Source organism: Rhodococcus sp. JCM 9793 (assembly GCF_055380405.1).
In genome coordinates this window covers 3,152,167-3,267,509 of record NZ_AP043721.1, presented here as the reverse complement: position 1 = coordinate 3,267,509, position 115,343 = coordinate 3,152,167, and the positions used below count along the sequence as shown (strand labels likewise).

102 protein-coding genes and 1 riboswitch (2 of these 103 only partly in view) are annotated in these 115,343 nt (G+C 66.3%); of the genes, 33 read left to right on the top strand and 69 right to left on the bottom strand.

The window, feature by feature from the left end:
• On the top strand, window positions 1-864 hold the 3' portion of the coding sequence (locus tag ACZ46K_RS17160; protein WP_464743790.1) for an iron-siderophore ABC transporter substrate-binding protein. Its footprint begins 120 nt before the window's first position; only the last 864 of its 984 coding nucleotides appear in the window; its start codon lies beyond the left edge, outside the window; the stop codon is at window positions 862-864.
• Between the two features lie 12 nt (window positions 865-876).
• Here the strand turns inward: ACZ46K_RS17160 and ACZ46K_RS17155 are convergent, their stop codons facing one another.
• From ACZ46K_RS17155 to ACZ46K_RS17135, 5 genes are read right to left on the bottom strand one after another with little or no spacing between them, the layout of a single operon-like run.
• Window positions 877-1,515 carry an MSMEG_1061 family FMN-dependent PPOX-type flavoprotein gene (locus ACZ46K_RS17155; protein WP_054807328.1) on the bottom strand — a complete coding sequence of 213 codons (639 nt, stop codon included), beginning with the start codon at window positions 1,513-1,515 and terminating at the stop codon, window positions 877-879.
• 60 nt (window positions 1,516-1,575) lie between these two features.
• Window positions 1,576-2,322: a succinate dehydrogenase/fumarate reductase iron-sulfur subunit gene (locus ACZ46K_RS17150; RefSeq protein ID WP_464743787.1), complete on the bottom strand. Its 747-nt coding sequence runs from the start codon at window positions 2,320-2,322 to the stop codon at window positions 1,576-1,578.
• A 1-nt stretch (window position 2,323) separates the two neighbouring features.
• On the bottom strand, window positions 2,324-4,255 hold the full coding sequence (locus ACZ46K_RS17145) for a fumarate reductase/succinate dehydrogenase flavoprotein subunit (RefSeq protein WP_054807327.1): 1,932 nt from the start codon (window positions 4,253-4,255) through the stop codon (window positions 2,324-2,326).
• 54 nt (window positions 4,256-4,309) lie between these two features.
• Window positions 4,310-5,119, bottom strand: coding sequence for a hypothetical protein (locus ACZ46K_RS17140; RefSeq protein WP_464743785.1), 810 nt, complete (start codon window positions 5,117-5,119; stop codon window positions 4,310-4,312).
• The gene (locus ACZ46K_RS17135; protein WP_054807331.1) at window positions 5,116-5,403 is read right to left on the bottom strand and encodes a hypothetical protein; all 288 of its coding nucleotides are present in this window, start codon (window positions 5,401-5,403) and stop codon (window positions 5,116-5,118) included. The genes ACZ46K_RS17140 and ACZ46K_RS17135 overlap by 4 nt, the downstream gene beginning before the upstream one ends.
• 118 nt (window positions 5,404-5,521) lie before the next feature.
• Here ACZ46K_RS17135 and ACZ46K_RS17130 point away from each other — a divergent pair, with 118 nt between their 5' ends.
• Both ACZ46K_RS17130 and ACZ46K_RS17125 read left to right on the top strand, forming a co-directional pair.
• Window positions 5,522-6,097 (top strand): class I SAM-dependent methyltransferase, encoded by a 576-nt coding sequence (locus ACZ46K_RS17130; RefSeq protein WP_464743783.1) that lies wholly within the window; start codon window positions 5,522-5,524, stop codon window positions 6,095-6,097.
• A 296-nt stretch (window positions 6,098-6,393) separates the two neighbouring features.
• Window positions 6,394-7,602 carry an IS30 family transposase gene (locus tag ACZ46K_RS17125; protein ID WP_464749314.1) on the top strand — a complete coding sequence of 403 codons (1,209 nt, stop codon included), beginning with the start codon at window positions 6,394-6,396 and terminating at the stop codon, window positions 7,600-7,602.
• Between the two features lie 122 nt (window positions 7,603-7,724).
• On the opposite strand, the gene bioD is transcribed toward ACZ46K_RS17125, so the two are convergent.
• The 3 genes from bioD to ACZ46K_RS17110 all read right to left on the bottom strand — a co-directional run bounded on the left by bioD (window position 7,725) and on the right by ACZ46K_RS17110 (window position 10,999).
• Complete coding sequence (bioD, locus tag ACZ46K_RS17120; protein ID WP_464743781.1) at window positions 7,725-8,510, bottom strand: dethiobiotin synthase; 786 nt, start codon at window positions 8,508-8,510, stop codon at window positions 7,725-7,727.
• Window positions 8,507-9,646, bottom strand: coding sequence for an 8-amino-7-oxononanoate synthase (locus ACZ46K_RS17115; RefSeq protein ID WP_464743779.1), 1,140 nt, complete (start codon window positions 9,644-9,646; stop codon window positions 8,507-8,509). The genes bioD and ACZ46K_RS17115 overlap by 4 nt, the downstream gene beginning before the upstream one ends.
• A 66-nt stretch (window positions 9,647-9,712) precedes the next feature.
• Window positions 9,713-10,999 (bottom strand): adenosylmethionine--8-amino-7-oxononanoate transaminase, encoded by a 1,287-nt coding sequence (locus ACZ46K_RS17110; protein ID WP_464743777.1) that lies wholly within the window; start codon window positions 10,997-10,999, stop codon window positions 9,713-9,715.
• Window positions 11,000-11,136: 137 nt separating this feature from the next.
• On the opposite strand from ACZ46K_RS17110, the gene ACZ46K_RS17105 reads away from it, so the two are divergent.
• From ACZ46K_RS17105 to treY, 3 genes are read left to right on the top strand one after another with little or no spacing between them, the layout of a single operon-like run.
• Window positions 11,137-13,212, top strand: coding sequence for an acyltransferase family protein (locus ACZ46K_RS17105; protein WP_464743775.1), 2,076 nt, complete (start codon window positions 11,137-11,139; stop codon window positions 13,210-13,212).
• A gap of 53 nt (window positions 13,213-13,265) precedes the next feature.
• Window positions 13,266-15,554: a glycogen debranching protein GlgX gene (gene glgX, locus ACZ46K_RS17100; RefSeq protein ID WP_464743773.1), complete on the top strand. Its 2,289-nt coding sequence runs from the start codon at window positions 13,266-13,268 to the stop codon at window positions 15,552-15,554.
• A complete protein-coding gene (gene treY, locus ACZ46K_RS17095; protein ID WP_464743771.1) occupies window positions 15,551-17,929 on the top strand; it encodes a malto-oligosyltrehalose synthase in 2,379 nt (792 codons plus the stop codon). The genes glgX and treY overlap by 4 nt, the downstream gene beginning before the upstream one ends.
• Here the strand turns inward: treY and ACZ46K_RS17090 are convergent.
• The 4 genes from ACZ46K_RS17090 to ACZ46K_RS17075 form a co-directional block, all read right to left on the bottom strand.
• Window positions 17,926-18,429 (bottom strand): DUF2029 domain-containing protein, encoded by a 504-nt coding sequence (locus ACZ46K_RS17090; RefSeq protein WP_464749367.1) that lies wholly within the window; start codon window positions 18,427-18,429, stop codon window positions 17,926-17,928. The two genes, treY and ACZ46K_RS17090, sit on opposite strands and share 4 nt — an antisense overlap.
• Window positions 18,429-18,647, bottom strand: a complete 219-nt coding sequence (locus tag ACZ46K_RS17085) for a helix-turn-helix domain-containing protein (RefSeq protein ID WP_054806635.1) — start codon at window positions 18,645-18,647, stop codon at window positions 18,429-18,431. The genes ACZ46K_RS17090 and ACZ46K_RS17085 overlap by 1 nt, the downstream gene beginning before the upstream one ends.
• Before the next feature lie 66 nt (window positions 18,648-18,713).
• On the bottom strand, window positions 18,714-19,502 hold the full coding sequence (locus ACZ46K_RS17080; protein ID WP_054810246.1) for an SDR family oxidoreductase: 789 nt from the start codon (window positions 19,500-19,502) through the stop codon (window positions 18,714-18,716).
• Between the two features lie 2 nt (window positions 19,503-19,504).
• Window positions 19,505-20,953: an ABC transporter substrate-binding protein gene (locus ACZ46K_RS17075; RefSeq protein WP_464743769.1), complete on the bottom strand. Its 1,449-nt coding sequence runs from the start codon at window positions 20,951-20,953 to the stop codon at window positions 19,505-19,507.
• A gap of 548 nt (window positions 20,954-21,501) precedes the next feature.
• On the opposite strand from ACZ46K_RS17075, the gene ACZ46K_RS17070 reads away from it, so the two are divergent.
• Complete coding sequence (locus tag ACZ46K_RS17070; protein WP_464743767.1) at window positions 21,502-22,773, top strand: amidohydrolase family protein; 1,272 nt, start codon at window positions 21,502-21,504, stop codon at window positions 22,771-22,773.
• Window positions 22,774-22,879: 106 nt separating this feature from the next.
• Here ACZ46K_RS17070 and ACZ46K_RS17065 read toward each other — a convergent pair whose 3' ends face one another.
• Complete coding sequence (locus ACZ46K_RS17065; protein ID WP_464743765.1) at window positions 22,880-23,485, bottom strand: TIGR00725 family protein; 606 nt, start codon at window positions 23,483-23,485, stop codon at window positions 22,880-22,882.
• On the opposite strand from ACZ46K_RS17065, the gene ACZ46K_RS17060 reads away from it, so the two are divergent.
• Window positions 23,461-24,387, top strand: coding sequence for an alpha/beta fold hydrolase (locus tag ACZ46K_RS17060; RefSeq protein ID WP_054807738.1), 927 nt, complete (start codon window positions 23,461-23,463; stop codon window positions 24,385-24,387). The two genes, ACZ46K_RS17065 and ACZ46K_RS17060, sit on opposite strands and share 25 nt — an antisense overlap.
• 34 nt (window positions 24,388-24,421) lie before the next feature.
• On the opposite strand, the gene ACZ46K_RS17055 is transcribed toward ACZ46K_RS17060, so the two are convergent.
• A complete protein-coding gene (locus ACZ46K_RS17055) occupies window positions 24,422-25,042 on the bottom strand; it encodes an FHA domain-containing protein (RefSeq protein WP_054807740.1) in 621 nt (206 codons plus the stop codon).
• 96 nt (window positions 25,043-25,138) lie between these two features.
• On the opposite strand from ACZ46K_RS17055, the gene ACZ46K_RS17050 reads away from it, so the two are divergent.
• Window positions 25,139-25,552 carry a YchJ family protein gene (locus tag ACZ46K_RS17050; protein ID WP_054810834.1) on the top strand — a complete coding sequence of 138 codons (414 nt, stop codon included), beginning with the start codon at window positions 25,139-25,141 and terminating at the stop codon, window positions 25,550-25,552.
• A 27-nt stretch (window positions 25,553-25,579) separates the two neighbouring features.
• Here the strand turns inward: ACZ46K_RS17050 and ACZ46K_RS17045 are convergent, their stop codons facing one another.
• Window positions 25,580-26,233, bottom strand: a complete 654-nt coding sequence (locus ACZ46K_RS17045) for a TetR/AcrR family transcriptional regulator (RefSeq protein WP_464743763.1) — start codon at window positions 26,231-26,233, stop codon at window positions 25,580-25,582.
• An 86-nt stretch (window positions 26,234-26,319) separates the two neighbouring features.
• Here ACZ46K_RS17045 and treZ point away from each other — a divergent pair, with 86 nt between their 5' ends.
• Both treZ and ACZ46K_RS17035 read left to right on the top strand, forming a co-directional pair.
• The gene (gene treZ, locus ACZ46K_RS17040) at window positions 26,320-28,047 is read left to right on the top strand and encodes a malto-oligosyltrehalose trehalohydrolase (protein WP_464749366.1); all 1,728 of its coding nucleotides are present in this window, start codon (window positions 26,320-26,322) and stop codon (window positions 28,045-28,047) included.
• A gap of 121 nt (window positions 28,048-28,168) precedes the next feature.
• A complete protein-coding gene (locus ACZ46K_RS17035) occupies window positions 28,169-28,462 on the top strand; it encodes a hypothetical protein (RefSeq protein ID WP_054806730.1) in 294 nt (97 codons plus the stop codon).
• 261 nt (window positions 28,463-28,723) lie between these two features.
• Here the strand turns inward: ACZ46K_RS17035 and ilvA are convergent, their stop codons facing one another.
• From ilvA to ACZ46K_RS17020, 3 genes are all read right to left on the bottom strand, one after another.
• On the bottom strand, window positions 28,724-30,043 hold the full coding sequence (ilvA, locus tag ACZ46K_RS17030) for a threonine ammonia-lyase IlvA (RefSeq protein ID WP_464749365.1): 1,320 nt from the start codon (window positions 30,041-30,043) through the stop codon (window positions 28,724-28,726).
• 93 nt (window positions 30,044-30,136) lie between these two features.
• Window positions 30,137-31,903, bottom strand: a complete 1,767-nt coding sequence (locus tag ACZ46K_RS17025) for a pyruvate dehydrogenase (protein WP_054806732.1) — start codon at window positions 31,901-31,903, stop codon at window positions 30,137-30,139.
• Window positions 31,904-31,909: 6 nt separating this feature from the next.
• Window positions 31,910-32,344, bottom strand: coding sequence for a nitroreductase/quinone reductase family protein (locus ACZ46K_RS17020; protein ID WP_054806733.1), 435 nt, complete (start codon window positions 32,342-32,344; stop codon window positions 31,910-31,912).
• 116 nt (window positions 32,345-32,460) lie between these two features.
• Here ACZ46K_RS17020 and ACZ46K_RS17015 point away from each other — a divergent pair, with 116 nt between their 5' ends.
• On the top strand, window positions 32,461-32,691 hold the full coding sequence (locus tag ACZ46K_RS17015; RefSeq protein WP_054810678.1) for a hypothetical protein: 231 nt from the start codon (window positions 32,461-32,463) through the stop codon (window positions 32,689-32,691).
• Window positions 32,692-32,713: 22 nt separating this feature from the next.
• Here the strand turns inward: ACZ46K_RS17015 and dnaE are convergent, their stop codons facing one another.
• The 4 genes from dnaE to lspA all read right to left on the bottom strand — a co-directional run bounded on the left by dnaE (window position 32,714) and on the right by lspA (window position 38,647).
• Window positions 32,714-36,250: a DNA polymerase III subunit alpha gene (gene dnaE, locus ACZ46K_RS17010; RefSeq protein ID WP_464743759.1), complete on the bottom strand. Its 3,537-nt coding sequence runs from the start codon at window positions 36,248-36,250 to the stop codon at window positions 32,714-32,716.
• 175 nt (window positions 36,251-36,425) lie between these two features.
• Window positions 36,426-37,064: a hypothetical protein gene (locus tag ACZ46K_RS17005; protein ID WP_464743757.1), complete on the bottom strand. Its 639-nt coding sequence runs from the start codon at window positions 37,062-37,064 to the stop codon at window positions 36,426-36,428.
• A gap of 3 nt (window positions 37,065-37,067) precedes the next feature.
• Window positions 37,068-37,976, bottom strand: coding sequence for an RluA family pseudouridine synthase (locus ACZ46K_RS17000; RefSeq protein ID WP_464749364.1), 909 nt, complete (start codon window positions 37,974-37,976; stop codon window positions 37,068-37,070).
• Between the two features lie 14 nt (window positions 37,977-37,990).
• Window positions 37,991-38,647, bottom strand: coding sequence for a signal peptidase II (gene lspA / locus ACZ46K_RS16995; protein ID WP_054806342.1), 657 nt, complete (start codon window positions 38,645-38,647; stop codon window positions 37,991-37,993).
• A gap of 65 nt (window positions 38,648-38,712) precedes the next feature.
• On the opposite strand from lspA, the gene ACZ46K_RS16990 reads away from it, so the two are divergent.
• Window positions 38,713-39,672: a hypothetical protein gene (locus tag ACZ46K_RS16990; protein WP_464743755.1), complete on the top strand. Its 960-nt coding sequence runs from the start codon at window positions 38,713-38,715 to the stop codon at window positions 39,670-39,672.
• Between the two features lie 116 nt (window positions 39,673-39,788).
• Here the strand turns inward: ACZ46K_RS16990 and ACZ46K_RS16985 are convergent, their stop codons facing one another.
• Window positions 39,789-40,286, bottom strand: coding sequence for a WKL family lipoprotein (locus ACZ46K_RS16985; RefSeq protein WP_464743753.1), 498 nt, complete (start codon window positions 40,284-40,286; stop codon window positions 39,789-39,791).
• 141 nt (window positions 40,287-40,427) lie between these two features.
• A complete protein-coding gene (locus ACZ46K_RS16980; protein ID WP_464743751.1) occupies window positions 40,428-41,765 on the bottom strand; it encodes a DNA polymerase IV in 1,338 nt (445 codons plus the stop codon).
• Window positions 41,766-41,906: 141 nt separating this feature from the next.
• Here ACZ46K_RS16980 and ACZ46K_RS16975 point away from each other — a divergent pair, with 141 nt between their 5' ends.
• Together ACZ46K_RS16975 and ACZ46K_RS16970 are read left to right on the top strand one after the other, a co-directional pair.
• Entirely contained in the window at window positions 41,907-42,893 is a 987-nt protein-coding gene (locus ACZ46K_RS16975) for an ATP-binding cassette domain-containing protein (protein WP_464743749.1), read from the top strand.
• Window positions 42,890-43,720, top strand: coding sequence for an ABC transporter permease (locus tag ACZ46K_RS16970; protein ID WP_054806341.1), 831 nt, complete (start codon window positions 42,890-42,892; stop codon window positions 43,718-43,720). Before ACZ46K_RS16975 ends, ACZ46K_RS16970 begins: the two co-directional genes overlap by 4 nt.
• Before the next feature lie 47 nt (window positions 43,721-43,767).
• Here ACZ46K_RS16970 and ACZ46K_RS16965 read toward each other — a convergent pair whose 3' ends face one another.
• The 23 genes from ACZ46K_RS16965 to ACZ46K_RS16855 form a co-directional block, all read right to left on the bottom strand.
• Complete coding sequence (locus ACZ46K_RS16965; protein ID WP_464743746.1) at window positions 43,768-47,079, bottom strand: AfsR/SARP family transcriptional regulator; 3,312 nt, start codon at window positions 47,077-47,079, stop codon at window positions 43,768-43,770.
• Between the two features lie 377 nt (window positions 47,080-47,456).
• Entirely contained in the window at window positions 47,457-50,603 is a 3,147-nt protein-coding gene (gene ileS / locus ACZ46K_RS16960; RefSeq protein WP_464743744.1) for an isoleucine--tRNA ligase, read from the bottom strand.
• A gap of 314 nt (window positions 50,604-50,917) precedes the next feature.
• Window positions 50,918-51,160, bottom strand: coding sequence for a hypothetical protein (locus tag ACZ46K_RS16955; protein ID WP_054806340.1), 243 nt, complete (start codon window positions 51,158-51,160; stop codon window positions 50,918-50,920).
• A gap of 43 nt (window positions 51,161-51,203) precedes the next feature.
• Complete coding sequence (wag31, locus tag ACZ46K_RS16950; protein WP_464743742.1) at window positions 51,204-52,058, bottom strand: DivIVA-like cell division protein Wag31; 855 nt, start codon at window positions 52,056-52,058, stop codon at window positions 51,204-51,206.
• Window positions 52,059-52,211: 153 nt separating this feature from the next.
• Window positions 52,212-52,502, bottom strand: a complete 291-nt coding sequence (locus ACZ46K_RS16945) for a YggT family protein (protein ID WP_132472883.1) — start codon at window positions 52,500-52,502, stop codon at window positions 52,212-52,214.
• A 135-nt stretch (window positions 52,503-52,637) separates the two neighbouring features.
• Complete coding sequence (locus ACZ46K_RS16940) at window positions 52,638-53,294, bottom strand: cell division protein SepF (protein WP_464743740.1); 657 nt, start codon at window positions 53,292-53,294, stop codon at window positions 52,638-52,640.
• A gap of 31 nt (window positions 53,295-53,325) precedes the next feature.
• Window positions 53,326-54,063, bottom strand: coding sequence for a YggS family pyridoxal phosphate-dependent enzyme (locus tag ACZ46K_RS16935; RefSeq protein WP_464743738.1), 738 nt, complete (start codon window positions 54,061-54,063; stop codon window positions 53,326-53,328).
• On the bottom strand, window positions 54,060-54,794 hold the full coding sequence (gene pgeF / locus ACZ46K_RS16930) for a peptidoglycan editing factor PgeF (protein ID WP_054811003.1): 735 nt from the start codon (window positions 54,792-54,794) through the stop codon (window positions 54,060-54,062). The genes ACZ46K_RS16935 and pgeF overlap by 4 nt, the downstream gene beginning before the upstream one ends.
• Window positions 54,791-56,029 carry a cell division protein FtsZ gene (ftsZ, locus tag ACZ46K_RS16925; RefSeq protein WP_464743736.1) on the bottom strand — a complete coding sequence of 413 codons (1,239 nt, stop codon included), beginning with the start codon at window positions 56,027-56,029 and terminating at the stop codon, window positions 54,791-54,793. Before ftsZ ends, pgeF begins: the two co-directional genes overlap by 4 nt.
• Window positions 56,030-56,215: 186 nt before the next feature.
• A complete protein-coding gene (locus ACZ46K_RS16920; RefSeq protein WP_464749362.1) occupies window positions 56,216-56,878 on the bottom strand; it encodes a cell division protein FtsQ/DivIB in 663 nt (220 codons plus the stop codon).
• A gap of 152 nt (window positions 56,879-57,030) precedes the next feature.
• The gene (gene murC, locus ACZ46K_RS16915) at window positions 57,031-58,560 is read right to left on the bottom strand and encodes a UDP-N-acetylmuramate--L-alanine ligase (protein WP_054807805.1); all 1,530 of its coding nucleotides are present in this window, start codon (window positions 58,558-58,560) and stop codon (window positions 57,031-57,033) included.
• Entirely contained in the window at window positions 58,557-59,711 is a 1,155-nt protein-coding gene (gene murG, locus ACZ46K_RS16910) for an undecaprenyldiphospho-muramoylpentapeptide beta-N-acetylglucosaminyltransferase (RefSeq protein ID WP_464743734.1), read from the bottom strand. The genes murC and murG overlap by 4 nt, the downstream gene beginning before the upstream one ends.
• Window positions 59,708-61,168 carry a putative lipid II flippase FtsW gene (ftsW, locus tag ACZ46K_RS16905; protein WP_464749360.1) on the bottom strand — a complete coding sequence of 487 codons (1,461 nt, stop codon included), beginning with the start codon at window positions 61,166-61,168 and terminating at the stop codon, window positions 59,708-59,710. The genes murG and ftsW overlap by 4 nt, the downstream gene beginning before the upstream one ends.
• 56 nt (window positions 61,169-61,224) lie before the next feature.
• Complete coding sequence (gene murD, locus ACZ46K_RS16900; RefSeq protein WP_464743732.1) at window positions 61,225-62,727, bottom strand: UDP-N-acetylmuramoyl-L-alanine--D-glutamate ligase; 1,503 nt, start codon at window positions 62,725-62,727, stop codon at window positions 61,225-61,227.
• A 4-nt stretch (window positions 62,728-62,731) separates the two neighbouring features.
• Entirely contained in the window at window positions 62,732-63,811 is a 1,080-nt protein-coding gene (gene mraY / locus ACZ46K_RS16895; RefSeq protein WP_054807745.1) for a phospho-N-acetylmuramoyl-pentapeptide-transferase, read from the bottom strand.
• Entirely contained in the window at window positions 63,808-65,334 is a 1,527-nt protein-coding gene (locus ACZ46K_RS16890; protein ID WP_464743730.1) for a UDP-N-acetylmuramoyl-tripeptide--D-alanyl-D-alanine ligase, read from the bottom strand. Before ACZ46K_RS16890 ends, mraY begins: the two co-directional genes overlap by 4 nt.
• Complete coding sequence (locus ACZ46K_RS16885; protein ID WP_464743728.1) at window positions 65,331-66,905, bottom strand: UDP-N-acetylmuramoyl-L-alanyl-D-glutamate--2,6-diaminopimelate ligase; 1,575 nt, start codon at window positions 66,903-66,905, stop codon at window positions 65,331-65,333. The genes ACZ46K_RS16890 and ACZ46K_RS16885 overlap by 4 nt, the downstream gene beginning before the upstream one ends.
• A gap of 221 nt (window positions 66,906-67,126) precedes the next feature.
• The gene (locus ACZ46K_RS16880) at window positions 67,127-69,037 is read right to left on the bottom strand and encodes a peptidoglycan D,D-transpeptidase FtsI family protein (RefSeq protein ID WP_464743726.1); all 1,911 of its coding nucleotides are present in this window, start codon (window positions 69,035-69,037) and stop codon (window positions 67,127-67,129) included.
• Complete coding sequence (ftsL, locus tag ACZ46K_RS16875; RefSeq protein ID WP_464743724.1) at window positions 69,034-69,909, bottom strand: cell division protein FtsL; 876 nt, start codon at window positions 69,907-69,909, stop codon at window positions 69,034-69,036. The genes ACZ46K_RS16880 and ftsL overlap by 4 nt, the downstream gene beginning before the upstream one ends.
• 3 nt (window positions 69,910-69,912) lie before the next feature.
• On the bottom strand, window positions 69,913-70,923 hold the full coding sequence (gene rsmH / locus ACZ46K_RS16870; protein WP_054807748.1) for a 16S rRNA (cytosine(1402)-N(4))-methyltransferase RsmH: 1,011 nt from the start codon (window positions 70,921-70,923) through the stop codon (window positions 69,913-69,915).
• Window positions 70,924-71,163: 240 nt separating this feature from the next.
• Window positions 71,164-71,595: a division/cell wall cluster transcriptional repressor MraZ gene (mraZ, locus tag ACZ46K_RS16865; protein WP_054807747.1), complete on the bottom strand. Its 432-nt coding sequence runs from the start codon at window positions 71,593-71,595 to the stop codon at window positions 71,164-71,166.
• Between the two features lie 416 nt (window positions 71,596-72,011).
• Window positions 72,012-72,431, bottom strand: coding sequence for a DUF3040 domain-containing protein (locus ACZ46K_RS16860; RefSeq protein ID WP_054807746.1), 420 nt, complete (start codon window positions 72,429-72,431; stop codon window positions 72,012-72,014).
• 176 nt (window positions 72,432-72,607) lie between these two features.
• Window positions 72,608-73,009: an SAV_6107 family HEPN domain-containing protein gene (locus tag ACZ46K_RS16855; RefSeq protein ID WP_464743722.1), complete on the bottom strand. Its 402-nt coding sequence runs from the start codon at window positions 73,007-73,009 to the stop codon at window positions 72,608-72,610.
• A 252-nt stretch (window positions 73,010-73,261) separates the two neighbouring features.
• Here ACZ46K_RS16855 and ACZ46K_RS16850 point away from each other — a divergent pair, with 252 nt between their 5' ends.
• The 3 genes from ACZ46K_RS16850 (at window position 73,262) to ACZ46K_RS16840 (ending at window position 76,283) form a co-directional block, all read left to right on the top strand.
• Complete coding sequence (locus ACZ46K_RS16850) at window positions 73,262-73,879, top strand: GNAT family N-acetyltransferase (protein WP_464743720.1); 618 nt, start codon at window positions 73,262-73,264, stop codon at window positions 73,877-73,879.
• Complete coding sequence (locus tag ACZ46K_RS16845) at window positions 73,876-75,483, top strand: phytoene desaturase family protein (RefSeq protein WP_464743718.1); 1,608 nt, start codon at window positions 73,876-73,878, stop codon at window positions 75,481-75,483. Before ACZ46K_RS16850 ends, ACZ46K_RS16845 begins: the two co-directional genes overlap by 4 nt.
• A gap of 86 nt (window positions 75,484-75,569) precedes the next feature.
• A complete protein-coding gene (locus tag ACZ46K_RS16840; protein ID WP_464743716.1) occupies window positions 75,570-76,283 on the top strand; it encodes an LppM family (lipo)protein in 714 nt (237 codons plus the stop codon).
• 27 nt (window positions 76,284-76,310) lie between these two features.
• Here the strand turns inward: ACZ46K_RS16840 and ACZ46K_RS16835 are convergent, their stop codons facing one another.
• Entirely contained in the window at window positions 76,311-77,231 is a 921-nt protein-coding gene (locus ACZ46K_RS16835) for a methylenetetrahydrofolate reductase (RefSeq protein WP_054810793.1), read from the bottom strand.
• A gap of 242 nt (window positions 77,232-77,473) precedes the next feature.
• Between ACZ46K_RS16835 and ACZ46K_RS16830 the strand changes: the two genes are divergently transcribed.
• The 4 genes from ACZ46K_RS16830 to ACZ46K_RS16815 all read left to right on the top strand — a co-directional run bounded on the left by ACZ46K_RS16830 (window position 77,474) and on the right by ACZ46K_RS16815 (window position 82,779).
• Entirely contained in the window at window positions 77,474-78,547 is a 1,074-nt protein-coding gene (locus ACZ46K_RS16830) for a polyprenyl synthetase family protein (protein WP_464743714.1), read from the top strand.
• Complete coding sequence (crtI, locus tag ACZ46K_RS16825; RefSeq protein ID WP_464743712.1) at window positions 78,547-80,088, top strand: phytoene desaturase family protein; 1,542 nt, start codon at window positions 78,547-78,549, stop codon at window positions 80,086-80,088. The genes ACZ46K_RS16830 and crtI overlap by 1 nt, the downstream gene beginning before the upstream one ends.
• A 145-nt stretch (window positions 80,089-80,233) precedes the next feature.
• Window positions 80,234-81,799, top strand: a complete 1,566-nt coding sequence (locus tag ACZ46K_RS16820) for an alpha-(1->6)-mannopyranosyltransferase A (protein WP_464743710.1) — start codon at window positions 80,234-80,236, stop codon at window positions 81,797-81,799.
• An 8-nt stretch (window positions 81,800-81,807) separates the two neighbouring features.
• On the top strand, window positions 81,808-82,779 hold the full coding sequence (locus ACZ46K_RS16815) for a phytoene/squalene synthase family protein (protein WP_464743708.1): 972 nt from the start codon (window positions 81,808-81,810) through the stop codon (window positions 82,777-82,779).
• Here ACZ46K_RS16815 and ACZ46K_RS16810 read toward each other — a convergent pair.
• On the bottom strand, window positions 82,751-83,122 hold the full coding sequence (locus ACZ46K_RS16810) for an Rv2175c family DNA-binding protein (RefSeq protein ID WP_054807260.1): 372 nt from the start codon (window positions 83,120-83,122) through the stop codon (window positions 82,751-82,753). The two genes, ACZ46K_RS16815 and ACZ46K_RS16810, sit on opposite strands and share 29 nt — an antisense overlap.
• A gap of 111 nt (window positions 83,123-83,233) precedes the next feature.
• On the opposite strand from ACZ46K_RS16810, the gene pknB reads away from it, so the two are divergent.
• Window positions 83,234-85,279: a Stk1 family PASTA domain-containing Ser/Thr kinase gene (gene pknB, locus ACZ46K_RS16805; protein WP_464743706.1), complete on the top strand. Its 2,046-nt coding sequence runs from the start codon at window positions 83,234-83,236 to the stop codon at window positions 85,277-85,279.
• Between the two features lie 63 nt (window positions 85,280-85,342).
• Here the strand turns inward: pknB and ACZ46K_RS16800 are convergent, their stop codons facing one another.
• The 12 genes from ACZ46K_RS16800 to ACZ46K_RS16745 form a co-directional block, all read right to left on the bottom strand.
• Window positions 85,343-86,728 (bottom strand): class II 3-deoxy-7-phosphoheptulonate synthase, encoded by a 1,386-nt coding sequence (locus ACZ46K_RS16800; protein WP_464743704.1) that lies wholly within the window; start codon window positions 86,726-86,728, stop codon window positions 85,343-85,345.
• A gap of 45 nt (window positions 86,729-86,773) precedes the next feature.
• Window positions 86,774-87,265, bottom strand: coding sequence for a polyadenylate-specific 3'-exoribonuclease AS (locus tag ACZ46K_RS16795; RefSeq protein WP_054810679.1), 492 nt, complete (start codon window positions 87,263-87,265; stop codon window positions 86,774-86,776).
• Between the two features lie 30 nt (window positions 87,266-87,295).
• Window positions 87,296-88,045 carry a lysophospholipid acyltransferase family protein gene (locus ACZ46K_RS16790; protein WP_464743702.1) on the bottom strand — a complete coding sequence of 250 codons (750 nt, stop codon included), beginning with the start codon at window positions 88,043-88,045 and terminating at the stop codon, window positions 87,296-87,298.
• 130 nt (window positions 88,046-88,175) lie between these two features.
• On the bottom strand, window positions 88,176-89,156 hold the full coding sequence (locus ACZ46K_RS16785; protein WP_464743700.1) for an ROK family protein: 981 nt from the start codon (window positions 89,154-89,156) through the stop codon (window positions 88,176-88,178).
• A gap of 17 nt (window positions 89,157-89,173) precedes the next feature.
• The gene (locus ACZ46K_RS16780; RefSeq protein WP_464743698.1) at window positions 89,174-89,587 is read right to left on the bottom strand and encodes a hypothetical protein; all 414 of its coding nucleotides are present in this window, start codon (window positions 89,585-89,587) and stop codon (window positions 89,174-89,176) included.
• A complete protein-coding gene (locus tag ACZ46K_RS16775) occupies window positions 89,584-90,786 on the bottom strand; it encodes an ArsA family ATPase (protein ID WP_464749359.1) in 1,203 nt (400 codons plus the stop codon). The genes ACZ46K_RS16780 and ACZ46K_RS16775 overlap by 4 nt, the downstream gene beginning before the upstream one ends.
• A gap of 35 nt (window positions 90,787-90,821) precedes the next feature.
• Complete coding sequence (locus ACZ46K_RS16770; protein ID WP_464743697.1) at window positions 90,822-91,259, bottom strand: SRPBCC family protein; 438 nt, start codon at window positions 91,257-91,259, stop codon at window positions 90,822-90,824.
• Between the two features lie 122 nt (window positions 91,260-91,381).
• Complete coding sequence (locus ACZ46K_RS16765; protein ID WP_054807603.1) at window positions 91,382-91,777, bottom strand: hypothetical protein; 396 nt, start codon at window positions 91,775-91,777, stop codon at window positions 91,382-91,384.
• A 38-nt stretch (window positions 91,778-91,815) separates the two neighbouring features.
• Window positions 91,816-92,985, bottom strand: a complete 1,170-nt coding sequence (locus ACZ46K_RS16760; protein WP_464743695.1) for a glycosyltransferase family 4 protein — start codon at window positions 92,983-92,985, stop codon at window positions 91,816-91,818.
• A 63-nt stretch (window positions 92,986-93,048) separates the two neighbouring features.
• Window positions 93,049-94,380 carry a hypothetical protein gene (locus ACZ46K_RS16755; RefSeq protein ID WP_054807717.1) on the bottom strand — a complete coding sequence of 444 codons (1,332 nt, stop codon included), beginning with the start codon at window positions 94,378-94,380 and terminating at the stop codon, window positions 93,049-93,051.
• A 66-nt stretch (window positions 94,381-94,446) separates the two neighbouring features.
• Window positions 94,447-95,493: a C40 family peptidase gene (locus ACZ46K_RS16750; protein ID WP_054807718.1), complete on the bottom strand. Its 1,047-nt coding sequence runs from the start codon at window positions 95,491-95,493 to the stop codon at window positions 94,447-94,449.
• Between the two features lie 184 nt (window positions 95,494-95,677).
• The gene (locus ACZ46K_RS16745; protein ID WP_464749358.1) at window positions 95,678-96,250 is read right to left on the bottom strand and encodes a C40 family peptidase; all 573 of its coding nucleotides are present in this window, start codon (window positions 96,248-96,250) and stop codon (window positions 95,678-95,680) included.
• A 15-nt stretch (window positions 96,251-96,265) separates the two neighbouring features.
• Window positions 96,266-96,429: riboswitch (cyclic di-AMP (ydaO/yuaA leader) on the bottom strand.
• Window positions 96,430-96,875: 446 nt separating this feature from the next.
• Here ACZ46K_RS16745 and ACZ46K_RS16740 point away from each other — a divergent pair.
• Window positions 96,876-98,633 carry a DEDD exonuclease domain-containing protein gene (locus ACZ46K_RS16740; RefSeq protein ID WP_464743694.1) on the top strand — a complete coding sequence of 586 codons (1,758 nt, stop codon included), beginning with the start codon at window positions 96,876-96,878 and terminating at the stop codon, window positions 98,631-98,633.
• A 50-nt stretch (window positions 98,634-98,683) separates the two neighbouring features.
• Complete coding sequence (locus tag ACZ46K_RS16735; protein ID WP_054806289.1) at window positions 98,684-98,959, top strand: Lrp/AsnC family transcriptional regulator; 276 nt, start codon at window positions 98,684-98,686, stop codon at window positions 98,957-98,959.
• Between the two features lie 76 nt (window positions 98,960-99,035).
• On the opposite strand, the gene trpD is transcribed toward ACZ46K_RS16735, so the two are convergent.
• Together trpD and ACZ46K_RS16725 are read right to left on the bottom strand one after the other, a co-directional pair.
• Complete coding sequence (gene trpD, locus ACZ46K_RS16730) at window positions 99,036-100,112, bottom strand: anthranilate phosphoribosyltransferase (RefSeq protein WP_464743693.1); 1,077 nt, start codon at window positions 100,110-100,112, stop codon at window positions 99,036-99,038.
• 99 nt (window positions 100,113-100,211) lie between these two features.
• Window positions 100,212-100,670, bottom strand: coding sequence for a hypothetical protein (locus tag ACZ46K_RS16725; protein ID WP_464743691.1), 459 nt, complete (start codon window positions 100,668-100,670; stop codon window positions 100,212-100,214).
• Window positions 100,671-100,808: 138 nt separating this feature from the next.
• On the opposite strand from ACZ46K_RS16725, the gene ctaE reads away from it, so the two are divergent.
• The 4 genes from ctaE (at window position 100,809) to qcrB (ending at window position 105,164) form a co-directional block, all read left to right on the top strand.
• Entirely contained in the window at window positions 100,809-101,423 is a 615-nt protein-coding gene (gene ctaE, locus ACZ46K_RS16720) for an aa3-type cytochrome oxidase subunit III (RefSeq protein ID WP_054806290.1), read from the top strand.
• A 104-nt stretch (window positions 101,424-101,527) separates the two neighbouring features.
• Window positions 101,528-102,364, top strand: coding sequence for a cytochrome bc1 complex diheme cytochrome c subunit (gene qcrC, locus ACZ46K_RS16715; RefSeq protein WP_464749356.1), 837 nt, complete (start codon window positions 101,528-101,530; stop codon window positions 102,362-102,364).
• Window positions 102,361-103,488 carry a cytochrome bc1 complex Rieske iron-sulfur subunit gene (gene qcrA, locus ACZ46K_RS16710; RefSeq protein WP_464743689.1) on the top strand — a complete coding sequence of 376 codons (1,128 nt, stop codon included), beginning with the start codon at window positions 102,361-102,363 and terminating at the stop codon, window positions 103,486-103,488. The genes qcrC and qcrA overlap by 4 nt, the downstream gene beginning before the upstream one ends.
• Window positions 103,485-105,164, top strand: coding sequence for a cytochrome bc1 complex cytochrome b subunit (gene qcrB, locus ACZ46K_RS16705; protein ID WP_464743687.1), 1,680 nt, complete (start codon window positions 103,485-103,487; stop codon window positions 105,162-105,164). Before qcrA ends, qcrB begins: the two co-directional genes overlap by 4 nt.
• Before the next feature lie 595 nt (window positions 105,165-105,759).
• On the opposite strand, the gene ACZ46K_RS16700 is transcribed toward qcrB, so the two are convergent.
• Window positions 105,760-106,176, bottom strand: coding sequence for a cytochrome c oxidase subunit 4 (locus ACZ46K_RS16700; RefSeq protein WP_464743685.1), 417 nt, complete (start codon window positions 106,174-106,176; stop codon window positions 105,760-105,762).
• 30 nt (window positions 106,177-106,206) lie between these two features.
• The gene (ctaC, locus tag ACZ46K_RS16695; protein ID WP_464743684.1) at window positions 106,207-107,262 is read right to left on the bottom strand and encodes an aa3-type cytochrome oxidase subunit II; all 1,056 of its coding nucleotides are present in this window, start codon (window positions 107,260-107,262) and stop codon (window positions 106,207-106,209) included.
• A 311-nt stretch (window positions 107,263-107,573) separates the two neighbouring features.
• Between ctaC and asnB the strand changes: the two genes are divergently transcribed.
• On the top strand, window positions 107,574-109,499 hold the full coding sequence (gene asnB, locus ACZ46K_RS16690; protein WP_464749355.1) for an asparagine synthase (glutamine-hydrolyzing): 1,926 nt from the start codon (window positions 107,574-107,576) through the stop codon (window positions 109,497-109,499).
• A 70-nt stretch (window positions 109,500-109,569) separates the two neighbouring features.
• On the opposite strand, the gene ACZ46K_RS16685 is transcribed toward asnB, so the two are convergent.
• Entirely contained in the window at window positions 109,570-110,538 is a 969-nt protein-coding gene (locus ACZ46K_RS16685; protein ID WP_054806292.1) for a carbohydrate kinase family protein, read from the bottom strand.
• 160 nt (window positions 110,539-110,698) lie between these two features.
• Window positions 110,699-111,049: a HesB/IscA family protein gene (locus ACZ46K_RS16680; RefSeq protein WP_054806293.1), complete on the bottom strand. Its 351-nt coding sequence runs from the start codon at window positions 111,047-111,049 to the stop codon at window positions 110,699-110,701.
• A gap of 155 nt (window positions 111,050-111,204) precedes the next feature.
• On the opposite strand from ACZ46K_RS16680, the gene ACZ46K_RS16675 reads away from it, so the two are divergent.
• The 3 genes from ACZ46K_RS16675 (at window position 111,205) to ACZ46K_RS16665 (ending at window position 114,129) form a co-directional block, all read left to right on the top strand.
• Window positions 111,205-111,870 carry a DUF3043 domain-containing protein gene (locus tag ACZ46K_RS16675; protein WP_054810591.1) on the top strand — a complete coding sequence of 222 codons (666 nt, stop codon included), beginning with the start codon at window positions 111,205-111,207 and terminating at the stop codon, window positions 111,868-111,870.
• Window positions 111,871-112,297: 427 nt separating this feature from the next.
• Complete coding sequence (cobT, locus tag ACZ46K_RS16670) at window positions 112,298-113,368, top strand: nicotinate-nucleotide--dimethylbenzimidazole phosphoribosyltransferase (protein ID WP_054806296.1); 1,071 nt, start codon at window positions 112,298-112,300, stop codon at window positions 113,366-113,368.
• Complete coding sequence (locus tag ACZ46K_RS16665; protein ID WP_464743681.1) at window positions 113,368-114,129, top strand: adenosylcobinamide-GDP ribazoletransferase; 762 nt, start codon at window positions 113,368-113,370, stop codon at window positions 114,127-114,129. Before cobT ends, ACZ46K_RS16665 begins: the two co-directional genes overlap by 1 nt.
• 61 nt (window positions 114,130-114,190) lie before the next feature.
• Here the strand turns inward: ACZ46K_RS16665 and ACZ46K_RS16660 are convergent, their stop codons facing one another.
• Together ACZ46K_RS16660 and gcvT are read right to left on the bottom strand one after the other, a co-directional pair.
• Window positions 114,191-115,297 (bottom strand): branched-chain amino acid aminotransferase, encoded by a 1,107-nt coding sequence (locus ACZ46K_RS16660; RefSeq protein WP_464743679.1) that lies wholly within the window; start codon window positions 115,295-115,297, stop codon window positions 114,191-114,193.
• A 32-nt stretch (window positions 115,298-115,329) separates the two neighbouring features.
• A protein-coding gene (gcvT, locus tag ACZ46K_RS16655) for a glycine cleavage system aminomethyltransferase GcvT (protein ID WP_464743677.1) crosses the window boundary here: on the bottom strand, window positions 115,330-115,343 show its 3' portion. 1,087 nt of this gene lie beyond the right edge of the window; only the last 14 of its 1,101 coding nucleotides appear in the window; its start codon lies off the right edge, out of view — the gene reads right to left on this strand; it ends in the stop codon at window positions 115,330-115,332.

The following is a 115,343-nucleotide window of genomic DNA, read 5'->3' as shown; positions in this document are numbered from 1 at the left end:
ACCGTCGACACCATGTTCGGTGAGGTCACAGTCGGGTCCGCACCCGAGCGGGTAGCTGCGCTCGGGTGGGGCGACGCGGAGACCGCGCTCGCGCTCGGCGTGCAACCGGTGGCTGCGAGCGACTGGCTCGCATTCGGCGGCGACGGCGTCGGTCCCTGGGCCGACGGGCTGTACACCGAATCACCGGAGATCATCGGCACCATGGAGCCGTCGTTCGAGCAGATCGCGGCGCTCGCGCCGGATCTGATTCTCGACACAGCCAGCTCCGGCGACCAGCAGCGTTACGACACGCTCTCCCAGATCGCCCCGACGGTCGGTCCTCCGGAGGGCGCGATGGCGTACCTGACACCGCGCGACGACCAGATCACGATGGTCGCGACCGCACTCGGTGTTCCCGACAAGGGCGACGAGTTGGTGAGCGACATCGACGCGCAGTTCGCGCAGGCCGAAGCCGCTCACCCGGAGTTCGCGGGTAAGACCGTCACGGTCGCGGCGTACACCGCCGACGGCTGGGGCGCCTACGTCTCCCGCGACGCCCGCGTGCAGTTCATGCAGGATCTCGGGTTCGTGAACAATCCGGAGGTCGAGGCCACCACAACCGAGGACTTCTTCATTCCGATCTCGGATGAGAACCTGGGCATGCTCGACGCCGATCTGCTCATCGTGATGCCGATCTACGTCGATTCCGCCGAGGTGACCGACAATCCGCTGTTTCAGCAGATTCCCGCGGTGAGCGACGGGCGAGCACTCGTGCTCGACAGCGGCTCCGACGTCGCCAATGCCATATCGCTGAACTCGGCGCTGTCGATCCCGTTCGCCCTCGAAGAACTCCTGCCGCAGATATCGGAGCGCGTCCCCGCCTGACGCGGGCAGGCGTCAGTACAAGAACTCGCGGTACGACTCCTGGCGGGCCGGTTCGAGTTGGGAGACGTCGAGGTGGTGCTGCTGCGCGACCATGTCCCGGATCGCTGGGACGGAGTCCTGATCAGGCCACGTCGACGGCTCCCACACCTGTGCGCGGAGCAACGCCCGCGCACAGTGGAGGTAGGCCTCGTCGACACGCACGATCACCGCGAGCTGTGCCGGTTTGCCGGACATCGCCAGTTCGGCGAGGAGTTCCGGATCAGTGGACAGCGTCGCCGTACCGTTGACGCGCACGACCTCTTCGTTGCCCGGCACGATGAACAGAATTCCTACGTGGGGATTCTCGAGGATGTTTCTGTACGAGTCTGCGCGACGGTTCCCTGGACGATCCGGCAGGATCAGAGTCTTCTCGTCAGGGAAGAGCACCGTGCTGACCAGATCGCCGCGTGGTGAACTGTCGCAGTTGCCGGCCGCATCGGATGTTGCGAGAACGAAGAACCGCGCCTGCGCAATGAATTCGCGCATCAACGGCGTCGTGAAGGGCGTCGTCTTCTCTTTCATCGCCGGGAACGGTTCGCCGACCGCTGCCTCGAGTTGTTCGATCGTGTCGATCCTCTCGCGGACGAGATCATCGATCCTGCTTGCCTCCACGGGCGCCACCTCCGCCCCGGACGATACCCAACGGGCCGGAGGGCCGAGCGCCCAGCACCGTCAGCGGCGGAAGAGCTTGTTTCCCAACCACACGATCGGATCGTAGCGGCGACCCGCAACGCGTTCCTTCATCGGGATGATCGCGTTGTCGGTGATGTGGATGTTCTCCGGACACACCTCGGTGCAGCACTTCGTGATATTGCACAGCCCGAGTCCGTCCTCGTCCTGTGCGGCATCCCGGCGGTCGGCGACATCGAGCGGATGCATCTCGAGTTCAGCGAGTCGGATGAAGAAGCGCGGGCCCGCGAATGCTTCCTTGTTCTCTTCGTGGTCACGCACGACATGGCACACGTTCTGGCACAGGAAACACTCGATGCATTTGCGGAACTCCTGGGACCGCTGCACATCGATCTGCTGCATTCGATAGTCCCCCGGTGCCAGATCCGCCGGCGGGGTGAACGAGGGGATCTGCCTGGCTTTCGCGTAGTTGAACGACACGTCGGTCACGAGGTCACGGATGATCGGGAAGGTCCGCATCGGGGTCACGGTCACCGTCTCGTCCGGATCGAACACCGACATACGGGTCATGCAGGTGAGCCGAGGGCGCCCGTTGACCTCGGCCGAACACGATCCGCACTTACCGGCCTTGCAGTTCCACCGCACCGCGAGGTCCGGGGTCTGTGTGGCTTGGAGTCGGTGCAGGATGTCGAGCACGACCTCGCCCTCGTTCACCTCGACGGTGTAGTCCTGCAGGTCTCCGCCGTCGACATCGCCGCGCCATATCCGGAACGCCGCTTCATAACCCATGTCAGCCCTTCCGTCCCGGATGATCCGCGAGTTCCTCGTCGGTGTAGTACTTGCCGAGTTCGTCGATGTCGAACAGTGCGAGCAGGTCCGGGCGCATCGGCTCCTGCCGCTGCGCGGTCACCGACACGTCGGGAATCACGGGGTCGCCGCCATTCGTGCGGCACACCAGGAGAGTGCGACGCCACTGCGGGTCCATCGACGGATGGTCGTCGCGGGTGTGGCCGCCGCGACTTTCGGTGCGCTGCAAGGCTGATTCGGCCACACATTCGCACACCAGCAGCATGTTGCGCAGGTCGACCGCGAGGTGCCAGCCGGGATTGAACTGCCGGTGTCCCTCCACCGCGACCTGGCGAATCCGAGCGCGCAGCCTCTGCAGTTCGTCCAGCGCGCGCTCGATCTCGTCGGCGCGGCGGATGATCCCCACGAGGTCGTGCATCGACTGCTGCAGTTCGGTGTGCAAGGTGTACGGGTTCTCCACCGGGCCGGATCCCTCGCCGCCGGCAGCAGCCGCGTCGAACGGGGACAACGCGACTCGCGCGGCAACCTCGACATCGGCATCGGTGACGACCGGACGCGCATTCAGCCCCAGTACGTAGTCGGCGGCACCGAGACCCGCCCGCCGACCGAACACCAGCAGATCCGACAGCGAGTTCCCGCCGAGCCGGTTCGACCCGTGCATCCCGCCGGAGCATTCTCCGGCGGCGAACAGACCCGGCACCGATGCGGCACCGGTGTCGGGGTCGACCTCGATCCCACCCATGACGTAGTGGCAGGTGGGTCCGACCTCCATGGCCTCGGCGGTGATGTCGACGTCGGCGAGTTCTTTGAACTGGTGGTGCATGGACGGCAGTCGCCGCATGATCTCGGCCGCGGGCATCCGGGATGCGATATCGAGGAAGACACCCCCGTGGGGGGTGCCGCGTCCCTCTTTGACCTCGGAGTTGATGGCGCGGGCCACCTCGTCACGCGGCAGCAGGTCGGGGGTGCGGCGATTGTTCTCCTGGTCGTCGTACCAGCGGTCGGCTTCCTCTGCCGTTTCGGCGTATTGGCCTTTGAACACCGGTGGGATGTACGAGAACATGAACCGGTCACCGTCGGTGTTCTTCAGGACCCCGCCGTCGCCTCGCACACCTTCGGTGACGAGGATGCCTTTCACGCTGGGTGGCCAGATCATTCCGGTGGGGTGGAACTGGACGAACTCCATGTTGATCAGTGCCGCGCCCGCCCGAAGCGCGAGGGCGTGCCCGTCACCGGTGTACTCCCACGAGTTCGACGTCACTTTCCAGGATTTGCCGATACCGCCGGTTGCCACGACGACGGCGGGGGTCTCGAAGAGCACGAACCGCCCGGTCTCGCGCCAATATCCGAACGCCCCCGCGATCCGGCCCTCGGAGTCCTTCAGCAGTTCGGTGATCGTGCACTCGGCGTAGACCTTCACCCGCGCCTCGTAATCGCCGTGCTCGGCGTGGTCCTCCTGCTGCAGCGACACGATCTTCTGCTGCATCGTGCGGATCAGTTCCAGACCTGTTCGGTCACCGACATGCGCGAGGCGCGGGTAGGTGTGGCCGCCGAAGTTGCGTTGGCTGATGCGCCCGTCGGGCGTGCGGTCGAACAACGCGCCGTAGGTTTCGAGTTCCCACACCCGGTCGGGAGCTTCTCGCGCGTGCACTTCCGCCATTCGCCAGTTGTTGAGGAACTTGCCGCCGCGCATGGTGTCCTGGAAATGCACCTGCCACGAATCGTGGGGGTTGGCGTTGCCCATCGCGGCGGCGCACCCGCCCTCTGCCATGACGGTGTGGGCCTTGCCGAACAGCGACTTGCACACCACGGCGACCGAGAGCCCCCGTTGGCGGGCCTCGATGACCGCGCGCAGGCCCGCCCCACCGGCCCCGATCACCACCACGTCGACCCTGTGCCGCTCGACTTCCACCATCCGTGCCCTCCCCTGTGTCGTTGCGCATGTCTGTCGTGCGTGCCCGAGGATTCGTCAGCCGACGAACCGCAGATCCGAGATGGTGCCACTCGCCACGAGCATGATGTAGAAGTCGGTGATCATCAGGGTGCCCAACGTGATCCACGCGAACTGCATGTGCCGGGTATTGAGTTTCGAAACGAATGTCCAGATACGGTATCGCACAGGATGTTTCGAGAAATGCTTGAGACGTCCTCCGGTGACGTGCCGACATGAGTGGCACGACACGGTGTACCCCCAGAGGAGGATCACATTGATCAGCAGGATCACATTGCCGAGGCCGAACCCGAATCCGCTCGGGCTCCGGAACGCGACGACCATGTCGTACGTGTTGATCAGCGAGACGACGACGCCCGCGTAGAAGAAGTAGCGATGCGCATTCTGCAGGATCAACGGCAGTCGGGCCTCCCCCGTATAACGGGCGTGCGGTTCGGCCACTGCGCACGCGGCGGGTGCCAGCCAGAACGAGCGATAGTAGGCCTTGCGGTAGTAGTAACAGGTCAACCGGAAGCCGAGCAGGAACGGCAGAGACAGGAACGCGAGAGGCATCCACATCGGGAGCTCGCCGACCCAGGTACCGAAATGCCGGGCACCTTCGACGCACGAGTCACTCACGCACGGCGAGTAGAACGGCGTGAGGTAGTGGTAGTCCTCGACGTAATAGGCAGACCGGACGAACGAGCGGATCGTGGCGTAGACGACGAAGACGAGAAGCCCGAGGGCAGTCAGCAGCGGGGATTGCCACCAGCGGTCGGTGCGCAGCGTCCGGGCCGCGATCCGCGCGCGAGTCGCGGACCGCACACCGGTCGCCGCAGGGGCGCTCACCGATCTCCGTGGAGACCGCCGAGGCCCTCGTCGTCCACATCCACGCCGCGGAACAACGAGTCGTCGTACGGCTCGTTGGGGACTGGGATGCGCTCACCCGAATACACGTGAGCCTCGGCCGGAGGGCGTTCGGCGAGGTCGTGCGCGTCGATATCGAGGCGTTCGAGATCGTTCGCCAGCCGTTGCACGGCGGCAGCGTCGCCGTAGCGCGAACGCAACGATCCGACGCAGTGACGCAGATGACCGATGGTCCGTTGCAGTTCTTGCATTTCGGTGGACATCAGTACCTCCGAACCCAGCGGTCGGCACGTCGACGCCGGCCGACACGATGTGACACCATTCACAGTACGATAGATCCGCTGTCACCGAGCGTGGTTTCGCGCCACCGAATGGAGGACATCCGTGGCTCGACCCGACAACGCCCGCATCGCCGAGGTCTTCGATGCGACAGCACCGCAATACGACAGGCAGATCGGATTCTCGGAGCGACGTCTACTCGGAAATCCACGCCGGTGGGCCATCGGGCACGCGTCGGGTCGCGTCCTCGAGATCGCAGTCGGTACCGGGCTGAATCTTCCGCTGTACGGACCCGACGTGACCGAGGTGACCGGGATCGACCTGTCCGCGGGCATGCTCGCGCACGCACAGCAGCGCATCGCCGATCACCGGCTCACGCGCTGCGAGGTACGACGCGGGGACGTCCAGGCGTTGGATCTCGCAGACGAATCCGTCGACACCGTCGTCTCGACCCTGTCCTATTGCACGATCCCCGATCCCGCAGCGGCCAGCGCCGAGGCCATGCGGGTACTCGTACCCGGAGGGCGGTTCGTGCTCGTCGAGCACGGCCCCTCCACGGCGGGTTCACATGATCGTCGCAACACTCTCGATGAGAGGTTGCGACGATCATGTCGTTTCAGGAGGACTGCCTTCGGTTCGGTGACGAGCTGGCCCGGCTCACCGATGCCGGTATGCCAGTGAAAGAGGCGGCAGTCGTGATGGGGCTGCCTCGCGGTCGCTGCTATGCCATCCTGCAGGCGATCGGCCTGCCCGCCGGCCAGCCACGCGGTCCAGGCAAGAGCGGTGATCAACGTGGGGTCCCCGATCGAATGGTGATCGTGGCCGTGTTCGACAAGACCGGTTCGATCAACCAGGCCGCGAAAGCGTGCGGGGTCTCGCCTTCGGTCGCACGCAGAATCCTGGTCTCGGAGGGTCTGGTGACCAGCGAAAAGATCCCACCTCGAGGCAAGAGCGAGGCCAAACACCGCTTCGGGGAACTGGTCGCACAAGGCTGGTCGATAACGCGAGCTGCCCACGAAGTGGGCGTCCACACGCGCACTGCCCGTGACTGGCGCAAAGGCATCCGGAAGGTCGGCAACACGCGAGTCCATCCTGATGGCAGGGTCGTGGACTACAGGCGCGGAACCGTCTACGAACAGACGGTGACCAGTGCGATCTGTGATGATGCCGTAAAGCCTGCGGTCAGTGATCGCTCGGTCAGTGATCGCTACCTGTCGATCGAGGACCGGGTTGCGATCGCCGACGGCCTGGTGGTCAAGGACTCGCTGCGCACAATCGCTGCACGGATCGGCAAGAACGTCTCCACGGTCTCGCGGGAGGTACGCGGGCACAGCATCGAAGGCCGGTATCTGCCGTATCAGGCCGATCGGGTTGCTGCCGCGGCCCGGGCGCGGCCCAAGCAGTCCAAACTGGTTCAGAACGCGGTCCTGCGGGCAGCGGTCGAGGAAGGCTTGTCCCGGAAGTTGTCACCGGAACAGATCTCGCATCGCCTGCGCCGGGATCACCCTGACGACGAAAGCATGCGGGTGAGCCACGAGACGATCTACCAGGCATTGTATTTTCAGGCCCGCGGAGGACTGAAACGCGAAGTACAGCAGGCACTTCGAACCGGTCGAACGAGGCGTGCACCGCAGCACAAAGAGGGTGAACGGTATCAGCGGTTCACCGATCCGATGATCATGATCAGTGATCGGCCCGCCGAGGTCGCCGACCGCGCCGTACCCGGGCACTGGGAAGGCGATCTGATCACCGGTGAACAGAACAAGACCGCGATCGGCACCCTGGTCGAACGTTCCACCCGCTACACGATGCTGCTGTATCTACCCGACGGGCATGACGCCGAACAGGTCCGCGATGCGCTGATCGTGGCCATGCGTGAGTTGCCTGCGCATCTACGTGGGTCGCTGACGTGGGATCAAGGAGCCGAGATGGCCAGACACAAGCAGATCAGCGTCGCTACCGAGATGGCCGTCTACTTCTGCGACCCGGCCAGCCCCTGGCAACGCGGTAGCAACGAGAACACCAATGGACTGCTCCGGCAGTACTTCCCCAAAGGCACCGACCTCAGTGTCTACGGACCGGAAGACCTCGAGCATGTTGCCCAGGAACTCAACGGCCGTCCACGCAAGACGCTCGGCTGGGATACTCCAGCCGAGCGTCTGCGTGATCTAATCACCACCAACTAACAGCGGTGTTGCGTCGACCCCTTGAAACCGCCCACCAATCGGGTCCTGACCTCGTTCATGCGCGCGATCGAGCCCCTGACCCTGAAGTTCATGGCCGATCATCTGGTGCGAGACCCCGTTCCCTATCTCGAGGACACGGGCTTCGTGATCGACAGCGTCGATCGAACCGGACTGGGCGGCAATTGCTTCCGGGTTCTCGCGCACAAACCGGAATGAACCCGGCCGGGAGTCCGAGGTTCGAGATCCGGCAACCATGTCACAGCGCCGGCGAGGAACTCGTCCGGTGCGAGTGCACCACTGCCTTCCGGGATGCGGCCGAGCACCGGGACACCCGCAACATCGGGGAGGTCGTCGAGGTTGCAGCGTTCGGCGAGATCCGGTTCGTCCGGCCACGATCCGACGATCACACCGGCGCAGTCCACCCCTGCCGCACGCAATGCGGCAGCGGTGAGCGCGGTGTGATTGAGGGTGCCGAGTCCGGACACGGCCACGATCACGGCCGGTGCGTTCAGTGCCGCTGCAACGTCCGCGAGAGTGAATCCGTCCGCGCCGAGTCGTACGAGCACTCCCCCTGCGCCTTCGACGAGGGTGAGGTCGTGGGTCGCGTCGAGATCCCTGATCGCACGGACGACCTCGGCGAGTTCGAGGAACGGGCGACCGCTTCGGCGCGCGGCGGTGTCGGGTGCGAGCGGTTCCGGGTAACGGGCGAGTTCGAGAACATCGACGCGCGATCCGGTGAGCCGTTCGATCTCGTGCAGATCTCCGGGTTCTCCGTCTGCCACGCCGGTCTGCGCGGGTTTACACACCGCCACCGTCTTTCCCGACGACAACGCGAGCGTCGCCAGCGCGGCGGTCGCCACGGTCTTCCCTACATCGGTCGAGGTACCCGTGACGCACAACATGCTCACGAACGCACTCCTGCCAGGACGTCGGTGAGGACACGGTCGATCAACTCGAGGTCGGCGGCGGTGAGATCGGCACGTGCGGTCAATCGCAGCCGCGACGTTCCGGCAGGCACCGACGGCGGGCGGAAGCAGCCGACGTGCAGACCGCGCTCGCGGCACTCACGGGCCGCTCCGACCGCAACGTGAGGGTCACCGAGGATCACCGACACGACGGCCGATTCGGGGGTCGTCGCGGCCGTCGTGGCGGCGAGGTGGCGTGCCCGGTCGAGAACCGCACCCGCACGTCCGGGCTCGGCGCGCAGGACTTTCAACGCACCCCGCGCCGCGCCGACGGCGGCGGGCGCGAGACCGGTATCGAAGATGAAGGTGCGTGCGGTGTCGATGAGATGTTCCCGCACGCGGGCATCGGCGAGCACGATGCCGCCCTGTGATGCGAGGGACTTCGACAGTGTGGCGGTGACGATCACATCCGGCTCGCCGGCGAGGCCCACTTCGTGGACGAGTCCGCGGCCCCCTGCTCCGCGAACTCCGACACCGTGGGCCTCGTCGACGAGCAGCATCGCGCCCTGCTCGCGGCACACCCTGTGCAATGCGAGCAGCGGTGCGAGATCTCCCTCTGCGCTGAACACAGAGTCGGTGAGGACGAGGGCGCGGGATTCGGTGCGCGCGGCGAGGGCGGCGGCCACCGCGTCGACGTCGTTGTGCGGAGCCACGTGGATGCGCGAACGCGACAGCCGGCACGCATCGACGAGCGAGGCGTGGCAACCGGCGTCGGAGACGACGAGAGCGTCGCGCCCCGCGAGCGCCGTGACCGCACCGAGGTTGGCGGCGTAGCCGCTGGAGAACACCAACCCTGTCTCGGCGCCGACGAACTCGGCGAATTCACGTTCGAGCAGTTCGTGTTCGGCGGTAGTCCCGGTGACCAGTCTGGATCCGGTCGCGCCGCCACCCCAGCGGTGCAGCGCCGCCGCGGCGCCGGCGACCACCTCGGGGTGACGGACCAGCCCGAGATAGTCGTTGGATGCGAGGTCGACGATCGGCGCCGACGGCGTGCGCGGAACCAGGTCGCGGTGCAGGCCCGCGCGGCGCCGAGTGTCGGCGGCGATGTCGAGCCATGCGAGCGCAGCGGATGCAGTCATGGTCGGCACCATACTTGAACACCGTTCAAGTAGTCGAGTGGGTGCCGTTCGGCGCCCGGCGCGGGCTCAGTGCCCGCTGCGGGCCGCTGCGAGCATGCCCTCGCAGATCCGGGCCACGTCGTCGGCGGTGCACACATACGGCGGCATCGTGTAGATGAGGTTACGGAACGGCCGCAGCCACACCCCGGCACCGACCGCCGCATCGGTCGCAGCACGCATGTCGACGGGCTGGGCGAGCTCCAGGACGCCGATCCCCCCGAGGACCCGGACGTCTACGACCCCGGAGATGTCCCGAGCCGGTGCGAGCCCGGCTTCGAGGCCGGAGGTGAGTGCGGCGACCTCGGCGCGCCAGTCACGTGAGAGCAACAGTTCGGTGGATGCGACCGCCACGGCGCACGCGAGTGGATTACCCATGAAGGTCGGGCCGTGCATTACTCCGCCGCCTTCGCCCGCACTGATCGCCTCGGCAATGTCCGACGTGCACAGGACCGCGGCGAGGGTCAGATACCCACCGGTGAGCGCCTTACCGACGCACAGGACGTCCGGTGACACACCCGCGTGGTCCGCGGCGAACAGCTCACCGGTGCGACCGAACCCGGTGGCGATCTCGTCGAAGATGAGCAGCAGTCCGTGTTCGTCGCACATGCGGCGCAATTCGCGCAGGTAGGCGGGATCATGGAAGCGCATGCCGCCGGCACCCTGCACGACCGGTTCGACGATCACTGCGGCGAGTTCGTCGGTGTGCTCGTTCAGTATCGATTCGAAGGTCTCGACGTAGTCCGCGTCGAATTCGGCCGGTGGCGCGGGGGCGAACACCTGCTGCGCGAGCACGTCCGTCCACATCGAATGCATCCCGCCTTCGGGGTCGCACACGCTCATCGGCGCGAACGTGTCGCCGTGGTAGCCGCCGCGCCACGTGAGCAGGCGGTGCCGCTCCGGTTTCCCGACCGCCCGCTGATACTGCAACGCGATCTTGATTGCGACCTCGACCGACACAGAGCCGGAGTCGGCGAGGAACACCTTGTCGAGCCCGTCCGGCGTGATCTCCACCAGCAGTTCGGCCAGACGCGCCGCGGGCGCGTGCGTCAGCCCACCGAACATGACGTGGCTCATCTTGGACAACTGCTCGGTGACGGCGCGGTCGAGCACCGGGTGCCGGTAGCCGTGCACCGTCGCCCACCAGGAGCTCATGCCGTCGACCAGCTCACGCCCGTCGGCCAGCACGAGCCGCGTACCATGAGCACGGTCGACCACGAGCGGTTCGGTCGACGGAGGGAACGCACCGTACGGATGCCACAGGTGCGCTGCGTCGAGAGACGAGATACGTGCAGCAGAAGAGGTGGTGGATGACACGCACCCGACTGTAAGCGGTTGGTGATCACAGAGTGCCACCCCGTAGTCTGCCTAGGTTCATGTGAAGCTTCCTCACACGAACAGCTCGACGGATGTCGGCCGCCGAGCCCGCACGCACCAGGGGTACTGCCAGCTTCATGTCCGTCCATACGTCGCATTCAGCCGTGAACACCACGGCGGCCCCAGCCTCTGCTCGCCCTGGCTATCGGGCCGATCTCGACGGAGTCCGCGGACTCGCCATCGCCTTGGTGGTGGTCTTCCATGTCTGGTTCGGACGCGTGTCCGGCGGCGTCGACGTGTTTCTCGCGCTGTCCGGCTTCTTCTTCGTCGGCTCCTTGCTCCGGGTCGCGGAATCAGGTGCGCCCCTCGACCCGTGGCCGGTGCTGAAGCGGGTCGGGCGCCGGCTACTCGCGCCACTGGTTCTCGTCCTCGCGGGCACGACGATCGCCGCACTCGTCCTGCTCCCGTTCCCTCAGTGGGACCGGGTCGCGGAGCAGACACGCGCATCGCTGCTGTTCGTGCAGAACTGGGAGCTCGCGCGCACCGCGAGCGACTACCTCGCCGCCGATCCCATGGTCAGCCCCCTGCAACACCTGTGGTCGATCGCGGTGCAGGGGCAGTTCTATCTCGCGGCCCTGATCGTGGTGTTCGCCTCGGCGTGGTTGCTGCGTCGGGCACAGATCCCGGTCCGCGTGCCACTGACCGTACTTCTCTCGTTGATCACCGTCGCGTCGCTGGCGTATGCAGCGTTCTCCACGACACCGCAGTCGTGGCTGTACTACGACAGTGCGGCGCGAGTGTGGGAACTGACGCTCGGCGCGGTCCTGGTGTGCATCTCGCCGTGGCTGCGGGCACCGAGACTCGTTCGGTCCGGGTTGGGTATCGCGAGCCTGGCGATTCTCTTCGCGTGCGGGTTCGCTCTCAACGGCAATGCCCTGTTTCCGGGGCCATGGGCATTGGTCCCGGTGGGGGCGGCGATGGCGTTGGTCGTTGCAGGCGCCACCCCCGGCGTCACAGGACCCGACACCCCCTCGGCGAAATTCCTGTCGTCGGCGCCGCTGATCCGGCTCGGAAGCATCGCGTATGCGCTGTACCTGTGGCACTGGCCCGTGCTCATCGGTTACCTGCTGGTGCGAGATCGCCCCTCGGTCGGACTCGTCGGTGGGCTCGTCGTGATCGGTATCTCCCTGGTCCTCGCCGAAGCCACCACCCGGTTCATCGAGACCCCGATTCGGCGGTCGATCCCGGGACGATGGCGCACCACTCTCGTCGCAGGTCTCGCGCTGACTGCGGTGGCGCTGACCGCAGGGTCGACCGGGTGGATCGCCCACGTCGATCGCACGGTGAGTCGCTTCTCCCATTCGGCCCAACCGGACCCCGATCTCTACCCTGGCGCTGCGGCGATCGGACTGCCCGAGGTCGAGCACCAGCCCGTGTACCCGCCACTGATCGTGGCCGCCGACGACCTTCCGCCCGCGACCATCGACGGCTGCATCGCGCAGCACACCAATCACGAAGCCTTGACCTGTGTCTACGGCGACGCGATGTCGACGCGCCGCATGGTTCTCGCCGGCGGTTCGCACTCCGAACACTGGCTCGCGGCGCTCGACGCGTTGGGTCGGGAACACGGCTTCCGCATCGACACCTACCTCAAGGTCGGGTGCCCGTTGTCCGATCCCGCTGCCGACCTGACCGAGGACTCGGAGACCTTGGAGTGCGACTCCTGGTCGGTGAAGGTCCTGGCCGAACTCGCGGCGTATCCGCCCGACGTGCTGTTCACCACCTCCACCAGGACCAAGGACGAGGGTGAGGGGCCGGGCGACTTCACGCCGTTCTGGTACGTCGATCTGTGGCAGACGCTCACCGATTACGGCATCCCGGTGGTCGCGATCCGCGACAATCCGTGGCTCATCGACAACGAGGTCCAGTACACCGCCTCCGATTGTCTGGCTTCGGGCGGCACCGCGGAGTCGTGCGGCGTCGATCGCGCGGCCGCACTCGATCCGGTCGACCCGGCCCTGGCTGCCTCCGCGCACCTTCCGTCGGTGACGCTGCTGGACCTGACCGATTCGTTGTGCCGACAGGACGTGTGCCGCGTCATCGAGGGCAATGTGCTCGTCTACCGCGACGACGACCACCTCACCACGACATATGTACGGACGCTGACGCCCGAACTGGGCCGCCAACTCGGTCCCGCGACCGGGTGGTGGTGACGGCCGCCTCTCCGACGAGAGGGACGCATCCGCGGCGGTTACGCTGAGCACCCATGGAGCCCAGCGACTCACGCACAGCCCCGGATGCGACCGGCCCCATTCCGGTGTGGCCCGGCCATCCCTATCCGCTGGGAGCCACCTACGACGGTGCCGGGACGAACTTCTCACTGTTCTCGGAGATCGCCGAGAAGGTCGAACTGTGCCTCATCGACCGGGACGGCCACGAAACACGGATCGAGCTCGACGAGGTCGACGGATACGTCTGGCACGCGTATCTTCCGACGATCTCACCCGGCCAGCGCTATGGATACCGCGTGTCGGGCCCGTTCGATCCGGCCGAAGGGCATCGGTGCGACCCGAGCAAGCTACTTCTCGACCCTTACGGCAAGGCATTCGACGGCGGTTTCGACGGCCACCCGTCGCTGTACTCGTACGCGCTGCCCGATCCGGACACCGACAGCCGCGATCCCGCTCCCGACTCCGAACCGGCACCCGAGTCCGCCGGATCCGACGATGCTGCACCGACGGACGAGCCCGAGGACCGGGGGAACGAGGGCAACGGGAACGAACAGGAATCGGCCGACGAACTTCCCCATCTCGATTCGCTCGGGCACACGATGACCACCGTCGTGATCAATCCGTTCTTCGACTGGGCATCCGACCGTCACCCGCGGCGCCCCTACCATCAGACGGTCATCTACGAAGCCCACGTCAAAGGCATGACCGCCACCCACCCCGATGTGCCCGACTACCTCCGCGGCACCTACGCCGGCCTCGCGCATCCGGCAGTCATCGAGCACCTGCTCCTGCTCGGCGTCACCGCCATCGAACTGATGCCGGTGCACCAGTTCATGAACGACCAGACGCTGCAAGATCGCGGGCTCAGCAATTATTGGGGGTACAACACCTTCGGGTTCTTTGCTCCGCACACCGCGTACTCCTCGGCGTCGAAACCGAGCGGGGTGGTCGCCGAGTTCAAGGCGATGGTGCGCACGTTCCACGAAGCAGGGATCGAGGTCATCCTCGACGTCGTCTACAACCACACCGCCGAGGGCAATCATCTCGGCCCGACCATCTCGTTCCGCGGCATCGACAATGCCGCCTACTACCGGCTCGTCGAAGACGACAAGGTCCACTACATGGATTACACCGGCACCGGCAACAGTCTCAACGCTCGGAATCCGCACACTCTCCAGCTGATCATGGACTCCCTTCGGTACTGGGTCACCGAAATGCATGTAGACGGGTTCCGGTTCGATCTCGCATCGACTCTCGCCCGCGAGCTGCACGACGTCGATCGGCTGTCCGCATTCTTCGACCTGGTCCAACAGGATCCTGTGGTGTCGCAGGTCAAGCTCATCGCCGAACCGTGGGACGTGGGCGAAGGTGGCTATCAGGTCGGCAACTTCCCCGGGTTGTGGACCGAGTGGAACGGCAAGTATCGCGACACGGTCCGCGACTACTGGCGCGGTGAGCCGGCCACACTCGGCGAATTCGCGTCCCGTCTCACGGGTTCCTCCGATCTCTACGAGGACACCGGGCGACGACCGAGTGCGTCGATCAATTTCGTCACCGCGCACGACGGATTCACACTCGCGGATCTCGTGTCCTACAACGAGAAACACAACGAAGCGAACGGTGAGGACAACCGCGACGGTGAGTCGCACAATCGCTCGTGGAACTGTGGCGTGGAAGGCCGGACGGACGACCCCGACGTCCTCGCACTCCGGGCACGCCAGCAGCGCAACATCCTCGCGACCTTGCTGCTGTCGCAGGGAACCCCGATGATCGCGCACGGCGACGAGATCGGCCGCACCCAGAACGGCAACAACAACGTGTATTGCCAGGACAACGAATTGTCCTGGATGGACTGGTCACTCGCCGAGACGAATGCGGATCTGCTGGAGTTCACCCGCACCGTCATCGCGCTGCGCACCGAGCATCCGGTCTTCCGTCGGCGCAGGTTCTTCGAAGGTCGCCCGATCCGCAGCGGAGAGCAATCCCGCGATATCGCGTGGCTCACCCCGGGTGGCGACGAGATGACACCCGAGGATTGGGACAGCGGATTCGGTAGATCGTTGTCGGTGCTCCTCAACGGCGAGGGCATCCCGGAACCGGATCAGCGGGGTCAGCGGGTGGTCGACGACTCGTTCTTCCTGTGCTTCAACGCCCATGACGAACCGATCGACTTCGCCACCCCCGACGGTCCGCACGCGCAGGAATGGACGCTGACCCTCGACACCGATATCGCGGACGGCCGGCGCACCCCGACGACGGTAGCGGCGGGGGAATCGGTCACCGTCCAGGCCCGTTCGGTACTCGTCCTGAGGAAGACCGAATGAACGCCGTCCCAGTGCATTCTCGTGCGCTTCACCCGGTTCCTGTGACAGCAACCTATCGGCTGCAGATGCGCCCCGACGCGTTCACCTTCGCCGACGCGGTGGCTCTGATCGACTACTTCGACGACCTCGGCGTCTCACATCTGTACCTGTCACCGGTGCTCACCGCGGTGGACGGATCCACTCACGGATACGACGTGGCGGACCCGAGCACGGTGTCGGAGGGGCTCGGCGGTCGTCCCGGACTCGAAGCGCTGGCCGACGCCGCACGCGAACGCGGTATGGGGTTGGTCATCGACATCGTCCCCAACCATGTCGGGGTCGCCGACCCACGTCAGAACGCATGGTGGTGGGACGCTCTCCGCCACGGCGACAAATCCGAATACGCAGACTATTTCGACTTCGATACCAGCGCCGACAACGGCGCAGGAGGGAAATGCGCGCTGCCCGTGCTGGCCTCGGGTGCCGACGGGCACGATCTCACGGTCGACCGATCCGGTGCAGAGCCGATGATCGCCTATTACGACAAGCGGTTTCCCATCGCACCGGGCACCGATGTCGGCACCGCGGCCGAGATCCACGATCGGCAGTCGTACCGGCTTGTGCCGTGGGATTCCGGCCGGATCGGGTACCGGCGGTTCTTCACCGTCAGCGACCTTGCGGCCATCCGGGTCGAAGATCCCCGCGTATTCGATGCAGCGCATGCCCAGGTCGCGTCGTGGATCGCGGACGGACTGGTCGACGGTATTCGAGTCGATCACCCCGACGGTCTGGCCGATCCTGCGGACTACCTCGTTCGGCTGCGCGATCTGATCGGCGCCGACCGATGGCTCGTGGTCGAGAAGGTTCTCGCAGACGGCGAACCTCTCGACGCCACACTTCCTGTGGACGGCACCACCGGCTACGATGCCCTCAACGAACTCACCGGGGTGTTCCTCGATCCTGGCGGAGAGAACGAACTGAGCGCGCTCTCACGCACATTCACCGGCGCGGACGGTGACGCACACTGGCTGCACGCGCAGGAACAGCTGCTCGGACGACAAGTGCTCGAAACAGGCCTCGCGCCGGAGATCCGGCGCCTCGTACGAACGATCCGGCACGCAACCGGCGACACCACGGTCACCGACCTTGCACTGCGCGATGCGGTGGTCCCGGTGATCACACAGGTTCCGGTGTACCGAGCCGACTACGCGCCACTGAGCACGATGTTGCCACGCATCGTCGGTGAGGTGGGACGCAGCGAACCTGCGCTGATGCCCGCCCTCGAGGTGGTGGTGCAGGCGCTGGCCACAGATCCCGAAACCGCCGCGCGGTTCGGGCAGGTGTGCGGCGCCTCTACCGCGAAAGCAGTGGAGGACTGCCTGTTCTATCGCGCGGCACGCCTGATCTCCCTGCAGGAGGTGGGCGGGAATCCCGGTCGCTTCGGTCTCGACCCGAGCGAGTTCCACCTGCTGTGGGCACAGCGTGCTCGTTCGTGGCCGCGAACGATGACCACATTGTCCACGCACGACACCAAGCGCAGCGAAGATGTCCGCGCGCGAATCGGAGTGCTGTCGCAGGTGCCGCAGCCGTGGGCCGACTGCGTGACGGAATGGGAGATGGCGGCGCCGAGCCCCGACCCTGCGATCGGGGCGTTCCTCTGGCAGACACTGTTCGGTGCCTGGCCGGTCGACGGCGTCGTCACCGACGCCGTGCGGACGCGTCTGCAGGGCTACATCCGGAAGGCAGTGCGGGAAAACGGCACTCGGACCTCGTGGACGGATGTGGACGTCGAGTTCGAGGGTTCCGTCCTCGCCTGGCTCGACGCCGTGTGCGACGGCCCGTGCAGTACCGGGATGACCGAGTTCGTCACCGACCTCGAACCGCATCTGTCATCGGATGCGCTGGGCCAGAAACTCCTCCAGCTTCTCGGCCCGGGGATCCCGGACGTCTACCAGGGCACCGAACTGTGGGACGACTCGTTGGTGGACCCCGACAATCGGAGGCCCGTCGATTTCACCGTGCGCCGCCGCCTGCTCGATACTCCGGAAGCACCGGTGAAGTTCACCGTCGTTCGTGCAGCGCTGCGACTGCGTCGCGAACGGCCCGCGAGTTTCGTCGGTGGCGCCTACGTGCCGATACGGGCCACCGGATCGGCCGCGCGACATGTGCTTGCGTACGGCCGGGGTCCGCGGGCCGATGATGTCGACGTGGTGGCGGTCGCCTTGCGCCACACGGTCTCGCTTCACAGGACCGGATGGGGCGATACAGCTCTCGATCTGCCGCCGGGAAGTTGGAGCGACCTGTTGACCGGCCGTCAGGTATCGGGACAGGTGCGCCTCGACGACCTGGTCGCTCGGTTTCCGGTCGCAGCGTTGGGTCGGGTCCGGTCACCCTAGAGGTCTGCCAGGTCGCGGACGTCCTCTTGCTCCTGGCGGCGGAGTTCGCGACGCCGGTGCCACCAGACTGCAGCGACCGCGATGCCTCCACCGACGAGCCCGCCGACGATCAATCCCGCCCACGTGGCGGCATCCTGATCGAGGGGGGTGGACAGTTGCGCGTAGATTCCGGCGATGCCGGCGAGGTAGACAACGCCTGCCAGGATGGTCCGGGGTCGCCAGGTCTTCGTGGTCGAGAACAGATCGACGTGTGCGGCGCGTGCATACGCAATTGTCATCATCGAGATGACGAACCACACGGCCAGAATGCCGATCGAGATCTGAGCACCGACACGTCCGGCGACCCAGGGCAGAAGGGCTGCGCCGGCGAGGGCGGCCCATTGGGCGAGTTGGAATCCCACCGCGGAGGCCTCGTTCCACACATCGCGCTGACGTTCGTCGTGGTAGAACTCGTCGTCCAGGTCGCCGATGGTGCGGGCAGCTTTCATGAACACGGCCATCACGGCCCCTCCTCGGTCTGTGGAAACAGTTCCTCGACGGTGGTGCCGAGACTCCGCGCGAGACGTAAGGCGAGGTAGACGCTGGGCGCGTAGTCGCCCTTCTCCGTCGACACGATGCTCTGTCGACTGACTCCCACCTGCGCACCGAGCTCGGCCTGCGTGATCCGCGACTTCTTGCGAAATTCACGGACCTTGTTGTCCCTCGGCGTGCCCGTCACACCAAAAAGACAAGCATCCTTGACATTGAATGTCAAGAACACTTGTCTTTTTGTGGTCGGTCGGTCTTACCGAACCGCCGTCACGACGCTGGTTCGTATCGCCTCCACCCGCGTGTCCAGGTGATCGAGATAGTGCGGGTGCGTGATGATGTACGGCAGGTTCTGCTCGATCCCCTGCGCCACCAGATCACCGGCCGTTCGCGGCTCCATTCCGATATCCCCGGCGCCCTTGATGGCACTCGCGTCCTCGACCTGCCCGCCGATGCGCGCGGTGTTCTCGTCGAGGTTCGACTTCACCAAGCCAGGACACAGCACGGACACACCGACACCGTACGGCGCCATTTCCGTTCTCATCGCCTCGGACAACGCGATCACCGCCGTCTTCACCGCGCTGTATGCACCGCGCCCCGGTGTACCCGCAAGCAGACCCATCACCGACGCGGTGTTGACGATGTGGCCACGCCCGCGCGCACGCATGTCCGCACCGAATGTGGACACGCCGTTGAACACGCCCGCGAGATCGATCGCGACGAGCATGTCGAAGGTCGCCGGATCCACATCGACAACATCCCGACCGTTGAACCCGATGCCCGCGTTGTTGACGAGGATGTCCACCGGCCCGAACACGGATTCCGACTCCGTCGCTGCCTGAGCCCAGGCGTCACGATCCCGGACATCGAGTGCAACGCCACGGACGTGGTCACCGCGCGCCGCGACCACCGCCTGCCGCGCTCGTTCGTCGATATCGGCGATGGTCACCGAAATACCGTGGTGAGCAAGCGCATCTACGATGCCGAGCCCTATTCCACTTGCACCGCCCGTGACGAAGGCGTGCCGGGCCGAGGACAATTCCATGCTCACTCCGTGATCCAGAGGTTTTCGGGCAGCGGCGACCCGAGGGTGTACATGCCGATTCCGTGCACATTCTCGCCGTACATGACCGACGGGGATGCCTTGACGTACCAGACGCCCGGGACGAGCTCGGCCAGCCGCTCCTGGACGGTGCTGTACGCCGCAGTGCGTTCCTCGACCGTTTCTGCAAGCCGGCCGGCATCCAATGCATCGTTGAGCGCCGAGTCATCGAGTCCGGTGAAGTTTCCGGGAGAATCGCCGTGAAACGCTGTCCACAGCGCGTAGTCGGGATCCTGAACTATCGCAGACGAGAGGATCATGTCGAAATCCCGCCCGCCCGCGCGAGCCGTGAGCGTGGGATAGTCCGCAACCTCGACGTTGACCTCCACATTGTCGAAGGCGCTCAGCTGCGCCTGCAAAGTCTCCGCCGCCGCCTTGGCCTCCTGTGTCGGATAGGACAGGAACGTGAACGACAGCGGTGTCCCGTCTGCGGCCAACTCGTCGAAGAGCACTTGGGCGGCGTCCGTGTCGTGCGTCCACAGCGGAACCTCCTCGAAGAAGGGCGAGCTTTCCGCGAACAGGTATTCGGTGATCTCCCCGACCCCGTTGTAGACCACAGAGTTCAACGCGTCACGATCCAGAGCCAGGGAGACAGCTCGCCTTGCCCGTACATCATCGAACGGTGCGCGGGCCGAGTTCATGACCATGATCTGACCGCCACCGGTCGGTACCAGTTCGGTGGCCACACCCGCCTGCTCGGCTTTGTCCAAGGTGGCCCAACTGGCTTCCGAGGACAGATCGGCGTTACCCGTCGAGACCGCATTGAATCGCTGGTTGGTGTCCGCCACGGTGGTGATCCGGAGCGTATCGAGATACGGCTTGGGAGCATCCCAATAGTCGGGGTTCTTCTCCAGCTCGATCGCACCCTGCCGCACCCAGTCCACCAGGGCGAACGGGCCGGCACCCACCGGGTTGTCGTCGAAAGCCTGCCGGCCTTGCTCCAAGGCCGCCGGCGAGGCGATCCAGTTCAGCGCAGTAGTGAGCATGCTGTGCGGGAAGTGGGGATTGGGGCTCACCAATGCGATCGACACAGTGACGGGGTCCACCACCTCGACTCCGGCAATCTGGCCCGCTACCCGGATCGCGGTGGAGCCGAGCGCAGGATCACGAAGCCGTTCCCAGTTGTATTTCACGGCGGCAGCATCGAGCGGGGTCCCGTCGGTGAACACGAGATCGGGGCGCAGAGTGAGCGTGAAGGTGGCACCCCCGTCGGCAGTGACGAAGTCGGTGGCCATCTTGTATTCGATGTCCTGCGTCTCGAGATCGTTGATGATCAGCGAGCCGTAGAGTGCGTTGCCCAGTGTCGGCTGATGCGCAAAGGTATTCGACAGTGCAGCCGGATCCAGGCTGCGCGGCTCGCCCATCTGGATCACATCCAGAGAGCCGCCTGCCACAGGATCGCCTACTTCCTCAGCGCCTCCGGCACCAGAATTGTCGGCACCTGAGCCACCACACGAACTCGAGATCAGCGCAGAGGCACATGCCACCGCGATTACTGCAAGCACACGCTTCGGTCGGAGCATTGCACCCTCTCGTCACAAAATAGAAGAGCAAACACGTCACTCTTCAGAATCGGAATGGGATTCTGTTTCATGAGAATAGGTTGCGCCGTCCAGTGTGGCAAGCATCACAACCCGCCGCCGACGGGGTACTCCGCGGGAGCGCATTCCCGGTCGCCGGTGATGACGACGAGTCCATCCGATCTTGCAGGGGCGCCTTCGCGAGATTAGTATTCTCTCAATAGAGAAAGTAGATTCTCGCCACACGTATCGGACAGCGCAACATGTCGGTTCACTCGCAGATCGGGTGGGTCCCTCGCCTGCACCCGTGGCGCGACTCCAGCACCTGCCGAACACATCCATCGACGTTCTCAGCCCACCCGAATTCCGCCCGGTCCGCGCTACCGGAGCGCCTCGTTTCGCAAGCGCACGAGAGGATCTCAATGAATATCGACGACATGGTGATGGTCAGCATCGACGACCACGTGGTGGAACCCCGCGATATCTTCGAGAAACACTTCCCGAAGAGCCTCATGGACCACGCCCCGACACTGACCGCCCACCCCCGCAACCCCAACGTCGAGGCATGGCTGTTCCAAGGCTCCGTCGTCGGCAGCTCCGGCCTCAACGCCGTCGTCTCCTGGCCCAAAGAAGAATGGGGCATGGACCCCACCGGCTACGCCGAAATGCGACCCGGCGTCTACGACATGGACCAGCGCGTCCGCGACATGGACGCCAACGGCACCCTCGCCGCCACCCTCTTCGCGACCTTCCCCGGCTTCGCCGGCACCCACCTCGCCACCCTGCCCGACAAGAAACTCTCACTCGCAGCGTTGAAAGCCTTCAACGACTGGGTCGTCGGCGAGGTCCCCGACACCCACCCCGGACGCTTCATCCCACTCGGCATCATCCCCTTCTACGACGCCGACGAATCCGTCAAGGAAATCCACCGCCTCGCCGCCATGGGCTGCCGCTCCATCTCGATCCCCGAAACCCCGTACGGCGTCGGAGATGGCTACCCCGACTTCAAATCCGGGCACTGGGACCCGATCTTCAAGGCCTGCGTCGAGCACAACATCGTGCTCAGCCTGCACATCGGCGGCGGCATGAGCCTCGTCAAACGACCTGAAGCGTTCAACCTCGACGACATGATGGTGCTCACCCCACTCATCTCGACGATCGCCGCAACCGACATGATGCTCAGCGGCGCATTCCAGAAATTCCCCGATCTCAAGGTCGCCATGAGTGAAGGCGGCGTCGGCTGGGTCGCGCCGTGGCTCGACCGCCTCGAACGCCACATCGTCAACCAGTCCTGGACCGGTGCAAGTTTCCTGCCGAAGGGCATGTCGCCCACCGACGTGTGGAAGAAGAACTTCCTCGCCTGCTACATCACCGAACCGAGCGGCCTGAACAACCGCGAACGCCTCGGCATCGACACCATCGCCTGGGAATGCGACTACCCGCACTCCGATTCCACCTGGCCGCACTCCCCCGAGGTACTGATGGACGAACTGGTCGCCGCCGAGCTCACCGACGAGGAGATCGACAAGGTCACCTTCGAGAACGCCGCACGCTTCTTCGGCTGGGACCCGTTCGAGCACACGCCCCGTGAGCAGGCCACGGTCGGTGCCCTGCGCGCACGCGCCAAGGACGTCGACATCAGCGAAACCTCCAAGGAGGAATACCGTCGGCGCTACGAACTCGCCAACTCGTAACTGCCCGACCACTTCGCCGCGTGATGCCCGCCGACACCGAGTCGGCGGGCATCACGGCGCGGTGGAGTTGCCCTGTTGTGGAACGGTTCTCATGACACGAGCCGGATCATGCGTCCTTACGCCAGAGCAACGCGTGCAGGCATTCGACCGCTTCCCCCGGTGATTCGACGTCGAGCACGCCGCCCGCCGGCATCTTCCAGCCTCCGATCGACACGACGGGGACACCGGTGCGCACCGCCAACGCGATCTCGCTCATCGTTCCCCAACTCCCGCCGACGACGACGAGTGCGTCGCTGCTGCGCACCAGCAGGGCGTTGCGCATCTCCCCCAACCCGGTGGGGATCGCCACCGTCAAGTACGGATTCCCTACCACCCGGTCGTCGTCGGGCAGCAACCCGAGTGTGGTCCCGCCCGCCTCGATCGCTCCCCGCGACGCGGCAGCCATGACCCCACCGAGACCGCCGGTGACGACTATCGCCCGGCGACCGGCGAGCAGCCCACCGACCTGACGAGCGATCCGCCGTTGCTCGGGCGTCGCCTCCCCCGGACCGACGACCCCGACATAACGCTGCGAATGCATATCGGGATTGTCCACCACCCCAAGGGTGAAAGGACACCTATCCCGGTTTTCGGGTTCTACCGGTAGGGAGTCTCGTACCGAACCGTGGCGGCGTGGACCCTCGACACATGCCCACCACCCACTACTCGACACGTCTTCGGCGCACCACCGTGTACGCCGACGACGGGGTCCCCCTCGCTGTCACCGACGCGGGCCCCGAGACGGCGGAACTGACGTTCGTGTTCGTGCACGGGCACTGCCATGACACCGACACCTGGACTCGGTTGCGTCGGGCGCTGCTCGTCACCCTGGGTCGACCGGTCCGAATGGTGTTCTTCGATCATCGAGGGCACGGCCGGTCCGGTGGAGCGCCCGCCGAGACGTACACCCTCGATCAGATCGGGCGCGATCTCGGTGCGGTGCTCGATGCCGTCACTTCCGGGTCCGTCGTCCTGGTCGGACATTCGATGGGCGGCATGGCGATCCTGTCGTATGCGCGTCAGCATGCGACCGACATCGGTACTCGCGTCTCGGGAGTCGCGTTGATTTCCACCGCGGCCGACGATCTCGCACAGTCCGGGCTCGGGCGGTACCTGCACAGCCCGGCGGTGGAGTTGTTCCGCCGGGCTGTGTCCCGGGCGCCCCGAATCACGCAACGGATGGCGCGGTGGGGTGGTCGAGTGGGTCTACCCGTGGCCGGCGCGCTGCATCGTCGCGGCACTGGTGCATCGAGGCCGGGGGGCCGGCTGCTCGCACTGTTCACATTGCTGTGCAGCGACACGTCGGTGGTCACGATGGCAGGCTTCCTCCGTTCCTTCGCGGTGCTCGACGAGGCCGCGGCCCTCTCCGTCCTGGCCCACCTTCCGTCGCTGGTGCTGTGCGGATCCCACGACGAGTGGACCCCATTCGAGCTGTCGTCCGGTGTTGCCTCGCGGCTACCGCGGTCGGAACTCGTGCGTATCGACGGCGCCGGTCATTCGGTCACCGTCGACCACCCCACTGCGGTGGCCGCTGCACTCGGGCGTCTGGCCGAGCGGGCGACACCGCACGTGTGAAGCGCCGGATCCGTGAGCGGTACCCCACCCGAGGTCACAGATCGCGTTCGCTGACCACGCCGGTGTGCATCGCGAGCTCGGCCAGGCGCACCCGCTTGCGGTTCTGCGGTAGGTCTTCGACTCCGAACTTCGCGAACAGTGTCCGCAGATGGGTCTTCACGGCATCGACACTGAGATACAACTCGGAGGCGATCGTCTGATTCGATGCGGGCGACGCGAAGGCCACACCGTGCTTGTACGGGCGGCACAGCGCACGCAACACCCCGCGCTGAGTGTCCGTCAACGAGTTCACCGTGGGTAGCTCCGCAGCCATGCGAGTCGCCTCGTCGGGTCCCGCTCCGATCTCCTGGAAGCGCAGCCGGTGCGAACCGATGCGGATACTGTCGCCCTCACGCAACCGTCGACGCCCCGCGATCCGCTCACCGTTGACGAAGGTTCCGTTGCGCGACAGTCCGTCGTCGAGGATCGTCCAATGCGTACCGAGCCACTCGACCACGGCGTGCAGGCGCGAGACCTCCTCGTCACCGGGGAACGCCACGCCGGATTCCGCTGCGCGGCCGACCGTCACCCGTGGAGTCGCCGACGTCAACACCACGTGGTGCTGGTGCCCGTGTTCGTCGAGGTAGGTCAGACGCGGGTCGAGTGCGTCGCTCACCGAGGTCTCCTGCACACAGGTCAATCGTGCGCCCGCGCGGTGTGTTCGGCAAGGACACCTCGCAGCGCGTCGCGCACGGTCGGCGACAATGGTCCGGTGACCCGACACCGCGACCGGACGCCCGCTACCGACAAGCCGTGCCCGTGTGGGCGCGGAATTCGACTCTCCGACTGCTGCGGACAGTATCTCGACGGCGGTGGCACGGCACCGACCCCCGAAGAACTGATGCGGTCGCGGTACACGGCATTCGCCCTCGGTGACACCGCCTACCTGCTACGGACCTGGCATCCGTCCGCCCGACCGGCATCGCTCGAACTGGATCCGACAACCAGGTGGACCGGTCTCGAAGTACTACGGACGACAGGCGGTGGGTTCCTGCATACCGAGGGCACCGTCGAGTTCCGTGCGCACTACATCGAGAGCGGCCGCGCCGAGGTCATGCACGAGCACAGCCGATTCGTCCGGGAGGACGGGGCCTGGAGGTACCTCGACTCGGCCGGAGGCCGGTAGGTGACGACGCGGCTCAGCGCTGCCGGGTCAGCGCAGCAGAGTCGTTCGGAGTGTGTCGGCGAGCCACGTGCGATACCGGTCGAGGTCCCATCCGCAGTCGCGGCGGAGCAACGCATGTACCTGCGGGGAACTGAGCGTGTAGAGCACGTCCGCGGCGTGGTCGACGGTGACGTCGGCGCGTAGCCATCCGCTGCGGTGCAGACCTTCGGCGAGAGTGCGCGCGTTCTCTGCGGTTGCGCGAGCGTCGTCCTCGGCAAACCGTTTCATGTCGGGATCGGCGCCCGACGATTCGATCGAGGTGATGAGCAGGCCACCCGCCCGCTCGAGCATCGCCGCGCCGTACCCCACGACCTGGTCGACGACTGCGGCTGCGGCGCCGAGCGCACGCGGTGACCGCGGGGGCTGCATTCCGTCGGCAGGTTCGTCGGTGTCGGCGACGGCCGGGCCGACGGTGACCGCGGCGTCGAGGGCTTCCCTGAACAGCTGGGCCTTGCCGTCGGGGAATGCCGTGAAGACCGTCCGCACTGCGACGCCCGCTTCGTCGGCAATCTGTTTGACGGTGGTGCTCACATACCCGTTTCGCTCGAACAGTGTCGTGGCTGCATCTCTGATCGTGATCCGGGTGCGGCGTGCAGCTTCTTCCCGCAACGGTGAGCTGTATGTTCTTCTGGCTGCGGACATCGTAGTCAGCCTAACAGCATCGACTGCAGCGCCGATGCACCGGAAACGGGCTGCGTTCGACGTGCGGACGGGGCATGCTGGGGCTCGTGCACACCTTCGAGGTCTGGGCTCCGATCCCCTCGTCCGTTCGCCTCCATGTCGACGGCGAACTCCATCCGATGCGCCGGGAGAACGACGGCTGGTGGCGCGCCGACGTCGATACCTCCCCCGGGTCCCGCTACGGCTACGTACTCGATGACGACGACACCGTGCTGCCCGATCCCCGTTCACCACGCCAACCGGACGGCGTGCACGGGACGTCCCAGTTGCACCCGATCGACCCCGACGGCTGGACCGACCACGCCTGGACCGGACGTCGGATCGCGGGGAGCGTGCTGTACGAACTGCACATCGGTACGTTCACGGCGGAAGGCACCCTCGACGCCGCCATCGAGCGTCTCGACGATCTCGTGGACCTCGGCGTCGACTTCGTCGAGTTGATGCCCGTCAACGCATTCAACGGCCCTCGAGGATGGGGCTATGACGGCGTGCTCTGGTACGCGGTGCACGAACCCTACGGCGGACCCCAGGCATTGCAGCGATTCGTCGATGCTGCCCATGCCCGAGGCGTCGGCGTTGCGCTCGACGTGGTCTACAACCATCTCGGTCCGTCCGGAAACTACCTGGGCAGATTCGGACCCTACCTGTCGGAGAAACCGGGAATCTGGGGTGAGGGCATCAATCTCGACGGCCACGGATCGGGTGAAGTACGCCGCTATATCATCGACAACGCCCTGCGCTGGTTCGACGAGTTCCACATCGACGCACTCCGGCTCGATGCCACTCACGCACTGATCGATCACACGGCAGTTCATGTGCTCGAGGAACTGTCGGTCGAAACTCTGCGTCTGTCTGCCCATCTCCGTCGCCCTCTGAGCCTGATCGCCGAGAGCGACCTGAACGATCCCCGAACGATCACGCCCCGGTCCGCTGGTGGCTACGGCCTCCACGCGCAGTGGGACGATGACCTCCACCATGCGATCCACGCTGCGGTCTCGGGCGAGAGACAAGGCTACTACGGTGATTTCGGTTCACTGGAGTGTCTGGCACGCACGCTCGGACACGGATTCTTCCACGCCGGCACATTCTCGTCGTTCCGTGGCCGCGTGCACGGCCGCCCCCTCGATGTGCGGCGAGTGCCGGCAAGTTCGCTGCTCGCGTACACGTGCACCCACGACCAGGTCGGCAACCGAGCCCGCGGTGACCGTCCGGGCGGCTACCTCGATCGGGGTCAGCTCGCGGTGAAGGCCGCACTCGTCCTCACCTCGCCGTATACGCCGATGCTGTTCATGGGCGAGGAATGGGGCGCAAGTACCCCGTTCCAGTACTTCACGTCGCACTCGGAACCCGAACTCGCCACGGCCGTCGTCGAGGGGCGCCGCCGGGAGTTCGGCGAACACGGCTGGGACGCCGTCGATGTCCCGGATCCTCAGGATCCGGAGACGTTCCGCCGGTCGACCCTTCGCTGGGACGAGCGCACCGAACCCGAGCACGCGCGACTACTCGAGTGCTACCGGCAACTTCTCGAATTGCGACGCGACCGGGTCGAACTGACCGACCCCTGGCTGGAGCACCTCCAGGTGACCTACGACGAGGATGAACGCTGGATCGTGGTGCATCGCGGCGTGATTCGCGTGGTGTGCAATCTCGGAAGCGATCCGGTGACAGTCCCCGCCGGCGGCCGCCCTATTCTCTGGTGGGACGAGCCAGTCGTCAATCGCACCCGGTCCGCAGTGCTGGTTCCCGGCCACTCGTTCGTGGTCGTCGAATCCTGAGCGGCCGCTTGACCGAACAGTCAGCGTCGGTGCGGTCCTGCTCGCATCGTCGCTCTTGATTCGGCCTCGACAACGCGAGTACCGTCGTCGATACCGCCGAAATTTTTCGAGGTGAATCATCATGGAACCAAAGAAAGTACTGGCGAGCGCGTTCCTCACCACAGCCCTTGTCCTCACACCCGTGGGTGTGGCCACCGCAGCCCCGGTGACCGACTCGTCCCCGGGCGTCGTCGAGGTCAACCACAACGACCGAGGGTGGGACAACCACGGACGAGACCGCGACCGCGGCGGCAACTGGAACAACGACCGCGGCCACAACAATTGGGATCGCGGGCACAACGACTGGAATCGCGGCAACTACTGGCGTCCGGATTGCTTCTGGTTCGGCCCCTGGTTGGTATGCATGCCGTGGTGAGGTTCGGGGTTCCAACTCGGCTACTTTGCCCGCACCGATCCACAGCGCCATACCGAGTGGCGAGATGACTTGTGGACGTTGTTTTTCGAGCGGGTTGTCTCTCCAGCCGTGACGAAGTTCTCACCCGAGGACGCTCCGCTCGCACGAGTGCGTCTTGTCGCGCCGGAATCTCGGAAAGGTCGTTATCCATCCCACGATGGCCGGCGTCCAACCCCAGCTCGAGGTAGACGGCGGTGCAGAGGCAGGCTTATGAAACCCGGCCTAGGTGAGATAGCGATAAGCGGGCGATCCCGGCTCTAGACGGCTCGCCTCGATCGGCGAGGCGTCCATGCGACGCAGGAGCGCCGAAAGACCCTCGGCTGCACCGAGTTCGATACCGACGAGCGCGGCACCTGTCTCGCGGTTGTTGCGTTTGACGTACTCGAACAGAGTGATGTCGTCGTCGGGGCCGAGCACCTCGTCGAGGAAGCGTCGCAGTGCTCCCGGCTCCTGAGGAAAGTTCACGAGGAAGTAATGCTTGAGACCCCGGTGCACGAGGGAACGCTCGATGATCTCCCCGTACCGGGACACATCGTTGTTGCCGCCGGACACCAGGCACACGACGGTCGCGCCCGGCTCGATCGACAGGCCCTCGAGCGCCGCGACTGCGAGGGCACCGGCGGGCTCGGCGATGATGCCCTCGTTCTGGTAGAGCTCGAGCATCGACGTGCACACCGCGCCTTCGTCGACCTGGGTCATCCCGAACGGAGCATGACCCAGGCCTTCCGCACGCAGGTTTGCGACCAGCGGCAGGCTCGAGTGCGACACCACTTCGGCACCGAGTTGTGACACCACGGCGTACGGAACGTCGCCGATCCGCTTGACGGCGGCACCGTCGACGAACGGCTCCACCTCCGGCAGAGTCACCGGCCCGCCGGCGACCAGCGCAGCCGTCATGGACGCCGCGCCGCGAGGTTCGACTCCGACGATCGCGGTATGTGGTGACCTCTCACGCAGGTAGGCCGCGATACCCGAGATCAGGCCCCCACCACCGACCGGCACGACGAGCACATCCAGGTCGCCCGGAAGTTGCTCGACGATTTCGCGGGCCACGGTTCCCTGTCCCGCTGCAGTACGGACGTCGTCGAACGGCGGGATCATGGTCGCGCCGGTGCGTTCCGCGTCGTCGGCAGCGGCAGCGGCAGCCGCATCGAAGGTGTCGCCCACGGCGATCAGCTCGACGAACCCTCCTCCGTGCACCTGGATACGGTCGCGCTTCTGCTTCGGGGTGCGCGCGGGCACGTAGATGCGGCCTTCGATTCGCATCGTCCGGCACGCATACGCGACACCTTGCGCGTGGTTGCCCGCACTGGCAGTCACGACACCCGCGGCGCGTTCTCGATCGTCGAGCTGGGCCATCGCGTTGTAGGCGCCGCGCAGCTTGAACGAGCGCACTCGCGTCAGGTCCTCGCGCTTGAGGTAGACCTGCGCACCGGTCAGAGCAGACAGCCGAGGGCTGAGTTCGATGGGGGTGGTCGAGACCGCCTCCGCGATTCGCTCCGCCGCCATGTCGATATCTGCTGCAGTCGGTACGGCAGTCACAGCGGTCGGTTCAGCGGTTCGCGAGGTGGAGGTCACCGTTCAATGCTGCCACTTGCCGTTGACACCACCCACGCGGCCCCCTCCAGCAGACGGTCAGGACCGGAACTGGGAGGGTCTCGGCACATTGCGAATGTTCGACTTCGCCATCTTCACCGCTTCGCCCACCCCCTCGTTCATCACGAGCTTCGACATTGCCAGGGCGAATCCCTTCACCTGCTCGCCGGTGATGGTCGGTGGGAGCGAGAGTGCCAGCGGGTCGGTCACGACGTCGATCAGTGCAGGACCGGGATGAGCGAACGCGTCCCGCAGTGCCTGTTCCACCTCCGCGGGGTCCTCGACGCGGCGTGAGTAGAACCCGAGCGACTCGGCGACCCGCGCATAGTCCACTGCCGGGACATCGACTCCGAAGTCGGCGAGGCCGTCGACGAGCATTTCGAGTTTCACCATGCCGAGCGTCGCGTTGTCGAACAGGACGATCTTGACCGGCAGCCGGTGCATGACGACGGTGATCAGTTCGCCGAGCAGCATCGACAGGCCACCGTCGCCGCTGACCGAGACCACCTGCCGGCCGGGTGCTGCGAACTGGGCACCGATCGCGTGGGGCAGTGCGTTGGCCATCGACCCGTGCAGCGCGGACGAGAGGAACCGGCGACGGCCGTTCGGGTTGAGGTACCGCGCGGACCACACATTGCACATGCCGGTGTCGGCCGTGAAGACGGCGTCGTCGGCTGCGACGTCGTCGAGAAGGGACGCGACGTACTCGGGATGGATCGGCTTCCGCTGTTTGACCGGGGTCGTGTAGGCGCCGACGACCTTCTCCATCAGACCGCGGTGTCGTTCGAGAGTGCGTTCGAGGAACTTCCGGTCTGTCTTCCGGCGGATCAACGGCTCCAGCGCACGCAGGGTCGCGCCGGTGTCGCCGTGCACCGCCAGATCCAACTCGGTGCGACGGCCGAGCCGGCCCGCATCGATGTCGATCTGCGCCGTACGTACGTCGGGGAGGAACTGGTCGTACGGGAAATCTGTGCCGATGAGCAGCAGCAGGTCGGCGCCGTGCATACCGTCGTGGGCCGCGCCGTAGCCGAGCAGACCGGTCATCCCGACGTCGAACGGGTTGTCGTACTGGATCCATTCCTTGCCGCGCAGGCTGTGTCCGATCGGCGCCGCAACCGTGTCTGCGAGGTCCAGGACCTCCTCGCGTGCACCGCGCACGCCCGCACCGGCAAAGATCGCGATCTTGTCGGCGGCGTCGATGGCCCCGGCCAGTGCTCGGACATCCGACTCTGCGGGCACGACGGTCGGGGTCCCCGTGCGGACGAGACGCGGTGTCGGCCCCTCAGGGGGCAGAGCTGCGATGTCCCCGGGCAGCGTGACGACGGCGACGCCCGGTCCGGCGAGTGCGTGCGTCATCGCGCTGTGCAGCACCCGGGGAGCCTGCGCGGCGGCGCTGATCAGCTCGGTGTAGGTGGAGCATTCGACGAACAGCCGATCGGGATGGGTTTCCTGGAAGTATCCGGACCCGATCTGGGTGGACGGAATGTGCGAGGCGATGGCCAGTACCGGAGCTCCGGATCGGTGCGCGTCGTAGAGACCGTTGATCAGGTGCAGGTTGCCCGGCCCGCACGACCCTGCACACACCGCCAGCTCCCCGGTGAGCTGCGCGTCCGCGGCGGCTGCGAATGCCGCAGCCTCCTCATGGCGCACGTGGATCCAGTCGATCCCGCCCGACGCTGTGCCGCCTGTCCGGCGTACGGCATCCACGACCGGGTTCAAGCTGTCGCCGACGATCCCGTAGATCCGCCGCACGCCGGCATCGACGAGCTGGCCGACGAGTTGGTCCGCGACGGTGTGCGCAGCCATCGTGACCTACTTCCGCTCGAGGACGAAGACCGGGATCTCCCGGTCCGTCTTCGTCTGATAGTCGGCGTAGTCGGGGAACGCGGCGACCGCCCTTTCCCACCACAACGCCTTCTCGTCGCCGTGCAACTCGCGTGCCACCATGTCGTGAACCTCGGTACCGTCGCGCAGCTCGACCTGCGGGTGGGCGAGGACGTTGAAGTACCAGACCGGATGCTTGGGTGCCCCACCGAGCGAGGCGACAACGGCGTACTCGCCGTCGTGTTCGACGCGCATCAACGGGGTCTTGCGCAGTTTGCCGGTCTTGGCGCCACGAGTGGTGAGGATGACGACGGGTCTGCCGTTGAGAGTGGTGCCGTCGGTGCCACCCGAGGACTCGTACTTCTCGACCTGATCGGCGGCCCATGTCGAGGGGCTGGGTTCGTATTCTCCGGTGAGAGGCATGCGTCCAGTGAACACCGGAACGTGATCCGCCACACCCAACACCGAAAGTTCGTTGACCCGAATTCTTTGATGCGCCTACCCTGAAGGCAGACTTTCTCGACCGGAGGTGCCTCACGATGACGACCCTCGACCTGCAGACCCGCAGGACCACCGACCTGGCCGGTGTCGACATTGCCGGCACCGAATGGCCGCTCTACAAGCTCGAGGCACTCGCAGTCGGTGTCCTGCTGCTCGTGGTCCTGTTCGTCCTCACCGGAACCGCGCAGACAGCAGTGCTCGCCGCAGCCGCGGCCACCACCGTCACGTGGTGGGTGCGCCTGGCGTACTACCGGCGCACCTCCCCGTAGGGTCGGTCGTCCACTCGCGACCTCAGGTCGCCAGACAGCCCGGGCCGAGCAGAGCCTTCAGGTCACCCATCAATGCAGACGACGGCTCGACACGCAGACTGTCGTCGAGCTTGAGCAGAGTCATCTTGCTGCCCGTGATCAGCCGTACGTGTACGTCCGCGGTGCCGGGATGCCTGGTCAGCACGTTCTTGAGTGCGCCGACCTTGTCCGGAGTGCACAGCCGGGTCGGCATCGCCACCGACACCGGTTTGGCGACACCCACCTGGGACAGATCCGGCACCGCGAGGTCGTTGGCAATCAGCGATATCCGGTCGTCACGGATCGACACGCGCGCCTTGACGAGCACCACCGAGTCCTCGACGACGTCCATGCCGTAGACCGCGTAGGACTGAGGGAAGAACAGGACTTCGATACCACCGGTGAGGTCTTCGAGCTGCGCCGACGCCCACGCGAGACCGTTCTTGTTGATACGGCGGTTCACGGAGGCAAGAATGCCGCCCACCGTCACCTGGCTGCCGTCCTTCAGTCCACCTTCGAGGATCGTCGGGATCTGAGTGTCCGACTGGGCAGCGAGCACGTGCTCGACACCGTTGAGTGGATGGCCGGAGACATACAGCCCGAGCATTTCTCGTTCGAGAGCGAGCAGGTGTTTACTGTCCCACTCCTCGTCGGGGATCCGGACGTTGAACACCGACGCGACCGATTCATCTGCGTCGGCGCCACCGAACAGGTCGAACTGCCCTATGGCCTCGGCCTTCTTCGTGCTCATCACCGCATCGATCGCGTCGGCGTGCACGAGCAGGAGTCCCTTGCGGGGGTGCTTCAGCGAGTCGAATCCACCCGCCTTGATCAACGACTCGGTGACCTTCTTGGTGCACGCGACCGTATCGATCTTTCCCAGGTAGTCGGAGAAGTCGACGTACCGGCCCTTCTCCTCGCGACCCTTGACGATCGACGCCACGACGTTGGTTCCGACGTTACGCACGGCGCCGAGACCGAACCGGATGTCCTCGCCCACCGACGTGAAGTTGGTGTGCGACTCGTTGACGTCGGGGGGCAACACCGTGATACCCATCTTGCGGCAGTCGGACAGGTACACCGCGGCCTTGTCCTTGTCGTCACCGACGGACGTGAGCAGCCCGGCCATGTACTCGCCCGGATAGTTCGCCTTGAGATACGCCGTCCAGAACGACACGAGGCCGTAACCTGCGGCGTGCGACTTGTTGAACGCGTAGCCGGCGAACGGGAGGATCGTGTCCCACAGAGCCTTGATCGCGGGTTCGGAGAACTCGTTCGCGAGCATGCCCTCCCGGAACCCCGCATACGCTTCCTCGAGCACCGACAGCTTCTTCTTACCCATGGCGCGGCGGAGGATGTCGGCCTGACCGAGGGAGTAGCCGGCCACCTTCTGAGCGATCTGCATGATCTGCTCCTGGTAGACGATCAGACCGAAGGTGTCCTTGAGGATCTCCTTGAGCGGTTCTTCGAGCTCCGGGTGGATCGGTTTGACCTCTTGCCGCCCGTTCTTGCGGTCGGCGTAGTCGTTGTGCGCGTTCATGCCCATCGGGCCGGGTCGGTAGAGCGCCAGCACCGCGACGATGTCCTCGAATCCCGTCGGCTGCATGCGGCGCAGCAGATCGCGCATCGCGCTGCCGTCGAGCTGGAACACACCGAGGGTGTCGCCGCGCGCGAGTAACTCGTATGTCGCCGGGTCGTCGAGGGGCAAGGTGTCGAGATCGAGTTCGACCCCCCGGTTGTCCTTGATGTTGTCGATGGCGTCGCCGATGACCGTGAGGTTTCGCAGACCCAGGAAGTCCATCTTGAGCAGGCCGATGGCCTCGCACGAGGGATAGTCCCAGCCGGTGATGATCGCGCCGTCCTGCGCGCGCTTCCACAGCGGAATCGCGTCCATGAGCGGTTCGGACGACATGATCACCGCGCACGCATGCACACCCGCATTGCGGATCAGGCCTTCGAGCCCGAGCGCGGTGTCGTAGATCTTCTTCACATCGGGGTTCGAGTCGATCAGCGCCCGGACCTCGGCCGCTTCCTTGTACCGCTCGTGATTCGGGTCGGTGATGCCCGACACCGAGATGTCCTTGGCCATGATCGGTGGCGGCAGGGCCTTGGTGATCTGGTCGGCGATCGCGAAGCCCGGCTGCCCGAACTGCACGCGCGCGGAGTCCTTGATGGCGGCCTTGGTCTTGATGGTGCCGAATGTGATGACCTGCGCGACCTTGTCGGTGCCCCACTTCTCGGAGGCATAGCGGACCATCTCACCGCGACGACGGTCGTCGAAGTCGATATCGATATCCGGCATCGACACGCGCTCGGGGTTGAGAAACCGCTCGAACAGCAGTCCGTGCGGGATCGGGTCGATGTTGGTGATGCCCATCGCATATGCCACGAGGGAGCCTGCCGCGGAGCCACGCCCCGGGCCCACTCGGATTCCGACGTCACGCGCGTGGTTGATGAGGTCGCCGACGACGAGGAAGTAGGCGGGAAAGCCCATCTCGTTGATGACGTCGATCTCGTACGCGGCGCGGCGCAGGTATTCGTCGGGCACGCGGTCGGGGAACCGTCGATCGAGGCCGCGCATCACTTCCTTGTGCAGCCAACTCCCCTGTGTCTCTCCCTCCGGCACGGGGAAGATCGGCATCCGGTCGTGGTGTTCCCACACTTCCTTGTAGGACTGCACGCGCTCGCCGATCAGCACGGTGTTGTCGCACGCGTCGGGTACCTCGTTGTCCCACAACTCGCGCATCTGCTGCGCAGACTTGAGGTAGTAGCCGTCGCCGTCGAACTTGAAGCGGGTGGGATCCGACAGGGTTTTGCCGGTCTGGATGCACAGCAGCGCCTCGTGGTTCTCCGCGGCATCCTTGGTGACGTAGTGGCAGTCGTTGGTGGCCAGCGGCGGAATCCCGAGTTTGTTGCCGATGTCGAGAAGACCTTCGCGCACCCGGCGTTCGATGGACAGACCGTGGTCCATCAGTTCGAGGAAGAAGTTGTCCTTGCCCCAGATCTCCTGCCACTTCGCGGCAGCCTCGAGCGCTTCACGGTCGTGGCCGAGACGCAGACGCGTCTGGATCTCACCTGACGGGCATCCGGTGGTGGCGATGATCCCCTCGTGGTGCGTGGCGATGAGCTCCTCGTCCATGCGGGCCCACTTGCCGAGTTGCCCCTCGATGGACGCGAGCGAGGACAGTTTGAACAAGTTCCGCAACCCGGTGGCGTTCTCGGCGACCATCGTCATGTGCGTGTAGGCACCGGAACCCGACACATCGTCGGACTTCTGGCTGGGATCGCCCCACTTCACACGCTTGGTGTTGAATCTCGATTCCGGTGCGACGTACGCCTCGATCCCGATGATCGGCTTGATCCCGGCCTTCGTCGCGAGGTTGTAGAACTCGCTGGCGCCGTACATGTTTCCGTGGTCGGTCATGCCGACCGCCGTCATCTCGAGCCGTTGCGCCTCGTCGAAGAGCGGACCGAGCTTGGCGGCTCCGTCGAGCATCGAGTACTCGGTGTGATTGTGCAGATGAACGAACGAGTCAGCCACGCGTGCCTCTCCCGGAAAGTCTGTGGGCACCGACGAGTCTAGGCGCTCCCTGCGACGTGATCCGACAGGCACACCGGTGTCCGACCGCACACCGGTGATGCGCGCTACTCGTCGCTCGTCGCGGCAGCCCGAAGGCCGCGGTCACCAGAGTGGTGTGGTGGACAACCGTCGGTCCCTACGGCTCGCCGTCGTCGGGGCCGGGCGCCACCGTGTCGACGTGTTCGGGCAACAGCGGCCTCACCGAGAACCTCCCGGCCACCGCGTCCGGTGGCAATGCTTCCACCGCCCGGACTCCGGGGCCGGCGGCCGTCTCTCGCACTCGGTCGCCGGCACCCCGTACGACCGCCCCCACAACGCAGGCACAGCCGGCCGCGAGACGATCGGCGGAGACCGCGGCGATCCGAGCCGCGCGAACACTTCCCGCCGAGGCCCCGCGCAGTCGCCCTGCCGCCACGTGCGGAGCGCGCCGCAGCGCCTCCGGGTGCGCCGACACTGCGACGGTGACGAGCGGGGTCTGTACCCGGTCCATCGGTACCCGGAACAGAACCTGGGCCACGCGCACGTCACCGGGCAACGCGGCGACCGCTTCGACATCCGTCGGTTCGGCGAACGACACGAGCGCCCAACTCGGCTCCGGCCCGAGCCCGGCCACGCTCGACTCGGCTCGGCCGAGATAGTCGGATACCTGTTCGCCGTTGTCGGGGCCGAGCGCGTCGGTACTCACCGACGCTGGACGGACCGGATTGAACACACCGGCGAGGATCACCGCGAGCACCAACGCGGCCGTCGCCAACCACGGGAGGATCCGAGCCATGACTCAGGCGTTGCGCAACACGTCGAGGGCGTTCTCGAGATCGGCCGGGTACTTGCTGGTGATCTCGACCCAATTTCCACGGGTCGGGTGTGCGAACCCGAGCGAGCGGGCGTGCAACCACTGACGTTCCAGCCCGAGGCGAGCCGCCAGGCGCGGGTCGGCGCCGTAGGTCAGGTCGCCGCAGCACGGGTGCCGCAGAGCGGAGAAGTGTACGCGGATCTGATGGGTTCGGCCGGTCTCGAGGTGGATGTCGAGCAGACTCGCCGCCTGGAACGCCTCGACGGTGTCGTAGTGCGTGATGCTGGGCTTGCCGTCCGCCGTGACCGTGAACTTCCAGTCGCTGCCGCGATGCCTGCCGATCGGAGCATCGATGGTACCGCTGCTCGGATCCGGATGGCCCTGCACGAGTGCGTGGTAGCGCTTGTCGATAGTGCGCTGCTTGAACGCCCGTTTGAGCACGGTGTACGCCCGCTCCGAGGTCGCGACGACCATGACGCCCGAGGTGCCGACGTCGAGCCGGTGCACGATGCCCTGCCGTTCGTGGGCACCCGACGTCGAGATGCGGAAGCCCGCAGCGGCCAGACCACCGATGACCGTCGGCCCCGTCCAGCCGACGCTCGCATGTGCGGCAACGCCGACCGGTTTGTCGACAGCGACGATGTCGTCGTCGGAGTAGAGAATCTCCATGCCTTCGACGGGCTTCGCCTCGATGGTCAACGGCCTGGGAGGCTCGGGCAGGACCACTTCGAGCCACGATCCCGCCGAGAGCCGATCCGATTTGCCCATCGGCGCACCGTCCATGATGACGGAGCCTTCCTCGGTGAGCGCAGCCGCCACGGTCCGGGACAATCCGAGCAGACGGGCCAGTCCGGCATCGACACGCATGGCATCGAGCCCGTCCGGTACGGGCATCGCCCGGGTTTCCCTCACTGACGTTCTTCCTTTCTGTTGGTTCCCGAATCGGTATCCCCTGTGTTCCCCGAGTCCGCAGCGTCTCCCGATTTCGCTGCGCCCCCCGAGTTCGCACGGCTTCCGTCCGGGTCGATGCCGAACACGGTCAACGCCACGAGCAGGATCGCGCCGCAGACGATCGCCGAATCGGCAACGTTGAATACGGGCCACCACCCGACCGAGACGAAGTCGACGACATGTCCCTGCAGCGGCCCGGGTGAGCGGAACAGCCGATCGGTGAGATTTCCGAGCGCACCGCCGAGCACGAGCCCCAGTCCCAGTGCCCACCAGATCGAGCGCAGAGTACGGCCGATCTTGATCACGCCGATGACGACACCGATTGCCACCAGCGTGAGCAGCCAGGTCATGCCTGTCGCCATCGAGAACGCGGCGCCGGGATTGCGGATCAGCGTCAACGTCACGGTGTCGCCGATGATCGAGACCGGGTCGTACGGGTCGATGTAGTGAACCGCTGCGATCTTCGTGAGCAGATCGGCCACGTAGATCACGCACGCCACGACGAGCAGATTGCGCAGCCGCCCCGGTCCCGCCGGCGCTTTCACCGGGGGATCGTGCGCGGGCGGTTCCGGCGTACCGAACGCAGGATCGGGCCGGGAAGCTTCGTCACTCACTCCGCCATCATCCCCTACACAGCCGAGGAAGCGGCCACCGCGCCCGTCGTGGCTACCCTGGTGAGGTGCCTGTGCTGTCGAGATTCGCTTATACGAGGCCGTGTGCCTTTGCCGCCGTCCTGTCACTCACCGCGCTCGTCACGGGATGCGGCGGTGATACCCCTGACGGCACACCCGCCGTCACCGCCGCGTCCTCGACCGAGGTGACGGTCCCCGTGTCCGCTGTGACCGCGACAGTTCTCGACGCGGGAGCCGAACCCCGCGAAGCGGTGCGATTGTTGCCCGCGACCGGAACCGAACAGAACGTGATCCTGACCACTCGATCCGAAGTGCACCAGCAGATCGGTGATCAGCCGGCACAGGACTTCTCCACACCTGAACTGACGACACCGCTGTCGGCCACGGTCACGGAGTCGGTGGCCGATGGAGCACCCGGCACCGTGGTCGATCTGGTCCTCGGCGATGTCAGTACCCCCGACCCGCATCTCGAGACATCCCTCACCGAGGTCAGAGGCTCCGGGGCCGGGCTGACGATGGGCCCCAACGGCTCAGTCAGTGCACTGCGACTCGAACCCGGGACCGCGGTACCCAATGTGGCGCGCTCAGCGCTCGAACAAGCCTTCTACCAAGCGGTCTACCGGATGGTGGCGTTCCCCGACGAAGCAATCGGCGTGGGCGCGGTCTGGGAGAGCCACCAGCAGGTGATGAGCGCGGGAATCACGATCGATCAGGTCGGCACGGCCACTCTCGTCTCCCGCGACGACGACCGCGTTCGAGTGGACATCCGTGTCGAGCAGATTCCGCAGGAGTCGACCTGGATGCTGCCCAACGGGCAGGGACAGCTGTCCGTGGAGCAGTACACGATGGCCGGCGACGGAACGCTGACGATCGACCCGAGCAAGCCACTGCCCATTCAGGGTGACTTCACGGTGAGTGGCGATCAGACCTATCTCGACCCGAACGGAGCGACCCGACTGTCACAGTCCCAGGTGGACCGGGTCGGCTGGCACTCTCCCGAGAACTGAGCCGGCACGGCCACGTGGTTTCGAGACGCACGTGGCTTTCGAGACAACAGTGGCCGACGCGGATCTCCGCGTCGGCCACCGTCTCCCTCTCACGAAGAGAGTTCGTGCTCAGGGAATTACGGGCACGCAGGCGTCTGCAGAGCCGCCAGCGACACGATCGCGCACGCGTTGTCCTGCGACAGCTTCCAGTAGCCGTCCTCGGCAACGAACATGACGGTGCCCGTGGAGACCTGATCGCCGATGGCGGTCTCGATGCCGGCGGTCGCGGTGCCGTCCTCGTTGTCGTTGATGTCGATGATGGTGACCGTGGCACCGGCCTGCTGTGCGGCTGCCGCAACCTGATCGATCAGGGTCGGGTCGAGCTCCGCACCCTGCACCAGGTTCTGCTTCTCCTCGGCCGGGATGCTTCCGTCGAAGGCCTGGTCGAGCATGGTCTGCAGTTCCTCGACGGTGGGCACCGGCGGGTAATCCGACGCGGCGGCCTCCGACGTCGTGGCTGCCGTCGAGGTTGCCGCGGTCGTCTCGGTCGAGCCTCCGTCGTCCGAGCTGCAGGCAGTCATCGTGAGGGCGGCGGCGAGCGCCACCGTGGCGACGGTGATCTTGCGAAGCTTCAAAATTCTCGTCCTTCTCGTTCTCGAACGAACACGACGTTCGTGCTCGGTCATCCAGCAACGGATGGGTCCACCGCGACAGGCGGGTCGTCCGCAAGAGTACCCGGCGGTAGTGAGAGAACCACAAGGCCGCTGGAACGCGTGTCAGTTCAGACTCGAGAGTGGATCGGCCTGTTCGAGCAGAGGATCCGACTCGTCCAGCGTCCGTGCAGGCCCCGGGCCGGTGGACCTCGTCTCGAACCTCACCGTGACGACACCGTGGCCGGCCCCTTGGACCCAGCCGTGCCCGAAATTCGGGTGCAGGACGTCGGTTCCGGGCCGCCACCGCCGATCCGACATCTGCGCCGGCTCGGATGAACCGTCGTCGACCGGATCAGCTCGCGACGACTCCGGTTCGAGCACATCGAGTTCCGGGAAGAGCGAATCCTGCGCAATGGCCGACAACCCCGCGAAACCGACGCCGACGAGTCTGATAGGCCCGATCTCGAGAGGGTCCAGAGCGAGACGCTGCGCCGCAGCCGTGAGAACCTGCACGTCCTCGGTGGCGTACGGCAACGTCGTCGACCGGGTGAGAATCGACATGTCGGACTTGCGCAATTTGAGGACGATCGTCCGCGCGGCACGTCCGTCCTTGCGTAACCGCTCGTGCGCAGAAGTCGCGCTGGTGATCACTGCGCGACGCAGGTGCGGCAAGGCCACGATGTCGGTCTGATAAGTAGTTTCGGCACTGACCTGTTTGGCCTCGGCGCGTTCGACCACGGGGCGGTCGTCGAGGCCGTTGGCGAGCCGGTGTAGGCCTGGGCCTGTGGTGGTGCCGAGGATGGAGGCGGCCTCGGCGACGGGCAGTGCCGCAAGGTGACCGATGGTGTCTATGCCCAGCTTGCGTAGCCGTTCCTCGGCTACCGGTCCGATGCCCCACAGGCTGCGCACGGGCAGGCCGTGCAGCAGTGTGAGTTCTTCCTCCGGCCGCACGACCAGCAGACCGTCCGGTTTGGCCAGCCCCGACCCGATCTTCGCAATCTGTTTCCCCGAGCCCGCACCGACGGAGGCGACGAGTCCTGTCTTCTCCAGGACTTCCGCTCGCAACTCCGTACAGAATCGGTCGGCTTCCTCTGCGGAGGCACCGGTCAGTTCGGCCGGTTCCGCGAACGCCTCGTCGAGCGAGAGCGTCTCGAGGACAGGTACTCGGGACCGGAGTGTCTCGAACACCGCGATGCTCAGCTCTCGATACACGATGCCGCGCGGCGGAAGAACCACCCCGCCCGCGCCGACCAGCCGTCGTGCGCGGCTCATCGGCATCGCCGACCGCGCACCGTATTTTCGAGCCTCGTAACTCGCACCCGCAACGACCCCACGCGCACCGAGGCCGCCGACCAACACCGGCCGACCCCGAAGGGTCGGCCGGGTGAGCTGCTCGGCGGACGCGAAGAACGCGTCGAGGTCCAGGTGAAGGACCCAGCGCCGGTTCGCGGCGGTGGTCATCATCCCAGGTTAGAGGGACACGCCGACACACTCGCTCCCGGGCGTTCGTACACGCAAGGACGATGCAAGGGTCGCGCAAGGGCCATGCAATCGGGTGCACGAACAGTGGCATCAGCAACCACGATCCGAAGGGCACCACACATGAATCATTCGACTCCCCCTGCCATCGAGGCCGACGGGCTGGTCAAACGCTTCGGCGCATTCACTGCCGTCGACGGCGTCAGCCTCACTGTCCCGACCGGCTCCGTCTACGGGGTGCTCGGCCCCAACGGCGCGGGCAAGACCACGACCATCCGTATGCTCGCCACATTGCTGCGACCGGACGCCGGTAGCGCCCGCGTTTTCGGCCACGACGTCGTCGCGGAACCGACGGCTGTACGTTCACTGGTCGGCGTCACCGGGCAGTACGCGTCGGTCGACGAGGATTTGACCGCGACCGAGAACCTGATGATCTTCGCGCGCCTGCTGGGTTTGAGCCGCACGGACTCCCGGCGGAAGACCCGAGAGCTGCTCGAGGAGTTCGCGCTCGAGGACGCCGCGAGCAAATCACTGAAGTACTTCTCCGGCGGTATGCGCCGTCGCCTCGACCTGGCCGCCAGCCTCATCTCGCAGCCGCCGCTGCTGTTCCTCGACGAGCCGACCACCGGGCTCGACCCGCGTACCCGCGCTCAGATGTGGGACACGATCCGCCGGCTCGTCGCCGAAGGTTCCACGGTGCTCCTGACCACGCAGTACCTGGACGAGGCAGACCAGCTCGCCGATCGGATCGCGGTGATCGATCACGGCCGCGTGATCGCCGACGGCACCGCCGACGAGTTGAAGGCGTCGGTCGGAATTTCGTCGCTGCACCTGTCCCTGGTCGACCGCGCAGACGTCGAAGCGACCCGCTCGCTCCTCGCCGAAGCACTGGGGGTCGAGGTCGCCGTCAGCCCCGAGGCCGCCCGGCTCACCGCGCCACTGACCGACACCTCGATCACCCCCGAGTTGCTGATCCGTTTGCGCGACAACGGCATCGTCGTCGACGAGATCACGGTAAGCAAACCCAGTCTGGACGAAGTGTTCCTGACCATCACCGGGCACGGCGCCGATCCGGTGGCCACCTCAGAGAACGAATCGAGCGCAGCATGACCACGACTCTTGCCACCGAACGACCCGGCATCACACCCCGTCCGCTCCCCACCGCGCGCCACGTCGGACTGCGCGACACCGTGACCCAGTCCTTGACGATGGGTTATCGCGGACTCGTCAAGGTCAAGCACAATCCCGAGCAGCTGTTCGACGTCGTGATCCAGCCGGTCATCTTCACGCTGATGTTCACCTACATCTTCGGTGGAGCCATTGCCGGCGACGTCGCGTCATATCTTCCGATCATCATTCCGGGCATCCTGGTCCAGACCGTGATCACCGCGTCGGTCGTGACCGGCACCCAACTGCGCGAAGACATGGACAAGGGAGTCTTCGACCGCTTCAAATCCCTTCCCATCGCGCGGATCTCGCCCCTGGCGGGCGCCCTGCTCTCGGACATAGTCCGGTACGCGATTGCAACGACGATCACCTTCGCCATGGGGTACGCGATGGGATTCCGACCGGAAGGGGGCATCATCGGTGTCGTGGCCGCCGGCCTTCTGGTCGTCGTGTGCGCCTTTTCGATCAGCTGGATCTTCGCGCTGATGGGTGTGCTGATGAACAAGGCGTCGGCTGTGCAAGGCATCTCGATGCTCGTGCTGTTCCCGCTGACATTCATGTCCAACGCATTCGTACCCGCCGACACGATGCCGGGCTGGATGCAGACATTCGTGAGCATCAACCCGGTCTCACACCTGGTGACGGCCGTCCGAGATCTGGTGAACAACGGTCAGGTCGGGATGCCCCTGGTGTGGTCGCTGGTCGGTGCCGCGATCATCGTGGCGGTGTTCGCACCACTGGCAGTACGCGCGTACATGCGCAAGGCGTGATGCCGGCCAACCTCCCGCGGGTAGTGCAGGACCCCGGTGGTCCTGCACTACCCGCGGTCACCGAGCGCCTCGAGGATCAACGGTCGTGCGTGATGACGGGGCAGTCCCGCAACCGCGGCGAGTGCCTCTTCGACGCGCACGGCGCCGAGCGTGACACGGGCCCGGTCCAGATGCCGCGACACCTTCATCGACGGAAAGTCCTGCCGCGGAATTGCTCTCGTGGACAACGCCAGCAATCGCAATCCACTCTCGGATCCGGTCGCGACATCGAAACTGCCGAGCGCGCACGCCACTGCCCCGATCTGGGGGAGGTCGCGGTGACCCTCCTGACCGAGGTCTTCCCTCATCCTCGTTCCGAGCCAGTCGACGACGTCCCGTGCTTCGGCTGCGCGACCGGCGAGCACATGAGCGCCGATGGTCGCCGACACGACCAGCGTCCCGAATGGGTCGGGAACGTCGTCGATGGCTGTGTCCGGCCATCCCATCAGCGCGAGCGCGGACCGGTAGCCACACAGTCCGGCGTCGATGTCACCGGATGCCAGGTCCACCTCGGCGCGACTCGCGGAGAGTGCTGCCGTTCCCTGATTCCGATCATGCACGGTTGTGTCGTCGGGGTCGCCGACCTGATCCAGCTCGCGGCGCGCCTCGTCGACGCGACCCAGACCGACCAGCGCAGCAGCAATATAGCTGTGCAGGGCCGCAGACTCGTCGTACGCGTGCAGTTCCCGCAACTGTTCGGCACCGTCACGGTAGTAGGCCACCGCCTCCTCGTAACGGCCCGACTGCGCAGCGATGCTGCCGAGGTGCTGGTTCACCATCGACACCGTCCACTCCTCCCCCGCCGCCAGGGCGAGCTCGAGCGCCGCCCGCCCGTCGATTCCGGAGCCGTACAGGTCTCCGTTGTTCTCCCTCAGGTTGGCCCGCACTATCAGTGCAGCGCCACGTGACGCCCGATCGGGATGTCGCACCGCGACGGCCAGCGCACGCGCGACCCCCCGCCCGGACACCGGAAGCACCAGCAGCGCGGTGGCGGTGCCGATCATGGGATCGAGATCGTCTCGGGTCCGGACGATTTCGCGGAGCCGGATTCGGGTGAAGGCAAGCTCGCGGCTGATGCCGCTGAACGACAGGACAGTGGCGACGAGCAGGTAACTCAATGCGAGGAGGTTTCCCGGTACTGCACGGGCTCTCGCGTCCCGGGGATCGAGGTCGAGGATTCGGGGAGACCAGGCGAGCACCTCCGAGTGCGTGCCGCGCAACGTCCAGAGCATGCCGAGGACCGGGAACACCGTCAGCGCCACCCGGTCCTGCCCGCCACTGAGCGCCTGTCTCAACACGGCGAGCAGGTTGTCGTGCTCGGTATCGACCTCGCGCGAGACGGCAGTCTGGTCGCCGTCGAGGAACCTGCGCACGGCACCGCGGCAGAACTGTTCCGCCCAGTCGAACGTCCGGTCGAGGACGACAACCTCTTCGTCGCCGCGGGCCAGCTGTTCCTCTCCGAACTCGCGGACGGTTTCGAGCATGAGATACCGCAGACCTGCTCGTTCCTCGACGACGGTGAGCATCGACTGGGCTACCAGCCCCTCGACCGCGAATGCCGCATCGGCGACCTCACCCCACTGCGCGACGGTGACGGCGGCATCGAGTGTGAAGCCGGCCGGGAACCTGCACAACCGGCGCAGCGCCGCCCGCTGGTCGGGTTCGAGGAGATTCCAGCTCCACTCGATGACCGCATACAGGGTGCGGTGTCGGTGGGGCGAGGTGCGGTCCCCCGAGCGCAGCAGTGTGAACCGGTCGGTGAGCCGGGCATTGATGTCCTCGACCGTCATGGTGCGCACCCTCGCGGCGGCCAGTTCGATCGCGAGCGGAAGACCGTCGAGAGTGCGGCAGAGCCGTGCCACTTCCGCGGGATCCAGCCGCACCGACGGGCGCACGGCCTTCGCGCGGATACTGAACAGTTCCGTTGCCGGTGACCCGCTCTCCGCGATGTCCAGCGGAGACAGCGGGTATACGGCCTCGGCGGTGATCGCCATCGGAGCGCGACTCGTGGCGAGCACTGTCAGCTGCCCACTGGCTGCGACCAGGTCCGCAACGACCTCGGCAACGTCGTCGATCAGGTGTTCGCAGTTGTCGACGATCAGCAGCGACGGACGTGACGAGAGTGCCTCTCGCAACCTGTCACGCGCGTCGTGTACCCGTGCTCTGGTCAACACCGTCCCGGGAGTCAGCTCGACCTCACCGATCCCGAGGACGGAGCTGATCGCGGCGACCACGTCGGCGCCGCTGCGCAACGGAGCAAGCTCGACCAGCGCAACCGGGATTTCTCGTGCCGCCCGAAGTCCGATCTCGTGCGCGAGACGGGTTTTTCCGGTGCCACCCGGACCGAGCACGGTGACCACGCGCGCATCTGTCATCAGGCGCTCGACTTCGGCCAGATCTGCCTCGCGCCCGAGCAGAGCATTGGGCGCTGCGCGCAGTCCGGCGGAACGCGGACTCGTCGCTGCCGCACCATGTTCCGGTTCGAGCGCGCGATGCGTCCGCGCGGGTGTTTCCGCATCGACCGCCGGTGCCGAGGCGAACCTCGGTGACTCCCCCTTCAGGATCGCCGTATTGAGATCGACCAACCGGGGGGAGGGATCGGCACCGAGCCGGTCGGCAAGTCTGGTGCGGAGTCCGGCAAACACCTCGAGGGCTTCGCTATCGAGCCCGAGGCCAGAAAGCACCAGCATCAACTGGCCGTGGACCTGTTCGTCGACGGGCGCCCGCACAGCGGCCGCACGAGCCAGCGGCAACGCCTGCTCCAGCTCGCCCATCGCAACTGTCGCGGCGAGTTCCACTGCATCGAGAGCTGCGGCGCGGGCGGTGGCCTCATCGGCGATCTCGCGTGCGAGGTCACCTATCGCCAGATCCGCACCCGGCTCGCCGCGCCACAGGGCCCGCGCCATCCGCGCGGTGGCCACGGCACCGGAGAGATCTCCGTCCGCACGCTGTTGCTGCGCGCGTTGCTCGCACACCCGCACCAATGTCAGATCCACCTGCATCCGGTCGAGGACGAGTCGATACCCGGCGGGGCCCTTCTCGAGCACACCCTCGGGTAGCGCCGCACGGAGCCGGGAGATCTGGGTGTGCAACGCGTTCGTCGGCGAGCGCGGCGGCTCGTCGCCCCACACTTCTTCGATCAACGACTGGGAACTGCACGCGCGACCGGGCCTACGTGCCAGCGCCGCGAGGAGACTGCGGGCACGCAGGCCCGGCAGTGGGATCAGGTCGCCGCCACGTCGCGTAGCCACCTCACCGAGCAGGGCCACCTCGACACCGGTGGCTGTAGCCATGACGAGGTCGTTCGAATCGCTGTGCACTGTCGCCAATGCTAGCGACCGCCACCGACGGAAGACATCTCACGGCCGGCTCCAGAACTCCTGGATCATCGTGGTGAGTAGATCGGGGTCGAGCAGCAGCGGGGAGATGCGGCCGGTACCACGCACTGCCGCTGCTCGCGCATCATCGAATCCATCGCATGCAGCATCGAGGCACGGTGAGCGGTACGGAAGGAGTCCACCATCGCCTGCGCACGGGCTGGATGTGCCGCGACGTCGGAGCTGGTCAACGACCTCGAACAGCGGTGGTCCGCGATCGCAGGACCGGAGCTGAAACAGCAGTATCCCCGGAAGGCACAGGGCCTCCCGGGGATACCGGGTCGATCAGCGACCGGGATCTTCGCTTGTCTCCGCGTAAATCACGCCTTGGTGATGGACACGCGCACACCCTCGCCGAGTTCGATCGGATCGTTCTCCGCCGCGGTGAGTTCGAACGTCGTTGCGAGGACCTCGCCGGCGATAAGATCGCGGTGGCGGGCAGCCCAATCAGCGCGCTCCGCCGGAGCCTCGAACCGCACGGAGATCCGGTCCGACACGTCGAGCCCGAGGTTGCGTCGCGCGTCCTGCAGTTCGCGGATGCGGTCCTTCGCCCAACCCTCGGCCTCGAGTTCCTCGGTGACCGTCGAATCGAGAACCACGAGTCCGGCACCGCCGGGCAAGGCAGCAGTCGACTCCGGCTCGGCGGCAACGAGGCGTGTGGTGAACTCCTCCGGAAGGAGTTCGATGCCCGCAGCGGTGACGGTACCGTCCGCGTTCTCGCTCCAGTCGCCGGACTTGACCGCCTTGATCACCTTCTGGACGTCCTTGCCGAGCCTCGGACCTGCCGCGCGAGCATTGACGACGACCTCGAAGCGTCCGTGTGACTCGACGTCATCGGTCAGAACGACCTCCTTGACGTTGACCTCGTCCTTCAGCAGATCGACGAACGACTCCAACGCGGCGGAACCGGGGGTGGCCACGGTGACCTGCGGCAAGGGCAGACGCACTCGCAGTTGCTGGGCCTTACGCAGCGACAGCACGGTCGAACACACGGACCGCACGTTGTCCATCGCCGACACCAGTTCGGGATCGGCCGGCAGTTCGGTGGCCGTCGGCCAGTCGGCCAGATGCACGGAGCGACCACCGGTCAGGCCACGCCAGATCACCTCGGTCGCCAATGGCAACAGGGGGGCCGCAAGTCTTGTGACCACCTCGAGCACCGTGTGCAGGGTGTCGATCGCATCGGGGTCCTCATCCCAGAACCGCGACCGAGACCGACGCACGTACCAGTTGGTCAGCGCGTCACAGAAGGTCCGGACCTCGTCGCAGGCACCCGCGATGTCGATCACATCGAGTGCCTCGGTGACGGTGTCGCGGGTCTCGGCGAGCTTGGCCAGGATGTACCGATCGAGCACATTGGACGAGTCGGTGCGCCACGTGCCTGCTTTCGGCGCATAGAGCTGCAGGAAGCTCCACGCGTTCCACAGCGGCAGCAGGGCCTGCCGCACACCCTCGCGGATGCCCTGCTCCGTCACGACGAGGTTGCCGCCGCGCAGGATCGGCGACGACATGAGGAACCAGCGCATCGCATCGGAGCCATCGCGCGCGAACACCTCGTTGACATCCGGATAGTTGCCCTTGGACTTGCTCATCTTGAGCCCGTCCTCACCGAGGACGATGCCGTGCGCCGCGACGCACTTGAACGCCGGTCGATCGAAGAGCGCCGTCGCCAGGACATGCAGGGTGTAGAACCATCCGCGGGTCTGCCCGTTGTACTCGACGATGAAATCACCCGGGTAATGGGAATCGAACCACTCGGTGTTCTCGAACGGGTAATGCACCTGCGCGAACGGCATCGAACCCGACTCGAACCAGCAGTCGAGGACCTCCGGCACGCGACGCATCGTCGACTTCCCGGTCGGATCGTCCGGGTTGGGTCGGGTCAGCTGATCGATCATCGGCCGGTGCAGATCATTCGGGCGCACGCCGAAATCGCGCTCCAGCTCGTCGAGGGAACCGTAGACGTCGAGCCGGGGATACTCGGGGTCGTCGGACACCCACGCGGGGATCGGACTGCCCCAGTAGCGGTTCCGGCTGATGTTCCAGTCACGGGCACCCTCGAGCCACTTACCGAACTGGCCGTCGCGGATGTGCTCGGGAACCCAGGTGATCTCCTGGTTCAGTTCGACCATGCGGTCGCGGAACCGAGTGACAGCCACGAACCATGACGGCACGGCCATGTAGATCAGCGGCTGACCTGAACGCCACGAGTGCGGATAGGAATGCTCGATCGTCTCGTGCCGCAAGAGTTTTCCGGCAGCCTTGAGGTCCTTGATGATGACGGGGTTCGCGTCGAAGACCTGCATGCCCTCGTAGGGCGGCACCATCGAGGTGAACTTGCCGCCGGGATCGAGCGGCTGCACCAGTTCGATGCCGTTGCGCTGACAGTACTCCATGTCCTCTTCACCGAACGCCGGTGCGAGGTGGACGATTCCGGTTCCGGACTCGGTGGTCACGTAGTCGGCGGCGATCACCTGGTGGGCGTTCTCACGGCCCACGAAGAAGTCGAAGGGTGGCTCGTATGCGAGGCCCACGAGATCGGAACCGGCATACTCGGCCAGCACCTCGGGCTGGTCGCCCAGCTCGCGGGCGTAGTGACCGAGCCGGTCCTTCGCCAGCAGGTAGGTCTTCGCCTGATCGTCCTCACCCGCGCGGACCGAGACATAGGTGACCGCAGGGTGCACCGCGATCGCGAGATTCGACGGCAAGGTCCACGGAGTCGTCGTCCAGATCAGGGCGTTGGCCCCGTCCAGTTCGGTTCCCGGCGCACGCAGCACCATGTCGACGGTGACCGCCGGGTCCTGCCGCATCTTGTACGCGTCGTCGAGCCGGGTCTCCTGGTTCGACAGCGGCGTCTGCTCGTACCAGCTGTAGGGCAGCACGCGGAAACCCTGATAGATCAGGCCCTTGTCGTACAGCGATTTGAACGCCCACATGACCGACTCCATGAAGTCCAGGTCGAGCGTCTTGTAGTCGTTGTCGAAGTCCACCCAGCGGGCCTGGCGGGTGACGTAGTCACGCCACTCACCGGTGTACCGCAGCACCGACTGCTTGCAGTACGCATTGAACTCGGCAAGTCCCATGGTGTCGATCTCGGACTTGTCCTTGATGCCGAGCTGCTTCTCGGCTTCGAGTTCGGCAGGCAGCCCATGGGTGTCCCACCCGAATCGACGGTCGACCTTCTTGCCGCACATCGTCTGGAATCGCGGAACCACGTCCTTGACATAGCCGGTGAGCAGATGTCCGTAATGCGGAAGGCCGTTGGCGAACGGGGGGCCGTCGTAGAAGACGAACTCCTCGGCGCCCTCACGATTGGCGATGGAGGCCTTGAAAGTGTCGTCCTCGTCCCAGCGCGCGAGCACGCGTTCCTCGAGATCCGGGAAGTCGACACCGGCATCCTTGGCCACACCGTAGTCGACCTTCGGATACCCGCCGGTCGCTGCAGTGGAATTCTCGTTCTCGGTCACCGCGTGGCTCCTCCGTGCCTCAACTCCTCGGCACGGGGACGATCACTGCGCATTCTGCGCGGTCACCGCGGTACCACCCCGCTTGCACGCCACGGAAGCCTCCGCGGGTGCCTCTTCATTCGGGCTGTCACGGGCCCTACCCGTTCGGTTCTACTGAGCGCCTTGCGAGTGCATCCGCATTCGCTCGGCACCGTTCTTCCGAAGGCTCCCCGGTGATAGCCGGATCGACACCATCCCGCACGCGCGGGAAACAGCACTACAGGTACTGACCTCTACCGAACAGTACTCGTGATGACCATTGTAGGCAGTGCTGGTCATTCTCGTGAATCGTGCTGCTCGTCGCCTCGCATGTGCCGCGCACTCGGCGTGGCGCGCCGACGGGTGCGTTGCTCCGGAGGCGCCGAATCCCGGGACGTGAGCGAACTCGCGAGGAGGATCACTCCGCCGACGACGCACACTGCGATACAACCCCAGGCCCACGCGATGGATCCGGTCATCAAGGCAATGACGAGAAGACCGAATCCGATCGCTGCGAGTACCAACGTCACGACGAGCACGACACCTCCTCAACCGAGGTGCGGACCAGGCCCGGGGCCTCGCTCAGCTGTTGCCTTTGGCAAAGGACGACGAACCGAACGACGACGAGTTGGACTGGTTGAACGCATCCGCACCGCTGTCCACCGGCACCGCGGAACCGCGCTGCTCGAGCTCCTCCAGCTGCGATTCGAGGTACGACTTCAGGCGCACGCGGTATTCACGCTCGAACGTCTTGAGGCGTTCGATCCGATCTTCGAGAACGGAGCGCTGCTGATTGATCGTCGCCATGATCTCGGTGTGTTTCTTCTCGGCGTCCGCCTGAAGACCGTCGGCCTTCTCCTTGGCCTGACGGAGCTGCGTCTCGGACCGTGTACGTGCGTCGGAGAGCATCGCGTCGGACTTCTGGCGGGCATCGGCGATCATGGCCTCGCTGCGCGTACGAGCATCCGAGACGAGCTGCTCGGAGTTCGTGCGAGCGTTGCGCACCAACTCCTCGGCTTCGGTCTTGGCATCGCCGGTGAGACGATCGGCCATCTCCTGCGCAAGGCCGAGCACCTTCGCCGCCTGCATGCTCGCATCGCCACTGGTCGGCGCAGCCGCCGCAACCGGAGCGGGCGTGGGCGCCGGGGCAGGTGCCGGAGTGGGCTCCGGCTTGGGGGCCTCGACGACCCTCGCCGGTTCCGCCTTCGCCGGCGACAATGCCGGCGCGGCTGAGCGCGGCGCCTTCTTCGCTTCGGCAAGCTCCTGGTCGAGTTCCGCGACGCGCTGGCGCAGGTCGGCGTTCTCCTCGATCAGGGACGTCAACTCTTGCTCGACGAGATCGAGAAATGCATCGACCTCGTCCTCGTTGTATCCGCGCTTCCCGATCGGAGGCTTGCTGAACGCGACATTGTGCACATCAGCTGGTGTCAGCGGCATGGAAGGATCCCTTCACGCGTCAAATAAGCGGTCAAGCAGGCGTTCCGTAGTTCAGACAGTGCGTCACGCGTATTAGAACCCACTGTATATCGCATTCCATTCTGGCACATCGGAGCGTACGAAGGCCCCGCGACAGCGCCGCGGCGGCGCATCTCAGATCCCCCCGCTACGCGGGATGAACGCCATCAGGAAGTACACGATGAAGAGCAAGACCATGATGGACAGATCGAGCCGGATCCCACCCAGATTGAGCGGGGGTATGAGGCGCCTGAGCAGCTTCACCGGCGGGTCGGTGACCGTGAAGATCGCTTCCAGGATCACCACGACGAATCCCGTCGGCTTCCAATCCCGCGCGAAGGTTCTGATGAACTCGACAATGATTCGTCCGATCAGCAGAAGCCAGAAGATGAACAGCAGGAAGTACAGCACATCGAATACGGCCACCCGCCCACTCTGCCCGACGAACCCGAACCCTTCCAAACCGAAACGCCCGGCCTGCAGTTATCTGCATCACGCCGGGCGTTCGGTATGCGTTCGAGGGAGGGTACGAGCACTGCCGGGGGCACGGCACCGCGCCGACTACTGCTGACTGTAGAAACCGGTCTCGGCGATACGACGGCGCTCTTCCGCGGACACATCGATATCGGCAGGCGACAGCAGGAAGACCTTCGTCGCAACCTTGTCGAACGACCCACGCAAGGCGAAGGCCAATCCGGCTGCGAAATCGACCAGCCGCTTCGCATCGGCATTGCTCATCTCGACGAGATCCATGATCACCGGGGTCCCGTCGCGGAACCGCTCACCGATCGTGCGCGCCTCGCCATAATCGCGTGGACGCAGCGTCGTGATCTTCGACAACGGACCTCCTTCATCGAACAGCGCGCCGCGCCGTGCTTCGGTCCGCTCGAGACGCGACTCCGCGGCCATCGTAGACCGTGCAGGAGAACGCGCCGGAGCCGCCGCCGGACGCGGGGCGCGGGCAGTGATCGGCTCGACCCTGGCACTGCGCGCCGGCGGGTCGTACCGATCGAAGTCGTCATCCGCGAAATCCCGCTCGGGCTCGTCGCGACGCGGAGCGGAGTACTCTTCTCGTCGCGGCGCTGAATATGCACCGTACGGCTGCTCACCGTAGTCGCGCTCGCGACGTGCGCTTGCCGGGTCGTCGAGGTAGTCGTCCTCGTAGTCCTCGAGCGGGACCATTCCGAAGTAGGCCTTGAACTTGTGGAGCGTGCTCATAGATCGCCCTTCCCTCGCGCGGCGGTTGGATTCAGGCTAACGGTCTCGAACCCAACACTCCCGTTCCGACACGCACGCATGTCGATCCGTGGCGCACGGCATGTTCGAGATCACCCGACATCCCGGCGGACAGTTCGCGTGCCTCGGGGTGTCGCTGCCGCAGCCGCTCCCCCAGTCGCGCGAGCGTCTCGAACGATGCATCCACGTCCGCGCCGAGCGGTGGCACTCCCATCACACCTGCCAGCTCCAGGCCATCGGCCGCAGCCACCGCATCCGCGAGGGCATCGAGACCGTCGGCGGGGACGCCACCGCGTTTCGGGTCGCCGTCCAGACTGACCTGCAGTAGCACTCGCAACGATGCCGTCCGGTCACCGGCGTCGAGCGCCGCCGACGCGCCCGTCGCGAGCGCTCCCGCAAGCCGTACGCTGTCGACCGAATGCACCGCATGTGCCCATCGCGCAACGGCACGGGCCTTGTTCCGTTGCAGGCGCCCGATCATGTGCCACTGCACGGTCGGGTCGGGCACCTCCGCCCGGAACTCCTCGATCTTGGCGTGTGCCTCCTGCTCACGCGATTCTCCGAATGCGCGGCACCCCAGCTCGTACAGCAGGACTGCGTCCGACGCCGGAAAATACTTGGTGACGGTCAGTAGCCCGACATCGGACGGCTCACGTCCGCAGGCGCGTGCCGCATCGTCCAACCGGCGTCGAACCGAGTCGAGCCCGCGAGCGAGCTCATCGCGCCGGGCCTGTCGCGCTGCCGCGCTCACTGCGGATTTTCCTCGAGCCAGACGACGGAGGCCGATCTCCCGGTCGGTGCACTTCGGCGGTGACTGAACAGGGTCGGGTCCTCGATGGTGCATCGCGGATCCTCGGCCACTGCCGCGACGCCGTGTTCGATCAACTGCCTGCGCAGGCCGGCGCGAAGGTCCAGCCCGGGCGTGCCTTTGGCAGTACGCGTTGCACTGCCCGGAAGATGCGCTTCCACGTCGTCACGCATCGCAGCGGGTACCTCGTACCGGCGGCCGCTCGCTGCGGGACCCAGGAATGCCCCGATCCGGTCCGCGCGTGCACCGAGTTCGATCATCGCCTCGAGAACGCGCGGGATGATACCGATGCGCGCGCCGATGCGTCCCGCGTGCGCTGCGGCCACGACACCGGCTTCCTCGTCGGAGAGCAGCACTGACACACAGTCGGCGCTGAGGGTGACGAGCGCAAGTCCGGTCGCCGTGGTCACCAGCGCATCGGTCGCGGGAACCGGCTCCGTGACCGGGCCGTCCACCACGGTGACGTTGCGGCTGTGGATCTGTTCCATCCACACGAACCGTTCGGGGGGCAATCCGATGACCGCAGCCAGACGCTGCCGATTGGCTGCGACCGCTGCAGGATCGTCCCCCACGTGGTCACCGAGGTTGAAGGAGTCGTACGGAGCGACCGAGACCCCGCCGGTTCGTGTGGTCACGACCCGGCGGGCACGTACCCCGGGATGAGGCGCCGTCAACGCCGCATGAAGATCGGCACGTCCACGTCGTCGTCGCCCTCGTCGTCGACGTCGCCGTCGACCGAGCGCGCAGACCCTCCGCCGGCCGGAGGAAGACCGCCCGACGCCGGAACCGGCTCACGGACCGGCGCTTCGTCGGCGCCGTCACGATCAGGTCGGCCGAGCTCACCCGCGCGACCCGCGCCGATGGCGCCGGATCGCGAACCCTGCTGCGGGTTCTGCTGGCCCTGCTGCGACTGCTGGCCCTGCTGCTGACCGGGGCCTGCTTCCACGGGGCGCCGAGCCGGGGTACCTCCGTCGAAGCCCGCAGCGATCACCGTGACACGCACCTCATCGCCGAGCGAGTCGTCGATGACGGTGCCGAAGATGATGTTGGCATCGATGTGCGCAGCCTCTTGCACCAACGACGCTGCTTCGTTGATCTCGAACAGCCCGAGGTCGGAGCCACCGGCGATCGACAGCAGCACGCCGCGCGCACCTTCCATCGACGCCTCGAGAAGCGGCGAGTTGATCGCGGCTTCCGCAGCCTTGATCGCGCGTCCTTCACCCCGCGACGAACCGATGCCCATGAGCGCACTGCCCGCGCCGGACATGACGCCCTTGACGTCGGCGAAGTCGACGTTGATCAGACCGGGGGTGGTGATGAGGTCGGTGATGCCCTGAACACCGTTGAGGAGGACCTCGTCGGCGGACCGGAATGCATCCATGAGGCTCACCGCGGCGTCGCCGAGCTGGAGCAGCCGGTCGTTGGGGATCACGATCAGCGTGTCGCACGATTCGCGGAGCGACTGGATGCCGGTGTCGGCCTGGCCACCGCGACGCTTGCCCTCGAACGAGAACGGACGCGTCACCACACCGACGGTCAGAGCACCGAGCTTGCGCGCGATGCTCGCGACGACGGGTGCGCCACCGGTGCCGGTGCCACCGCCCTCACCCGCGGTGACGAAGACCATGTCGGCGCCCTTGAGCACCTCTTCGATCTCGTCCTTGTGGTCTTCGGCAGCCTTACGGCCGACTTCGGGGTCGGCACCGGCACCGAGGCCGCGGGTCAATTCACGGCCGACATCGAGCTTGACATCGGCATCGGACATGAGAAGTGCCTGCGCATCGGTGTTGACCGCGATGAACTCGACTCCCTTGAGTCCCTGCTCGATCATGCGGTTGACCGCGTTCACGCCGCCACCGCCGATACCGACGACCTTTATTACGGCGAGGTAGTTGTGCGGGGGCGTCATGGGCTCTCGCCTTCCTGGGATTTCGGGTTCATACTTCGATCGATCTTCTTGGGATACTCGGCAAACCCTCAACCATAGCTTGAAGGTTATGTCAAGTACCCGACTGTTGCGAAACGCTATGGCACTGCAGCCCGAATCCGCCAGCAGACTCGCCGACGACACGCCACCAATTTCACACCGACCACCTCACCGGACCGTCGGAAGGTCCGGACTGGCGACATCGAACTGCTGACCGGGCTGTGTCAAGAGCGGCAGGATCACTGCGGCCTTGCGATCCGAACGATCCACGCCACCCCACACGACCACTCGGCCGTCGACCAGGGTGAGGGAGATATCCGAGTCCGAACCTGCCGCGACCTCCTGCACCTGCACGGCCAGTTCCGGTGGCAGCAGCCCGATGATCTCTACCGCCGCCACCGTCGCGGGGTCGCCGGTGCCCGGAGAGCCTGTGACGAGTCTGGGCGTGAGCAGCGGTGGCGGCTCCACCGCGAAGTCCACACCTTCCGCGTCGACCGAGTGCGTGCCCTCCGGTCCGTCGAAATACACCACGGCGAGACGTTCGACGATGGTCACCCGCACGGTCGACGGGTAGACCCGTTGTACCCGGACCGACGCGGCGCGAGGTAGCGCCGACGCGACACGTTGCGCGGCGGCGGCCGTATCCACCTGCAGCAACGGTGTCCCGTCGGCGATCTCGAGGCTCGAGAGCACATCTTCACGGGTGATGATGTCGTTGCCGGCCACCTCCACCGAGCGCACCGACAACAACGGTGAGGTCCACGCCACCACGATCGCTGCGAGCAGGGCGATCACCACGACTCCACCGATGAGCACCGTGCGGAGACGCACCGAACGGCCCGAGGGGCGGCGCGCCGCATTGCTCGCTCCGGTGGCCTCGTTACGCTCGGATCGCCGGGCACGGCGAGTCGTTGCGCGCTCGCCGCGCGCCGGACGCCCGCGACGCGTCGCTCTACGTTCGGTGGTCTTGGTGGAATCGGGTGTCACGAACCGCTCGACTCCCTTCCGACGCCCGTCGACCGGAAACGGCCGGGCTTGCTGTGCAGGGCATCGAGGATCTGGCGTCCGAGCATCGTGACGTCACCTGCACCCATGGTGATGACGATGTCGCCGGGACGGCTCAGGCGAGCCACCTGGCGCGGTACGAGCGACAGGTCCGGTTGGTAGTGCACCGGCTTCGAGACCGCTTGCGCGACCAGCGCGCCACTCACACCGGGAATCGGTTCTTCGCGGGCCCCGTAGACGTCGAGGACCACCACTTCGTCGGCCAGGTCGAGGGCGGCGCCGAACTCCGTCGCGAACGTTTCGGTGCGTGTATACAGGTGCGGCTGGAACACGACGATCACTCGGGGACGCTCGGTGCCGGACTCCGTATAGCGCAACGGCTCGCCTGCCACGAGTTCCGCGGCCGCCGCGAGGACGGCGCGCACCTCGGTGGGATGGTGTGCGTAGTCGTCGAAGACCCGCACGCCTTGTTCGCGCCCACTGAACTGGAACCGCCGGTGGACACCGCCGAACCCGGCGAGCCCTTCGATCGCCTCGTCCACGGATGCGCCGGACTCGAGTGCTGCCAGCAGGGCTGCGAGGGCGTTGAGGGCCATGTGCCGACCCGGTACCGACAGGCGGACGGTGCGCGGTGCGTCTTCTCCGGCGAGATGGAATTCGGCGACGCCGCCGATGTCCTTCGCCTCCCACGCGAGCAGGCGCACTCCGACCGGGACGCCGCGGACGGTCTCGCCCGTGCCGATGACGTCGGCCGTGCCGTACCCGGCAATTCGGAGATCGGTTCGACCGAGTGCGACGACGCGCTCGGCGAGTGCGGCGGACCCGGCGTCGTCGAGGCAGACGATGAGCAGGCCGCCCGGGACTATCTTGGCGATGAAGTCGTCGAACACTTGGGTGTATGCCTCGGGGGTACCGAAGAAGTCGAGGTGATCGGGTTCGACGTTCGTCACGATCACGACGTTCGGGTCGTACTGCAGCAGCGAACCGTCACTCTCGTCGGCCTCCGCGACGAAGACGTCGCCGCTGCCGTGGTGGGCGTTGGTACCGGATTCGTTGAGTTCGCCGCCGACGGCGAACGATGGATCGAACCCGCAGTGCTGGAGAGTCACTACCAACATCGACGTGGTCGATGTCTTGCCGTGTGTTCCGGAGACCAGGTAGGTGCGGTACTCGTGCATCAGGGCGGCGAGCACTGCTGGTCGCAACAGAACGGGAATGCCCCGCTCACGGGCCGCCACGAGTTCGGGGTTGTCCTTGGGGATCGCGGCGTGGGTCGTGACGACCACGGTCGGTCCGCCGTCGATCAGGTCGAGCGCGTCGGCGTGATGACCGATCCGGACTTGTGCTCCTCGCGCGCGGAGTGCGAGAACTCCTCGGCTCTCCTTCGCATCCGATCCGGACACCTCACCACCACGAGCGAGCAGGATCCGGGCGATGCCCGACATTCCCGCACCGCCGATCCCCACCATGTGCACCCGCTGAAGCTCTGCAGGCAGCTGCACGCTCATTCTCGACTCCTGTTCGGTTCCACGCCGGCGACCTCCAGCACGATTCGGGCCACTTCGGCTGCAGCACTGCGATGCCCGGCGGCCGCCGCGTTCCGTCCCATCTCGGCGAGCCGACCGGGATCACCCAGCAACGGCGTGACGGTGTCGGCCACGAACGCCGGCGTGAGCTCGGCGTCTGCCACGATCATTCCACCACCTGCCGCCACGATCGGTCGGGCGTTGAGTTCCTGCTCGCCGTTACCGTGAGGTAAGGGCACGTACACGGCCGGCAGTCCCACCGCCGAGACCTCCGCCACTGTCATCGCGCCGGAGCGGCAGACCACCGCGTCCGCCGCCGAATAGGCGAGGTCCATTCGTTCGAGATACGGCACAGCCACATAGGGCGCCTTCGCGTGACCGGGATGGGCGGGAACGTCGACGGTGTTCTTCGGTCCGTGCGCGTGCAGGACAGCGACGCCGGCCTCGGCGAGGCCGGCCGCGGCACCGACCACTGCGTCGTTGAGTGACCGTGCACCCTGAGAGCCGCCGAACACCAGCAGCACCGGCACGTCGTCGGGAAGTCCGAAGTGGCGACGTGCCTCGGCGCGCAGCGACGCGCGGTCGAGTTCGGTGATCGAGGAGCGTACCGGGATCCCGACGATGTCGGCCTCGCCTTTCCTCCTGATGCCGGATCCGGGAACGGCGGCGAGCACTCGGGCGGCGCGCAGGGCGCCGATCTTGTTGGCGATTCCGGCGCTGGCGTTCGCTTCGTGGACGACGACGGGAATGCGGCGTCTGCGACGCAGCATTCCGCTTCCTGCCGCGAGGTATGCGGGGAGCGCAACATAACCACCGAAGCCGACGACGACGTCTGCGTCGACTCGGCCGAGCACGTCACGGGTGCGCCGGACGGACTCCACCACTCGCGCAGGGAGCGCGAGGAGGTCGAGCGTGGGTTTGCGGGGCAGCGGCACCGGGGGGATCAGTTCGAGCGCGTACCCGCGGCGCGGCACCAATGTCGTCTCGAGGCCACGTGAGGTCCCGAGCGCCGTCACGACGGCGTCCGGTATCAGTTCACGAATCGCGTCGGCCACCGCGAGAGCCGGTTCGATGTGCCCTGCCGTACCCCCTCCGGCCACCACGACGGACAGTCCTGCCTTGTCCCCACTCACCTACGATTTCCTCGCTCTCCGGTCCTGCCGTTGCTTTCGCGCCTTCGTGTGTTCTGCGAAGTCGCGCGGCCGTTCTTCGTGCGTTCCGATTGGGAGCCACGGGCGCGAGCGCCCCCGGTGTCCCCTGCGCGTGTGCTGTCTGCTGCGCGTCGGCGAGTGGCGGTGGCTGCAGGTGCACGCCGCGTCCGCGTGGCCACTGCGGTTCCATTCGCCCCGGCGTTGCCGCGGCCGCGCGGCGGCTTCGCTCCGCGGATCGACCCACCGCGTGCGTTGCCACGCGCAGGGCGGTAGGCCTCGGGTCTACGGATCTTCATGATCCGGGCCAGTCGCCCGTCCTGGCCGGCGTGCAGCGCTGCGATCGCCTCCGGTTCGTGTCGTGCTGCGTTCGCGATCAGACCGAACATGAGGAGGGTGGTGGCGGTGGAGGTGCCACCGGCCGACACCAGTGGAAGCTGAAGACCGGTCACGGGCAGCAGTCCGACGACGTAGCCGATGTTGATGAAGGCCTGGCCGATGATCCACACGGTGGCGGTGGCGGTGAACAACCGGAGGAACGGATCGACCGAGCGCATCGCGATGCGCAGGCCCACGTAGGCGAAGAGCGCGAACAGGCCGACGACGGCGGCGCCACCGATGAAACCGAGTTCTTCGCCGATGATCGCGAAGATGAAGTCGTTGTGGGCATTCGGTAGGTAGCTCCATTTGGCGCGACTCTGTCCGAGGCCTCGACCCCAGATTCCGCCGTCCGCGAGCGAGAAACGTGCCTGTCGTGCTTGGTAGCCGATGCCTTGCGGGTCGTCGCCCGGGTTGAAGAACGCGCGGACGCGCGCCGAACGGTACCCGGCGGTCAATGCGAGGACGGCGGCGCTTGCGATGGCAGTTCCGACGATTCCGACGAAGATCTTCAGAGGCAGACCTGCGAACCACAGCAGGGCCAGGACGACGATGACGAGTGAGACGGTGGTCCCGAGGTCGGGCTGCAGGACGATGAGAATTGTCACCAGGAGTGCCGCGGGAACGAGCGGCACGATCATCTCTTTGAGGGTGGAGTTCTCCCCTCGCCTCGAGGCCAGCAGGTGTGCACCCCACATCGCGATCGTGATCTTCGCGATCTCCGACGGCTGCAGAGATATTCCTGCGACGACGAACCATCCGCGGGTGCCCTGTGATTCGGTTCCGATACCGGGTATCAGCACGAGTACGAGCAGCAACACCGACACAGCGAACGCCGGGAATGCGAACCGGCGCATCAGGCGCACAGGAATCTGCAAGGCGACATAGAAGGCGACGAAACCGACACAGGCGAACATGATCTGCGACGTGAACATCCGGTACGGCGAGGTCTCCGCCGCTACGGCTTCCACACTCGACGACGAGAGCACCATGACGAGGCCCAGCACCGTGAGCAACACGGCGATGGTCACGACGAGGTGGAACGACGCGAGGGGTCGCGCCATCCACAATCCGATCCGGCCGCGCGCGGTCGGTGGCGGTGAGCTGCCCTGCGGCGAGGTCACCGTGGTGTCCCGCCCCCGCGCAGTTCGTCGACCGCGGCCGTGAAACTGCGGCCACGCTGGGCGTAGTCGGCGAACATGTCGAGCGATGCGGCGGCCGGCGCCAACACGACGGCGTGTCCCGGGGATGCGAGTGCGGCTGCCTCACGGACCGCGATGCGCATCGCGTCGGGCCCGTCGGCGCCGGGTGCGCTCACCCGACGGAGCTCCCGTGGGGGTTCGCCGTCCTGACTGATCATCGACCCATCGTCGCGCGTGTCGACCAGGACCACGGGGATGCCCGGGGCGTGTCGTGCCAGCGCGTCGGCGATCTGGCCGGCATCTCTGCCCAGCAGCACGGCCCCGGTGAGGCGCGACGCGACGTCGGCGACCAGGTCGTCGACGCGCGCCCCTTTGAGCAATCCGCCTGCGATCCACACGACCGCGTCGCGGGCGAGCAGCGAGCTGCGGGCCGCGTGCGGGTTGGTGGCCTTCGAGTCGTCGATGTAGTCGACGCCGTCGACGGTGCCGACCGGTGAGGCACGGTGCGGACCGACCTCGTGTCTGCGGAGTCCGTCGTGCACCGCCGCTTCCGGGACGTCGATCGCGCGGGCCAGTGCGGCAGCGGCCAGCGCGTCGGATAGGCCGGCCGGGCCGGCCGGGGTCACGTCGGCAACCGACGCGAGGACGGCGGAGTCGGCGAACGCTCGGTCGACGAGCACGTCTCCGCTGATTCCGAGCTGTCCTGCGTCCGGGTAGCCGAGGGTGAATCCGACGGTGAGGACGGCCTGTGAGCGCTCGCGGAGTCCACCGGCGATCGCGTCGTCCAGTCCGAGGACTCCGACCGCGCCGGTCAGTGCGCCGAGCTTGGCGTCGATGTAGTTCTCGATGCCGCCGTGCCAGTCGAGGTGGTCTTCGGCGATGTTGAGGATGACGCCGGCCGCGGGCCGCACGGACGGTGCCCAGTGGAGTTGGAAAGACGACAGTTCGACGGCAAGGACGTCGGCTCGGCGGTCGTCTCGCCGCAACGCGTCCAGTACGGGCAGGCCGATGTTGCCGCACGCCACGGAGGATATGCCTGCCGATTCGAGGATCGCGTGCAGCATCATCGTCGTGGTGGTCTTGCCATTCGTGCCGGTCACAACGAGCCATCGTCTGGGCGGGCCGTAGAGCTCGGCCTGGTCGATGCGCCACGACAGTTCGATGTCGCCCCAGATGGGGACTGCGGCACCTGCGGCACGCGAGAGCAGCGGCGCGTCGGGTGGGAAGCCGGGGCTGGTGACGACGAGGGCGTAGTCGCGCATGGTTTCGGTGTTGTCGAGCTGGGTGTCGTCGAGCAGGGTGTCGAGTTCGACGGTGTCGGCGCCGAGCTCGACGCATTGTGCCAGTGCGTCGGGGTTGCGGTCGGTGACGGTCACGCGAGCCCCGAGATCGAGCAATGGCCTGATGGTGGCGCGCCCCGAGATCCCGGCGCCGGCGACGAGAACGTGCGCTCCCCGCAGTCGCTGCAGCTCATCCGTCACGATGTCAGTCTCCGATCGCCGCGAGGTACTCGCTGTAGAACAGCGCGAGGCCCATGGCCGAGGCGATTCCGGCAAGCAGCCAGAATCTGATGATCACCGTGGTCTCGGCCCACCCGCCGAGCTCGAAATGGTGGTGGAACGGTGCCATCCGGAAGACGCGGCGTCTGCTGGACCGGAAGACCGCTACCTGGATGACCACCGACGCGGCCTCGGCGACGAACAGGGCACCGATGACGACCATGAGCAGCTCGGTGCGGGTGGTGACCGACAGACCGGCCAGCATTCCGCCGAGTGCGAGCGAACCGGTGTCGCCCATGAAGATCTTGGCGGGAGCTGCGTTCCACCACAGGAAACCGATGCACGCGGCACCACCGGCGGCGCACAGCAGCGCGAGGTCCAGCGGGTCGCGCACGTCGTAGCATCCGGCGATGGGGTCGACGGCACAGGCATTTCGGTACTGCCAGAACGTGATGATCACGTATGCACCGAGCACGAGCGCCATCGAACCCGCCGCGAGTCCGTCGAGACCGTCGGTGAGGTTCACCGCGTTCGACCACGCACTCACGAGAAGGTAGACGAAGAGGATGAAGACGATCGATCCCATCGACACCGTTGCGATGTCGCGCACATACGACAGGTCGGTGCTCGCGGGCGACAGACCGTCCGAGTTACGGAATTGCAGTGCGAGGATGCCGAACACCACTGCGGCGATCAGCTGACCGACCAGCTTTGCGGTTTTGTTCAGTCCCAGATTGCGTTGCTTACGGATCTTGATGAAGTCGTCGAGGAACCCGACACCACCGAGCGCGGTGGTCAGCCCGAGGACCAGTAGTCCCGACGCCGTCGGTCCTTCTGCGTCATAGCCCAGACCGATCAGGTGCGAACCCCAGTACCCTGCCCACAGGCCCGCCAGGATCGCGACGCCACCCATCGTGGGTGTACCGCGCTTCGCCTGATGACTTTGCGGGCCCTCCACCCTGATCTCCTGGCCGAAGCCCTGCCTGGAGAACGCCTTGATCAACACGGGCGTGAGCAGAATCGACACCGCGAGTGCGATACCCGCGGCGAATAGGATCTGTCTCACCGTGCAGCCTCCGTCTCCAGAACAGCGTTGTCATTTCCGAGCAATGCCTCCGCGACCGACCACAGGCCGACCGACTGCGACGCTTTCACCAATACGATGTCGCCAGGACCGACTTCGTCGCGCAACAGCGCGATCGCCGCATCCGCATCGGGCACGTGGCTTGCTTCCTCGCCCCAGGATCCTTCCATCACCGCGCCTTGGAAAAGACCGCGGACCGGTCGCGTCGCACCGACAGCGATGATGCGGGTGATGTCGAGTCGCACAGCGAACCGGCCGATCGCGTCGTGTTCGACGACGGATTCGTCGCCCAGCTCTCCCATTTCACCGAGAACAGCGAAGGTCCGACGCCGGGTCGGTCCGCTGCGAGCCACGGTCGCGAGCGCCTTCAGTGCGGCTCGCATCGAATCCGGGTTCGCGTTGTATGCGTCGTCGATCACCGTGGCTCCGTCGGCACGGGTGGTCACGGCCATCCGATGCGCCGAGACCGGAGATGCGTCGGACAGGGCGGCGGCGGCCTGTTGCGGCGTGACGCCGCATTCGAGTGCGATCGCGATCGCAGTGAGCGCGTTTCCGACCTGGTGCTCCCCGTGCACGGCGAGCGTGACGGACACACGCTGCTCGGTTCCGGTCGTGCGGTCGGTGATCACGAGGGTAAACGTCGGGCGGGCGTCGCCGTCGAGGGTGATGTCGGTGGCCGCGACCTCCGCCGTGCCGGAGCGTCCGACGGTGACAACCCGCGCGTCGGTCCGCTCCGCCATGCGTGCCACCAGTGTGTCGTCGGCGTTGAGGATCGCGACGCCACCGTCGGCTTCGGACGGGAGGGCTTCGACGAGTTCTCCCTTGGTCTGCGCGATCACTTCCTGCGAGCCGAACTCGCCGAGGTGGGCTGTGCCCACGTTGAGGACAGCACCGATCCGCGGTGGTGCGATCCGTGCGAGCGCAGCAATGTGGCCGGGTCCACGCGCCGACATCTCGAGTACGAGGAACCGGGTGTCGCCGGTGGCGCGCAGCGCGGTCCACGGGTGCCCGAGTTCGTTGTTGAAGGAACCCGGTGGTGCCACTACAGGCCCGAGCGGTGCGAGCACCGCCGCGATGAGGTCTTTCGTGGATGTCTTCCCGGAAGACCCGGTGACTCCGATCACGGTCAGTCCCCCGTCGGCGAGTTCGTCGACGACCACCCGGGCGAGCTTCGCGAGGCCGGCCAGTACTGCCGCACCGGATCCGTCCGCGTCGTGCTCGAGCGCCAGAGCGTTCGTCTCGGTCGCAGCCACGGGTGGGACGACGATCGCGGGCACCCCGACCGGGCGCGCCGCGAGGACCGCGACAGCGCCCGCGGCGATCGCAGCAGCCGCGTGATCGTGACCGTCGGCCTTCGCACCGGGCAACGCGAGGAACAGGCCACCCTGGGCAATCCGACGGGAGTCGAATTCGACTGTTCCGGTTACTTCGACGGCCGGGTCGTCGACGTCGTGCAAGGTCCCCCCGACTGCCTCCGCGATCCGGGCCAGTGTCATCGGGATCATTCTGTGCCTCCGCTGCGCTGATGCCGCTCGATTGCCGTCGCGAGTACCTCACGATCGTCGAACGGATGCTTGACTCCGTCGATCTCCTGGCCACGCTCGTGGCCTTTGCCTGCGACGAGCACGACGTCGCCGGGGCGCGCCCATGCAACGGCTGCGTCGATCGCAGCGGCCCGGTCGCCGATCTCCCGGATCTCGCCACGCCGGTCCTGTCGGAGCGCGTAGGCGCCCTCGAGCACTGCAGCCCGAATCGAGGCGGGGTCTTCGGTCCGGGGATTGTCGTCGGTGACGACGAGGAGCTCCGCTGAGGCCGCGACCGATCCCATGAGCGGACGCTTGCCGCGGTCGCGATCACCGCCCGCGCCGACGACGACGGCGATGCGTCCCGACATGCTGCGTCGCAGGGTGGAGATGACGGCTTCGAGCGCAGCGGGTTTGTGGGCGTAGTCGACGACCGCGAGGAACTCCTGCCCGCAATCGATGCGCTCGACGCGACCCGGGACATCGACGCTCGCGACTCCTCGAGCGGCCACGTCGACGTCGACACCGACCGAGGCGCAGAGCGCAACTGCGAGTGCGGCGTTGGCGATGTTGTACCGACCCGGCAACCGCACGCCGACTCGATGGACCACCCCGTCGGGCCCGGTCAAACTGAATTCCTGGGCGCCCGCGGGATCGGACGCCGCGTCGGACACCGACCAGTCCGCGACGGTGTCCCGAGCCTCGTCGGTCGACACCGTCCGCACACCGGCGGGATCGTCCTCGTTCGCAGAGCGCGCGATCTCGGCCATGCGCGTGCCCCAGTCGTCATCGACACACACGACGGCACGGTGGGCGTGAACAGGCGAGTCGGGCGCGAACAGGCGTGCCTTGGCCGCAAAATAGTCGTCGAAATCCTTGTGGAAGTCGAGGTGATCCTGCGACAGATTCGTGAATCCTCCGACTGCGAACTCGGTGGCGGCGACCCGGCCGAGGGCAAGCGCGTGGCTCGATACCTCCATCACCACCGTGTCGACGCCGTGTTCGAGCATCGTGGCGAACAGCGCGTGAAGTTGCGGAGCTTCGGGGGTGGTCAATGCGCTGGGTACTCGCTGGCCTGCGATGCGCGTCTCGACGGTGCCCACGAGCCCGGTGACGCGACCGGACGCATTCAGGCCCGCTTCGACGAGATAGGACGTCGTGGTCTTGCCCGACGTTCCGGTGATACCGATGACCTGCATCCGTTCGGACGGGTGTCCGTACACGGTGGCCGACGCGACGCCCAGCACCGAACGGGGGTCCGGGTGTACCAGCACCTGCACCGGACCGGATCCTTGGGCTGCGGCCGCGACGGCCTCGACTCCTTCACTGTCGGTGAGGACGGCGACGGCGCCGCGCTCGAGTGCGGTGTCGGTGAAGGCTGCGCCGTGCGCGCGAGCGCCCGGCAACGCGGCGAAGAGGTCACCCGGCCGGATGCGCTGGGCGCTCAGGTCGATCCCGGTCACGACCCCCCCGGTAGCACCGGAAGTCACACCGGGCCCCACCGCGACGAGGTCGGCGCCGATGGCGTCGGCCAGATCCCGGAGGGAGGTCATCGGCGGATTCTCGGGTCGGCGTCCCTCCTCTGGAGCAGACGGATCCGGACTCGATGGCACAGGTACAAGTTCCTCTCTTGCGGCATCCCGCTGCTGTTCTCGATCGGTGCGGACTACAACCGCAGTGTCACGTTACCGACGTGTCAGGTTACCCAGACTGCGAGGATGTACCGACACCTGTCCGCACTCTCGGAGATGAGCGGCCGTCCGGACATCGGAAATCAATCGACCTGGAGAATCAGCTTGCCACCCGGGTCCGGCGACAGAGGCACCGCAGCGCGCTGGAGCAGCCACGACGCGATGTCTCGGAACAGCGGAGCCGCGGATTGACCGCCGGTGCCGTCGGAGCTGCGTGTGGGCGCATCGAGCATGATCCCGATCACGTACTTCGGGTCGTCCGACGGCGCGATGCCCGCGAAGGTGATCCAGTAGTCCGAGTTCGAGTAGCACCCGCACTCGGGGTCGATCTGCTGGGCGGTGCCGGTCTTGCCTGCGATCTGGTAGCCCTCGATCGCGGCCTGCGCTCCCGTGCCCTGTTGATTTCCGGTGTCGGATTGGACGACCGACCGGAACATGTCGCGTACCGTCGCCGCCGTCTGTGGACTGACCACACGGATCGGTTCGGGCGATTCCGTTTCGGTGCGAGTTCCGTCGGGACCGATGGTCGCGTTGACGATGCGAGGCGGGATGCGCTCACCGTCGTTGGCGATCGCCTGATAGATCCCGGTCATCTGCAGCAGCGTCATCGACAGACCCTGTCCGATCGGAAGGTTTGCGAACGTACCGCCCGACCACTGCTCGCGACTGGGTACCAATCCTGCGGACTCACCCGGGAGTCCCACCTCGGTGCGCTGCCCGAGACCGAACAGGTCGAGCATGTCGGCGAATCGGTCCTCGCCGACCCGATCCGCGAGCATCAGCGTGCCCACGTTGGACGACTTCCCGAATACTCCGGTGGAGGTGTACGGCACGACGCCGTGGTCCCAGGCGTCCTTGACCGTGACACCCGACATGTCGATGCTGCCGGGGACCTGTAGGACCTCGTCCGGCGTCGTGAGGCCGTCCTCGATAGCGGCAGCGGCCGTGATGATCTTGTTGACCGAGCCCGGTTCGAATGGCGAAGCAACCGCCGGATTGCCCTGCTCTGCGGATGCCGGATTGTTGGCGACGCCGATGGACGGGTCGAACGTGCTGTCGTTGGACATCGCGAGGACCTGACCGGTGTGTGCATCGAGCACCACGGCCGACGCATGCTCGGCGCCGGACAGGTCCTTCGCTCGCTGCACCTGCTGCTGCACGTGGTACTGGATGTCGTTGTCGATGGTGAGCTCGATGGACGAACCGTCCACGGCGGGGTGCTGGTCGCGCCAGCTTCCCGGAATCACCACACCGTCCGAACCTCGGTCGTAGGTGGATGATCCATCGGTACCGGCGAGGGCCGAGTCCATGGAGGCCTCGAGTCCGATGAGTCCGTACCCGTCCCACCCGGTCGCGCCCACGATGTTCGCCGCGAGCGCTCCAGCGGGGTACAGCCGGATGTCCTGCCGCTCGAGACCCACCATGCTGTATTCGTCGACGATGCCTGCCGCCACACCCGGGTCCACCCCGCGTGCGAGGTAGACGAACGTCTCGTCGCTCTCGAGTTTGTCGAGGACATCCTTCTTCGGCGCGGCAGCACCGAGCGCCGCGTGCAGCGCGTCCGCCACCCCCTCGAGGTACTCGGACACCTCGGGCTGCGACGGATCCTTCGCCCTGGCCTCGCTCAGCTCGTTGCGGACGCGGACGGGCTGGAACGTGATCGCCTTCGCTTCCATCGTGTAGGCGAGGGGGTTGCCGTTCCGGTCGCTGATCGTTCCACGCGTCGCCGGTTCGACGAGCCTGGTCGTGCGCTGACTTGCAGCCTCCGCAGACAGCTTCGGCGCCTGGAACAGCTGAATCGACAGCAATTGCGCGGCTGCGAGCCCGAGAATTGCGAAGATCGCCCAGAGACCGAGTTTGTTCCGGAACTGGAATGCCGTGGTGTCGGTCCGGCGGCGACTCGGGCGCCATCCCGCGCCCCCTGGTGCGGGCCGACGCCTGGGAGCACTACCGCGCGGACGAGCCGCACGGCGAGGGGTGGGGCCGGTCCTCACCGCTGTCCGGCCTCCGATCCCACCGGCTCACCCATCCGGGGAGCCTCGGGCTGCGGCAGTTCACTCACAGGCATCGATTGTTCCGCTTCAGCGGGAGGAACCGTGACATTCTCGGGCTGCGGCGTGGCGCCGCTCTCCGGGCGTTCTGCGGCGGTCTCGTGTGCCGGGCCGACATCGACACCCGGCTCGGACTCTCCGACGGGAGCCTGCCCCGCCGGGTCGGATGCGCGGGGCGCCTCTGCAGCTGCCGCGGCACGCTGTTCGGCATCCACCGCGTCGGGTGAATCCACAGCGCCGCGGGGTTCCGGCTGCTCACCCGAGGGCGACAGCGGCCTTGGATTCTCCCGTCCGGCGCTTCCCGCGAGCGGAGGCTGCACATCACTCCGCGGCTCCGGCGCGTTCAGCGGCGCCGGCGGAGCGCCCTGCGCGGCCACCGGTTCACCGACGACCTGCACCGAACCGTCCTCTCCCACCACGAGCCGTGCGGCCTGCCCCGTCGGGATCATGCCGAGTTCGGCAGCATGCTGCGCGAGCACCGGAGCGGTCAGGCCCGCTTCGACGTCGCGCTGCAGCACTGCCCGCTGCTGGAGGAGACTCTCGTTGTAGGCGCGCGCGGCACTGAGCTGGTAGGAGTCCTCGGCGGCCCGTGTCGTCAGGAGCAGTGTCACCATCATCCCGACCGCGAGCATCGCGATGATACTGGCCACGAATGGGATGCGTGTCGCGACGCGGCGCGCACCGGTGGTGCGTCCGCGGGTCTCGGTGGGAGAGATCGACTGCGCTGCCCGCTGATTGCGTCGCTGGTAGGCACGCTGCGCTGCCGTCGATCGAGCCTGCCGAGGTCGCGGCGGTGATGGCACCTGCAGGGTCATCGGTTACCTCCTGGCGATTCGTTCTGCGGCACGCAGTCGGACGGGCGCCGAGCGTGGGTTCTTGTCGATCTCCTCGTCGGACGCGCGCTCTGCACCCCGAGTCAGGATCCGCAGTTCCGGCCCCATTCCGGGCAGCTCCACCGGGAGCCCCTCGGGGCTACGGGATTTCGAGCGCGGTGTCAGCTCCTGCTTGACGACACGATCTTCGAGGGACTGGTAGGACATGAACACGACCCGACCCCCGATCGCGAGGGAATCGAGTGCCGCCGGAATCGCGGCACGCAACGAGTCCAGCTCACTGTTGACCTCGACGCGAAGAGCCTGGAATGTGCGTTTGGCGGGGTGTCCACCGGTGCGTCGCGACGCGGCGGGAATCGTCCGGTACAGCAGTTCGACGAGCTCTCCACTGTTCTGGAAGGGCGATTTCTCGCGCGCACGCAGAATCTCGGAGGCGATCTTGCCGGCGAATCGCTCCTCGCCGTAGGTGCTGAGAATCCGGGCGAGATCACCGTGCCCGTAGGTATTGAGCACGTCCGCGGCCGTGATGCCCGCAGTGGGGTCCATGCGCATGTCCAGCGGCGCATCCTTCGAGTACGCAAATCCGCGATCGGTCTCGTCGAGCTGCATCGACGACACGCCGAGATCGAACAGGATCGCGTGCACCGACCCGATCCGATCGAGCCCCACCCGATCGAGTGCATCGGCAATGCCGTCGTAGCGGGTGTGGACCAGATCTGTGCGGTCGGAGAACTCGGCCAGACGACCTCGCGCGATGTCCAGTGCATCAGGATCGCGATCGAGTCCTACCAACCGGAGCCCGGGAAACTCGCGCAGGAAATGTTCGGAGTGTCCACCCAGCCCGAGGGTGGCATCGATGTACACGGCACCTGCCCCGCCCGGACCGGCTCCTTCGATGGCCGGACCGAGAAGCTCCACGGCTCGATCGAGCAGTACCGGGACGTGGCCGAATCCGTCGCTGCCCGTCTGCGCAGCGTCATCCTCGCCGTCCACCATGTGGTCCTCCGAAATCCTGCTCGTTCGATGCGGGCCACCCGGGCCGTTCGATCTTGATGGTGGGTCGGATGGTCTGGATATGGCGGCGGCGAATGCCAGGAGGTCTCTGTCCGATACCGGAGACCTGACACTGGGGAAGTGTGTCAGGGCATCCGTTCCGTACCTGGCGCCGGGGAAGTGCGTCAGGGACGGTCCCGGGCAGAGGCCTCACGGCACTCGCCGCGCGGAGCCGAAGATCCGTCACAATATGTCGCGAAGTACCTCGTCCCTTGCTTCGGAGAAACCCTCCTCGTGCTCGGCCAGGTACGCCTCCCACGACTCGGCGTTCCATATCTCGAGGTAGTTGACGGAACCGATCACCACGCAGTCCTTCGTCAGCCCCGCGTAGGTCCGATGCGACGCGGACAACGTGATGCGTCCCTGCGAATCGGGACGCTGCTCATCCGTGCTCGATGCAAGGTTTCGCAGATATGCACGCATATTGGGGTTGCTGCGGGACGCAGCGGCCGCACGCTCGGCAAGCGCAGCGAATTCATCGCGCGGATACACGGTCAGGCTGTGATCCTGCCCTTTGGTGATCATCAACCCTCCCGCCAGTTCGTCTCGATACTTCGCCGGCAGCGTGAGCCGGCCTTTGTCGTCCAACTTCGGCGTGTAGGTACCGAGAAACACCCGGAACCTCCCGCCTGTGCCGGACGGATTCTTTCGCTGTGCGGCGGAAACACTCTCGCTCTCCGCCGCGCCCCACAGTACCCCACTTCGCCCCACCAGTATCCGATTAATGGGCGCTCCATGGGCGTGTTGTTCTTGAAATCCCTGGTCAGCAAAGGTGGGTCGAGGTGGGCCACGCCCGTGTCCGTGACGGGAACCGCGCGGATGCCCTATGTGTGATGCACGCCCGACCGCGGCAGAACGCCGGGAAACCGCGGGTCCACTTGATAGATCCGGCCACCCGGAACGGTGTCGGTGCCCCCACGTGGGGCGAGGTGGGGGCGCGAACGAGAACGACCCTCACGCGCAGCAAGGGCGCGACCCGTGACGGGTCGCGCCCTTGCTGCATACGTAGCGCGCGCTGCGCGCGCATCATGTCACTCTTGTTCGAAGCGACGCCGGAAGCGCTCCTCCATCCGATGCGTAAAGCCGTCCGAAGACTTCTTCCGACCCCGAGTGGAGGCTTTACCACTCTTTCCGGAATCCGCTCCGCTGGATGCGGCACCAGAAGTGGACCGGTGCCGACCGTCGACCAGCACGAGGACTCCCGCACCGAACATCACGAGAAACCCGAGCAGGCTGATGATCGGGAACCCACCCGGCTTGACCGGTAGGGCAACTCCCGCAATAAGCAACGTCAAACCCAATGCGAACAATGCGCCGGCCTGCAGCCGTCGCCTGTTCGACGCCATTCCCAGTCGCTTTCCGCGAACGGTCGAGGCGAACTTGGGATCCTCAGCATAGAGCGCGCTCTCGATCTGATCGAGCATGCGCTGCTCGTGCTCGGAGAGTGGCACGGTACCTCCCCCGGCACTAAACGGTGGCCGCCGGACCCGGTGGGACGAATCCGGCGGGGCGCCGACATCACGGCCGCCTGAGTCAATGATACGAGCACATTTCGTCCGGGACCACCAACTACGAAAGTTGGTTCGATCTCCCGGGGCGAAAAATGGCGTTCGGCCAGGGATCAACGTCACATGCGGGGCGCGGTTCCGCTCTCAGCGGACACATAGTTCTCGACGTCATGCAGGAAGCGTCCGACCTCGTCGTAGAAAATCGATGCGTCCTCGGCGCCGACCGCCCGCTGCGCCCCGGCCTCGACTGCAGCACGCGTGGCCGATCGATCGGCGAAGAAGTCGGCCCAGCCTGCGAACGCGTCGTCCGCACGGATCATCATCACCCAGGCATTTCGGGTCACAGGCCTCCGCTTCGGCCGTTGCGGCGCCCTCAACTCCGCTGCCGCGACGACCGCGCCCGCGCCGCGCAGCGCCGCGAGGTAGGACAACCGGAATCGTTCACCGGGAGCGTCGGCGCCTGCCGCTCCGGACAACAGTTCGTCCGCCTTGCGCAACAGCGATGCGGCGCGCGCCGACATCGACGGTCCTACACAGGCCCCGGGGACCCGTCCGCCGACGACCTGATGTGATCTTGATCTCGCGGTGTTCGGCGCTGCCATGACTCACGCACCTTCCCTGCCCTGCCGCAGTACGGCTCCGGCCCGGAGGATCCGGGGATGTTCGCTTCCCTCGAACATCCCCGGATCACCGACATCGAACATAAGTTCGACGTATTCAATATAGCTGGACCCACCGACACGTCGTCAAGGGAAGGCGGTCTCCGTCCCCACATGAGCACTGACCCGAATCGGCACGACCCGAAGCCGATACTCGTCGACCTCACTCCAGCGGAGTTCCGGACCCACCTGCCCGAACTCCTGTCCGTCTACGTCACCGCCATGCGATACCCGCGTGGCACCGAACACCACCGGGCACCGATGTGGTCGGAGCATGCCGACCGCGACGGCTGGCACGCCGTCGCCGCGATGATGCCCGGCGAACCCAGCACCTTCGTCGGGATCGCCTACGGCTATCACGGGCATCCCCACCAGTGGTGGAACCAGCAGGTACGCACTGGGATGACTCACGCAGGAATGTCCCCGGACTCGATCGATGCGCTGCTCCGCGACTACTTCGAGCTGACCGAACTGCACGTGTGGCCCGACGCTCAAGGCCACCGCATCGGCGAGGCACTGCTCCGCAGATTGCTCAGAGATCGCACCGAGGAAGCGGTCCTTCTGTCGACCCCCGAGGTTGCCGAAGAGGACAACCGCGCGTGGCGTCTCTACCGACGTTTCGGCTTCCGCGATGTGGTCCGCCGGTTCGTATTCACCGGCGACTCCCGGCCTTTCGCGGTTCTCGGTCGCGCGCTGCCGATGGATGCAGACCCGTCCGAGGCGCCGAGATGACCAGCGCGGATGGTTCGGTGCTCGACGCCGTCGTCGTCGGTTCCGGCCATAACGCACTCGTCTCTGCCTGCTATCTGGCCCGGGAAGGCTGGTCTGTCGAGGTGCTCGAGCGCGACGCGGTACTCGGTGGGGCAGTCTCGACCGTGGAGCGATTTCCCGGATACGCGGTCGACCGCGGGTCGTCGGCACACATCATGATCCGACATTCGGGCATACTCGAGGAACTCGATCTGGCCTCCCACGGCCTGCGTTACATCGACTGCGATCCGTGGGCCTTCGCCCCGCCTCCGGTCAGCAGCGACCGGCCGGGCATCGTCTTCCACCGCGACCTCGACCGCACCTGTGCGTCGATCGCGGCCGCCTGCGGGGCCCGCGACGCCGACGCCTACCGCCGCTTCGTGCGCGACTGGGGTCCACGGACCGCCGCGATCATGAAATCGTTCGCAGCGCCACCCACCGCCCGCCACCTCGTCCCAGCCTTCAGTGGACTCGACCTGGGCGGCGGCGCACTCGATCTGTCGCGGCGATTCCTCACCTCGGGCGACGCCCTGCTCGACGAATACTTCGACGACGAACCGCTCAAGGCCGCGCTCGCCTGGTTCGGTGCACAGTCCGGGCCACCGATGTCCGAGCCCGGCACCGCACCCATGGTCGGGTTCGCCGCACTGATGCACACGCTGCCCCCGGGTCGCGCCGTCGGTGGCAGTGGCGCACTCACACAAGCCCTCGCGTCCCGACTCGCCTCCGACGGAGGTTTCGTGACCTGCAGCGACGCCGCGGTGGAGATTCGTCGTACAGGCGAGAGTTGGACTGTCCACACCGAGTCCGGACGGATCATCTCCGCCCGTACCGTCATCGCCGGATGCCACATCCTCACCACACTCGACATGCTCGAGCGCGGCGGATTCGACGCTTCTCGGATCGAGGGGTGGCGACGACGCATCCGGGTCGGCCCGGGCATCGGCATGGCGCTCCGGCTCGGAACCAGCTCGCTCCCCCGCTACCGCGGCGCTCCCGGCGACGGCGGCGACACCACCGGGCTGCAGCTGCTGGTCGACGACCGTGCCCAACTTCGTCTCGCGCACGGCGCGGCGCTCGCCGGCGAGTTGCCGCCGACACCTGCCGTTCTGGCGATGAGTTTCTCCGCTCTCGATCCGTCGATCGCACCGCCCGGCGAGCATCAGATCACCCTGTGGTCGCAGTGGCATCCCTACCGGCTCAGCGATGGGCGGAGTTGGAAGTCGGAGGCGGCCGCGGAGACCGACCGGATCATCGCCGAGATGGAGAAGCGAGCGCCCGGCTTCGCTGCGGACATCCGCCGTATACACACGCAGACGCCTGCAGACATCGAACGCGAGATGGGCCTGATCGGCGGCAACGTCATGCACGTCGAGATGACACTCGACCAGATGTTCTTCTGGCGTCCCGTCCCCGAGCTGTCCGGCTACCGGGTTCCGGGCGCCGCCGGGTTGTATCTCACCGGTGCGTCGATGCACCCCGGAGGCGGAGTATCGGGATCGAGCGGGCGCAGCGCCGCACGCGTCGCGCTCGGCGACACCGGCGGTGGCCTGCTACGCCGAACTCTCGGCAGGCTCTCACGGTGATTCCGGCTCGTCATACCGGGCCCGGCGACGCGCCGGATCGGACCCGATGGTCCGACCGCGCTACACCGACCTGGCACCATGTCCCTGTGCCGCCGTCCTCCACATCTGTTCGCCCCACCGTCATCCGTCGCCGGCTCATCGCCGCACTCGGACTTCTGATCCTGCTGGTTCCCGTGCTCACCGGATGCCTCCGTGTGCAGACGACAATGGGAATCTCGTCCGACGATCGGGTCTCCGGCCAGATCGTCGCGGCGACCATCCCGATCGACGAGAACGACAAAGGCCCGGAACTCACCGTTCCGTCGGCCTTGGCGCGGAAAGTGCGCGTTCAGGAGTACGCACAGGACGGTTACGTCGGCAGCCAGGTCTTCTTCAGCGACCTGACCTTCGGTGACGTACAGCAACTTGCAACCATGTCCGATCAGAGCGCAGGATCCTTCCAGCTCTCGCTGCAGCGTTCCGGTGATCTCGTGTCGCTCACCGGGCGGGTCGATCTCGAAGCGGCGCCCGAACGCGGCACCGACGTCCAGTTCACCATCGCCTTTCCCGCGCGTGTGGCCACCACGAACGGCGACCGCGAGTCCGATTCGATCGTCTCGTGGAAGTTGCCCGCGGGCGAAGTGAGCACGCTCCGCGCAGAAGTGCGTTACTCCGACCCCAATACCCGCGGATTCGCGGGCTGGGCCGGGATCGTGGCGGGTGGCGCCATGGCTGTCACGCTGCTGATCGGCGCGCTGGCCTGGTTCACTCGCAACCCCGCCACCGCACGAACATCATCGAACGGTCCGGACTGGTCCTGATCTGCGCGGCGCTCGCTGTCGCGGGGATCAGGCCGGTTGCGCAGCAGGCGCCGGCATCTCGATGCCGAGGCGCGTGAGTACCTCACTGGTCGCTCTCGCGAAGTTCAATGTGATGAAGTGCAGGCAGGGAGCGCCTTCCGAGATGAGCCGTTCGCACATCTCGGTGGCCACATCGATGCCGACCTCTCGCACGGCTGCCCGGTTCTCCTCCGGCCCGTCGCCGGCCGCCCGCACCAGGCGCTCCTCGAGCGCCACCGGAAGCTTCGATCCGGACAGCTCCAAGCTGCGGCGCGCCGTTCGCAGCGACGTGATCGGCATGATCTCGGGAATGATCGGTTTCGCGGCCTGCTCTGCGTCGAACGCGGCAATGCGGTCGCGCAACCTCAGGTAGTGCTCGACGTCGAAGAACATCTGGGTGATGGAATATTCGGCACCTGCGCGGAGCTTGTTCGCCAGGAATCGGGTGTCGTGATCGAGATCGGGTGAGCGGTGATGCCCTTCCGGGAACGATGCCACCCCGACGTGGAAGTCGCCCAGATCGCGCACGAGTCGCACCAGTTCGTCGGCGTGCGCGAGCCCCACGGGGTGCTGTTCCCACTCGCCGAGCGGATTTCCGGGCGGGTCGCCGCGCAGCGCCAGGATATTCGTGATACCACGATCCGCGTAGGCACCGACCATCGCCCGGAGTTCGTCGACGCTGTGTCCGACGGCGGTGAGATGCGCCACCGGCAGCAGCGTCGTCGCTTCTGCGAGCTCGCCTGTCACGCGGACCGTGCGGTCGCGCGTCGAGCCGCCCGCCCCATATGTCATCGAGACGAACGCGGGACCGAGCCGCTCGAACACCCGGACAGCGCGCCACAGGCGAGCCTCGGCGTCTGCGTCGCGGGGCGGAGAGAATTCGACGGAGAACGGAATGCGCCGACCGGGTGGGTCGCCGAGACGATCCACGATCGACGGAGTGCGCGAGTCACCGACCTGCGCGACTCGCTCGGCGCCTCCGGTCGCCGCGCCTTCACTGGACCCCCTGAAATCGAATACCACGCATCCAGCATAGGGTGCGCCGACCAGCGACCGGCCACCGGCGACGACGAACGACGCCGGATAGGCTCGGTGTCGGTACCGCGCGACCCGTCTCGCGGCACGCGAAGCATTCGACCAGGAGGAATCCCCTGTCCACCGGACCCGCACCTGTGCCCACCGCTCCGCTCCCCGAACTCGTCGAAGAGGCGCTACGGGAGTTCTTCGACTCCAAGGCTCCCATCGTGGGAGCCGTCGGTGGAGGCTACCGAGAGGCGGTGTCCGCCCTCGAATCGTTCGTTCTCCGCGGAGGTAAGCGGGTTCGGCCGTCGTTCGCCTGGTCCGGGTGGCTGGGTGCCGGTGGCGATCCGACCGGGCCGCACGCCGACGCTGTGTTGCGCGCATGCTCGGCACTCGAGCTGGTCCAGGCCGGCGCGCTGATCCACGACGACATCATCGATGCGTCCACCACGCGGCGCGGCTTCCCCACCGTGCATGTCGACTTCGCCGGACTGCATCGCAACAACGGCTGGCGTGGAGGGCCTGCGGAGTTCGGGCAGGCCGTCGCGATCCTGCTCGGCGATCTCGCATTGGTGTGGGCGGATGACATGGTCCGCGAAGCCGGACTCGACAGCGCAGCGGCAACGCGACTCGGTCCTGTCTGGTCGGCCATGCGCACCGAGGTCCTCGGCGGCCAATATCTCGACATTGCCGGTGAGGCCGCCGCGGACGAGTCGGTCGAGGCTGCCGCCCGTGTCAACCGGTTCAAGACCGCCGCGTACACGATCGAGCGGCCGCTGCATCTCGGCGCCGTTCTGGCCGGCGCCGACGAGCAGTTGATCGACGCGTACCGCCGTTTCGGCACCGACATCGGTCTTGCATTCCAGCTGCGCGACGACCTCCTCGGCGTCTTCGGCGATCCGGCGGTCACGGGAAAGCCGTCCGGCGACGATCTGCGCGCCGGCAAGCGCACCGTGTTGTACGCGCTGGCGCTCGACGCTGCAGATGCCGGCGACCCGGTCGCAGCCGCGACCTTGAGAAACGCGATCGGCACCGATCTGAGCGATGAACAGGTGGAGCGGATACGGGACGTGCTCGTCGAGGTCGGCGCGGTCGACGAAGTCGAGCAGCAGATCACCGACCTCACCGAGCGTGCGTTCGCGGCGCTCGAGTCCTCGGGCGCGACCGACGAGGGCTCAGCACTCCTGCGGGAGGCGGCATTGGCCGCGACACGGCGCGCGGCCTGATGGCGGTCCGTACCGTTCCCGACGCGCAGCAGGTGGTCGTGGTGGGTGCGGGACTGGCGGGACTGTCCGCGGCCCTGCACCTGCGTGGCGCCGGGCGAGAGGTGACCGTGCTCGAACGCTGCGATTCGGTGGGTGGCCGCGTAGGCGTCCACACCGGCCCCGGCTACGAGATCGACAACGGGGCGACCGTCCTGACGATGCCCGAGCTCATCGACGACGCGCTCGCCGCCGTCGGTACCGACGCAGCTACCGTGCACCCGCCTCTGCGCACCACCCGCCTCTCCCCCGCTTATCACGCCCGGTTCGCCGATGGCAGCACGCTCGACGTGCACTCCGATCCGGCCTCGATGGTCGCCGAGATCACCCGGGTGTGCGGCGCGGACGAGGCGCGTCGTTATCTGACGTTGCGGCGATGGCTGGCAGACATTTTCGACGCCGAATTCGATCGGTTCATGAACGCCAACTTCGATTCGCCGCTCGACCTGGTCTCTTCACCGGCCGCCGTGCGCGATCTGTGCAGACTCCTCCGGCTCGGTGGATTCGGCAGGCTCGGCGCGCAGGTGAACCGTCGGATCCGCGACCCTCGGTTGCAGAAGGTGTTCACTTTCCAGTCGTTGTATGCGGGAGTGACACCGGCACGCGCCCTCGCGGTGTACGGCGCCATCCCGCACATGGACACTTCGCTCGGCGTCTACGCCGTGGGCGGAGGGATGCGCACCGTGGCCCGCGCGATGGCCGACGCCTTCGTGCGCGCGGGCGGCCGGCTGCATCTCGGTGCCGATGTCACCGAACTGCAGTTCGACCGTGATCGCGTCACCAGCGTGCACACCTCGGACGGCACCCGCTTTCCGTGCGACGCCGCAGTGCTGACGCCCGATCTGCCCGTGATCGACGCCCTCCTGCCCGCCCCTCGACGTCGACGGACACGTGCATCCCCGTCCGCCGTGGTCCTGCACGGCACCGTGCCCACCGCGGTCAGCCGGACGTGGTCGGCCGCGCACCACCACGTCATCGAGTTCGGTGCACGGTGGGAAGGCACCTTCCGCGACATCACCGCGCGGCGGGGCCGTGGGAGGCTGATGACCGATCCGTCACTGCTCGTCACCCGGCCCGCACTGTCCGATCCCGGTCTACTGTTCCGCCGCGACGGAGCCGAGCACGAACCACTGTCGGTACTCGCGCCCTGCCCCAATCTCGAGAGTGCACCCATCGCGTGGGACGCGCTGGCCGGTCCGTACTCCAGGGAACTGCTGTCGGTGCTCGACGCACGCGGATACGCGGGAATCATCTCGGGGTTCGACGTCGATCACATCGACACGCCCACGACGTGGGCAGCTCAGGGAATGTCTGCGGGAAGCCCGTTCGGAGGCGCCCACGTGTTCCGGCAGACGGGCCCCTTCCGTCGCCGCAATCTCGATCCGCGCTATCCCAACATCGTTCTCGCAGGGTCCGGAACCGTGCCTGGTGTCGGGGTTCCCACGGTGTTGTTGTCGGGTCGTCTCGCGGCCGAGAGACTCGGTGTCACCCGTCATCGGCACTGAGGTGTCAACCGGCATCCGCACTGAGGTGCACGCCACGCCGACACCGAGGCGAGCGCGCCGCGTTTTCCGACTCCACTAAACTGTGTCATCGTTCTTGTCAGTTGTGCCCAGCACCGACGCGACTTCCGGGGGAGGAATCGTACCCATGTCGTCCCCTGCCTCTTCCGAAGCCGATCCGGAGGATCTGCCGACAACCGAACCGGCAACGGTCGTCACGTCGCACGAACCGATCGATCCACGTCGACGTCCGACCGATTTCCTTCGTGGGCCCGCCGGTAATGCGGCACTCCTCGGGGCCTGCGGAGCCGCCTTCGTGACCTTCGGCAGCTTCGGCGCAGGCAGCGTGCGCCGCGTCGACCCGCTGCTCGAGGACGTGTACCTGTCGTGGCTGCGATTCGGGCACGGTCATCTGCTCTCCACGATCATCATCTGGATCGGTGTCCTGTTGATGATCGGCGCATGGGTCCGGCTGGGGCGTGCTGTACTCGCCGACCACGCATCGGTCCGCGACCTCTGGAAAGTCCTGCCCGCGTGGACCGTGCCGCTGCTGGTCGCGACCCCGATGTTCAGCCGGGACGCCTACTCGTACCTCGCCCAGGGCGCGATGTTGCGCGAGGGGTTCGATCCGTACTCGGAAGGTCCCGTCGTAAACCCGGGTCTGTTGCTCGACAACGTCAGCAACGTCTGGACCACGACGACCACCCCGTACGGTCCGGTACATCTGATGCTCGGCGCCGGAATCACATCGATCACCGGCGACAACGTCGTGACCGGCACGTGGCTGTGGCGGCTGCTGATGCTGCCCGGCCTGGTGCTCATGGCCTGGGGTGTGCCCCGACTCGCACGTCGCATGGGTGGCAATCCGACCGTGGCATTGTGGCTGGCGGTCCTCAACCCGCTCGTCCTCGTACACCTCGTCGGGGGTGTCCACAACGAACTGCTCATGGTCGGGCTGATGCTCGCCGGGATCGTGCTCGTGCTCGAAGGACGTCATCTCAGCGGCTTCGCTCTGGTGTCGCTGGCTGCCGCGATCAAGGCCACCGCCGGACTCGCACTACCGTTCCTGGTGTGGGTGTGGATGATCCACGAACGCGACCGCGCACTCGCCGAGGGACGCGAACCCGCCTCCCCGATCAAGTTGTTCACCAAAGCCGCAGGCACCGGGATCGCAGTGTTCGCGGTCGTGTTCGGCGGTACCTCGTTGATGGCCGGCGTCGGAATCGGATGGCTCACAGCGCTGTCCGGCTCGTCGAAGATCATCAACTGGTTGTCGCTTCCGACGATGATGGGCCATGCGGTCACGTGGTTCACGCCGTGGCGCCTGGGTTCCGTTCTCGAAGTGACACGGATGCTCTGCATGATCGCTCTCGGAGTCATCCTGGTCTACGCGTGGTGGCGCTTCCGCCGCACCGAACGCGATGCCGTACTCGGCATCGTCATCGCGCTCACCGCCGTGACACTGTTGTCGCCGGCCGCGTTGCCCTGGTACTACTCATGGCCGTTGGTCGTGGCGGCGGCATTCACGATGTCGACACGGACCCTGATGGTCCTCGTCGCGTTGTCGACGTGGCTGATGCTGATCTTCAACCCGGACGGCTCGATCGGGATGTACAACATCGCGCATGTTGCAGTCGCCGTGTTCGCTGCGGTCGTCGCCGCGCTGTCATTGCGCAGCCCCGATCCGCTGCATCTGCGCGCGGCCGCGCGGTGAGCTCGGGTGTGCCGACACCACCTACTTCGGCCGAGTCCGATTCGGTGGCACCCGACCATCTGGACGAAGCGTTCCGGCTCTGTGCGTCGCTGACCGCTGAGCACGGTCGCACCTACGACCTCGCGGCGCGACTACTGCCGGAGCCGCGCCGACGCGCTGTGCACGCCCTGTACGGTTTCGCGCGCATCGTCGACGACATCGTCGACGTAGACCACGTCGACGATCCCGCCGCGGCTGCACGGGCAGTCGACGGCGCAGATGCACGCCTCCATGCCGCCCTCGACGGCAACCCCGGGGCGCCCGACCCGACCGGACTGGTCGTGCGGGCTCTCGCGGCGACCATCGACCGTTACGAGATCCCGGTGGCGTACTTCAACGCATTCCTCCGGTCGATGCGCATGGACATTCCAGGCACCGCCGAGCACCGTGTCCGGTATCGCGACATGGACGAGCTGCGCGAGTACATGCACGGGTCGGCCGCCGTGATCGGTCTGCAATTGCTCCCCGTGTTCGGCGTCGACGACGTCGACCGTGCCGGGCCGTATGCGAGTGCCCTGGGCGAGGCCTTCCAGCTCACCAATTTCATCCGCGATGTCGGTGAGGACCTCGACCGTGGCCGCGTGTACCTGCCCACCGATCTGTGGTCGGCGTTCGGTGTCGACGACAATCTGCTGCGCGCCGGTCGGAGTCGGCGTCACCTCGACCCCCGGGTGCGGCGTGCCCTCGCCCACGCCGTGGCGTTGACGAGGGATCGGTATCGCAGGGCCGAACCCGGATTGGACCTGCTGCCTCGCCGAATCCGACCGGGAATCCGCACCGCGTTCGTGCTGTACGGGCGGATCCTCGACGAGGTCGAGCACAGCGGTTACCGGGTACTCGACCGACGTGTGACGGTCCCGCGCCGCACGCGGGTGTCCGTCGCGCTGGCCCAGGCCGTCTCGGGCGTGTGCGTCAGAAGGCCGACGCCTGAGCTCGCCTGATCACTTCCCTCATCGAATCGGTGTGCAGCGCGCTGATGGAGTTTCCTCCGGGAAGTGTGTCGTCCGCTCGGAACATCCATTCCAGGATCTCCTCGTCGGTGAACCCTCCGTCGTGGAGCACCGCGATGAGTCCGGGAAGTCCCTTGACGATCGCTCCCGTGTCGTCGAAGAACACCTCGGGCACGACGGGAACGCGGTCGCGTTTGAGCGCCAGCAGCCGGCGGTCACGCAACAGCTGATGAACGCGGGTGATGGCAAGATCGAGTTGCTTGGCCACATCGACGAGTTGCAACACCGGCACGGTGCGGTCAAGGACGTCGTCGCAGTACGGAATAGTGCTCACGGTTCCACCGTATCGCCGATGCGCGGAGGGCACGTACGCGCCCGCCTGCCGGCGCCATGACTACGATCGACAAGGACGAAATCGGGACACAGAGACACGGGGGTACACCGGGTGACCGCTGGAGGCGACCACATGGTCGGCAAGCTCCTCGACCGGCGCTATCTGATCGAAGCACGGATTGCCCGCGGTGGCATGTCCACCGTGTACCGCGCCACTGATCAACGCCTCGATCGGCCGGTCGCGGTGAAGGTCATGGACCACCAGTTCGCTGCCGACCCCCAGTTCCTCGCACGGTTCGAGTTCGAGGCCCGGTCCGTGGCGAGACTCAACCACCCGGGTCTCGTGGCAGTGTACGACCAGGGACAGGACGGCGACGACGTGTTCCTCGTCATGGAACTCGTCGAAGGTGGCACGCTCCGCGAGCTGCTGCGCGAACGCGGGCCCATGCCCCCTCACGCCGCGGCCGCAGTGGCAGTGCCCGTACTCGGAGCCCTCGCGGTGGCCCATCGGGCCGGTCTCGTGCACCGCGACGTCAAGCCCGAGAACATCCTGGTCTCCAGGCACGGTGAGGTGAAGATCGCCGATTTCGGCCTCGTCCGTGCCGTCGCGGCCGCAAATACGACGTCGCGTAGTGTGATCTTGGGTACGGCCGCGTACCTCTCGCCTGAGCAGGTCACGACCGGCAATGCCGACGCGCGCAGCGACGTGTACTCGTCCGGCGTGCTGATGTTCGAGATGCTCACCGGACGCACCCCCTTCACCGGCGACACGTCACTATCCGTCGCCTACCAGCGTGTCGAGAAGGACGTACCTGATCCGGGTACGTGGATCGACGGTGTCCCGGAGGAGTTCGACACTCTCGTCCGTCGCGCGACCGAACGTGAACCGAGCGAACGGTACGCCGACGCCGGTGCGATGGCCGACGCCCTCACCGACCTGAGCGACGCGCTCGATCTTCCCCGCTACCGTGTCCCGGCGCCCCGGAAATCCGCGACCACGGCGCAGGTCCCGGTCGCGGTACCCGCAACGCCGTCGCCGACCGAGGGGAGCTCTGTTCCCGAGACAACCGTGATCAGGCCGGCCGCCGCAACCACTGCGGATGCTGCACCTACCGCGGTCCATCGGGCTGCGGCTCCGCCGGCCGAGCAGGTCCACGAGCAATCACAGCACACCAAGATCGTCACGCGGGAACACGCCCGACCCGACCTCCAGGAGGGGCACGACGCAGGCCTCGCGGCCGGTGGCGGCACGAAGGTCGACTACCGCGCGAAACGACGCACCGCCCGGAGGGCCACCACCGGCTGGATTATCGGGATCGTCGTACTCGCGCTGATCATGGGCCTGGCCGGATGGTGGCTCGGGTCGGGGCGGATGATCGACATTCCTGCGGTGCAGGGCATGGATCGCGCCGCGGCCGCCGCAGCCGTCGAGACTGCAGGCGCAACCGTGGAGACCCGCGGTGAATACTCGGATGCGATTCCGATCGACACGGTGCTCGGTACCGATCCGGCGGCGGGCTCGCAGGTCCCACGTGGCGACACCGTCGCACTGCTGGTGTCGTTGGGGCGTCCGACGGTGCCGGGGGTCCCCGGTGGAGGCGACCGGAACACGATCGAGGACGAATTGCGACGCCGCACGTTCGAACCCGTCGACGGCGGGACGGCGTTCAGCGCGTCGGTTCCGGAGGGGGCTGTCGCAGCGCTCGATCCCGCGCCGGGCACGGTCCTGCCGGTCGGCGCGAAGGTCGAGGTGATCATCAGCAAGGGTGCAGCCCCGGTCGAGCTTCCGGATCTGTTGGGCCTGACGGTCGACGCTGCGCGCGCAGCGCTCGAGAAGGTCGGACTGACCGTTCAGGACGAACGGGAAGTGTTCGATCCCGACGTCGATGCGGGCCGGGTGTCGGGAAGCGATCCGGCCGAGGGCGACCTGGTCGGTCCGGGCGGCACCGTGACTCTGCTCGTATCGAACGCGGTGAAGGTGCCGTCGATGATGGGGCGCTCGGTCGGGTCGTCCCGCGAGGAACTGGAGAGGTTGGGGCTGGGTGTGGAAGTGCGGCAGCTCGCCGACTCCGACCGGTCCATCGTGATCGGACAGAGTCCGGGCGCCTCTAGTCGAACCGAACCGGGCAGCACGGTCGTGCTGACCGCCGTGCCCTGAACCGTTCCGCTCCCCGGCCCTGGCGGCCCGGCCGCATATGGGCGACCGGGCCGTTCCATCGGTTCAGCCCCGCAGCATCTCGGCGACGAGGAATGCCAGCTCGATGGACTGCTGGGTGTTCAGTCGTGGATCGCACGCGGTTTCGTACCGGCCGTGCAGGTCCACGTCGGAGATGTCCTGGGCACCGCCGAGACATTCGGTGACGTCTTCCCCGGTCAGTTCGATGTGGATTCCGCCCGGGTGGGTGCCCAGTGCCCTGTGCACTTCGAAGAAGCCTTGGACCTCGTCGACGATCCGGTCGAAGTGACGGGTCTTGTACCCGGTCGACGACTCGTGGGTGTTTCCGTGCATCGGGTCGCACTGCCAGATGACCTTGTGCCCGGTGGCTTCGACGGCCTCGATGATGCCGGGCAGCAGGTCGCGGACCTTCGAGTGCCCCATCCGCGAGATCAGGGTCAGCCGGCCGGGCTTGTTGTGGGGGTCGAGGCGTTCGACGTACTCCACGGCCATCTCCGGGGTGGTGCTGGGGCCGACCTTCAGGCCGATCGGGTTGGAGAGCAGCTCAGCGAAGGCGATATGTGCGCCGTCGAGCTGGCGAGTGCGATCGCCGATCCACAGGAAGTGTGCTGAGAGATCGTACAGGCGGGGTTCGTCTCCGGTCGTATCGAGACGCAGCATCGCGCGCTCGTAGTCGAGCACGAGCGCTTCGTGACTTGCGTAGATCGTCGCGGCGCGCAAGTTCGGGTCGATGACACCGCAGGCGTCCATGAACCGGAGGCCACGGTCGATCTCGGAGGCGAGTGCCTCGTAGCGGGCTCCGGCAGGCGACGACGAGACGAATTCGCGATTCCAGTCGTGGACGCGGTGCAGGTCGGCTTCACCACCGGAGGTGACCGCACGGACCAGGTTCATCGCGGCGCTGGCGTTGGCGTAGGCCCGGACCAATCGTGACGGATCGTGCACGCGGACAGCGGCGTCGGCGACGATGGAGTTCACCATGTCGCCGCGGTACGACTGCAGCCCGAGTGCATCGGTGTCGGACGAGCGCGGCTTGGCGTACTGCCCGGCAATGCGCGCGACCTTGACCACGGGGGTCGATGCACCGTAGGTCAGGACGACGGCCATCTGCAGCAAGGTGCGGATGTTGCCCTTGATGTGGGGTTCGGTGTTGTCCATGAACGTCTCGGCGCAGTCACCGCCCTGAAGCAGGAAGGCTTCGCCCCGCGCCACGGCCGCGAGTTGGTTCTGCAGTTCTTCGACCTCGCGGGGCACCGTGATCGGCGGCACGCTCTCGAGGACGGTCCGCATCGCCTCGGCCTGGTCTTCGGGCCAACTCGGCTGCTGCAACGCGGGCTTCGACAACGCGACGTCGAGCTTTTCGCGCAGTTCCGAGGGCAGCGGCGGAAGTTCGGGCAAGCGGTCGATCGGTACGTCGACAGTCCAGTTCACTCCACCAGGATATGGCCCCGGCCGTCGACCGTCACACAGACCCGGTCATCGGGCGCGGCGGGCAACCTCGATTGCATCGAACTTCGCGAGATTGTGGCGGGCGTCGGTGAGCGCGTCGTGGTTGTCGTCGGGTACCGACGGGAGTGGTGGGGATCCGTGCTGTTCCCAGTGCTGACGAAGTTCACGGGTGAATCGGGGCAACACATCGGGCAACTCCGGCATGGATCCCCACAGCTGGACCAGCGCTACGTGGTCGTATGCACCTATCCACGCCCACAGCTCGGGCCGAATGCCCACCCGGGGGACGAGAAACTTCAGAAGGTCGTCGCGGATGCGGCTCCGCGGCTTCCAGGCCGGGTGGCTCGGGTTCGGTAGCTTGGGAAGGACATTGCGGCGAACCCACGGGCCGGCACGTTCGGGGTCGAATTCAGTGGACACCGCATAGAACTCACGGCCGTCCTCACACACGACACCGATCGACACGAGTTCGATGGTGCGTCCATCCTCGATGAACTCGCAGTCGTAGAAGTAGCGCACGTGGTCACATTATGCCCGGAGCACCATGCGTCACCCAGCCTGGGTGTCGGGCATGCGATCGGCATCGGATGTGACGGCCGGTTCGGCCGGGGCGGTCGTACCCTGCGGCGACGTGTCCTTCAGGGAGGCAGCGTAGACGTCGACATATTCCTGACCGGCCAGTTGCATGAGTGAGTACATCACTTCGTCGGTGACGGTGCGCTCGACGAAGCGGTTCCCGCCCATACCCTCGAAACGGGAGAAATCGATCGGCTCGCCTACTCGGACCGTGATCTTGGCCGGCTTCCACATCTTGGAGCCGATCGGGTTCATCTTGTCGGTACCGATCATCGCGACAGGAATGACCGGCACTCCGGTCTCGAGCGCGAGACGCGCCAGGCCGGTCTTGCCCTTGTACAGACGGCCGTCCGGGGAGCGGGTGCCCTCCGGGTAGATGCCGAGCAGTTTGCCCTGGGACAGCACCCGAACGCCGGCGTTGAGTGCGTCCTGCGCGGCGTCCGCACCCGTCCTGTCGATCGGGACCTGACCGACGGCGGAGAAGAACCAGCGCTGGAAACCTCCCTTGAGCCCGGTGCCGGTGAAGTACTCGCTCTTCGCAAGGAAAGTGATCCGCCGCTTCGCCAGCAGCGGCAAGTAGAACGAGTCGAGCACAGCGCGATGGTTGCTGGCGAGAATGGCGGGCCCACCGGTCGGGATGTTCTCCCCGCCTTCGAGCTTGGGCCTACCCATGAGCCAGAGCAGTGGGCCCAGCAGGACGTACTTGAACAGCCAGTACCACATGGCAGACCTTCCCGGGATAGTCGACGCGGGCTCACCAAGCCCGCCGGTCGACTCTACGTCGCTCCGAGGGTCACACGCACGCCGCAGACGTGCCCGGCTCCACGCGAACCCGCACGAAGTGACAAGAATCTCACGATGAAGTCGTTTCGTGATTCGCTGCCATCGACCGGCGGGCGAGGTCTGCGGCACCGATCAAGCCGGCGGCATCCCCCAGCTGCGCGGCACGTACCCGGGCAAGGGGTCGGTGGCCGGCACCGGTCGAAGCAGCGGCGTAATGCTCTCGTGCGTCATCGAGGAACAGCGACGCCGACCCCGACACTCCCCCACCGACCACGATGAGTTCGGGGTCGTACACATCGGCGACGATCGACAACCCCAGCCCCAGCCACCGGGCGAACTCGGCCATGGCCGCCAACGCGAGCGGGTCACCGTCCTGCGCGGCGCCCGCGATCCGTCGGCCGGTCAGCGATCCCGGATCCGCAGCGGTTCCGGCGACCAGCTGCGAACGGCCGGGTTCGGCGGCGAGCATATCGACGGCGATGTCGACCAGAGCGGTGCCGCTGCAGTATCGCTCCCAACACCCCCGTTTACCGCAGGGACAAGGCCTGCCGCCGGGTACGACCTGCAGGTGACCGAGTTCGGGTGCAACGCCGTGAGCGCCTCGGAAGATCCGACCGTCCAGCATCAGCGCGGCACCGATACCTGTCCCGAGCGCCACCAGCACCGCGATACGGCTGCCTGCGGCAGCGCCGAACCGGTATTCGGCCCAGCCCGCTGCGTTCCCGTCGTGTTCGAGGATCACCCGTAGCCCGAAGCGGTCTGTGAGTCGATCTGCGATCGGCGCGTCGACCCACGGGAGGTGCGGGGCGAACCGGACGGTGCGACAGTCTGCGGTGAGGAATCCGGCGACCGCCAGCCCCACCGCCGAGACGTCGTTTCGGTCGACGAGCTGCCGGACGACCCGATGCAGAGCGTCCTCGAGCACCGGCGCCGATCCGGGGGTCGGCGCACGAGCGGAGTCGATCACCGCTCCGGATGCATCGACCACCGCGGCTCGGATACTCGTGCCGCCCACATCGATACCGATCGTGGGCCGTTCGGATTCAGCCATATCGCCAGTGTCCGCTGTCAGGGGCGGATGGTGACGGAGATGGGCATGAAACCGCCTCGGTCGGAGGCGCCCGGAGACGACGGGCCGTCCGGGCCGACGTCGGGCTCGGTGCGGGAAGGCGGGAGAAAACGGGCCACCAGTTCTCGGATGACCGCGATCAACGCGGCGAGTTGCGACGCCAGCTTCGTGATCAGCTCGTGGCTCTCCCCGCGGACGAGAGCCGCGACCGCGCACAGCGGGCACCAGGTGCAACCACCGGCAGGCGCAGGCGTCTCGGCGGTTGCCTCGTTCGGTGGGGCATCGGTGCGCACGTCACCGTGTTGCGCACCGTCCTGCGCGGCCACCTGCTCGACCAGCGCCTCGACACGGTCGAGGACTGTGTCGGCGAGGACCCTCAGGTCCGCCAAGAGCGCGTCATGATCCGAACTCACTGCGGCCACACCGCCGGATCCGGGACGAAGCGCAACAACAGATCGGTTCCGTCGAACTCCGCCTCCGACACCGTGCAGCGACGCAGACCGGATGCCAGACGCAGCCTGCGACGAATGCCGTCGGCCCCCACGACGAGGTCGTCGTCGACCCGGCCGAGCGTGAGCGACGACGGATCGGCGAGCGGGAGATGCATCCGCATCGTGTACACCGCGTCCACCCCTGTTCCCGTGTCGTGACTGATCCGGACCGGTTCGACATCGCTCCCCTGCTGCGACGGATCCCGGTCGTCTCGGTGGCGCTGCGCCATCTCACCGATGGACGTCATCTCACCGAGCGAGAGCAAGCCTATCGGTTCGCTGCCCCGGCGCTCGCACACGGCGACCGGCGTCTCGGTGACCTGCTCACGGATCTCATCGACGACGGCACACTGCGCAGCGCGCGCGGACGCGATCCACTGGGCGGCAGGCCCGTCCTCGCCGAGGTCGGGTAGGACTCCGTTCACGATGACAGCGTCGAGCCGGATGGTGGCCATCGCGGTCCAGGAGCGAAGTCGGCGCAGCTCGGCGAATCCCGCGCGGTCCGGAGTGGTGACGAGTGTCGCACCGGTTCGGGCGCGGTCGTCGAGCAGGTCGCGCACCGCACCCAGTCCTCCGAGGATCCGGTCGTAGAGGACCACGACCGCCATCAGGCGCGGGTCCTGTCCGGTCGCAGCGGCAATCCTGCTGTGCTGCGGCCATATTCGGTCCATGTAGTCGAAGAACGTGCGGGACGACGAGATCATCCGGAACCCGTCGGCCGATGCCGGTGCATCGACGATCACGGTGTGCCACTGTCCGTCGTCGGCCAGACGGGCCACCTCGGTGAGCGCGAGAAGTTCCTGCACTGCAGGTAGACCGATGAGCTCTTCGGGAGCCGGCAGATCGAACTGTCCGGCATGCTCGTGTCCCCCCGCGACCGTCGCGAGTCGATGCAGAGTCGCATAGCCCTGCTCGAGCAGGCCGAGCGAATCGATCTCGAGCATGTCGAGGCCGTCGGTCACAGGCGTCACACCGGTGTGCGTGTCGACGGCGAGGACATCGGCGAGCGAGTGTGCCTGATCGATCGAGACCAGGAGCACGGAGCCGTCGGCGCGCGCGATGTCAAGCGCCGTTGCCGCAGCGAGGGTGGTTTTGCCCGCCCCTCCCTTACCGAGAAACAGTCGAACACGCGCGGGCGGCGTCCCCTGTTCGGCGTTCAGCCTTCCACCTTCTTCTTCAGCTCTTTGAGTGCGGTGTCGGTGATCACTTTCTCGGCCTTCCTCTTGAACAGGCCGATCATCGGGATCGTCAGATCCACGGTCAGTTCGTAGTCGACCACGGTGCCACCGCCCGGGGCATCACCGAGTACGTAGCTTCCGGATTGCGCCTTCTGGATCTCGCCGCTCTCGAGATTCCAGCTGACTGCCCGGCCGTCCGGCGCCCAGCGGTATCGCAGGACATAAGTGTCCTTGACGATCCCCGCGTCGAGCACGAACCGGACTGTCTCCGCGCGGCCGTCGGGCCGGCGCGCGAGTACCTCGACGGTCTCGGCCGCCTCCACCCAGGTGGGATAGGCGTCGAAGTCCGCGATCACGGCCATCACTTGATCTGCCGGCGCATCGATCGTGATCGACCTCTTGGTCTTCTCGGCCATTCGACGAAGACTCCTTTTCAGTCCGTCCCGTGTACTGAAGGTGCGCGGCGGTCTCCATCACCGGAGTGCCGATACCGACGCCGTTGTCTACCACACACCGTATCGACACGGTATCGGGCCGCTCAGGGCCGGTCGCGCGGAGCCTCACCGGCGGGTCGTCCCGCTTCGAGGCGAGCCTTGACCTCGAAGGTCATCTTCTTCCCGGCAACTCTGCGCTCCCGGTTCATCACCGCCAGGTCGAGTTCCGCAACGCGGTCGGGCGCGACGCCGGTCGGCTCGCAGTGCAGGAAGTAATGGATGATCGCACCGTCGAGAGAGGGTTCGAGCCACACTTCCATCGTCCCGGTGAGCGGACCGGACACCGCCCATCGGATTCCCTGATCCGCTCGGTCCTCGCGGACTGTCACCGCGAGATCCGGCCACCACACCCGCCAGCGGTCCGGCGCCGCGATTTCTGCCGCGATGCGAACGGGGTCTGCCGCGACGAAGGTCTGGTCCGACACCTGAATGCTGCTCACGCCGGACAGCTTCACATACTGGGCGCTCCCCTGTTTCGTCACCCCGCGGTTCGGTGCACGGCTCCCGGTCGGTGCGGCGTGCCGCTCAGAAGCTCTCGCAGCTTGGCGCCGAGTACGTCCCAGCGCCACTCTGTCGACACCCACCGACGACCGGCAGCTCCCATTGCCGCGGCCCGGTCGGGATCGGCGAGGACGCCGCTGACCGCAGTCGCGACCGCCGACACCGAAGTTCCGTCGACGACGAACCCGGTCTCCCCGTCCCGGACCGTCTCGGGAGCCCCGCCGGATCTCCCTGCGACAACCGGGACACCTGTGGCGGAAGCCTCGAGGTAGACGATCCCGAGACCTTCCACATCGAGCCCGGCACCCCGGGTGCGACACGGCATCGCGAACACATCCGCGATCGTGTGATGCGCTGCCAACTCCGCGGCGGGTACACCGCCGGTGATGACGACGTGGTCCTCGACACCGGTCTTGCGGGCCAGCTCACGAAGTGTGTCCTCGTACGGGCCGCCACCGACGATGACGAGCACAGCGCCGTCGATGCGAGCCCGGATCTCCGGCAGTGCGCGGATCAGGATGTCCTGCCCCTTCCGCGGCACCAGCCTCGACAGGCACAGCACCGTCGGCCGATCACCGAGCCCATATCGCGCGCGGAGTTCGGCGCGTGCCGCCGGGTCCGGCCGGAACACCTCGGTGTCGACACCGGAGGGCAGGTGCTCGAGACCGGCCTCGGGACCGAACGCCGCCGCGAACCGGCCTCGGGTGTACCGGCTGACGTAGGTGACCGTGTCGGTCTCGTTGCCGATGCGACGCAGCGCCTGCCGACCACCCGGCACCATCGACCAGCCCACTTCGTGACCGTGGGTGCTCGCCACGATCCGGTCGGCACCGGCGCGGCGCAGCACCGGCGCCAGCAGCGCCAGCGGTGCGGCAGCGCCGAACCACGCCGTGTCACACCCGGTATCGGCGAGCAGACGAGACGCCCGGCGGGCGACGGCCGGGGTCGGCAGCATCAACGTCGTCGGATGTCGCACGACTTCGAACGGCTGCTCCGCGTCATAGCGGATGTGACTGTCACCGCGCCAGCGCGGTGCGTATACGACGAGCTCGTCGGCCGGGAGTTGCGCCGCGAACAAGCGCAGATACGACTGGATCCCTCCCGGTCGGGGCGGAAAGTCGTTGGTCACCAGCAGCGTTCGCGACATGGCTACACCGTAGGGTGTGGGAGCCCTGACCGCGCGACGGGGCCCGGGTCGACCGAGGGTGAGTCAGACCAGGTCGGTGAGCCAGTCGCCCCATCGGTCGACGACGTCCGCCGCGCTCACCCCCACGGTCGCGGTGAATGCGTCGCTCTGGCCTGCTTCCGACACCGGCCCGTCCGCGAGTGTGCGGTAGAGGGACGTCAGTTCGTCTTCGCCGTACTCCTCGGCGAGGAACGTCGCGAGACTCCACGCGGTCTCGTAGGCGATGCGGGACCGGACCGGATCGGCGAAGTCGTCGTCGGTCGGGATCTGTGACGGCGCGCCGTTACGGGACACCTCGACCGCAAGGTTCGGGGCGATGCGGCGAAGGTCCGTACCGGTCACCGGCGATCCGGCGTCGGATCGGTAACCGATGTGGTCAGCGTATCCCTCGAGGATCCACATCGGTGACCCGTCCACGGTCTGCGGTCGGGCCGCGATGTGTGTCAACTCGTGCCGGAGTACAGCACGCAGGCCTTCCCGCGAGAGGCGACTGCCCGCTGCCGGGCTGAAGACGATGCGCCGGCCGGTCGCCTGGCCGTGCTCGGGATCGACGGCATCGGAGATCGCCACCGCCGCGATCTCGTCACCGTTGTGCGCGGTGCCCACCTGGTCGGTGAATTCGTCGCGGCTCGAGGTGACCAGCACGAGCGCCTGTTCCGGCCAGTCCGTCCCCCACACGTCCGACACCGCGTCGACCGCGGAGGGAAGTTCGTCCGCGATGTCCTCGGCGAGGGCGGCCCTGTCGGGATGAGCGAGGATCGTCGACGTGCCGCCTGCCGTCTCCGCGATCCTCACGTCGAGCGGTCCGTGATCCCACGGTCCCCTCCACGTCACGGACGCGGAATCCGGGAGCGGCCGGTCGGATGCGATCTTCCATCCGTCGCTGCGCTCGACGACCAGCACGACGACGGGTTTGTGGGTCGGCGCCTCGTCGACACCCTCGATTCCGTAGCGCAGCGACACCGTGAGCGCGAGCACGGGGTCGTCCCCGAACCGGCGGACGACCCCGTCCGGAACATCGGCGGCGGGCTCGATACCGAGTTCGTATCCGAATTCGGTCAACGGCACACCACTCAATGCCTGGGCGCGACGGATCTCGGCCTCGAGCAGCTCCGGCCCGGCGGCAGCGTCGACGACCTCAGCGAGGGCTGCGCTGTCGGCGGTGCGTACCGCGTCTGCCCAGGAGTCCAGGAGCGCCTGGAACTCCGCACGGACGTCTGGCGCGGACTGCTCTTCCACTGCCGGGGCAACGAGAAACACCCCGACCGACGCAACCGCGAGTGCCAGCCCGGCGAGCCCGATGCGCTCCCACGGCAGACGGCGATGGGTTCGAGGCGAGGTCTCCGGCGCGGGCACGCCGCAAGTGTATGTGGCGCTCGGTGCCATCCTCCGTGCCGTGTGTAGGTGGGTACCCGGCAGCGGTCAGTAGCGTCGTGCGCTGTGGAACGGGAAGCTGTCCATCGCCTGCACCTTCACCGGCACACCGAACGTGGACGCGTGGACGATGTTCCCGTCGCCCGCGTAGATGCCGACGTGTGAGGCGTCGTTGTAGAAGATGATGACGTCACCGGGTTGGAGGTTGTCGCGCGAGACCGGGGTCCCGCCCTGGGCCTGCGCCTGGCTCGAGCGTGGAACGGTCTTTCCGACCTGCTGATATGCCCAGACCACGAGACCGGAGCAGTCGAACTGGTTCGGTCCGGTGGCACCCCACACGTACGGGTCACCGATCCGGGTGAGTGCGGCACGGAGTGCTCCGGCGCCGTTGCCCGGGATGAGGTGCTCCATGATGCGGTCGGCATCGAGACCGGGAGGGAACGGCGTGCCGGCGAGGATCGACTTCTCCCCGTCGCTCAGGTTGTCGAAGGCGTCGAGGACTGCGGCGATCTGCGTCTCGAGTTCGGTTTCCTGACGTTGCAGGTCGTCGCGCAGCGTCTGCGCTTGCTCTGCCGCGACGCGAGCGGCCTCGGCCGACTTCTGCGATGCCGCCGCGGCGGCCGTTGCGGCATCGGTGGCTTGACGGAACCCTTCGATCTCGCGATCGGTCTGCGCGCCGAGTACGTCGAGCATCACCATCTGGTCGAGCAGCTGCTGGGGCGAGTCGCTGACCATCACCGCGAAGAGGCGATTGGTGCGCGAACCCCGGTAGTTGGCCTGGGCCAGCTTGTCGACGGTGGGCTTGAAGCGCGCGACCTCCGCTTGGGCTGCCGTCAGCGCGTCGCGGTCCGCGGCCACACGAGCGTCGAGATCGTGCTGCTCGGCGATCCGGGCGTCCAGTTCGATTCCGGCGTGGTGCAGAGCTTCAGTAGCCTGCTCGGACCGACGTGACAGGTCGGCGAGATGTTCGAGTTTGGCAGTGGGGCTGTCGCCGATGGGGTCGGCCACTGCAGGCGCGGAAGCGAGACCCAGAATGAGAAGTACACATGCGACGAGAGCAGTGCGAACGGCCCGTCTGGCGGGAGCGGAGAACACGAGGCTTGTCTTCCTTTCGCAAAGATCTCGATCAGGTTACGGAACCGCACAGCTCCGTGTCTACCCGCGGGTAGCGCACTGCAATTCGTTATCCGACACGTTCGTCATCACAGGCTCGCCCCGACAATGACGTGAGGGTGGACCGGCATGTCACCGATCCACCCTCACAGGCACTGCTCGTCGATCAGAAGCGGCGGGCGCCATCCACCGGCATCGAGTCGAGCGGAGCAACCTTGACAGGCTGACTCGAAGTCGAGGCATGCACGATGTTGCCGTTGCCGATGTAGATACCCGTGTGGCTGCCGCCGTAGAAGGAGACGACATCACCGGGCTGCAGTGCCCCGACCGGCACGGACTGGCCGGCAGAGGCCTGCTGGTAGCTGGTGCGAGGGACACTCAGACCCACCTGCTGGTACGCCCACTGCACGAGCCCGGAGCAGTCGAACGCGTTCGGGCCCGTTGCGCCGTAGACGTACGGGGACCCGACCTTACCGAGCGCGGCGTCGGCAGCGCGCTGGCCGACCGAGCTGAACGGCGCGGAGAAGGGCGCGGCGGGAGCAGCTTCAGGAGCGGGTGGGATGAGGTTGGTGACCTCCGGCGGGAGGGTCACGCCGGGGGGCAGTTCGAAGGAACCGACACCGGGGATGTTGAGGGGCTCCGCCATCGCCGGACCGGCGGTGACAGTGACTGCACCGAGCGCGAGGGCGCCGGCGACGAGGGCGCGACGTACTGCGCGTTTGTTGTTCTGCGAGACCACGAGGGGTTGTTCTCCAATTCTTCCGTTCATCCGCCGACCGAGTTAGCTGACGGATTCGGGCCGGAAGATCAGCCCTACCCCTCTCCGCGAGTGCGGTGGAGGGGATTCACCCCAGTAACGCGTGTGGGTCCCCGGCTCGGACACTCGAGGTCGAGCGGCCGATTAGGCGGTTACCTCGCGGCTCCGGCCCTCGGGAGTGGGCCGAATGAACTATTCCGCTTGGTCTCAGGAAGGTTACGAAACTGCATCGCCGAGGCCAACCCGAACTCGCCGAAAATGCGTCTAAAGTCCGTTTTGGTAATTTTGGGACCAGCACCGCCAACATTTGATAACAGCTCGATAACGGAGCGGAGGGTGACCGCCCCGACTTCGACGCTCGAATCCGCATGGCAGTGCCGCACGTCCACAGCGTTGTGACTCATCCCAGCTCAGGGCGTCGATCAAAGCTCTCGTACACCCCGAGTCGGCGGACCGGACGCTCCACACGGGCGCCCTCACCGCACGGAGAGGCATCTCGCAGGAACCCTGCGCGATCGGCCGTTGAAATGCAGGTGTGATCCTCGTCTCACCATGCGCGGGAAGTCCGGATCCGGGGCGTGTCGGAGGCGGTTTCTACGCTCAGCGCATGACGTCGTCCCCCACCGGTTCCGACACCCCCCACGGTGTCCAGCTCAGCTTCGACGAACTCGACACTCCTCTACGTGACACCACCTTCGTTGTGGTGGATCTCGAGACCACCGGGGGACGTTCCGGTGACGACGCCATCACCGAGATCGGGGCGGTCAAGGTGCGCAGCGGTGAAGTTCTCGGCGAGTTCGGGACCCTCGTCGACCCGGGCCGGTCGATTCCACCCGAGATCGTCCGACTCACGGGTATCACCACCGCGATGGTCTATCAGGCTCCTCGCATCGAGGAAGTGCTCCCCGCGTTCCTCGAATTCGCCACCGGTTCGGTCCTCGTAGCGCACAACGCCGGGTTCGACACCGGCTTCCTCCGCGCGGCGGCGATCCAGTGCGACGTGGCATGGCCGCGGTTCCCTGTCGTCTGCACCGTCAAACTAGCGCGACGGGTCCTCGGGCGCGACGAAGCGCCGTCGGTGAAACTCTCCGCACTCGCCGAACTGTTCAGTGTGTCGACACAGCCCACACACCGCGCACTCGACGATGCACGCGCGACCGTCGACGTCCTCCACGCACTCATCGAGCGGGTCGGCAACCAGGGGGTCCACAGCCTCACCGAACTGCGCGACTACATCCCCGCCGTCACGGCCGAACAACGCGCCAAACGCACGCTCGCCGCTCACCTGCCACACCGGCCCGGCGTGTATTTGTTCCGAGGCCCGTCGGACGAGGCTCTCTACATAGGTACGGCCGTGGATCTACGGCGACGCGTCCGGAATTACTTCACCGGTTCGGAAACCCGGCCGCGGCTCCGCGAGATGGTAGCTCTGACCACCCGCATCGACCACGTCGAATGCGCCCACGGTCTCGAAGCCGGCGTACGCGAACTACGACTGCTCGCCGCCCACACTCCCCCGTACAACCGTCGTTCCAAATACCCCACCCGAGGGTGGTGGATCACACTCACCGACGAGCCGTTCCCGCGCCTGGCGATCTCGCGTACCCCGTCGACCGATGCACTCGGCCCCTTCTCTGCCCGGAACGCAGCCGCCGACGTAGCCGCCACCCTCGCTGAATTCAGCGGGCTGCGCACGTGCACGCGCCGGATCGGCCGATCGGCGCGCCACGGCGACCGCTGCCTACCCGACGCGGTCGGTGCCTGTTCCGCAGCCTCGTTCGGTCCGCAGAGCCCCGACGAGTACTCCACTCAGGTCCAGCGGGCGCGTGCTCTGCTCCGCGGCCACGACACCTCCGTGATCGCGAGGGCGCGGAAGCGCATCGACGAGTTGGCGGGCCAGGAACTGTTCGAGAACGCGGCACGACTACGCGACCGGACCGCCGACGCGGTCCGTGCGCTAGGGCGCACGCAGCGCCTCGCGGCGCTCGCAGCCATCGACGAACTGATCGCGGCCCGTCCCCGTGCCGAAGGCGGGTGGGATTTCGCCGTGGTGCGCGCCGGCAGGCTCGCGTCGGCAGGCGTCGCGGAACGTGGTGTGCGTCCCATGCCGGTCGTCGCGGCGATCACGGCGAGTGCCGAAACGGTACTGCCCGGTCCAGGTCCGCTACGGGGCGCACCCGCAGAAGAGATAGGACTGCTCGCACGGTGGCTGGACTCCGACGGGGTGCGCATCGTGCAGACCTCCCACGGATGGTGCGAGCCTGTCGACGGTGCCGGCCGGTGGAGCGAGTGGGCCGAGCTGGCGCGCGAGGCACGCGATGCGTCCGGGGCGGTCCCGGAACCGGATGCCCACCGCATAGGCTGATCGTCACCGGAGGAAGACCTGCGTCACCGGAGTACAGACAAGGAGCCCCCATGATCAATGCCATCGTTCTGATCGACGCCGACGCTCACCGCATCCCGGAAACCGCTCGAGCGGTAGCCGACCTCGACGGGGTCGACACGGTGTACTCGTGCGCCGGGGACGTCGATCTCGTGGCGATTGTGCGTGTCCGCGACCACGAGCAGATCGCCGAGGTGGTCACGCGGGGCATCAACAAGGTCGAGGGCGTGAGCAAGACGGTCACGCACATCGCGTTCCAGTCGTATTCGAGCGCCGACATCGAGGCCGGCTTCTCCATCGGAAACTGACCGCCCTCGAGTACATACGAATCAGGTGGTGCCCGCCCCGCGGGGCTGGCACCACCTTCAGTTCAGTGCAGCCGGGTCAGCGCTGCGCTTCGGCCCCGAGCCGAGTCGTCACTGCCGCCCACTTCTCGAGCAGCTCCGCAGCCGCACCGCTGTCGATTGCGGTCGCGGCCACCTCGAGTCCGGCGGCAAGCACATCCTCGAGCCCGCCGTCGATGCCTCGGAACGCGGCGATCGCGCCCGCGGCATTGAGAAGTACTGCGTCACGGACAGGTCCGGTCTCGCCTGCGAGGCAAGCCCTCGCGATCACCGCATTCTCTGCGGCGTCGCCGCCCCGGAGCGCTTCGAGCGGCACCCGTGCGATCCCGAGCCTCGTCGGATCGAGGGTCCGGACCTCGACCGCACCTCTGCGCACGATGTGCACTGTCGACGTCGTCGACGTCGTCAGCTCGTCGAGGCCGTCATCGCCACGAACGACCAGCGCCGAGTTGCCGCGCTGCGCGAGCACACCCGCAATGGTCGGAACCAACGATTCGAAGGCGCAGCCGATCAGCCCGGCGCGGGGACGCGCAGGGTTCGTGAGCGGACCGAGCACGTTGAACACGGTCGGGATGCCGATCTGCTTGCGCGGTGCAGCCGCGAAGCGCAGCGCCGGGTGATACACCGGCGCGAAGCAGAACCCGAGACCTACTTCCTCGAGCGAGCGTGCAACCTGCTCCGGACCGAGATCGATGTGTATCCCGAGTTCCTCGAGCACGTCGGCACCGCCGCTCTTCGACGAGGCGGCCCGGTTGCCGTGCTTGACCACCCGGATACCTGCTGCCGCAACCACGAGCGCTGCCATCGTCGAGATGTTCACCGTGTTGGCGCGGTCGCCGCCGGTTCCGACGATGTCGACCGTGTCGTCATCCACCGGTACCAGGTTGGCGTAGCCGAGCATCGTGTCGGCGAGTGCCCGCAACTCCTCGGGCGTCTCGCCCTTCATCTTCAGTGCGACGCCGAACGCCGCGATCTGTGCGGGGGTCGCGTTGTCGGAGAAGATCTCGTCCATGGCCCAGACGGCCTCGGGTCGCGTCAGATCACGACCTGCGGTCAGAGATCCGAGTACTGCGGGCCAACTGGCAACCACCTCGTCCGCCGTCTGCCTCGCGTTCATCGCACCCACCCTTCGCCACATCCGACTCGCTGTCGGGGCACTGTTGTGCCCTCCGCCCGGAAAGCTTAGTCAGGCACTGTCAGGCGGCTGCGGGCCGCGTCACTCGGGTTGGAGCGCGTCCCACCCGAGGGCGTCGCCCCCGAGACGTTGCGCGAGCGAGGCCATCCGCGACTTCTCCTGAGCGCAGTGCACCGCGTCGAGGATCTGAACCCGCTGCAGCACTAGAGAGAGCCGAGTCCCCCCGTCCCTGGACGACCGGAGAGACGACACCGGGCCGGCAGGGGCGGCGGCGGTGTAGCCGTCCTGACCGGCCAGCACGAGAGCCTCCTCGACCGCCTCCGCGGGCAACTCCAGATGGTGCCTCAGGACCGCATCGTCGGATTCGGTCCAACGTGGTGTCCCGTGTGCGCCGCGATCGAGCGCGGTAGAGCATGCCTCCGCGTCGTCGAAGGATTCGACGACCACCACGAGATCCGCTCGGGTGGCGTCGAGAGGCTCGGGTCCGCGCCGGGTCAGGAACCGGCGAATCCTCCCCAGCACGTCCGGTTTTTCACTCATCCCGCTACCTTCACATCCGTCACACCGAGAACGCATCGCGGGCCTGATCTCGGCGTTCCTTGCACTGAGAGCAGCAATGACGCGCCGATTTCGGCCCCGATTGCCCATGACTTACTACGACGGGTCATACTAGCCAGCGTGACGAGCGCAGTAGGGACTTCAGGATCTGCAATCACACAGCGCGTGCACTCGTTGAACCGGCCCAACCTGGTCAGCGTCGGCACCATCGTGTGGTTGTCCAGTGAGCTCATGTTTTTCGCAGGGCTCTTCGCCATGTACTTCGTGGCACGGGCACAGGCGCCGGAAGGCATGTGGCCTCCGCCGCCCACCCATTTGAACCTCTGGTTGGCAGTGCCGATCACGGCGGTACTGATCGCCTCGTCGTTCACCTGCCAGCTGGGTGTGTTCGCAGCAGAACGTGGCGACGTATTCGGCCTACGACGCTGGTACCTCATCACCCTCGCCATGGGCACGTTCTTCGTGCTCGGCCAGGGCTACGAATACATCACGCTGGTCCAGCACGGGACCACCATCCCGGGCAGCGTCTACGGCTCGGTGTTCTACATGACCACCGGCTTCCACGGTCTGCACGTGATCGGCGGACTCATCGCATTCGTGTTCCTGCTGTTCCGTACCAAGGTCAGTAAGTTCACCCCCGCGCAGGCCACCGCAGCCATCGTCGTGTCGTACTACTGGCACTTCGTCGACATCGTGTGGATCGCGCTGTTTGCCACGATCTATTTCATCCGTTAGCCAGCTGAACGCTTAGGCAGCCCCCTGACGTCCAGTCAGTCCCGACTTACATATAAGGGATACAGATGAGTTCATCCCCACCACTCGCACCCGAGGGTGACGACATGCCCGGTCGATCCTCGGCAGCCTCTGCTGCCACGTCCCGCCGTCAGCGCAAGTTCAGGCGCCGCGTCACCGGCGCCTTGGTGCTCGCCCTCGGTCTCCTCAGCGCGGGCTTCCTTGCCTCTGCGCTGACGCCCGACCCGCAGGTGGCCACTGCACAGGACGACCAGAGCGCATTGATCCGCGAGGGCCAGCAGCTCTACGAAACGTCCTGCGTGACGTGCCACGGCGTCAATCTGCAGGGCATCGAGGATCGCGGCCCCACGCTGATCGGCGTCGGCGAAGCCGCGGTTTACTTCCAGGTGTCCTCCGGCCGTATGCCGGCGGCTCGCAACGAGGCTCAGGCAGAGCGTAAGAACCCGAAGTTCGACGCCCAGCAGACCGACGCTCTCGGCGCCTTCATTCAGGCGAACGGTGGCGGACCGACGGTCATCCGCGACGAGAACGGGGAGATCGCCCAGTCCTCGCTTCGCGGCAACGACATCGGACGCGGCAGTGAACTGTTCCGTCAGAACTGCGCTTCGTGCCACAACTTCACCGGCCGTGGTGGAGCACTTTCGTCCGGCAAGTTCGCCCCCAATCTCGATCCGGCCAACGAGCAGCAGATCTACGCCGCCATGGTCACCGGGCCGCAGAACATGCCGAAGTTCTCCGATCGTCAGCTGACGCTCGAGGAGAAGCAAGACATCATTGCGTACATCAAGTCCGCCAGCGAGACTCAGGATCCGGGCGGATACGGCCTCGGAGGCTTCGGGCCGGGCGCTGAAGGTCCCACGATGTTCGCCGTTGGCATCGTCGCGGTCGTCGGTGCCGCACTGTGGATCGGAGCAAGGTCATGAGTAGCGGCGACACGCCGAACAAGCACTCGATCGAGAATCTCGATCAGATGAGCCGCGACGATCTCGTCGAGCTCGGCACGAACCTCGACGGCGTCGATGTCGTGTTCCGCAAGGATCGGTGGCCCGTCGAGGGCACCCGCGCCGAGAAGCGCGCGGAGCGCAATGTGGCAGCGTGGTTCATCCTGGCCGGCATCGCAGGTCTTGCGTTCATCGGCATCTACCTGTTCTGGCCGTGGGAATACCAGAGTATCGACGACCCGCAGTACGGCTGGTACAACCTCTACACCCCGCTGCTCGGCCTGAGCCTCGGTCTGTCGATCCTCGGAATCGGCGTCGGCGCAGTCCAGTTCACCAAGAAGTTCATCCCCGAAGAGGTGTCGATCCAGGATCGGCACGACGGCCCGTCGTCCGAGGTCGATCGCAAGACGATCGTCGCCGAGCTGGCCGACTCGCTCGAGACCTCGACGCTGACCCGCCGCAAGCTGGTCAAGCGGACCGCGATCTTCGGTGGTGGCGCACTGGGCGTCGGACTGATCATGCCGCTCGGCGGACTGATCAAGAATCCGTGGGCAGAGGGCGACGAGTCGTCGCTCTGGGTGTCCGGTTGGACTCCCCGCTACCCGGGCGAGACCATCTACCTGCGCCGCGACACCGGTCGTCCGCAGGACATCGTCCTGGTGCGCCCCGAGGACCTCGACGCAGGCGGCATGGAGACGGTCTTCCCGTTCCGTGAATCCGACCGCGGAGACGACCACGCACTGCTCGACGGCCTCCGCGGTATCCGTAACGCCGTCATGCTCATCCGTCTGCGGACCGCAGATGCCGAGCGTGCCATCAAGCGCAAGGGCCAGGAGAGCTTCAACTACGGCGACTACTTCGCCTTCTCGAAGATCTGCACCCACCTCGGTTGCCCGACCTCGCTGTACGAGCAGCAGACCAACCGGATTCTCTGCCCGTGCCACCAGTCGCAGTTCAATGCACTCGAGTACGGCAAGCCGATCTTCGGTCCCGCTGCTCGCGCTCTTCCGCAGCTGCCTATTACAGTGAACGAAGAGGGCTTCCTCGTCGCCGGCGGCGACTTCATCGAAGCTCTCGGCCCGGCATTTTGGGAGCGTCGCCCGTGAGTACTGCAACTCAATCACACGCTGCGAAGGCAGGCGAGAACCTCGACTCGAGGTATCACCTTTCTGCAGGCATCCGCCGTCAGATCAACAAGGTGTTCCCCACACACTGGTCGTTCCTTCTGGGTGAAGTCGCCCTGTACAGCTTCATCATCCTGTTGATCTCCGGTGTCTTCCTGACACTGTTCTTCGACCCGTCGCTGGCCCACGTGACCTACGACGGTGTCTACACGCCGCTCCGCGGTGTCGGTATGTCCCGCGCGTACGAGACGACACTGAACATCTCGTTCGAGGTGCGCGGCGGTCTGTTCGTCCGACAGATCCACCACTGGGCAGCGCTGATGTTCGCGGCGTCGATCATCGTCCACCTGCTTCGCATCTTCTTCACCGGCGCGTTCCGCCGCCCGCGTGAAGCGAACTGGGTCATCGGCTCGCTGCTGCTGATCCTCGCGATGTTCGAGGGCTTCTTCGGATACTCGCTGCCCGACGACCTGCTGTCCGGCACCGGCCTTCGCGCCGCGTTCTCCGGCATCACGCTGTCGGTTCCGATTGTCGGTACCTGGTTGCACTGGATGATCTTCGGCGGAGACTTCCCCGGCGAGCTGATCATCCCGCGCTTCTACGTCCTGCATGTGTTGCTCGTCCCGGGCATCATCCTGGCGCTGATCGCCGCGCACCTCGCGCTGGTCTGGTACCAGAAGCACACGCAGTTCCCCGGCCCCGGCCGAACCGAGCAGAACGTGGTGGGTGTGCGCATCCTCCCCGTGTTCGCAGTCAAGTCCGGCGCGTTCTTTGCGATGACGTTCGCGGTGCTCGCCCTGATGTCCGGCTTGTTGCAGATCAACCCGGTCTGGAACATCGGTCCGTACAACCCGTCACAGGTCTCCGCAGGCTCACAGCCCGACTTCTACATGATGTGGACAGACGGCCTCGCCCGCATCTGGCCGGCATGGGAGCTGTACCTGTTCGGCCGGTACACGATTCCCCAACCGTTCTGGATCGCGCTGCTGATGGGCCTGGTCTTCACGGTGCTGATCCTCTACCCGTGGATCGAGAAGAAGTTCTCGAAGGACGACGCACATCACAACCTGCTACAGCGTCCGCGTGACGTGCCGGTGCGTACCGGTCTCGGTGCGATGGCTCTCGGCTTCTACACCGTCGCCACACTCATGTGCATCAACGACCTCATCGCATACAAGTTCGATATCTCCATCAACGCGACGACGTGGATGGGCCGTATCGGACTGGTGATCGTACCTCCGCTCGCGTACTTCATCGCCTACCGGTTCTGCCTCGGCCTTCAGCGCAGCGATCGTCAGGTGCTCGAGCACGGCATCGAGACGGGCATCATCCGTCGACTGCCGGACGGCGAGTACATCGAGATCCACCAGCCGCTCGGCCCGGTGGACGACCATGGACATCCGCTGCCGCTCGACTACCAGGGCGCTACGGTTCCCAAGCGAATGAACCGACTCGGGAGCGCTGGTAAGCCCGGTCTCGGCAGCTGGTGGAGCGCGGATCCTGCCGATGAGGCGGCTGCACTCGAAGCCGCTCATCACGAGAGCGAGGCCGAACTGCGCACGATCCTGAAGGAATACCAGGACCGTGTCCACAGCGAGGCCGACGGAGAGGACTCCAAGGCGCTGTCCGACAGGGACGGCAACGGCGAAACGCACTGACGCTTCACTCGCTCGACGTTCAGAGGGCCCCGAACCGATCCGGTTCGGGGCCCTCTGGCCGTCTCGGGTCGGCGTGAGTCACTACTCAGGCAGGCGGCCTGTGCCCCCAGGTGGACGGCGCACGACCCGTCGAATCCCACGATGGTGCGCCCGCCGAACCACAACGCTCGACACGGTGAGCGAAGCGATCGGCCTGACGGCGATGGTCGGTCCCGCCGGCGCTCGCATTGCAGCCCGACTCGCGATCACGGTCAGCCGCGACACTGCGCTACGACCGCGCACGCGATCCCCGACCGGACGATCGGCGCCACGCCCGTGCTCGACATCGACGACGTCGCCATCCTCCGCGGACATTCCTCCTGCACCTCGCAGCGGCGTCGGACATCGTGCGAGCCCGCAGCACCGCGCGACGTTGCAGGAGTCACCGTGAGGAACGTGGATCTCGACGCCGGGGGATCATACGGCTGACGCCTGACCGCCGACGTCCCGAGGGACGATCAAGGGGGAGCTTCGGGTTCCCTCATCGGAGACGAACGACGGCGGGCGCCGCACCCGTTGTGGGTGCGGCGCCCGCCGTCGTGAGCTCAGTAAGCGATCAGTGCTTCTCGGGTCCGAGATGGTACTCGAACACCAGGCCCGCGGACGCACCGATGACCAGCACGACCGCGATCACGATCATCCAGCCCTGGAAGAACGCCAGGGAGATCGCAGCGAACGCAGCGGCGCCGGCCAGCAGGATCGGCCAGTAGCTACCAGCACTGAAGAAGCCCAGGTCGCCTGCACCGTCGCTGATCTCCGCGTCCTCGAAGTCCTCGGGACGCGTGTCGAGACGACGAGCGACGAATCGGAAGTAGGTTCCGATGATGAGCGTCAGCCCTGCAGACAGCACGAGCGCGGTGAGACCTGCCCATTCGATGCCCTTGTCCGACAGTCCCGTGAAGGTGCCGTACACGATGGCGACGAGCACGAAGAACACCGTGACGAGTTCGAAGATCTTGGCTTCGAGATTCATTTCAGCACTTGTCCTTGTCGATGAGAGGTGTCACTCGCCCGCAGCGACGCTCGCCGAGCGATCCGTGCGGTCGGTCTTGAACGGGTGGGTCGTGATCGCGATAGGCGACTCGCCGATCGCTTCGAGCGCCTGGGCGTTGGTCAGACCCTCGCCACCGTCCTCGACGGGCTTACGCAACTCGATGTAGTCCGCGAACTTCTCCGGGGACACAGCGCGCACCTCGAAGTTCATCATTGCGTGGTAGGTACCGCACATCTCGGCACAACGACCGACGAAGGCACCTTCCCGCTCGATCTCGGAAATCTGGAACACCGGGTCGGAGTTGTTGTTCAGCGGATTCGGGTTCACGTCACGCTTGAACAGGAACTCGGGGACCCAGAACGCATGGATGACGTCCGACGATGCGAGGTTGAACTCGATCCGGTTGCCGGTCGGGAGGACCAGGACAGGGATCTCCTCCGTGGTGCCGACCGTCTCGATCTTGTCGTAGTTGAGATACGACAGATCCGAGACGCCCACGCCGTGGATGGGGCCCGGCTTGGCATGGTGGTCGCCCGACTCCGGATCGAACGGCTCGGACTCCGTGGCTTCCTCCGCTACCTGATCCGCACCGTCGTAGACGGATCCGCCCATGTCGACGGTCCGGTAGCCGAACTTCCAGTTCCACTGGAACCCGGTGACGTCGACGACGACGTTGGGGTTTTCATCCTTCTCCAGCACGTAGTTCTGGACGACGACTGTGAAGTAGAAGAGGACACAGACCGCCACGAAGGGCGCTGCGGTGTAGAGCAGTTCGAGCGGGACGTTGTATGCCGTCTGCCGCGGGAACTCCGGCGAGTTCTTCTTCTTCCGATGGAAGAGAATCGTCCAGAACATCAGGGCCCACATGAGGATGCCCATGACGAGGGCGGCGAGAACCGACCACGTCCACAACTCGCGCATACGCTCGGCCTGGGGAGTAACACCCTCCGGCCAGCCGAAACGAAGAACTTCTTCGCTCGAGCACCCCGTCAACACCAAGGCTGCAATGCCGAGTGATGCTGCGAGCCCGAACCGCCGAAGGATCCGACCTTGCGCCACGTTCACGCCTTCCTGATCGCCGCAATTCCATCAGGGCACACCCGTAGGGCAGACCCAATTACTACGCAGCGTAGACCAAAGCCGACCACTATCCATCCTCGGGGCACGAAGATCGTGTCGCCTCGGATGGGTCGGCCGGATGCAGTCGCGGGTGACGACGTGTTTTGCGCGATCCCGATGACGAACTCGATCGGAGATCTGCGGCATACTCCACAGTGACCAACGTCGGATCCCGGTTCAGAGTTCCCGCATCCACGCGTGCTGTGAACGCCATGGGATCGACTCATCTCCCGATTGGAATCGAGGTACCGGACTCCGTGTGCGGACTGCTCGGGTTTCTGACCAACGAAGGCACCAGCGATGACGCCGTATCTCGCGTCGGCGACGCACTGCACTGCCTGCGCCACCGCGGACCGGACGAACACGGCACCTGGTACGACGCCGACCTCGTTCTCGGCTTCAACCGTCTGTCGATCATCGACATCGCGCATTCTCATCAGCCCCTGCGATGGGGACCGTCCGAGCAACCGGACCGGTACGCGCTGACGTTCAACGGGGAGATCTACAACTACCTCGAACTGCGCAAGGAACTGGCCGACGAGCACGGCGCGACGTTCGCAACCGAGGGCGACAGCGAAACGATCGTCGCGGCGTACCACTACTGGGGCGCCGACGCGGTGCGCCGGTTGCGTGGCATGTTCGCGTTTGCGATCTGGGACACCGAGACGCGCGAACTCTTCCTCGCACGCGACCCGTTCGGCATCAAGCCGCTGTTTCTCGCCACGGGGTCGGCGGGCACCGCGTTCGGCAGCGAGAAGAAGAGCCTGCTCGAGCTCGCCGACGTCATCGGCATCGACACCGAACTCGACGAGCGGGCGATCGAGCACTACACGGTGCTGCAGTACGTACCGGAACCCGAGACCTTGCACCGCCGGATCACTCGTCTCGAGTCCGGCTCCTACGCCCGCGTACGACCAGGGTCCGAGCCGGAGACGACCCGCTATTTCACCCCGACCTTCCCGGTGCGTCCGTTCGCAGTGGGACGTGAAAAGGATCGCTACCGCGAGATCGCCGAGGCGCTCGAGGACTCGGTCGCGAAGCACATGCGCGCTGACGTCACGGTCGGTTCGTTCCTCTCGGGCGGGATCGACTCGACTGCCATCGCGGCACTGGCCAAGCGACACAACCCGAATCTGATCACCTTCACCGCCGGCTTCGAGCGCGAGGGCTATTCCGAGGTGGACGTTGCGGCGGAATCCGCGGAGGCCATCGGGGCTCGGCACATCGTGAGGGTCGTCTCCCCCGCCGAGTTCGCCGCGGCGATCCCGGAGATCGTCTGGTACCTCGACGACCCGGTCGCCGACCCTGCACTGGTGCCGTTGTGGTTCATCGCGCGGGAGGCACGCAAGCACGTGAAGGTGGTGCTTTCGGGTGAAGGCGCCGACGAGCTGTTCGGCGGCTACACCATCTACCGCGAACCGCTGTCACTGAAGCCGTTCGAGTACCTGCCGTCGCCGTTGCGTCGCGCCGCCGGGAGACTTTCGGACCGGATCCCCGAGGGCACGCGGGGCAAGAGCCTGCTCAACCGAGGGTCGATGCCCCTCGAGGAGCGGTATTACGGCAACGCACGCAGCTTCAACGACGCACAACTACGCTCGGTGCTTCGTGAGTTCCGGCCGGAGTGGACGCATCAGGACATGACCGCACCGATTTACGCCCAGTCCGCCGGGTGGGACCCGGTTGTACGTATGCAGCACCTCGACCTGTTCACTTGGCTTCGCGGCGACATCCTCGTCAAGGCCGACAAGATGACGATGGCGAACTCACTGGAGCTGCGGGTTCCGTTCCTCGATTCCGAGGTGTTCCGGGTGGCATCTCAAGTGCCGCTGGATCAGAAGATCACGAAACAGACGACGAAGTACGCACTTCGACAGGCCCTCGAAGGCATCGTTCCTCCGCATGTGCTGCATCGCGCGAAGCTCGGCTTCCCGGTTCCGATGCGCCACTGGCTCGCCGGAACCGAGCTCTTCGACTGGGCACACCAGGTGATCACCGAGTCCCAGACCGATCACATTCTGGACAAGGCGGCGATCACGAAGATGCTGCACGCACATCGTGAAGGCCCGATCGATCACAGCCGCAGATTGTGGACTTTGCTGGTGTTCATGATCTGGCACGGCATTTTCGTGGAAAAGCGCATCGTGCCGCAGATCCAGGAACCTGCCTACCCCGTCGAGCTCTGACTCGGCATCACGCACACAACGACGGTGACACCCCACCTTCGGGAGGGGCGCCACCGTCGTTGTCGGTCCGTCAGAGAATCGCAGCGATCTCGTCCGAGGCAACGGTGCCGTACGCATCGGCGAGACGTTTGAGTGCGTCGGCCCGGTCGAAGACCCATTCCTGCGTACCGGTCGTTTCGAGAACGTGGACGGCAACGAGAGACCCGAGCTGTGCAGCACGCTCGACGCTGAGCCCGGCGCGGTGGCCGAGGAGGAAGCCGGCGCGGAACGCGTCGCCGACACCGGTGGGGTCGACCTTGGCGCGCTCGGGCACCACACCTACTTGGACCCAGTTTCCGTCGGCGTCGACGATGCGGGCGCCGTCACCTCCGAGGGTCGTGATGCGCATCCCGACCTTGGCGCGGATCTCGTCGTCGGTCAGCCCGGTCTTCTGCTTGAGCAGGCCCCACTCGTATTCGTTCGTGAACAGGTACTCGGCGCCGTCGATGAGTGCCTCTGCCTGCCGGCCGTCGAGCCGGGCGAGCTGCTGTGACGGGTCGGCGACGAAGGGGATGCCGAGCCGACGGCACTCCTCGGTGTGGCGGATCATCGCGTCGGGATCGTTCGCGCCGATCAGCACGAGGTCTACTCCGTGCTTCTCGACGACGTCGGCGAGGGAGATCTCTCGGGCTTCCGACATCGCGCCCGGGTAGAACGAGGCGATCTGCGCCATGTCCTCGTCGGTAGTGCAGACGAACCGGGCCGTGTGCGCCGTCTTCGATGTATGGACTGCACCACAGTCGACACCGTGCTGCTCGAGCCACCCGCGGTACTCAGCGAAGTCGGCGCCCACGGCCCCCACCAGCACCGGTGCACCACCGAGGACACCCATGGCGAAAGCGATGTTGCCTCCCACGCCGCCGCGCCGGACCACGAGGTCGTCGACGAGGAAGCTCAGCGAGATGTGTGCCAGCTGATCTGCGAGCAACTGCTCCGCGAATCGGCCGGGGAAGCGCATGAGGTGGTCGGTGGCGATGGAGCCGGTCACGGCGATGGTCACGTGGAAGAGCCTTTCCGCGGAGTCGAGATCTGGGAAGTCGAGATTCGGGACTACGACAATCGATATGGCGCATCGAGCGACAGCCGCAGCGGTCCCACGGTACCCGGCAGATACGTCAGGGCCCCGGCACGGTTACGCGCCGGGGCCCTGACGGTCGAACTCAGTTGAACGAATCGCCGCACGCGCAGGACCCTGTGGCCTGCGGGTTGTCGATCGTGAAGCCCTGCTTCTCGATCGTATCGACGAAGTCGATGGACGCGCCCTCGACGTAGGGAGCACTCATCCGATCGACGGCGAGGCTCACGCCGTCGAAGTCGACGGTGAGGTCGCCGTCGAGGGACCGATCGTCGAAGAACAACTGGTAACGGAGGCCGGCGCAACCACCGGGCTGCACAGCGATGCGCAGCGCGAGATCGTCGCGACCCTCCTGGTCGAGAAGAGCCTTCGCCTTCGCGGAGGCAGCCTCGGTCATGATGACGCCGTGGGTGGCGGTCTCTTGCTGGACAGTCATGGGCGCTCCCTGTCGTTCGAATTCAACCCGGATGAGTCAACGGTACCGCGCGGGAATCTATTCCTCATACATGAGTTGCTCACATTCATCGCATCTCGGGTCCACTCCGGCGCGCAGTTTTCCGGTTCTCCGCAGTATCCATATAGCCTGAAAGAGTGAAGTTGCTACGCCGCGGTGGTTCCGACGACTCCGACAAGCCGGAGGTGTCCGTATCCGAGGCTCCCTCCGAGGTGGATACGTCCGCCTCGAAGGTTACCGAGGGCAAGGGGCGCCCCACACCCAAACGACGCGATGCCGAGGGCAAGCGTCGCGGCCCGGTGGCTCCGGCTCCCCTCACAGCCAAGGAGGCGCGCGCACGTCGTAAGGCGGCGCGTAAGTCCAAATCGAAGGACGAGCGCAAAGCAGAGTCCGCGCAGCGGCGCTCCGACGCGTCCGAGCGCCGCAACCGCATGCTGGCCGGCGAGGAGAAGTTCCTCCTCCCCCGCGACCGCGGTCCCGTGCGCGCCTACGTTCGCGACATCGTCGACAGTCGACGCAATCTCGTCGGTCTGTTCATGCCCCTCGCGCTGGTGCTCATCATGACGATGTTCCTCGGGCCGGTCATCCAGCAGTACGTCACGCTCGCGATGTTCGTGATGATGCTGCTGATGGTGATCGAAGGCATCTACCTCGGTCGGATGGTCAACAAGAAGGCCCGAGCGCGATTCCCTGATTCCACCGACGGCGGCTTCGGGCTCGGCTGGTATGCGTTCGTGCGCGCATCGCAGATCCGGAAGTTGCGGGCGCCGCTTCCTCGGGTCAAGCCCGGCGACGCAATCTGACCGGACCCCCGAGGTATCTCAATTGTGCGGTGCACCGCGCGATTGCAGCACGACAGGCAACGACTCGGCCGCGGAATCTGCGCCACTCGGCGCGTGAGACCGTGGCCGTGTCGCGTCGGCGGGACGGAAGTAGTTGTAACGCATCGATGCTCGGCGCACCCAACGGGGAGTCCCGGAGTGTACGCGACGGGCGATTTCCAGACCGCCGGCGATTACCGCCGGCACGACCACGACCAGAACGAGTTCCAACATGGTGTCGATTCTTCGCACCGGCATCGTGCGTCGACAGTGGCAGAAACGACAGATGTCGTCGTTTTTCTGCCAGCGACGCTGTTGATACCGTCTAGCCGGTGAAGACCCACGTGAGAGGTGACCTGTGAGCAGCGATCCCACGCCAGTACCGCACGAGACGGCCGATCCCGCCTACATCGACTTTCCCGCCATCGTCGCCCCGGATCGAGAGATCCACCTGCAGGCGGAGGCGCGGCAGCGGGATCTCACCAAGCCGGCCGGGTCGCTGGGTCGGCTCGAGGAAATCGGCTGCTGGGTGTCGTCGTGTCAGGGAGAGGTCCCACCCCGCCAGTTCCGACAGCCACGAGTGGTGGTCTTCGCGGGTGACCATGGTGTCGCACGAACCGGAGTGTCGGCGTATCCGCCGGAGGTGACTGCGCAGATGGTCGCGAATCTCGTCGCCGGTGGCGCCGCAGTGAACGTGCTGGCCGCCAATGCCGGTGCTCAGGTCAGAGTCGTGGACATGGCGGTGGACTGCGACACTGCCCCCGAGATCTCGGCCCACAAGATCCGTCGGTCGAGCGGGTGCATCGACCGCGAGGATGCGCTGACCCACGAAGAGACGATGCGCGCGATCGCCGCCGGCCGCGCGATTGCCGACCGCGAGGTCGACGAAGGCGCAGATCTCCTGATCGCAGGCGATATGGGAATCGGCAACACCACCCCGGCAACCGTCCTGATCGCCACCCTGACCTCGACAGAACCGGTAGCAGCGGTGGGTCGTGGAACCGGTATCGACGATGCCGGATGGATGCGTAAGGTCTCTGCGATCCGCGATGCGATGAGGCGGGCACGCCCGTTCGTGAAGAACCCCGTCGCGCTGCTGCGGACCGCCGGTGGTGCCGATCTCGCCGCGATGGCCGGGTATCTCGCACAAGCGGCGGTACGTCGTACACCCGTGGTGCTCGACGGGGTGGTCGTCACCGCGGCAGCGATGCTCGCGGAGGAACTCGCGCCCGGTGCGCGCCGCTGGTGGGTTGCGGGGCACCGGTCGTCGGAACCCTCTCACAGCGTCGCCCTCCGTCACCTCCGGCTCGAACCGATCGTCGAGTTCGACATGCGACTCGGTGAAGGATCGGGCGCCGTCACCGCGGTGCCCATCCTCCGGGGTGCTGTCTCCATCCTCGCGAACATGGCCACCTTCGCCGAAGCCGGCGTGACGACCCGTGACGCGGCCGACCCCCACGCCGAACCCGCAGACAGCTGATGCGTCGTGTTCTCGACGGTGTCGCGTTGGCACTGTCGTGGCTGACCATCGCACCCGTGCGCGGTCCACATGACGTCGACCGGGCAGTTGCTGGTCGTGCAATCGGCGCCGCGCCCGTCGCCGGGCTGGTCCTCGGCGGTACAGCGACGGCGGTGGCGTGGCTGGCCGCCGTTGCGGGGGCGAGTGCGGCGATCATCGGATTGGTCTGTGTCGGATTCCTTGCCCTCGCGACCCGCGGTATGCACATCGACGGCCTAGCGGACACCGCGGACGGTCTGGGCTGTTACGGCCCTGCCGAACGTGCCCGGGAGGTGATGAAATCCGGGGGCGCCGGCCCCTTCGGAGTGGCCACGTTGGTCGTCGTACTCGGCCTGCAGGCCACGTCGTTCGGTGTACTCGCCGACGCGGGTTCGTGGGCAGCGATCGGATTCGCAGTCGCGTTCGGCCGGGTGGCGGTCGTGCCGGCGTGCAGACGAGGACTCCCCGCCGCCGACGGCAGCGGATTCGGAGCACTCGTAGCCGACTCGCAGGGGCCCGTGAGGATCGGGATGTGGAGTCTCGTCGCGTCGGCTGCCGCCGCCGTGTGCGTTCCAGGGCCCCTGTGGCTCGGCCCGGTCGCGGTGGTCGTGGCACTGACGCTGTCGTGGTGGTTCGTGAAGCACTGCGTCACCCGGTTCGGTGGTCTGGTCGGGGACGTGCTCGGTGCGACGACCGAAGGGTGCGTTGCCCTGCTCGCCATCGTTGCCGCGTGTGCCGTCTGACGTTCCGGGTGAAAGTGGGCGTGCCCGTCATCGACGGACACGCCCACTCCTCATGCCTGACTCATGCGCGCAAGGTCGTCATCCACCCGTGTGTGTCGGCGAAAGTTCCGCGCTGAATTCCGGTCAGCGTGTCGCGCAGCGCCATCGTGATCGGTCCGGGCTCTCCACCGGCGATGCTGAACTCACCGTCGCGGTCCTTGACGCTCCCGACGGGCGTGATCACCGCAGCCGTGCCACACGCGAACACCTCGGTGATCTCGCCGGAGGCCGCTTTCTCACGCCATTCGTCGGTGCTGATGCGCTGCTCCTCGACCGACAGACCCGAGTCTGTCGCGAGCGTGAGCAGTGACTCTCGGGTGATGCCCGGCAACAATGAACCCGACAACGCGGGGGTGACCAGGCGCGCGTCAGGACCCGACCCGTACACGAAGTACAGGTTCATGCCGCCCATCTCTTCGACGTACTTCCGCTCGATGGCGTCGAGCCACACGACCTGATCGCATCCCTGATCAGCGGCATGCGCCTGCGCGACCAGCGAGGCTGCGTAGTTGCCCGCGAACTTGGCAGCACCCGTACCACCCGGTGCGGCGCGGACGTATTCGCGCGAAAGCCACACGCTCACCGGCTTGACCCCGCGCGGGAAGTACGCGCCGGCGGGAGACGCGATGAGCAGGTACTTGTACTCCGCCGCGGGACGAACCCCGAGAGCCGGCTCGGTCGCGAACATGTACGGCCGAAGATAGAGCGATGATTCACCGCCGGCCTCGGGGACCCATTCGTGATCGATATCGAGCAGTTCGGTGATCGACCGCGCGAACAGTTCCTCCGGCAGGTGAGGCATCGCGATGCGGTCGGCCGACCGGTTGAACCTCGCCGCATTGGCATCGAGGCGGAACGACGCGATGCTGCCGTCACTCTGCCTGTACGCTTTGAGCCCTTCGAAGATCGACTGGCCGTAGTGCAGCACCATCGCGGCGGGATCCAGCAGGATGGGCGCGTACGGCTCGACCTTCGCGTCGTGCCAGCCGGTGCCCTCTGTGTACGTGATCGACACCATGTGGTCGGTGAAGTACCGGCCGAATCCGGGATCGGCCAGGATTTCCTGGCGCCGCTCCGCGGAAGTCGGTGAGGGATGCGGGACGCGAGCGAATTCGAGGACACCTGTCATGAATGACAATGGTAACCAATCGTCTCCGACGCCTACTTGGTGTGGT

Bases quoted from the DNA above. Each gene is read 5' to 3' on its own strand.
- ACZ46K_RS16970 (WP_054806341.1), top strand. From the start codon at position 42,890: ATGACCACGACTCTTGCCACCGAACGACCCGGCATCACACCCCGTCCG.
- ACZ46K_RS16785 (WP_464743700.1), bottom strand. From the start codon at position 89,156: ATGGCTGAATCCGAACGGCCCACGATCGGTATCGATGTGGGCGGCACG.
- ACZ46K_RS16975 (WP_464743749.1), top strand. From the start codon at position 41,907: ATGAATCATTCGACTCCCCCTGCCATCGAGGCCGACGGGCTGGTCAAA.
- ftsW (WP_464749360.1), bottom strand. From the start codon at position 61,168: ATGGCGCGACCCCTCGCGTCGTTCCACCTCGTCGTGACCATCGCCGTG.
- glgX (WP_464743773.1), top strand. From the start codon at position 13,266: ATGGAGCCCAGCGACTCACGCACAGCCCCGGATGCGACCGGCCCCATT.
- ACZ46K_RS16725 (WP_464743691.1), bottom strand. From the start codon at position 100,670: ATGAGTGAAAAACCGGACGTGCTGGGGAGGATTCGCCGGTTCCTGACC.
- ACZ46K_RS16820 (WP_464743710.1), top strand. From the start codon at position 80,234: ATGTCGTCCCCTGCCTCTTCCGAAGCCGATCCGGAGGATCTGCCGACA.
- ACZ46K_RS16790 (WP_464743702.1), bottom strand. From the start codon at position 88,045: ATGTGGTACTGGCTGTTCAAGTACGTCCTGCTGGGCCCACTGCTCTGG.
- ACZ46K_RS16760 (WP_464743695.1), bottom strand. From the start codon at position 92,985: ATGTCGCGAACGCTGCTGGTGACCAACGACTTTCCGCCCCGACCGGGA.
- ACZ46K_RS17070 (WP_464743767.1), top strand. From the start codon at position 21,502: ATGAATATCGACGACATGGTGATGGTCAGCATCGACGACCACGTGGTG.
- ACZ46K_RS17105 (WP_464743775.1), top strand. From the start codon at position 11,137: ATGTCCGTCCATACGTCGCATTCAGCCGTGAACACCACGGCGGCCCCA.
- ACZ46K_RS16885 (WP_464743728.1), bottom strand. From the start codon at position 66,905: ATGACCTCCCTCCGGGATCTGGCCGACGCCATCGGCGCCGACCTCGTC.
- ACZ46K_RS16855 (WP_464743722.1), bottom strand. From the start codon at position 73,009: ATGTCGGCGCGCGCCGCATCGCTGTTGCGCAAGGCGGACGAACTGTTG.
- murC (WP_054807805.1), bottom strand. From the start codon at position 58,560: ATGAGCGTGCAGCTGCCTGCAGAGCTTCAGCGGGTGCACATGGTGGGG.
- ACZ46K_RS17090 (WP_464749367.1), bottom strand. From the start codon at position 18,429: ATGGCCGTGTTCATGAAAGCTGCCCGCACCATCGGCGACCTGGACGAC.
- ACZ46K_RS16700 (WP_464743685.1), bottom strand. From the start codon at position 106,176: ATGAATCTCGAAGCCAAGATCTTCGAACTCGTCACGGTGTTCTTCGTG.
- ACZ46K_RS17005 (WP_464743757.1), bottom strand. From the start codon at position 37,064: ATGGCTCGGATCCTCCCGTGGTTGGCGACGGCCGCGTTGGTGCTCGCG.
- treY (WP_464743771.1), top strand. From the start codon at position 15,551: ATGAACGCCGTCCCAGTGCATTCTCGTGCGCTTCACCCGGTTCCTGTG.
- ACZ46K_RS17080 (WP_054810246.1), bottom strand. From the start codon at position 19,502: ATGGAATTGTCCTCGGCCCGGCACGCCTTCGTCACGGGCGGTGCAAGT.
- crtI (WP_464743712.1), top strand. From the start codon at position 78,547: ATGGCGGTCCGTACCGTTCCCGACGCGCAGCAGGTGGTCGTGGTGGGT.
- ACZ46K_RS17150 (WP_464743787.1), bottom strand. From the start codon at position 2,322: ATGGGTTATGAAGCGGCGTTCCGGATATGGCGCGGCGATGTCGACGGC.
- rsmH (WP_054807748.1), bottom strand. From the start codon at position 70,923: ATGGTGGACGGCGAGGATGACGCTGCGCAGACGGGCAGCGACGGATTC.
- ACZ46K_RS16845 (WP_464743718.1), top strand. From the start codon at position 73,876: ATGACCAGCGCGGATGGTTCGGTGCTCGACGCCGTCGTCGTCGGTTCC.
- ACZ46K_RS16940 (WP_464743740.1), bottom strand. From the start codon at position 53,294: ATGAGCACGCTCCACAAGTTCAAGGCCTACTTCGGAATGGTCCCGCTC.
- ACZ46K_RS17145 (WP_054807327.1), bottom strand. From the start codon at position 4,255: ATGGTGGAAGTCGAGCGGCACAGGGTCGACGTGGTGGTGATCGGGGCC.
- ACZ46K_RS16740 (WP_464743694.1), top strand. From the start codon at position 96,876: ATGACGTCGTCCCCCACCGGTTCCGACACCCCCCACGGTGTCCAGCTC.
- ACZ46K_RS16980 (WP_464743751.1), bottom strand. From the start codon at position 41,765: ATGACCACCGCCGCGAACCGGCGCTGGGTCCTTCACCTGGACCTCGAC.
- ACZ46K_RS17060 (WP_054807738.1), top strand. From the start codon at position 23,461: ATGCCCACCACCCACTACTCGACACGTCTTCGGCGCACCACCGTGTAC.
- qcrC (WP_464749356.1), top strand. From the start codon at position 101,528: ATGCCCGGTCGATCCTCGGCAGCCTCTGCTGCCACGTCCCGCCGTCAG.
- ACZ46K_RS16770 (WP_464743697.1), bottom strand. From the start codon at position 91,259: ATGGCCGAGAAGACCAAGAGGTCGATCACGATCGATGCGCCGGCAGAT.
- qcrA (WP_464743689.1), top strand. From the start codon at position 102,361: ATGAGTAGCGGCGACACGCCGAACAAGCACTCGATCGAGAATCTCGAT.
- ACZ46K_RS17020 (WP_054806733.1), bottom strand. From the start codon at position 32,344: ATGCCTCTCACCGGAGAATACGAACCCAGCCCCTCGACATGGGCCGCC.
- trpD (WP_464743693.1), bottom strand. From the start codon at position 100,112: ATGAACGCGAGGCAGACGGCGGACGAGGTGGTTGCCAGTTGGCCCGCA.
- ACZ46K_RS16665 (WP_464743681.1), top strand. From the start codon at position 113,368: ATGCGTCGTGTTCTCGACGGTGTCGCGTTGGCACTGTCGTGGCTGACC.
- ACZ46K_RS17015 (WP_054810678.1), top strand. From the start codon at position 32,461: ATGACGACCCTCGACCTGCAGACCCGCAGGACCACCGACCTGGCCGGT.
- ACZ46K_RS16660 (WP_464743679.1), bottom strand. From the start codon at position 115,297: ATGACAGGTGTCCTCGAATTCGCTCGCGTCCCGCATCCCTCACCGACT.
- ftsL (WP_464743724.1), bottom strand. From the start codon at position 69,909: ATGACCCTGCAGGTGCCATCACCGCCGCGACCTCGGCAGGCTCGATCG.
- ftsZ (WP_464743736.1), bottom strand. From the start codon at position 56,029: ATGACGCCCCCGCACAACTACCTCGCCGTAATAAAGGTCGTCGGTATC.
- ACZ46K_RS17025 (WP_054806732.1), bottom strand. From the start codon at position 31,903: ATGGCTGCGCACACCGTCGCGGACCAACTCGTCGGCCAGCTCGTCGAT.
- ACZ46K_RS17035 (WP_054806730.1), top strand. From the start codon at position 28,169: ATGGAACCAAAGAAAGTACTGGCGAGCGCGTTCCTCACCACAGCCCTT.
- ACZ46K_RS17115 (WP_464743779.1), bottom strand. From the start codon at position 9,646: ATGACTGCATCCGCTGCGCTCGCATGGCTCGACATCGCCGCCGACACT.
- ACZ46K_RS16735 (WP_054806289.1), top strand. From the start codon at position 98,684: ATGATCAATGCCATCGTTCTGATCGACGCCGACGCTCACCGCATCCCG.
- ACZ46K_RS17045 (WP_464743763.1), bottom strand. From the start codon at position 26,233: ATGTCCGCAGCCAGAAGAACATACAGCTCACCGTTGCGGGAAGAAGCT.
- ACZ46K_RS16890 (WP_464743730.1), bottom strand. From the start codon at position 65,334: ATGATCCCGATGACACTGGCCCGGATCGCGGAGGCAGTCGGGGGGACC.
- ACZ46K_RS16850 (WP_464743720.1), top strand. From the start codon at position 73,262: ATGAGCACTGACCCGAATCGGCACGACCCGAAGCCGATACTCGTCGAC.
- ACZ46K_RS17000 (WP_464749364.1), bottom strand. From the start codon at position 37,976: ATGCCCGTACCGGACGGGCTCGATGCCATGCGTGTCGATGCCGGACTG.
- ACZ46K_RS16680 (WP_054806293.1), bottom strand. From the start codon at position 111,049: ATGACTGTCCAGCAAGAGACCGCCACCCACGGCGTCATCATGACCGAG.
- wag31 (WP_464743742.1), bottom strand. From the start codon at position 52,058: ATGCCGCTGACACCAGCTGATGTGCACAATGTCGCGTTCAGCAAGCCT.